This window comes from Microbaculum marinum (assembly GCF_037855135.1).
Taxonomy (GTDB): Bacteria; Pseudomonadota; Alphaproteobacteria; order Rhizobiales; family Tepidamorphaceae; genus Microbaculum; species Microbaculum marinum.
This window is the reverse complement of record NZ_JAZHOF010000010.1, coordinates 110439-225781: the sequence shown is the minus strand read 5'-3', so window position 1 is coordinate 225781 and position 115343 is coordinate 110439. Positions and strand designations below refer to the sequence as shown.

At 64.0% G+C, this 115343-nt stretch carries 94 protein-coding genes, 1 tRNA gene and 2 pseudogenes (1 of these 97 only partly in view); 35 read left to right on the top strand and 62 right to left on the bottom strand.

Annotated elements, in window-relative coordinates; all coding sequences use genetic code 11:
• Positions 1 to 53 precede the first annotated feature (53 nt).
• Both V3328_RS22260 and V3328_RS22255 read left to right on the top strand, forming a co-directional pair.
• Positions 54 to 293, top strand: a complete 240-nt coding sequence (locus V3328_RS22260) for a DUF2188 domain-containing protein (protein ID WP_340331925.1) — start codon at positions 54 to 56, stop codon at positions 291 to 293.
• On the top strand, positions 290 to 739 hold the full coding sequence (locus tag V3328_RS22255) for a MaoC family dehydratase (RefSeq protein ID WP_340331924.1): 450 nt from the start codon (positions 290 to 292) through the stop codon (positions 737 to 739). The genes V3328_RS22260 and V3328_RS22255 overlap by 4 nt, the downstream gene beginning before the upstream one ends.
• Here V3328_RS22255 and treY read toward each other — a convergent pair whose 3' ends face one another.
• From treY to V3328_RS22215, 8 genes are all read right to left on the bottom strand, one after another.
• Positions 740 to 3400: a malto-oligosyltrehalose synthase gene (gene treY / locus V3328_RS22250; RefSeq protein WP_340331923.1), complete on the bottom strand. Its 2661-nt coding sequence runs from the start codon at positions 3398 to 3400 to the stop codon at positions 740 to 742. It abuts the gene before it with no gap.
• On the bottom strand, positions 3397 to 5247 hold the full coding sequence (gene malQ / locus V3328_RS22245; protein ID WP_340331922.1) for a 4-alpha-glucanotransferase: 1851 nt from the start codon (positions 5245 to 5247) through the stop codon (positions 3397 to 3399). Before malQ ends, treY begins: the two co-directional genes overlap by 4 nt.
• Positions 5234 to 7084: a malto-oligosyltrehalose trehalohydrolase gene (gene treZ / locus V3328_RS22240; RefSeq protein ID WP_340331921.1), complete on the bottom strand. Its 1851-nt coding sequence runs from the start codon at positions 7082 to 7084 to the stop codon at positions 5234 to 5236. The genes malQ and treZ overlap by 14 nt, the downstream gene beginning before the upstream one ends.
• Complete coding sequence (glgX, locus tag V3328_RS22235; protein WP_340331920.1) at positions 7081 to 9165, bottom strand: glycogen debranching protein GlgX; 2085 nt, start codon at positions 9163 to 9165, stop codon at positions 7081 to 7083. The genes treZ and glgX overlap by 4 nt, the downstream gene beginning before the upstream one ends.
• Before the next feature lie 4 nt (positions 9166 to 9169).
• Positions 9170 to 11389 (bottom strand): 1,4-alpha-glucan branching protein GlgB, encoded by a 2220-nt coding sequence (gene glgB / locus V3328_RS22230; RefSeq protein ID WP_340331919.1) that lies wholly within the window; start codon positions 11387 to 11389, stop codon positions 9170 to 9172.
• A complete protein-coding gene (gene treS / locus V3328_RS22225) occupies positions 11389 to 14688 on the bottom strand; it encodes a maltose alpha-D-glucosyltransferase (protein ID WP_340331918.1) in 3300 nt (1099 codons plus the stop codon). Before treS ends, glgB begins: the two co-directional genes overlap by 1 nt.
• Positions 14685 to 16781: an alpha-1,4-glucan--maltose-1-phosphate maltosyltransferase gene (locus V3328_RS22220; RefSeq protein WP_340331917.1), complete on the bottom strand. Its 2097-nt coding sequence runs from the start codon at positions 16779 to 16781 to the stop codon at positions 14685 to 14687. Before V3328_RS22220 ends, treS begins: the two co-directional genes overlap by 4 nt.
• A gap of 204 nt (positions 16782 to 16985) precedes the next feature.
• Positions 16986 to 19415, bottom strand: a complete 2430-nt coding sequence (locus V3328_RS22215) for a glycosyltransferase (RefSeq protein WP_340331916.1) — start codon at positions 19413 to 19415, stop codon at positions 16986 to 16988.
• A gap of 301 nt (positions 19416 to 19716) precedes the next feature.
• On the opposite strand from V3328_RS22215, the gene V3328_RS22210 reads away from it, so the two are divergent.
• The 6 genes from V3328_RS22210 (at position 19717) to V3328_RS22185 (ending at position 26249) form a co-directional block, all read left to right on the top strand.
• Positions 19717 to 20502, top strand: coding sequence for an inositol monophosphatase family protein (locus V3328_RS22210; RefSeq protein WP_340331915.1), 786 nt, complete (start codon positions 19717 to 19719; stop codon positions 20500 to 20502).
• Complete coding sequence (locus V3328_RS22205) at positions 20499 to 21452, top strand: phosphoglycerate dehydrogenase (RefSeq protein ID WP_340331914.1); 954 nt, start codon at positions 20499 to 20501, stop codon at positions 21450 to 21452. The genes V3328_RS22210 and V3328_RS22205 overlap by 4 nt, the downstream gene beginning before the upstream one ends.
• A gap of 152 nt (positions 21453 to 21604) precedes the next feature.
• A complete protein-coding gene (locus V3328_RS22200) occupies positions 21605 to 22282 on the top strand; it encodes an acylneuraminate cytidylyltransferase family protein (protein WP_340331913.1) in 678 nt (225 codons plus the stop codon).
• Positions 22283 to 22433: 151 nt separating this feature from the next.
• The gene (locus V3328_RS22195) at positions 22434 to 23456 is read left to right on the top strand and encodes a Gfo/Idh/MocA family protein (protein WP_340331912.1); all 1023 of its coding nucleotides are present in this window, start codon (positions 22434 to 22436) and stop codon (positions 23454 to 23456) included.
• Between the two features lie 32 nt (positions 23457 to 23488).
• A complete protein-coding gene (locus V3328_RS22190; RefSeq protein WP_340331911.1) occupies positions 23489 to 25228 on the top strand; it encodes a hypothetical protein in 1740 nt (579 codons plus the stop codon).
• Between the two features lie 16 nt (positions 25229 to 25244).
• Positions 25245 to 26249 (top strand): hypothetical protein, encoded by a 1005-nt coding sequence (locus V3328_RS22185; RefSeq protein ID WP_340331910.1) that lies wholly within the window; start codon positions 25245 to 25247, stop codon positions 26247 to 26249.
• A 15-nt stretch (positions 26250 to 26264) separates the two neighbouring features.
• On the opposite strand, the gene V3328_RS22180 is transcribed toward V3328_RS22185, so the two are convergent.
• Positions 26265 to 27347 (bottom strand): ABC transporter ATP-binding protein, encoded by a 1083-nt coding sequence (locus V3328_RS22180; RefSeq protein ID WP_340331909.1) that lies wholly within the window; start codon positions 27345 to 27347, stop codon positions 26265 to 26267.
• A gap of 154 nt (positions 27348 to 27501) precedes the next feature.
• Here V3328_RS22180 and V3328_RS22175 point away from each other — a divergent pair, with 154 nt between their 5' ends.
• The 4 genes from V3328_RS22175 (at position 27502) to V3328_RS22160 (ending at position 31521) form a co-directional block, all read left to right on the top strand.
• Positions 27502 to 28425 (top strand): carbohydrate ABC transporter permease, encoded by a 924-nt coding sequence (locus tag V3328_RS22175; protein ID WP_340331908.1) that lies wholly within the window; start codon positions 27502 to 27504, stop codon positions 28423 to 28425.
• A 4-nt stretch (positions 28426 to 28429) separates the two neighbouring features.
• Positions 28430 to 29260: a carbohydrate ABC transporter permease gene (locus V3328_RS22170; protein ID WP_340331907.1), complete on the top strand. Its 831-nt coding sequence runs from the start codon at positions 28430 to 28432 to the stop codon at positions 29258 to 29260.
• 9 nt (positions 29261 to 29269) lie between these two features.
• The gene (locus V3328_RS22165) at positions 29270 to 30589 is read left to right on the top strand and encodes an ABC transporter substrate-binding protein (RefSeq protein ID WP_340331906.1); all 1320 of its coding nucleotides are present in this window, start codon (positions 29270 to 29272) and stop codon (positions 30587 to 30589) included.
• A 74-nt stretch (positions 30590 to 30663) separates the two neighbouring features.
• On the top strand, positions 30664 to 31521 hold the full coding sequence (locus V3328_RS22160; protein ID WP_340331905.1) for a phosphodiesterase: 858 nt from the start codon (positions 30664 to 30666) through the stop codon (positions 31519 to 31521).
• 18 nt (positions 31522 to 31539) lie between these two features.
• On the opposite strand, the gene V3328_RS22155 is transcribed toward V3328_RS22160, so the two are convergent.
• Positions 31540 to 32019, bottom strand: coding sequence for a DUF3016 domain-containing protein (locus tag V3328_RS22155; RefSeq protein ID WP_340331904.1), 480 nt, complete (start codon positions 32017 to 32019; stop codon positions 31540 to 31542).
• 191 nt (positions 32020 to 32210) lie between these two features.
• Here V3328_RS22155 and V3328_RS22150 point away from each other — a divergent pair, with 191 nt between their 5' ends.
• Positions 32211 to 33425 (top strand): FAD-dependent oxidoreductase, encoded by a 1215-nt coding sequence (locus V3328_RS22150; protein ID WP_340331903.1) that lies wholly within the window; start codon positions 32211 to 32213, stop codon positions 33423 to 33425.
• Here the strand turns inward: V3328_RS22150 and V3328_RS22145 are convergent.
• From V3328_RS22145 to V3328_RS22105, 9 genes are all read right to left on the bottom strand, one after another.
• On the bottom strand, positions 33403 to 34902 hold the full coding sequence (locus V3328_RS22145; RefSeq protein WP_340331902.1) for a sugar ABC transporter ATP-binding protein: 1500 nt from the start codon (positions 34900 to 34902) through the stop codon (positions 33403 to 33405). The two genes, V3328_RS22150 and V3328_RS22145, sit on opposite strands and share 23 nt — an antisense overlap.
• Complete coding sequence (locus V3328_RS22140) at positions 34899 to 36035, bottom strand: SMP-30/gluconolactonase/LRE family protein (protein WP_340331901.1); 1137 nt, start codon at positions 36033 to 36035, stop codon at positions 34899 to 34901. The genes V3328_RS22145 and V3328_RS22140 overlap by 4 nt, the downstream gene beginning before the upstream one ends.
• Positions 36022 to 38145, bottom strand: coding sequence for an ABC transporter permease (locus V3328_RS22135; protein WP_340331900.1), 2124 nt, complete (start codon positions 38143 to 38145; stop codon positions 36022 to 36024). Before V3328_RS22135 ends, V3328_RS22140 begins: the two co-directional genes overlap by 14 nt.
• 64 nt (positions 38146 to 38209) lie before the next feature.
• A complete protein-coding gene (locus tag V3328_RS22130) occupies positions 38210 to 39214 on the bottom strand; it encodes a sugar ABC transporter substrate-binding protein (RefSeq protein ID WP_340331899.1) in 1005 nt (334 codons plus the stop codon).
• A gap of 31 nt (positions 39215 to 39245) precedes the next feature.
• Positions 39246 to 40271: an ABC transporter permease gene (locus V3328_RS22125; protein ID WP_340331898.1), complete on the bottom strand. Its 1026-nt coding sequence runs from the start codon at positions 40269 to 40271 to the stop codon at positions 39246 to 39248.
• Positions 40264 to 41043 (bottom strand): enoyl-CoA hydratase/isomerase family protein, encoded by a 780-nt coding sequence (locus tag V3328_RS22120; RefSeq protein WP_340331897.1) that lies wholly within the window; start codon positions 41041 to 41043, stop codon positions 40264 to 40266. The genes V3328_RS22125 and V3328_RS22120 overlap by 8 nt, the downstream gene beginning before the upstream one ends.
• A complete protein-coding gene (locus V3328_RS22115; protein ID WP_340331896.1) occupies positions 41044 to 42279 on the bottom strand; it encodes a CaiB/BaiF CoA transferase family protein in 1236 nt (411 codons plus the stop codon).
• Entirely contained in the window at positions 42276 to 43262 is a 987-nt protein-coding gene (locus tag V3328_RS22110; RefSeq protein ID WP_340331895.1) for a hydroxymethylglutaryl-CoA lyase, read from the bottom strand. The genes V3328_RS22115 and V3328_RS22110 overlap by 4 nt, the downstream gene beginning before the upstream one ends.
• Before the next feature lie 35 nt (positions 43263 to 43297).
• Positions 43298 to 44623, bottom strand: coding sequence for a hydroxymethylglutaryl-CoA reductase, degradative (locus V3328_RS22105; protein ID WP_340331894.1), 1326 nt, complete (start codon positions 44621 to 44623; stop codon positions 43298 to 43300).
• A gap of 285 nt (positions 44624 to 44908) precedes the next feature.
• Between V3328_RS22105 and V3328_RS22100 the strand changes: the two genes are divergently transcribed.
• Positions 44909 to 46276, top strand: a complete 1368-nt coding sequence (locus tag V3328_RS22100; protein WP_340331893.1) for an aminotransferase-like domain-containing protein — start codon at positions 44909 to 44911, stop codon at positions 46274 to 46276.
• Between the two features lie 99 nt (positions 46277 to 46375).
• On the opposite strand, the gene V3328_RS22095 is transcribed toward V3328_RS22100, so the two are convergent.
• The 10 genes from V3328_RS22095 to V3328_RS22050 form a co-directional block, all read right to left on the bottom strand.
• Positions 46376 to 47512 (bottom strand): C4-dicarboxylate TRAP transporter substrate-binding protein, encoded by a 1137-nt coding sequence (locus tag V3328_RS22095; protein WP_340331892.1) that lies wholly within the window; start codon positions 47510 to 47512, stop codon positions 46376 to 46378.
• A 22-nt stretch (positions 47513 to 47534) separates the two neighbouring features.
• On the bottom strand, positions 47535 to 48842 hold the full coding sequence (locus tag V3328_RS22090; RefSeq protein ID WP_340331891.1) for a TRAP transporter large permease: 1308 nt from the start codon (positions 48840 to 48842) through the stop codon (positions 47535 to 47537).
• A 7-nt stretch (positions 48843 to 48849) separates the two neighbouring features.
• The gene (locus V3328_RS22085) at positions 48850 to 49320 is read right to left on the bottom strand and encodes a TRAP transporter small permease subunit (RefSeq protein ID WP_340331890.1); all 471 of its coding nucleotides are present in this window, start codon (positions 49318 to 49320) and stop codon (positions 48850 to 48852) included.
• A 418-nt stretch (positions 49321 to 49738) separates the two neighbouring features.
• A complete protein-coding gene (locus tag V3328_RS22080) occupies positions 49739 to 51046 on the bottom strand; it encodes an NAD(P)/FAD-dependent oxidoreductase (RefSeq protein ID WP_340331889.1) in 1308 nt (435 codons plus the stop codon).
• Complete coding sequence (locus tag V3328_RS22075; protein WP_340331888.1) at positions 51043 to 52353, bottom strand: metal-dependent hydrolase family protein; 1311 nt, start codon at positions 52351 to 52353, stop codon at positions 51043 to 51045. Before V3328_RS22075 ends, V3328_RS22080 begins: the two co-directional genes overlap by 4 nt.
• Before the next feature lie 10 nt (positions 52354 to 52363).
• On the bottom strand, positions 52364 to 53380 hold the full coding sequence (locus V3328_RS22070) for a TRAP transporter substrate-binding protein (protein ID WP_340331887.1): 1017 nt from the start codon (positions 53378 to 53380) through the stop codon (positions 52364 to 52366).
• Positions 53381 to 53428: 48 nt separating this feature from the next.
• Positions 53429 to 54724, bottom strand: a complete 1296-nt coding sequence (locus V3328_RS22065) for a TRAP transporter large permease (RefSeq protein ID WP_340331886.1) — start codon at positions 54722 to 54724, stop codon at positions 53429 to 53431.
• A 2-nt stretch (positions 54725 to 54726) separates the two neighbouring features.
• Positions 54727 to 55281: a TRAP transporter small permease gene (locus V3328_RS22060; RefSeq protein WP_340331885.1), complete on the bottom strand. Its 555-nt coding sequence runs from the start codon at positions 55279 to 55281 to the stop codon at positions 54727 to 54729.
• 9 nt (positions 55282 to 55290) lie between these two features.
• Positions 55291 to 56280 (bottom strand): membrane dipeptidase, encoded by a 990-nt coding sequence (locus V3328_RS22055; RefSeq protein ID WP_340331884.1) that lies wholly within the window; start codon positions 56278 to 56280, stop codon positions 55291 to 55293.
• A complete protein-coding gene (locus V3328_RS22050) occupies positions 56277 to 56909 on the bottom strand; it encodes a TetR/AcrR family transcriptional regulator (protein WP_340331883.1) in 633 nt (210 codons plus the stop codon). The genes V3328_RS22055 and V3328_RS22050 overlap by 4 nt, the downstream gene beginning before the upstream one ends.
• Positions 56910 to 57242: 333 nt before the next feature.
• Here V3328_RS22050 and V3328_RS22045 point away from each other — a divergent pair, with 333 nt between their 5' ends.
• Both V3328_RS22045 and V3328_RS22040 read left to right on the top strand, forming a co-directional pair.
• Complete coding sequence (locus V3328_RS22045) at positions 57243 to 58094, top strand: alpha/beta hydrolase (protein ID WP_340331882.1); 852 nt, start codon at positions 57243 to 57245, stop codon at positions 58092 to 58094.
• Between the two features lie 25 nt (positions 58095 to 58119).
• Positions 58120 to 59688 carry an ABC transporter substrate-binding protein gene (locus V3328_RS22040; protein ID WP_340331881.1) on the top strand — a complete coding sequence of 523 codons (1569 nt, stop codon included), beginning with the start codon at positions 58120 to 58122 and terminating at the stop codon, positions 59686 to 59688.
• A gap of 107 nt (positions 59689 to 59795) precedes the next feature.
• Here V3328_RS22040 and V3328_RS22035 read toward each other — a convergent pair whose 3' ends face one another.
• From V3328_RS22035 to V3328_RS22020, 4 genes are read right to left on the bottom strand one after another with little or no spacing between them, the layout of a single operon-like run.
• Positions 59796 to 61454, bottom strand: a complete 1659-nt coding sequence (locus tag V3328_RS22035; RefSeq protein ID WP_340331880.1) for an ABC transporter ATP-binding protein — start codon at positions 61452 to 61454, stop codon at positions 59796 to 59798.
• Positions 61451 to 62263 carry an ABC transporter permease gene (locus V3328_RS22030; RefSeq protein ID WP_340331937.1) on the bottom strand — a complete coding sequence of 271 codons (813 nt, stop codon included), beginning with the start codon at positions 62261 to 62263 and terminating at the stop codon, positions 61451 to 61453. The genes V3328_RS22035 and V3328_RS22030 overlap by 4 nt, the downstream gene beginning before the upstream one ends.
• A 17-nt stretch (positions 62264 to 62280) precedes the next feature.
• Positions 62281 to 63222, bottom strand: coding sequence for an ABC transporter permease (locus tag V3328_RS22025; protein ID WP_340331879.1), 942 nt, complete (start codon positions 63220 to 63222; stop codon positions 62281 to 62283).
• 43 nt (positions 63223 to 63265) lie between these two features.
• Positions 63266 to 64396: a C45 family autoproteolytic acyltransferase/hydrolase gene (locus V3328_RS22020; RefSeq protein ID WP_340331878.1), complete on the bottom strand. Its 1131-nt coding sequence runs from the start codon at positions 64394 to 64396 to the stop codon at positions 63266 to 63268.
• 128 nt (positions 64397 to 64524) lie between these two features.
• On the opposite strand from V3328_RS22020, the gene V3328_RS22015 reads away from it, so the two are divergent.
• The 4 genes from V3328_RS22015 to V3328_RS22000 all read left to right on the top strand — a co-directional run bounded on the left by V3328_RS22015 (position 64525) and on the right by V3328_RS22000 (position 68506).
• A complete protein-coding gene (locus V3328_RS22015) occupies positions 64525 to 65439 on the top strand; it encodes a GntR family transcriptional regulator (RefSeq protein ID WP_340331877.1) in 915 nt (304 codons plus the stop codon).
• Between the two features lie 195 nt (positions 65440 to 65634).
• A complete protein-coding gene (locus V3328_RS22010; RefSeq protein ID WP_340331876.1) occupies positions 65635 to 66621 on the top strand; it encodes a TRAP transporter substrate-binding protein in 987 nt (328 codons plus the stop codon).
• 99 nt (positions 66622 to 66720) lie between these two features.
• Positions 66721 to 67224: a TRAP transporter small permease gene (locus tag V3328_RS22005; protein ID WP_340331875.1), complete on the top strand. Its 504-nt coding sequence runs from the start codon at positions 66721 to 66723 to the stop codon at positions 67222 to 67224.
• Entirely contained in the window at positions 67217 to 68506 is a 1290-nt protein-coding gene (locus V3328_RS22000) for a TRAP transporter large permease (protein ID WP_340331874.1), read from the top strand. The genes V3328_RS22005 and V3328_RS22000 overlap by 8 nt, the downstream gene beginning before the upstream one ends.
• Before the next feature lie 51 nt (positions 68507 to 68557).
• Here V3328_RS22000 and V3328_RS21995 read toward each other — a convergent pair whose 3' ends face one another.
• On the bottom strand, positions 68558 to 69130 hold the full coding sequence (locus V3328_RS21995) for an alpha-ketoglutarate-dependent dioxygenase AlkB (RefSeq protein WP_340331873.1): 573 nt from the start codon (positions 69128 to 69130) through the stop codon (positions 68558 to 68560).
• 570 nt (positions 69131 to 69700) lie between these two features.
• Between V3328_RS21995 and V3328_RS21990 the strand changes: the two genes are divergently transcribed.
• The 3 genes from V3328_RS21990 (at position 69701) to V3328_RS21980 (ending at position 72379) form a co-directional block, all read left to right on the top strand.
• Positions 69701 to 70843 carry a tyrosine-type recombinase/integrase gene (locus V3328_RS21990; RefSeq protein WP_340331872.1) on the top strand — a complete coding sequence of 381 codons (1143 nt, stop codon included), beginning with the start codon at positions 69701 to 69703 and terminating at the stop codon, positions 70841 to 70843.
• A gap of 125 nt (positions 70844 to 70968) precedes the next feature.
• Complete coding sequence (locus V3328_RS21985; RefSeq protein ID WP_340331871.1) at positions 70969 to 71196, top strand: helix-turn-helix transcriptional regulator; 228 nt, start codon at positions 70969 to 70971, stop codon at positions 71194 to 71196.
• Positions 71197 to 71788: 592 nt separating this feature from the next.
• Entirely contained in the window at positions 71789 to 72379 is a 591-nt protein-coding gene (locus V3328_RS21980; protein ID WP_340331870.1) for a tyrosine-type recombinase/integrase, read from the top strand.
• Positions 72380 to 72630: 251 nt separating this feature from the next.
• Here the strand turns inward: V3328_RS21980 and V3328_RS21975 are convergent, their stop codons facing one another.
• The 8 genes from V3328_RS21975 to V3328_RS21940 all read right to left on the bottom strand — a co-directional run bounded on the left by V3328_RS21975 (position 72631) and on the right by V3328_RS21940 (position 82181).
• Positions 72631 to 73707: a tetratricopeptide repeat protein gene (locus tag V3328_RS21975; protein ID WP_340331869.1), complete on the bottom strand. Its 1077-nt coding sequence runs from the start codon at positions 73705 to 73707 to the stop codon at positions 72631 to 72633.
• 2 nt (positions 73708 to 73709) lie between these two features.
• Entirely contained in the window at positions 73710 to 74351 is a 642-nt protein-coding gene (locus tag V3328_RS21970) for a hypothetical protein (RefSeq protein WP_340331868.1), read from the bottom strand.
• Positions 74330 to 74929 carry a hypothetical protein gene (locus tag V3328_RS21965; RefSeq protein ID WP_340331867.1) on the bottom strand — a complete coding sequence of 200 codons (600 nt, stop codon included), beginning with the start codon at positions 74927 to 74929 and terminating at the stop codon, positions 74330 to 74332. The genes V3328_RS21970 and V3328_RS21965 overlap by 22 nt, the downstream gene beginning before the upstream one ends.
• Positions 74930 to 75030: 101 nt before the next feature.
• Positions 75031 to 75228, bottom strand: a complete 198-nt coding sequence (locus V3328_RS21960; protein WP_340331866.1) for a hypothetical protein — start codon at positions 75226 to 75228, stop codon at positions 75031 to 75033.
• 467 nt (positions 75229 to 75695) lie between these two features.
• Positions 75696 to 79085 (bottom strand): D-Ala-D-Ala carboxypeptidase family metallohydrolase, encoded by a 3390-nt coding sequence (locus V3328_RS21955; RefSeq protein WP_340331865.1) that lies wholly within the window; start codon positions 79083 to 79085, stop codon positions 75696 to 75698.
• A complete protein-coding gene (locus V3328_RS21950; protein ID WP_340331864.1) occupies positions 79066 to 81342 on the bottom strand; it encodes a C1 family peptidase in 2277 nt (758 codons plus the stop codon). The genes V3328_RS21955 and V3328_RS21950 overlap by 20 nt, the downstream gene beginning before the upstream one ends.
• Before the next feature lie 352 nt (positions 81343 to 81694).
• Entirely contained in the window at positions 81695 to 81949 is a 255-nt protein-coding gene (locus V3328_RS21945; protein ID WP_340331863.1) for a hypothetical protein, read from the bottom strand.
• 61 nt (positions 81950 to 82010) lie between these two features.
• Positions 82011 to 82181 carry a head-tail connector protein gene (locus V3328_RS21940; RefSeq protein WP_340331862.1) on the bottom strand — a complete coding sequence of 57 codons (171 nt, stop codon included), beginning with the start codon at positions 82179 to 82181 and terminating at the stop codon, positions 82011 to 82013.
• A gap of 257 nt (positions 82182 to 82438) precedes the next feature.
• On the opposite strand from V3328_RS21940, the gene V3328_RS21935 reads away from it, so the two are divergent.
• Positions 82439 to 83212 (top strand): N-acetylmuramidase domain-containing protein, encoded by a 774-nt coding sequence (locus tag V3328_RS21935; protein ID WP_340331861.1) that lies wholly within the window; start codon positions 82439 to 82441, stop codon positions 83210 to 83212.
• 301 nt (positions 83213 to 83513) lie between these two features.
• Here the strand turns inward: V3328_RS21935 and V3328_RS21930 are convergent, their stop codons facing one another.
• The 6 genes and pseudogenes from V3328_RS21930 to V3328_RS21905 all read right to left on the bottom strand — a co-directional run bounded on the left by V3328_RS21930 (position 83514) and on the right by V3328_RS21905 (position 89320).
• Positions 83514 to 84674, bottom strand: coding sequence for an IS4 family transposase (locus tag V3328_RS21930; RefSeq protein ID WP_340331860.1), 1161 nt, complete (start codon positions 84672 to 84674; stop codon positions 83514 to 83516).
• Positions 84675 to 84792: 118 nt separating this feature from the next.
• Positions 84793 to 85413 (bottom strand): hypothetical protein, encoded by a 621-nt coding sequence (locus V3328_RS21925; RefSeq protein WP_340331859.1) that lies wholly within the window; start codon positions 85411 to 85413, stop codon positions 84793 to 84795.
• Entirely contained in the window at positions 85400 to 86134 is a 735-nt protein-coding gene (locus tag V3328_RS21920; RefSeq protein ID WP_340331858.1) for a hypothetical protein, read from the bottom strand. Before V3328_RS21920 ends, V3328_RS21925 begins: the two co-directional genes overlap by 14 nt.
• Positions 86135 to 86353: 219 nt before the next feature.
• A pseudogene (locus tag V3328_RS21915) lies at positions 86354 to 86842 on the bottom strand (integrase core domain-containing protein); the annotation flags it as partial.
• Positions 86832 to 87113: pseudogene (locus tag V3328_RS21910) on the bottom strand (transposase); the annotation flags it as partial. The pseudogenes V3328_RS21910 and V3328_RS21915, both read right to left, overlap by 11 nt.
• Positions 87114 to 87364: 251 nt before the next feature.
• Positions 87365 to 89320, bottom strand: coding sequence for a hypothetical protein (locus V3328_RS21905; protein ID WP_340331857.1), 1956 nt, complete (start codon positions 89318 to 89320; stop codon positions 87365 to 87367).
• A 586-nt stretch (positions 89321 to 89906) separates the two neighbouring features.
• Between V3328_RS21905 and V3328_RS21900 the strand changes: the two genes are divergently transcribed.
• Both V3328_RS21900 and V3328_RS21895 read left to right on the top strand, forming a co-directional pair.
• On the top strand, positions 89907 to 90422 hold the full coding sequence (locus V3328_RS21900; RefSeq protein ID WP_340331856.1) for a hypothetical protein: 516 nt from the start codon (positions 89907 to 89909) through the stop codon (positions 90420 to 90422).
• A gap of 7 nt (positions 90423 to 90429) precedes the next feature.
• Positions 90430 to 92526, top strand: a complete 2097-nt coding sequence (locus V3328_RS21895; RefSeq protein WP_340331855.1) for a helicase HerA domain-containing protein — start codon at positions 90430 to 90432, stop codon at positions 92524 to 92526.
• A gap of 547 nt (positions 92527 to 93073) precedes the next feature.
• Here the strand turns inward: V3328_RS21895 and V3328_RS21890 are convergent.
• Together V3328_RS21890 and V3328_RS21885 are read right to left on the bottom strand one after the other, a co-directional pair.
• Positions 93074 to 94024, bottom strand: coding sequence for an O-methyltransferase (locus V3328_RS21890; protein WP_340331854.1), 951 nt, complete (start codon positions 94022 to 94024; stop codon positions 93074 to 93076).
• Positions 94025 to 94034: 10 nt separating this feature from the next.
• Positions 94035 to 95369 (bottom strand): ATP-binding protein, encoded by a 1335-nt coding sequence (locus tag V3328_RS21885; RefSeq protein ID WP_340331853.1) that lies wholly within the window; start codon positions 95367 to 95369, stop codon positions 94035 to 94037.
• A gap of 122 nt (positions 95370 to 95491) precedes the next feature.
• Between V3328_RS21885 and V3328_RS21880 the strand changes: the two genes are divergently transcribed.
• Positions 95492 to 96613, top strand: a complete 1122-nt coding sequence (locus V3328_RS21880) for a DNA cytosine methyltransferase (RefSeq protein WP_340331852.1) — start codon at positions 95492 to 95494, stop codon at positions 96611 to 96613.
• 11 nt (positions 96614 to 96624) lie between these two features.
• The gene (locus V3328_RS21875; protein WP_340331851.1) at positions 96625 to 97065 is read left to right on the top strand and encodes a very short patch repair endonuclease; all 441 of its coding nucleotides are present in this window, start codon (positions 96625 to 96627) and stop codon (positions 97063 to 97065) included.
• Between the two features lie 520 nt (positions 97066 to 97585).
• Here the strand turns inward: V3328_RS21875 and V3328_RS21870 are convergent.
• Positions 97586 to 98749 carry a type IV secretory system conjugative DNA transfer family protein gene (locus V3328_RS21870; protein ID WP_340331850.1) on the bottom strand — a complete coding sequence of 388 codons (1164 nt, stop codon included), beginning with the start codon at positions 98747 to 98749 and terminating at the stop codon, positions 97586 to 97588.
• Complete coding sequence (locus tag V3328_RS21865) at positions 98746 to 100368, bottom strand: recombinase family protein (protein ID WP_340331849.1); 1623 nt, start codon at positions 100366 to 100368, stop codon at positions 98746 to 98748. The genes V3328_RS21870 and V3328_RS21865 overlap by 4 nt, the downstream gene beginning before the upstream one ends.
• A 475-nt stretch (positions 100369 to 100843) precedes the next feature.
• On the opposite strand from V3328_RS21865, the gene V3328_RS21860 reads away from it, so the two are divergent.
• The 4 genes from V3328_RS21860 to V3328_RS21845 all read left to right on the top strand — a co-directional run bounded on the left by V3328_RS21860 (position 100844) and on the right by V3328_RS21845 (position 103075).
• Entirely contained in the window at positions 100844 to 101188 is a 345-nt protein-coding gene (locus V3328_RS21860) for a helix-turn-helix transcriptional regulator (RefSeq protein ID WP_340331848.1), read from the top strand.
• Between the two features lie 34 nt (positions 101189 to 101222).
• Positions 101223 to 101681, top strand: coding sequence for a hypothetical protein (locus tag V3328_RS21855; protein WP_340331847.1), 459 nt, complete (start codon positions 101223 to 101225; stop codon positions 101679 to 101681).
• Positions 101682 to 101846: 165 nt separating this feature from the next.
• Positions 101847 to 102188, top strand: coding sequence for a DUF3768 domain-containing protein (locus V3328_RS21850; protein WP_340331846.1), 342 nt, complete (start codon positions 101847 to 101849; stop codon positions 102186 to 102188).
• 50 nt (positions 102189 to 102238) lie between these two features.
• Entirely contained in the window at positions 102239 to 103075 is an 837-nt protein-coding gene (locus V3328_RS21845; RefSeq protein ID WP_340331845.1) for an IS110 family RNA-guided transposase, read from the top strand.
• Positions 103076 to 103383: 308 nt separating this feature from the next.
• On the opposite strand, the gene V3328_RS21840 is transcribed toward V3328_RS21845, so the two are convergent.
• The 7 genes from V3328_RS21840 to mnmA form a co-directional block, all read right to left on the bottom strand.
• A complete protein-coding gene (locus tag V3328_RS21840) occupies positions 103384 to 104028 on the bottom strand; it encodes a tRNA-dependent cyclodipeptide synthase (RefSeq protein ID WP_340331844.1) in 645 nt (214 codons plus the stop codon).
• The gene (locus V3328_RS21835; RefSeq protein ID WP_340331843.1) at positions 104025 to 105521 is read right to left on the bottom strand and encodes a sodium:solute symporter family transporter; all 1497 of its coding nucleotides are present in this window, start codon (positions 105519 to 105521) and stop codon (positions 104025 to 104027) included. The genes V3328_RS21840 and V3328_RS21835 overlap by 4 nt, the downstream gene beginning before the upstream one ends.
• Positions 105522 to 105523: 2 nt before the next feature.
• The gene (locus tag V3328_RS21830; RefSeq protein WP_340331842.1) at positions 105524 to 105967 is read right to left on the bottom strand and encodes a hypothetical protein; all 444 of its coding nucleotides are present in this window, start codon (positions 105965 to 105967) and stop codon (positions 105524 to 105526) included.
• A 666-nt stretch (positions 105968 to 106633) separates the two neighbouring features.
• Positions 106634 to 107524 (bottom strand): replication-relaxation family protein, encoded by an 891-nt coding sequence (locus V3328_RS21825; RefSeq protein WP_340331841.1) that lies wholly within the window; start codon positions 107522 to 107524, stop codon positions 106634 to 106636.
• Positions 107525 to 107731: 207 nt separating this feature from the next.
• A tRNA-Met gene (locus V3328_RS21820) sits at positions 107732 to 107808 on the bottom strand.
• 102 nt (positions 107809 to 107910) lie between these two features.
• Positions 107911 to 108642, bottom strand: a complete 732-nt coding sequence (locus V3328_RS21815) for a class I SAM-dependent methyltransferase (protein ID WP_340331840.1) — start codon at positions 108640 to 108642, stop codon at positions 107911 to 107913.
• Positions 108643 to 108649: 7 nt separating this feature from the next.
• Positions 108650 to 109840, bottom strand: coding sequence for a tRNA 2-thiouridine(34) synthase MnmA (gene mnmA, locus V3328_RS21810; RefSeq protein WP_340331839.1), 1191 nt, complete (start codon positions 109838 to 109840; stop codon positions 108650 to 108652).
• Between the two features lie 451 nt (positions 109841 to 110291).
• Here mnmA and sciP point away from each other — a divergent pair, with 451 nt between their 5' ends.
• Positions 110292 to 110567 (top strand): CtrA inhibitor SciP, encoded by a 276-nt coding sequence (gene sciP / locus V3328_RS21805; RefSeq protein ID WP_340331838.1) that lies wholly within the window; start codon positions 110292 to 110294, stop codon positions 110565 to 110567.
• Between the two features lie 265 nt (positions 110568 to 110832).
• Positions 110833 to 111642 carry a MipA/OmpV family protein gene (locus V3328_RS21800; RefSeq protein ID WP_340331837.1) on the top strand — a complete coding sequence of 270 codons (810 nt, stop codon included), beginning with the start codon at positions 110833 to 110835 and terminating at the stop codon, positions 111640 to 111642.
• An 18-nt stretch (positions 111643 to 111660) separates the two neighbouring features.
• On the opposite strand, the gene V3328_RS21795 is transcribed toward V3328_RS21800, so the two are convergent.
• Positions 111661 to 113541: an adenylate/guanylate cyclase domain-containing protein gene (locus V3328_RS21795; protein ID WP_340331836.1), complete on the bottom strand. Its 1881-nt coding sequence runs from the start codon at positions 113539 to 113541 to the stop codon at positions 111661 to 111663.
• Between the two features lie 92 nt (positions 113542 to 113633).
• On the opposite strand from V3328_RS21795, the gene V3328_RS21790 reads away from it, so the two are divergent.
• The gene (locus V3328_RS21790) at positions 113634 to 114245 is read left to right on the top strand and encodes a GNAT family N-acetyltransferase (RefSeq protein WP_340331835.1); all 612 of its coding nucleotides are present in this window, start codon (positions 113634 to 113636) and stop codon (positions 114243 to 114245) included.
• A gap of 44 nt (positions 114246 to 114289) precedes the next feature.
• Here the strand turns inward: V3328_RS21790 and V3328_RS21785 are convergent, their stop codons facing one another.
• Together V3328_RS21785 and V3328_RS21780 are read right to left on the bottom strand one after the other, a co-directional pair.
• Positions 114290 to 114712 (bottom strand): VOC family protein, encoded by a 423-nt coding sequence (locus tag V3328_RS21785; protein WP_340331834.1) that lies wholly within the window; start codon positions 114710 to 114712, stop codon positions 114290 to 114292.
• A gap of 200 nt (positions 114713 to 114912) precedes the next feature.
• Positions 114913 to 115343: the end of an aspartate aminotransferase family protein gene (locus V3328_RS21780; RefSeq protein WP_340331833.1), read on the bottom strand. It continues 862 nt past the right edge of the window; 431 of the gene's 1293 nt are visible here — the last part of the coding sequence; its start codon lies off the right edge, out of view — the gene reads right to left on this strand; the stop codon is at positions 114913 to 114915.

Here is a 115343-nt window from a genome sequence, read left to right as displayed (position 1 = left end):
TCGGCCGGCGGCCGGCGCCGCTAACCGTTGCACAGCCCAGGAGGGAGATTTCGATGGCGATCGTTACCTACGAGATTGTGGAGCACGACGGCGGCTGGGCCTACCGGGTCGACGACGTCTATTCGGAGACTTACCCGAGCCACGATTCCGCTCTCGAGGCAGCACGCCGCGCGGCGGCCGAGCAGCGCGTGCCGGGCGAGACGACCGGAATCGCCTGGGAAGACAAGGACGGCAAATGGCACGAGGAGGTCGCTCGGGGCGATGACCGTCCGATCACGGACGTCGAGGGATGACGGGCCGATATCTCCAAGACTTCGAGGTAGGCCAGGTGTTCGGCTCGGGCACCATCGTCGTGGATGCGGAGCGGATCAAGCGGTTCGCCGCGGAATTCGATCCGCAGCCGTTCCATCTCGACGAAGAGGCCGCCAAGCAGACGTTCTTCCGGGGCCTTGCCGCCAGCGGCTGGTACACGTCGGCTGCGACGATGCGGCTTCTGGTCGACAGCGACCTGAAACCCGCCGGCGGCCTGATCGGGGCGGGCTTCGACGAGCTTCGCTGGCCACTCGCCGTGCGTCCGGGCGACGAATTGCGCATCGAGAGCGAAATTCTCGAGGTTCGCCCGTCCAGAACGCGGCCTCAGCAGGGGATCATCAAGATCCGCACCACCACCTTCAACCAGAACGACGAGGCGGTTCAGATTTCGGTCGGAAACCTGGTGGTGCCGCGCCGTCCGGACTGACTACCGCGCCTGCGACCCTGGCCGGTTCAGGAGAATCGCGAAGGGATGGCGGGAAAACAGCCTCGCCACGGACAGTTCCTCCCCGGACCTGGCGTCGTTCTCGCTGAAGATATCGACGAAACGCTCGCCCGGCCGCAGGTCGGACAGTTCCAGGACGGTATCGCCCCACACCTCGGCGTCGGACAATGATCTGCCCGATTGCAGGAGCGCGAAGGGAAGCCGGGGCACAACGGCAACCGCACGATCGTCACCGTGGCGCCGCTCGAAGGCGACGACGTGGCGTTGCCGGCTCCCCTTCGCCTGCAGAGGCCGGTAGTCGCCTTTCGTGAACAGGTCAGGATGCTGCGAACGCAGGGAAAGCCCGCGCGCGAGGACGTGCTGCTTCAGCCTGGATCCGCTGTCTTCGGCAGGATCGTCGAGGCTGCGATCGAGCCCGGCGAAGTCGATCGGGCGGCGGTTGTCGGGGTCGACAAGGCTCAGATCGAAGGATTCCGCGCCCTGGTACACATCGGGGATGCCCGGCGCGCTCAGCTTTATCACCGTCTGGGCCAGCGAGTTCACCGCCCCGGCCGCCACGAAGGGACGGATCCCCATGGCGAAATCCTCAAGGAATTCAGCATTGTCGCCGTTCAGCAGCGCGGCCGCGTAGGCCTGGACCGCGCCCTCGTACCCGGCGTCGACGTCTGTCCAGTTCGTCCGGAGCTTCGCCTCGCGCAGCGCCTTTTCGAGATACCCGGCGAAGCGGTCGCGGAGATCGTCAAGCCAGCCCTCGCGCGCATCGATGTCCGCGGGCCATACGCCGGCAAGCGCCTGATATACAAGCCATTCCGTATCGGGTTCGGGGGCGGGTCCGACCGGTAGCTTCGTCACCAGTGGCGCATGGCGCGCCCTCCAGCGCGCCACCGCTTCCGCCCATTGGCCCGGGGCCTCGGAGATCGCATAGAGCCGGGCGCGGGCGTCCTCGCCACGCTTGGTATCGTGGGTGGATGTCGCCAGGAGACCGTATGGCTGAGCGGCCACGCGGAGGGCCATGCGGGAATGAAACGTTTCCGGACCGATCTCGACGTCGGCGGGGTCGCCGCCCACTTCGTTCACCGCCAAGTTCCTGTTAAACCTGTAGAAAAGCGTATCCTCGACGGCCTTTGCCATGACCGGGCCAGTCAACTGCTGAAACCGTGCCAGGAATGTGCCGTGGCTGTGCCGTCGCGGTGCCGTAGGCGTGTCATTCATTGCGTCAAGAAGCGCATCGAAGGCCTGGCCGGGAATCGACGGCTCGAAGCGACGGGCTTCGGCGACCGCCTCCTCCAGAACCGTCCTGTCAGCCGCCGACATCCCCTCCGATGTCGCATAGGTCCGGTAGACCGGAAAGGCGACGATCACCGCGCAGATCGCGTCGCGGATCTGGTCGGCCGACACCGCAGGTTGATCGTGCTCACCCATCATGCCCCGCAGGAGGGTCACCAGGTTCGAAACCTCTCCCTCGAAATTGACGCGCAGCATCGTCTGCTTCGCGGCGCGGCGTTCCTCTTCGAGGTCGGCGCGGCCGCCGCGGCAGTCGGAATAGGCGTCCTGAAGCGCCTCGGCCTGCCGCTCGTCGGTCAAGAGCGCGCCGATGGCGGTTATGAACTCGTAGCCGGTCGTTCCGTCGATCGGCCAGTCCGCGGGCAGGGTCTCGTCGCCTTCGAGAATCTTCTCGACGACGAGGTAGGTGTCGGCTCCAACGTCCGCGCGCAGGCGGCGGAGATAGGAGGTGGGGTCGGCGAGGCCGTCGATGTGGTCCACCCGCAGGCCGTCGACCTGCCCCGAGCGGACCAGATCGAGGATCAGTCCATGGGCATCGCGGTAGACCTCCTCGTCCTCGACGCGCAGGCCGACGAGGCCGGTGACCTCGAAGAAGCGCCGGTAGCTCAGGTGGCGGCGCGCCTCTCGCCAGTCGGTCAGTTGCCAGGGCTGGCTGTCGTGGAGGGCCTCCAGGACCGCCGGCTCGCGCGACAGCTCGGCCAGCCGGCCCGCGAACGCGGCGGCGGTGTCGTCTCCCAGGTTCCGGACATGCTCGCGCAGGGGTTCCGCATCGGAGGGGCCGGCCCCGGCGGCGAGACCGCGAAGAACCTCCTCCGGCCCCGCATCGCCCATGACGTCGAGCACGTTGGGCCAGGTGCGGGGGTCGAGCGGTATGGCGTGGTCGTAGTAGGCAAGCGCGAGGCAGCCGTTGTCCCTGTCGAGACGAAGGCTCAGCTCCCCGGCAGCAAGGACCTGCGAGAAGGGCCCGCCCAGCAGCGGCAGCGTCAGGCGCTTCGACCAGTCGATATCGAAATGCCTCGCGAACGGACTGTCCTCGCCCCATTGGACGACGCTGCGCCACCACGGATTCTCCAGCGACGCGGCCATGTGGTTGGGGACGATGTCGAGGATCAGTCCGAGACCGTGGTCCTTCAGGGCCCTGCTGAGGCGCTCGAATCCCTCGCGGCCGCCGATGGCGGGATCGAGCTCGTTGCAATCGGTGACGTCATAGCCGTGGGTTGAGCCGCTCGTCGCCGTGAAGACGGGCGAGGCGTAGAGATGGCTGATGCCGAGACGTTTCAGATACGGCAGGATGCCGACGGCGCGGTCGAAGGTCATGCCGTTTCGGAACTGCAGGCGGTAGGTGGCAGTCGGTTTCATGGCAGTCTCGGCCTTTCGGCCGCCATCGCAGCGGTGATCGCCCGGAACAGGGACGTGTCGGCAAGGTCCTCCACGGCGACGTCCAGCTTCAGCTGCCAGTTGGGATAGCTGTCGACGGTACCGGGAAGATTGGTGGCGCGCTCCTCGCCGACGAGATCGGCCAGCCGGGCATTGGCGAGCATCGAGCTCGACCGGGCGACATATCGATGGGCGGCCACCGCTATCGCCTCGAAGTAGTCGCCGTCCGCTTCGGCGGACGCATCTTCGGCCCGCAATGTGCCCGCTGCCACCATCGCGGCCAGCAGATTTCGCCGCTCGGTCCGCCGCGCTTCGGCGTGGATACGCGAGGTCTCCGCGTCGACCAGTCCATGGGTCTGCCGCAAGGCTACGTCGGTGCCGCGCCACCAGCCGATCAGCGTCGGCAGGTCGTGCGTCGACAAGCAGGCCAGAGCGACACGGGCGTAGTCCCCCGGAGACCGGAAGACCCCCTCCTCCTGCTCGAAGTAGAGCAGCCGGTAGGACAGGATCGCGGCGTTTCGCATGATGGTGCGGAAACCGCGGGGCACGTTGCCGAGGTCCTCCCCGATCACCAGCGCGCGGTGGGTCCGGGACTCCTCCGCCAGAACCTCGACAAGCCGGTCAATCCGGTAGCGCACATAGGCACCGTCGGCGGCGGTGCCGCCTTCGGGGATGAAGAAGAGCTGCCAGAGCGCCATGACGTGATCGATCCGCAGCGCGCCCGCCGAGCGCATCGCCGCGGACACCAGCGTGCGGTAGTGCTCGAAGTCGCCGGCGGCCAGACCGGTCGGCGACAGCGGCGCCAGACCCCAGTTCTGGCCGTGCTCGGCGAAGATGTCGGGCGGGGCGCCGACCGACATGTCTGCGATGACGAGATGCGGGTTGCTCCAGGTCGCCGATCCGTCCGGCGCCTCGCCGACGGCGAAATCGAGATAGAGGCCGATGCGCATCCCGGCTTCGCGGGCAGTGCGCTGGGCCGCGTCGAGCTGCAGACGCGCGATCCATTGAAGCCACATGTGGAAGGAGACATCATCGGCATTCGCGGCTGCGAATTCGGCCACCGCCGCGCCGCCGGCGTCCCGGTACTCCGCCGGCCATCCCTTCCAGCCGCTGCCGTGGCCCTCCGCGACCATGCGGGCAGACAATGCCTCGAACAGGGCGTGCCGTCGCAGGTTCTCCCCTTCATTCGTGCAGAAGGCATCGAACGCCGACGCCGACCAGCCCCCTTCCCCGCCGCCGTTCCTCCAACGACGGAAGAGCCTGCGCAGGATATCGAGCTTGACCTCCGCAACTCCGGCGTAGTCGACGACGTCGGTTGCCCGCAGCCGTGCGAGCCGGTCCGTGTCGACCACCTCCGACCCGTGGCCAGGGACAGCGTCCACGGCGATATAGAGGGGATTGAGAAAGCTCCGGTTCGACGGCGAGAACGGACTGCACTTGCGCGGTTCGGCGGTGAACATGGCGTGCAGCGGATTCAGGCCGATGAAGTCTGCACCGGCACGGCCAGCGATCCGGCATACCGCCTCCAGATCGGCGAAGTCGCCGATGCCCCAGTTCCTGGAGGAGCGCAGCTCGTAGAGCTGGAGGGAGATTCCCCAGGCGCGGCCCTCTTCCAGCCAGTCCGGAATGAAGCAGCGGGCCGTCCCGGCGGTGCGCATGACGGGAGCATCGACGGAGACGGCGCTCGCCTCGGACCGTTTCGATGCCTCGATTCCCAGCGAGGCGAGAAGCCGTCGCTTGGTCGCGGCGGGCACCCGCACGCGGCCTTTCGGCGCGCTGTAGGACAAGGCGATGCCGTGCGCCCGCGCGAGTTCGTCAAGGGTCGTCACGAGGCGCGGCTCCGGCCCCGTCGAGCGAGAAGACGACGGAACGCGGCTGCAGCGCACCCTCCGCGTCGATCCCGCCGCCGCAGGCATGCAGGACCGCACCGGTCGCGGCAGGTACGCCCAAGGCCCCGGTGCCAAGATTGGCGCGCAGTGACAGCACCGCGCCGCCCAGGCGCCAGTCGACACAGACCAGGCCCTCTTCCGCCAGGACGACGGTGCCGCAATTGCCGGAAGCCTGCTTGAGCAGCGGCACGATCTCACGCTGCCGGATGTCCAGCAAAGTGCGGACGAAGGCGTGCCATTCCCGGCCCTCGCCGGTCTCCAGCTTGTCCCAGTCGAGGCGCGAGGCGGCGAAGGTCTCGGGCGCATTTGGATCGGGAATGTGCGTCAGTTCCGCCTCGTCGCCCTGAAATGCGCCGAAGCCGGCGAACTCGCGCCGCCGGCCCTTGCGCACGGCGTCGGCCAGATCGCCGTGGAAGTCGGTGAAGAAGCAGAACGGCCGCGTCTCGGCGAACTCCTCGCCCATGAACAGGAGCGGCACATGGGGCGACAGCAGCAGGATCGCGGTCAGCGCCCGCACCATGTCGCGATCGGCGAGGACGAGCAGGCGCTCTCCGAAGGCGCGGTTGCCGGTCTGGTCGTGGTTCTGGAGGAAATCGACGAAGGCGGTGGGCGGCAGGTGGGCGCTGGGCGCGCCCCGCGGCGTGCCGCCGCCATGCGGCGAGGTCTCGCCCTGATAGGCGAAGCCCTCGGCGAGGGCACGGGCGAACTTGCCCCAGTGGTCCTCGGCGAAGTCGGTATAGTAGCCGTCGACCTCGCCGGTGGCGATAACGTGCGCGACGTTGTGGACGTCGTCGTTCCATTCCGCCGTATAGAGCGGAACGCTGCCGTCCTCGGCGCGCTCGTGGAGGCGGGTGATATTACGGTTGTCCTCGGTGGTCAGGTGGACCTGGCGGCCCCAGTCGCGGGCACGCACGGCCGCCGCGATCTCGACCAGGATCTCCGTCTCGGATGCCTCGTCGCGGACGTGGTCGATGGCATCGAGGCGCAGCCCGTCGAGATTGAACTCTTCCAGCCAGTAGAGAGCGTTCTCGACGATGAACCGGCGGACGGGCTCGCGCTCGTAGGCGATTGCCGCGCCCCACGGCGTCTGGATATCCTCGTGAAAGAACCGCCGCGCAGTGCGGTGCAGATAGTTCCCGTCCGGGCCGAAGTGGTTGTAGACCACGTCGAGAAGCACCATCAGCCCGAGCCCGTGCGCGGCATCGACGAAGGCCTTCAGATCGTCCGGCGTGCCGTAGGCATTGTGCGGGGCGTAGTACAGGACGCCGTCGTATCCCCAGCCGCGCCTGCCCGAGAACTGCGCGACAGGCATCAGCTCCACCGCGGTTATCCCGGTCTCCGCCAGGTGCTGCAGCTTGCCGCGTGCGGCGCGCAGAGTTCCTTCGGGCGTGAAGGTTCCGACATGAAGCTCGTAGATGACGGCTTCTTCCCAGTCGCGGCCGGACCAGCCGGCGTGCTGCCAGCGGTAGGAGCGCGGATCGACCAGGACCGACGGGCCATGGACGTCATCCGCCTGGGCGCGCGACGCAGGATCCGGAACCGCGAAACCGTCGTCGAGGATGAAGCTGTAGGGCTGGCCGGGACGGGCATCGTCGACGGTGGTCTCGAACCATCCGTCATCGGCTTTCGTCATCGGACGATCGCGACCCTCGAGGCGCAGCGAGACGCCTGCCTCCTCCGGCGCCCAGATCCGGAAGCGGACGGTTCCGGCGCCGACGAACTCGGAACCCCACGTTTTCGGGAAGGTCCGCGTCGCACGGTCCTCAGTCGGCGTCATTCGCGGCTCTCCAGGAGCAGCAACGTATACTCGGGCACCGCCAGGGATTCCTCCTGCAGCGGTTCGCCGGGCTCCTGAAGCACCGACCCGCGGGCGGTATCGACGAGAACACCCCATCCCGACTTCAGCGGCACCGGCGGCCGAAACGTCACCGGCTCCTCGCGCGCGTTCAACAGAAGCAGCAGGCAGGTGTCGGGACTGCACAGGAGAAGGCCGAGGGACTGCAGGTCCGGAGACGTCCAGTCCTCGGGCCGCATGGGCTCGCCGTCCGGCCGGTGCCACAGCGCATACGTGCCGCCGCCGACGTCCGGGTCCTCATGCAGGAACCGGTCGTGACTGAGGAGCTTCCGGGAGGCGCGAAGGGCAAGAAGACCGCGCACGAACTCCTGGAATTCCGATCCGCCCTCCCCGGCCTGGGACCAGTCGACCCAGTTCAGCTCGTTGTCCTGGCAATAGGCGTTGTTGTTTCCCGATTGCGACCGGCCGAACTCGTCGCCCATCAGGAGCATCGGGGTGCCCTGCGACAGGATCACCGTCGCCATGAGGTTGCGGCGGGCGCGGTCCCGCATGGCGTTGATGTTCGGATCGTCGGTGGGGCCCTCGGCGCCCCAGTTGCGGCTGACGTTGTGGGAATGCCCGTCGGCGTTGTTCTCTCCGTTCGCCTCGTTGTGCTTGTCGTTGTAGCTGACCACGTCGGCCAGCGTGAAGCCGTCGTGGGCGGTGATGAAATTGACGCTCGCCCACGGCCGCCGGCCGCGGTTCTCGAACAGCTGCGCCGATCCGAGCAGGCAATCGGCAAGCTGCGGAACGACGCCCTTGTCGCCGCGCCAGAAGCCGCGGGCGGCGTCGCGGAACTTGTCGTTCCACTCCGCCCAGCCCGGTGGGAAGTGGCCAAGCTGGTAGCCTTCCGAGGCGGTGTCCCAGGGCTCGGCGATCAGCTTGACCCGGGACAGGACGGGATCCTGACAGATGGCGTCGAAGAAGACGGCGTTGGGGTCGAAGTTCTCCCGGTCTCGCCCCAGCGAGCTCGCCAGATCGAACCGGAAGCCGTCGACGTGGCAGTCCTCGGCCCAGTAGCGCAGCGAGTCGGTCACCATCTGCAGGACGCGCTGGTGGCGCATGTTGACGGTGTTGCCGGTGCCGGTGGAGTCGAAATAGTAGCGGGGGTCGTCGCCGAGCAGGTAATAGCTGGCATTGTCGATGCCGCGGAACGACAGCGTCGGCCCGAGTTCGTTGCCCTCGGCGGTGTGGTTGTAGACGACGTCCAGGAAGACCTCGATGCCGGCCTCGTGTAGCCGCCGCACCATGTGCTTGAACTCGTGGATGCTGCCGTCGGGGGTGATGTAGCGGGGCGCCGGCGCGAAGAAGCCGATCGTGTTGTAGCCCCAGTAGTTGCTCAGTCCCCGCTCGACCAGGTGCTGGTCGTCGAAGAAGGCCTGGCTGGGCAGCAGTTCGATCGCCGTCACGCCGAGATCGACAAGGTGCTCGATGACGCTCGGCTGGGCGAGGCCCTCGAACGTGCCGCGCAGCGGCGCGGCGATGTCCTCGCGGCGCTCGGTCAGCCCCTTGACGTGGGCCTCGTAGACGACCGTCTTCGCCCACGGGATCTCCGGCTTGATGTCCGGCCCCCAGGTTACCGCCGGATCGACGACGACGCATTTCGGCATGACGAAGGCCGAATCCCGGCGGTCGAACGAGAGGTCGCCGCGCTGGTGCCCGATGCGGTAGCCGAACAGCGCATCGTGCCAGCGGATCTCGCCGTGCAGCGCCAGCGCGTAGGGATCGAGCAGCAGCTTGTGCGGATTGAACCGGTGGCCGGCGCTCGGCTCGTAGGGCCCGTGCACGCGGTAGCCGTAGCGCTGTCCGGGCCGGACATCCGGCAGGTATCCGTGCCAGATCTCGTGGGTGTACTCGGGAAGCGGAACGCGCTCGATCTCGCGCCGCCCGTTCTTGTCGAACAGGCAGAGCTCCACCTTCGTCGCGTTGGCCGAGAACAGGGCGAAGTTCACCCCGCTGCCGTCCCAGCGGGCGCCGAGGGGAAAGGGCGATCCCGCCAGCACCCTATTCCGATTGCTTGCCATTGAGTCAGGAATCCCTGGTCAGGACGATTGTCGCGAGCGGCGGCAGCGTCAGGTTGAGAGCATGCGAGCGGCCGTGCCAGCCGGGTTCGACGGCGGCCAGCGGCTCGGGATTGGCGACGCCGGAGCCGCCATAGGCCTCCGCATCGGTATTCAGGATCTCGCGCCACGTGCCGCCGCCGGGCACGCCGACGCGGTAGTCGTGGCGCACCAGCGGCGTCATGTTGCAGACGACCACGACCGGCGGCGCCTCCGAGCGGGCGCGGCGCAGGTAGACGTAGACGCTGTTCTCGGCATCGCCGCCCTCGATCCACTCGAACCCGTCAGGATCGGTGTCGGTCTGGTGCAACGCCGGCTGGCCGCGGTAGAGGCGGTTCAGATCGCGCACCAGCGACTGGAGCCCGGAGTGGCCCGCGTCGGAAAGGAGGTGCCAGTCGAGCGACTGGTCGTGGTTCCACTCGCGCTCCTGGCCGAACTCGCCGCCCATGAACAGCAGCTTCTTGCCCGGATGCGTCCACATGAAGCCGAAATAGGCGCGCAGGTTGGCGAATTTCTGCCAGCGGTCGCCGGGCATGCGGCCGAAAAGCGAGCCCTTTCCGTGGACGACCTCGTCGTGCGACAGCGGCAGGATGAAGTTTTCCGAGAAGCCGTAGTGGATCCCGAAGGTCATCTTGCCGTGGTGGTATTTCCGGTAGACCGGGTCCTCGCTCATGTAGTCGAGCGTGTCGTGCATCCAGCCCATGTTCCACTTGTAGCCGAAGCCGAGGCCGCCGGCGTCGACCGGGCGGCTGACGCCGGGCCAGGCGGTCGATTCCTCGGCGATCGTCTGGATGCCTGGCACCCGCTCGTAGGCCCGCGTGTTCATGTCGCGCAGGAAGGCGATGGCGTCGAGATTCTCGTTGCCGCCGTAGCGGTTGGGGATCCACTCGCCAGGCTCGCGGCTGTAGTCGAGGTAGAGCATCGAGGCGACCGCATCCACGCGCAGCGCGTCGACGTGATAGTGCTCCAGCCAGAACAGCGCGCTCGACTGCAGGAAGTTCGCGACCTCGGTGCGGCCGAAATTGTAGATCAGCGTGTTCCAGTCGCGGTGGAAGCCCATCCGCGGGTCTTCGTGCTCGTAGAGCGCCGTCCCGTCGAAGCGCACGAGGCCGTGGGCGTCGGCGGGAAAATGTGCCGGGACCCAGTCGATGATGACGCCGATGCCGGCTTGGTGCAGCCGGTCGACGAACGCCGCGAAGGCTTCCGGCGGGCCGTGGCGGGCGGTCGGCGCGAACATGCCGATCGGCTGGTAGCCCCATGACCCGGTGAACGGATGTTCGGTGATCGGCAGCAGCTCGACGTGGGTGAAGCCCATGTCGGTGACGTAGTCGACGAGGAGATCGGCGAGCGTCCGGTAGTCCAGCACCTCGCCCTGCTCGCCGCGGCGCCAGCTCGACAGGTGCACCTCGTAGACGGAGATGGGCGCGGCGCGGTCCTGCCGGTCGGCGCGCTCGCCGAGCCAGGTGGAGTCCGACCATCGATAGTCGCCGAGGCCGCTGACGATCGAGGCGGTCGCGGGCGGGTTCTCCTGCGAGAACGACAGCGGATCCGCCTTCAGCGGCAGCACGTCGCCCTGTACGCCGACGATCTCGTACTTGTAGAGGCTGCCGGGTTCGATGCCGGGGACGAAGAGCTCCCACAGGCCGGCGCCGTAGCGCTTGCGCATGATGTGGCGGCGGCCGTCCCAGGCGTTGAAGGGGCCGACGACGCTGACGCGCCGCGCATTCGGCGCCCAGACGCTGAAGGCGACGCCGGCGACGCCCTCGTGAACCATCGGATGGGCGCCGAGCCGCCTGTACAGCTCCAGGTGACGTCCCTCGCCGAGCAGGTACTCGTCCAGTTCGCCGAGCACGGGGGGAAACCGGTAGGGATCCTCGCGCTGCCAGGTGTGGCTGCCGGCCGACAGCTCGAGCCGGTAGGGGAAGCAGGCCTTCCTGCCCTTCAGCCGGCCGGAGAATATGCCTTCGGGATGGACGCGCTCGAGCGCCCCGACGCGCTTGTCGCGCCTGGCGTCGATGACCGTCACCTCGGCTGCGTCCGGCGCGAAGACGTTGACGACCAGCGGACTCCCATCGCCGCCGTGCATGCCGAGCACCGAGAACGGGTTGCCGTGCTGGCCACGGACGATCGCCTCCATGTCCTGCGGCGACATGGCGGGGTCGAGGCTGGAGGTCGCACCTGATTTCATCACTCGCTCTTCCCCGTTTCGACGATCGACAGCAGTCCGCGCAACGGGATCTCGACCCAGGCGGGGCGGTTGGCGAGCTCGTAGCCCACCTCGTAGGCGGCCTTCTGGATCAGGAACAGATCGAGCAGCGCCGCTGCGAACGCCTCGTCGTCCGGATAGACGTTCGACGACCGGATGGTTTCCCGGTAGGCCGCGCCGAAGTCGTCGAGGGTCGCGTCCCGCCAGGACCACGCCCGGGCGCCCGCCCGCTCCGCGGCGATCTCGTTTGCGGCGGAGTAGCCGTCGAGCGCCGACCAGGCCGCGTAGTCGATCGAGCGCATCATCCCGGCGACGTCGCGCAATGGCGATGATTTTGCCCGCCGCTGGTCGAGCGACCTGCGCGGCTCCCCCTCGAAATCTATGATCGCGACGTCGTTCTTGGCCATCAGCAGCTGACCGAGATGATAGTCGCCGTGGATGCGCGTGCGGCGGCCGGAGGGTTGCATGGCCGATGCCGACCGAAGCCGCTCGTAGAGGGCAGTACGATTGCCGGAGATCGCCTCGGCGGCCTCACGGGCGGCCTCGGACAGTCCGTCGGCGCCGGATTCGAGCTGTTCGAACATCGCGTCGAGATCCGAAGCGGCTTCCGCGGTCCAGGATGCGACGTCGTCGGCGCTGATGGGTTCGCTGCCGAAGCCCGGGTCGTCGGTCCGGGTGGCGAGCGCGAGATGCAGTTCGGCGGTCCGGCGACCGAGCAGTTCGCCGATCGCCAGTGGGAAATAGAAGGACTGCTCCTCCGTGTCGCCGGCGCCGTCGTCGCCGGAGCCGGCAATCGCGTGTTCCTCGAGGTGGCGGACCAGTGCGTCCGTCAGCACCTTCCAGACGTCGCCCATGTTCTCGACGAAGCCGAAGGCGGCGGCCAGCACGGTCGTTTCACCACCCGCTTCGAGCGCCACGGAGCCGAGATAGGGAGGCGTGTTGGCGAACTGCGCCTGCTCGGTGAGGAAGCGCGACACCTCAACATCCGGCTGCACGCCGGCGCGCAGCCGCTTGTAGAACTTGACGACGAGCGTGTTGCCGAAGGCGATCGAGGCATTGCTCTGCTCGACGGCCAGCGGTCGCGGATCGCCGGGTTCCTCGATGGCGCGCAGGAGGTCGCTTCCCTCGAAGCGGACCGTGTCGCCGGCGTCGGTCTCGAGGACCGATCCCCCGGCCATGCCGGCCAGCATGGCCTCAGCGAATTCCTCGTCTGCCGACCCGTCAATGAGCGCCCCGACCCGAGGTCCGCGGCGGATCTTGCCGACGGTGTAGGACAGCTTCGCTGCGCCGAAACTGAGGTTCTCCTCGCCCCACAGCGCCGAGAGCGGCAGGAAGTAGCGCTGCGTCCCGCCTGCCTCGACCTCGATGATCGCCAGCGCATGGCGGCCGCGCTCCAGCTCGGCCAGAGACGTGACGCGGATCGATCCGATCGAGCGGTCCTTGGCGCCGAACCAGCGCTGCAGCGGCAGGAAGGCCGGCAGGATCTCGGTTTCGAGGATGCGGCCTTCGCGGCCGCGCGCGGCGGCGGTGACGGTTCCGTCGCGGGTCGTCAGGGTGATGAATTCAGGCATCACGTCGGGCATCGGCGTGTGCCAGTCCGGCGCTGCGTGTTCGTCGGCCAGCAGGAACCAGTAGAAGCCGTAGGCCGGCAGGGTGATCAGGTAGGGCAGATCGCCGACCGGCGGGAACGCCGAATTGCTGGTCAGTTCGACCGGCACCCGGCCCTTGAATTCGGACAGATCGACCTCGACGGCCTGGGCGGCGCGGGAGAGGTTGCCCACGCACAGGATGCTCTCGTCGCCGCTTTCACGCAGATAGGCGAATACCTTGCGGTTCTTCGGGTAGAGCAGCCTCATCTCGCCGCGGCCGAACGCGACGTGCTGCTTGCGCACCGCGATCATCCGGCGCATCCAGTTCAGCAGCGACGAGGCATCGCTGTTCTGGCTCTCCACGTTCACCGACTGGTAGCCGTAGATCGGATCGAGGACGACGGGCAGGTAGAGCTGCTGCGGGTTGGCGCGCGAGAAGCCGGCGTTGCGGTCCGACGACCACTGCATCGGCGTGCGCACCCCGTCGCGGTCGCCCAGGTAGTAGTTGTCGCCCATGCCGAGCTCGTCGCCGTAGTACAGGATCGGCGTGCCCGGCAGCGACAGCAGGAACGAGTTGAGGAGCTCGATCTTGCGCCGGTCGTTCTTCATCAGCGGGGCCAGCCGGCGCCGGATACCGAGGTTGATGCGGGCGCGCGGATCTTCCGCGTAGACGTTCCACAGATAGTCCCGCTCCTTGTCGGTGACCATCTCCAGCGTCAGTTCGTCATGGTTGCGCAGGAAGATGCCCCACTGGCAACCCTCGGGGATCTCGGGCGTCTGGCGGATGATGTCGCTGATCGGGTGCCTGTCTTCCTGCGCGACGGCCATGTACATGCGCGGCATCAGCGGGAAGTGGAAGCCCATGTGGCACTCGTCGCCCTCCCCGAAATAGGGCCGCGTGTCCTCCGGCCACTGATTGGCCTCGGCGAGCAGCATGCGGTCGGGATAGTGGGCGTCGAGCTCGGCGCGGATCTTCTTCAGGACCTCGTGGGTCTCCGGCAGGTTCTCGTTGTTGGTGCCCTCGCGCTCGACCAGATAGGGAATGGCGTCGAGCCGCAGCCCGTCGACCCCCATGTCCAGCCACAGATGCATCACCTTCAAAACCTCGCGCAGGACCCGCGGGTTGTCGAAGTTGAGGTCGGGCTGATGCGAGTAGAACCGGTGCCAGTAGTAGGCCCCGGCGACAGGGTCCCAGGACCAGTTCGACTTCTCGGTGTCGGTGAAGATGATGCGGGTCTCGGGGAACTTCTCGTCGGTATCGCTCCAGACGTAGAAATCCCGCGCCGCGGACCCGGGCTTGGCCCGGCGCGCCTTCTGGAACCAGGGATGCTGGTCGGAGGTGTGGTTGATCACGAGCTCGGTGATGACGCGCAGCCCGCGGCCGTGCGCTTCGGTTACGAAGGCGCGGAAATCGCGCATCGTCCCGTAGGACGGATTGATCGAGCGGTAGTCGGCGATGTCGTAGCCGTCGTCGCGCAGGGGCGAGGGATAGAACGGCAGCAGCCAGATCGCGGTGGCGCCCAGTTCCTGGACGTAGTCGAGCCGGCGCATCAGGCCGGCGAAGTCGCCCATCCCGTCGTCGTTGGAATCCTGGAAGGCCTTGACGTGCAGCTGGTAGATGACGGCGTCACGATACCACTGCGCGTCGGCGCGATTGATGATGCCGTCCAACCGGCGTTGCTGTAGCATCATTCCCTCGGACTTCCAGGCGGAAACAGCCGCCAGATCGCATAGGGACACTCATGCGGATCCAGCCTGAGCCGCTGGATCTTGCCGTGCCAGGTGAAGCTGTTGCCGTGGCGCAGGTCCTGCACCTCGATCGACGCCTCGTCGGGCAGCCCGAACTCCCAGAGGGGCACCTCGAAGTCGAACTCCTGCGCGTTGACGGGATCCAGATTGACGTGGAACAGCAGGAAACTGCCGGCCTCCTCGTCGGACTTGCCGTAGTAGAGGACGTTGTCGTTCCAGGCGTTGTAGAACCGAAGCGAGGTGAAGCGCCTCAGGGCCGAATGGTCGCGACGCAGCCGGTTGACCAGCCTGATGTCGTCCTTGATGTTGCCCGGCTGGTCGAAGTCCCAGGCGCGGATCTCGTATTTCTCCGAGTTGAGATACTCCTCCTTGCCCGGCACCGCGGCGGCCTCGCAGATCTCGAAACCGTTGTAGATGCCGTAATTGCCCGCGAGCGTGGCGGCCAGCACGAGGCGGGTGCGAAAGCCCGGCCGGCCGCTGGTCTGGAGGTAGTACGGGTTGATGTCCGGCGTGTTGGCGAAGAAGTTCGGCCGCATGTAGTGGCGACACTCGCTGCGGGTCAGTTCCGTGAGATATTCCTGCAGCCCCGCCTTCTCGTCGCGCCAGGTGAAGTAGGAGTAGGACTGGTTGAAGCCCACCTTCGCCAGCCGCTTCATGACCTTCGGGCGGGTGAAGGCCTCGGCCAGGAAGATGACGTCGGGGTGCCTGGAGTGGATGTCGGAGATCATCCACTCCCAGAAGGGGAAGGGCTTGGTGTGCGGGTTGTCGACCCGGAAGATCCTGATCCCGTGCCCGATCCAGAACTGCACGACGTCGCGCAGGGCCAGCCACAGGTCCGGCAGGGCGTCGCGGTAGAAGTGGACGTTGACGATGTCCTCGTACTTCTTCGGCGGATTCTCGGCGAACTTTATGGTGCCGTCCGGCCGCCAGTCGAACCACTCGGGATGCTGCCGGATCCAGGGATGGTCGGGCGAGCATTGTATGGCGAAGTCCAGCGCAATCTCCAGGCCATGGTCGGCGGCCGCCGCGACGAGGCGGTCGAAATCCTCGATCGTGCCGAGCTGCGGATGGATGGCGTCATGGCCGCCCTCCTCGGAGCCGATGGCGTAGGGACTGCCCGGATCGTCGGGCCCGGGGGTCAGGCTGTTGTTCCGGCCCTTGCGGTTGGTCCGGCCGATCGGATGGATCGGGGTGAAGTACAGGACGTCGAAGCCGAGGTCCCGGACGTATGGCAGCTTGGCGATGACATCGTCGAACGTGCCGTGCCGGTCGACGGAAGCCCCCTGCGAGCGGGGCATCATCTCGTACCACGCACTGAAGGCGGCACGCGGCCGGTCGGCGAAGACCGCCAGCACCCGTTCGTAGCGGCTGAGATTGGTGCGCGGGCCGACCCGTTCCATCAGCGTCGCCGTCTCGGGGTCGCGGAGGATCCCGAGGGCCTCGTCCTCGCCCGCCTTCCTCAGGCGCCTGGCGAGCGCCTTGAGCGCGTCCTGGTCGGGCTTGTCGGGACGCAGTTCCTGCTTCAGCGCCGCATCGACGAGCAGCCGCCCCTCCTCGATTTCGAGGGAAACCGGCTTGTCGGCGGCGATCTTCTTTTCGGTGTCGCGCGCCCAGGTCGCGAACAGGTCGCGCCAGGCGATGAAAGTATACTGGTGAAGACCCGGAGCGGTCAGGAAGAAGGCGCCGCGCCAGCGATCGTTTTCCAGGAACTCGAGCGGAGCCTCCAGCCACGCATCCTGGACGGCGGGACGATACAGCACAGCGGCGTCGATAACGTCGTGACCGTCGCCGAAGATGTCCGCCTCGACCACGAACTCCTCGCCGAGTACGGCCCTTGCGGGAAACCGTCCGCCGTCGATCTCCGGGTCGACGCCCTCGATGGCCAGTCGGTTTCCGGTCGCAGCCCGAACCGTATCGGCCTCGCCGGCAGCGGCCTTCGTCCGCCGCGCCGCCGATGCCGACCTTCCCCGGGACGCCTTGGGGCGCGCCGTTTTCGAAGCCACTGCGTCGGCGATCGTCTGTCTGGATGTCCCCATATGTCCAATCGTTCCGTCACCGCCTGAACGACGGTGCAGCCCCTCTTCGATGAACGTGCTTGTCGGCCCGAGATCACCGCCTCGGTGCGGTGTCGGCTGTGGAGCTAACGCGGTGTCCGGCCGCACCGTTCCACCACGGCACGGATTTCTCTCCGGCCGCGTTCCGCTATCGGGCTAGGTATCGGTTGGGGGGTGCCGGGGCGGTTAGCGGTCGAGCGTGAACCTGCGGCCCGTTTCCGTGCCGGCCTCGAGCCGCTGCTGCAGCTGCCGGTTGCGCGAATGCAGCTCCCGGACCGCCAGCTTCAGGTCGTCTTCCTCGCTCCTGGTTTCGACCCGGCTGGTGAGGATCGAGGAACTGCCGTCGGCAAAGGTCAGGAGCACCCGGAGCTGGTCGCCGGAGCGTATCGGCGCCGAGCCGGTGGCGTTCCAGATGTAGATCCCCTCGCCGCTGACCAGCGACGGGTTCTGGTGCCCCTCCAGCTCGATGCTGGCGGAGCACACTTCCCGGCCGTCGTGGAGGATGTCGACGCGCTCCGGCTTCGGGGTGATCCAGCCGCGCACCCGGAGTTCCTCGATCACGGAATTGTAGTCCGCCGAGATGACGCCGCCGTAGATGTCGCCGACGAAGCGCAGGGTCTCGAGCTGCTGCTGCCTGGCGTGCAGCAGCTGCGGGAAGCCGACCCTGTCGAAGACCTCGAGCCTCGTCTTGCGCGAGGCGTTGATGACGGCGCGGCCGGCACCCTGGAAGGCCTCCCGTGCCTTGATGAAGGCGGCTTCCTGCAGGTCGAGCCGCGGCTTCGTCCACTTTTCCCCGGCCGGCCGGTAGTCCTTGTGGAAGTGGTTGACCTCGTCGCCGTTGACGATCACGTCTTCGCCCTTCGTCGTCTTCTCGCCGGACAGGGCCTTGTAGCTGAAGCTGAAATCGAGGCCGATCAGATACACCTCCTCGATGCCCATGTGGTAGGCCAGCTGCAGCAGGAAGTAGATGACCGTGAAGCCACCCGCGGCGCCCTGGCTCAGGTCCTTGCTGAACTCGAAGACGCGGGTCTCGCCGTCGTAGATCGGCGTCCTGTTCTTCACGAAGAACGCGTTCGGGACGTCCCGGTACCGCGACTTCAGGTCCTCGGGGAAGAACTTCACCGACGGCAGATCCGACCAGTCGACCTCGAAGGTCTCGCTGACTAGTGAATCGATGATCGCGTAGTAGGTGGGGCGCCAGTCCGTCTCGTCGAACGCCAGCGTGATCTTGTTGCAGGCGAACGTGATCTCGTCCTTCAGCGCCTCCAGGTCGGCGATGTCCAGGCTCGGGCCGGTGGCCACGATGAAGGCGCGCTTGCCCTTGTGAATGTCGCGGAAATCCTCGATGCCGCGCGCTTCGCGTCTCGGCTCGCCGGTGTAGTAGATGCCCTTCCCGGTGCGCACCGGAACGAGCCGGTTCAGCGGCACGCTCTCATAGGACCGCGTCTCGATCGGCAAACGCAGGTCGATGTTCTTTCGCTCGAAGAAGCCGTTCACCTCCGGAACGAGGACATCGGCGATGTATTTCTGCTGGTCGAACGCCTCGTTGCCGACGGTGCTGTTGCCGCCGTGGATGCGGTAGGCGCCGAGATTCGCCGGGATCGCCTTGCTGTGGCCGAAGCTGATGGCGGCGCGAGTCAGGAAGCCGTCGGCGCAGATGCGGAACGTTCGCGGGACCGGAAAGGCGACGCGCAGGATTTCCGTGGGGAACGACAGGCCGGACGTCGGAATGAACGGTCCGGGGATCCAGATCTTCTCCTTGCGGCTGAAATTGATGATGTCGCCATCGAGCAGCGCGTCGCGGAACTCGTGCTGGCTGACCTCGTCGCCGTAGCAGATGTTCAGCTTGTGCTGGAAGATGGTGTAGAGGCCGGCTGCCCTGTGCTCTTCGTAGACCTCGCGGACCACCTCCACCTTCTGCGGATACCAGAGGTCGTCGGCGTCCATCAGGCAGGTCAAATCGCCGCGCGCGCGCAGGATTCCGGCATTGATCGCGTGCCCCTGGCCGCCGTTGCGGTCCTTCAGGATCAGTTCGATCCTGGCGTCCTGGTCCTTGTAGTCCAGCAGGATGTCCCGGGTCCCGTCGGTCGAACCGTCATCTACGAGGATCACCTGGATGTTGCGGTCGGTCTGGGCGAGGATGCTGTCGATGGCGGCCGGCAGGTACCTCTCGCCGTTGTAGACACCGAGGATGACGGAGGTCAGCCCGGCCTCCAGGTTGTCCGGCCAACGGTACCGGCTTTCCAGGCGTTCGGTATTGTCGTCCAGGTCGCGGACGACCCGATGGATGTTCTTCGCGGCCGTCCCGACGACGAGCTTGTTCGACAGCGTCTCCTCGCCGCCCTGCAGCAGCACCAGTTCGATTTCCAGCCTGTCGGCATCGGCGTCGTCCGGCCGCAACAGCACGATCCGCCTGATCCCCGTCAGGGCGTCCGGGCGTCCGCCGACGTTTTCCGCCACGTCGGCGCGCCGTTCGGTCGGGGGGATCCGGGCGTAGATCTTCCCGTTGATCCTCAGGAAGGGGGCTTCGTCCAGATCATTCACGCACCAGCCGACCAGCAGCAGGCTGTCCTGCGTCACGAAAACGGCGTTCTCCGCCCGAAGTGCTGTCGTCATTTCCCCAGCCGACCCATAGTTCCACACCCTGCCCGCACGCCTTCCGGCCGTGCGGACCAGCCCGCCAATTCCCTGTGAACCCGCGAAATAAAGCGGTCGTTCCACCCCCGGTGAGGCGGTCGTCCCCGCGCCGCCATCCCTGTGGACATCAAAGCAGGTGGGTCGCTTTTGTCAAACCGGACTCGTCCATGACGGCGCACCGCCAGGCGGAGGCCCGCCACGGATTTCGCTTGCGTCGCGCAATTGAAATGGGCATTAGCAGCAACTGTATGTTTTCGCTCGAATTTATCCGCTGCCGGCGATGACGGAACTGCCCCACGATCTGGCCGAATCCGTTGCCGCAGTCCTGCGTCGCGCGGCGACGCGCTGCCTTGAGACACGCGAGTCGCTCGCCCGGGTTGTCGAGGAGCGGGGACGCGACATCAAGCTGGTGGCGGACCGGGAGCTCGAAGCCGAGCTCAGCCGGGAGTTGCGGATGCTGATGCCGCTGCCGGTGTTCGGCGAGGAAGGCGGATGGTCCGAACAGCCCCGATCCGCCGACGACATGTACTGGACCATCGACCCGCTCGACGGCAGCTACAACTACCGCCGGGGGCAGCCGGCGTTCTGCAGCGCGGTCGCTGTCTGCCGCGCCCGGACGCCGCTGTTCGGCGCGGTCCACGACATTGCCAGCGGCGACTGCTATCTCGGCGGGATCGACCTGCCCGCCACCTGCAACGGCCGGCCGATCGCGATATCCGGGATCGGCTCACGCAATGAGGCCTGCCTGATGACTGGCCTTCCCGTCGGCGGCGGGTTCGACCGGCAGGCGATGGGGCGACTTGCGGAAGGACTCTCCGGCTGGCGAAAGGTGCGCATGATCGGTTCGGCGGCGCTGTCGCTGATGCACGTTGCAAGCGGGCGCGCCGACTTCTACCGGGAAGACGGCATCTACTGGTGGGACGTGGCGGCGGGACTGGCGATCGTGACGGCGGCAGGTGGCGACTTCGAGGTGCGCGGCGGCAGCGAGCCGGCGGCTCCGCTCTTCGTCGCCGCCGGAAGCAGGCAACTGCTGCGCGACGCCGGGGCGGCCGGGACCGGCCGATGACAACGGTCGCTGTATGTTCGCGGTCGTTCTCGGCGCACCCGGTTCTCCGGGCCGAACTGCTGGCGCGTTATCCCAACAGCCGTTTCAACGATCTCGGTCGCAGTCTCGCCGGAGACGACCTGATCGCGTTCCTCGCCGACGCCGACAAGGCGATCATTGCGCTGGAACGGCTGAACGCCGAGGTCATCTCGCGGCTTCCGAAGCTCAAGGTCGTCGGCAAGTACGGGGTCGGCCTCGACGGGCTCGACCTGCGCGCACTTGCCGAGGCCGGTATAGGCCTGGGATGGACGCCAGGGGTGAACAGGCGCTCGGTGGCCGAGCTCGTGCTGAGCCTGGCGATCTCGCTGTTGCGCCACGTTCCCAACGCGGCCCAAGAGGTCAAGTACCACCAGTGGCGGCAGCACACGGGCCGCCAATTGTCGGGCCGCACGGTCGGCATCGTCGGTTGCGGCCATGTCGGCAAGGATCTGGTCCGGCTCCTGCAGCCGTTCGGGTGCAGGATCCTGGCGAACGACATCATTCACGACGAAGCGTTCAACCGGGAGTTCGGGGTCGAAGCGGCGCCGCTTGCCGACCTGCTGGGGGCAGCCGACGTCGTCACCCTCCACCTGCCGCTCGACCGGTCCACCCGGCTGCTGTTCTCGCGGGACCGGCTCGGAAGCATGAAGCCCGGGTCGATCCTGATAAACACCGCTCGCGGCGGCATCGTCGACGAGGAGGCGCTGATCGATGTGCTCCGGGACGGCCCGGTCGCCGCGGCGGCATTCGACGTCTTCGCCGAGGAGCCCGTGCACGACGACCGGCTGCTGAGCCTGGCCAACTTCATCGCCACGCCGCACATCGGCGGCAGCTCGGAGGAAGCCATTCTCGCGATGGGACGGGCGGCCATCGCGGGTCTCGACGACTACACCGTAGCGACCGCCTTCCTGCACGACGATTGCGGCGGCTGACAGGCGATGCAGGCTCGTCCGCCGAGCGGCGCTCTTGCCGGCCAGCCCCGCCTCGCGTTTGCTGACGGTCATAGAGCAACGGCCGGCAGACACGCGGCGACACGGCTGCCATGCCGCGCCGCTGCAGACAAGCGCGGGGAGGATCGACGCCAGTGACCAAGCGAATTGCCATGATACCCGCCCGGATGGGCAGCCAGCGCCTGTCGCAGAAGAACATGCAGCCCATCAACGGCATGCCGCTGGTCGCGTGGGCGGTCCGCCGGTGCCTGGAGGCCGACGTCTTCGACGAGATTTGGGTCAATTCCGAGCACGACGCATTCGGCGAGATCGCACAGGCCGAGGGCGTGCAATTTCACAGGCGCCCGGCCCACCTGGCCGACAACAGCGCGACGAGCGAGCAGTTCGTCGGGGAATTCCTGCAGTCGCACGATTGCGACCTGCTGTTCCAGGTTCATTCGATCGCGCCGCTCCTGACCGCGGCGGAGATCCGGCAGTTCGTGGAGGCGATGGGCGAAAGCAACTGCGACGCCTTCATGAGCGTGGTGCAGGAAAACCTCGAATGCCTCTATGAGGGCCGCCCGGTCAATTTCACATTCGCGGAGAAGTCGAACTCGCAGGATCTCGTGCCGATTCAGCGCATCGTCTGGGCGATCACCGGGTGGCGCCGAGCCACGTTCCTGCACGCGGCGACAGCCGGCGAATGCGCGACCTACAGCGGGCGGATCGGATACTTCCCGGTCAACCGAATGGCCGGTCACGTGATCAAGACTAGGGAGGATCTCGACATTGCCAACGCGCTGTTCGGCATCACCCACCGGGTGACCAATTAGCCACCATCATATCGGGCTTGAAACGCACGAGGATTGCTGAAATAGCTGTGCTCCTCGCTGTCGCGCGGAAGGATACCCCGTGCCGGACAAACTCCGGCCGCCAATCCTCGGCGACGAGGCGTGATGTCCGCCTCCGGAACAGTCTCAGGCCGTGCAATTTCATAACAACACGCCGCTTCGCGCCGCGATCGTAGGCATGGGAAAGGTGGGCCGGATCCGTGCCGGCGTGCTGGCAGCCCGCCGCGACGTCGCGCTGGTCGCAGCCGCCGACGTCGCCCCCGAAGCGGCCGCCGCCTTACCTGGTCTGCGCTTCGAAACCGACTACCGGCGAATAGTCGACTCTTCGGACGTGGACGTCGTCTTCGTGTCGACGACGAACAGGCCGGCTGCCGAGATCGTCTGCGCGGCACTGGAACACGGCAAGCACGTGTTCTGCGAGAAACCGCCCGGACGTTCGATAGGCGATGTCGAGCGCATCGCCGCCATCGAAGCCAACCGGCCGGACCTGAAGCTGCAGTTCGGCTTCAATCACCGCTACCACGGCGCGGTGATGGAGGCGAAGAAGCTCGTGGACAGCGGCACATATGGGCGAATCCTCTGGGCGCGGGGCATCTACGGCAAGAGCGGCGGCGCCGATTTCGAGCGGATCTGGCGCAGCGACCCGGAGGAAGCCGGGGGCGGCATCCTTCTCGACCAGGGCATCCACATGCTCGACCTGTTCTGTCATTTCATGGGGGACTTCACCGACGTCCAGAGCTTCGTCGAGACGATGCACTGGAACATTCCTCTCGAGGACAACGCCTTCGCCCTGTTGCGCACCGAGGACCGGCGGGTCGCAATGCTCCATTCCTCGGCGACCCACTGGCGGCACAGGTTCAGTCTCGAAATTGCCCTGAATGACGGCTACGTGAACCTAGCCGGCATACTGTCGCCGAGCCGGACATATGGCGAGGAAACGCTGACTCACTGCCGAAAGGATTTGACGATCCATTCGAAGGACGCCGCGGAACGACAATCGAACACGATGATCTTCGACAAGGACGAAAGCTGGACTCTGGAGACCGGGGCATTTCTAGAGGCGGTCGCCACCGGCGGGCCGGTTCGGTCCGGCACATCCGCCGATGCGCTGCGGGCGATGACGCTGGTTTCCCGGATCTACGAGGCGCGTCGCTAGCACGTGCTCTGCCAGGAAAATCGGCATATCCGGTGGCCGCGCCCAACATGACCGTGCTGCTGTTATCGAACCACCGCGCCCTCGAACCGGACGGATCGGAGGGTGCCGCCGGACGGCTGTGGTCCGCCCTCAACATGGCCGACCGTGCACGCATTCTCGAACTGCTGCCGTACACGTCTCCGGCGGGCATCGGATTGCGCCATCCGTGCAGTCGCGCGATCCTCGCCCGCTACGGCAGGGCCGGGGTCCTGCCGGAGGCCTTGTCCCTCGGAAAGCGCCTGCTGCGCGAGATCGACGAGATCGACCCTGTCGCGATTTGCCTTATGGACGAAAGCCTGCTGCCGCTGGCGTTCGTCCTGCACAGCGCCCGCCCGGCGATCAAGCTGCTCCTTCTTTCGGGCGACGCGCCGTCGCCGGCCTGCGGGGACGTGTTCGCGTACCGTGCGAGCCTTGATCCCGACCGGAACGGCGAGGACATCAGGTCGCTGCTGGACCTCGACGACGAACATCTACCGCCGCATCCCACCGGGATCGAAAGTCTCGACGAGCACGCGGTCTTCAATCCGCTGACCCGGTTCTTCGGCGCGCGATACCTGTACTGGGGGCCGCCGGACCACGACGATCTCCAGGCTTCGCTGAACTCGTCCGCAGGCAACCGCTTCGACAACACGTCGTTCGAGCCGATGGCGCGCGGCAAAGGCTGGATCCTGTTCCAGTTCATGGCGATCCTCGACGAGCATACCGTGCCGGAGACCGCCACGCTGACGGTCAGCCGGGGCGGGCCGGGCAACGACAGCGTCATCTATTCAGGCACGCCGGTTGCCAGTTGCACGACGCTGTGCGCCGGCATCCTGACCATCGAGAAGCGCGCCCCGGACGGGTTCGACGTGCAGTGGTGGTTCAGCCGTGCAGGCATTTCCGCAGAACCGACCAACCGGGACAGCCGCTGGCTCGAGATCGGCGGGCGCGACCTTCTGGTTACCCGCGAACAGGTCGGCAGCGCCGGCCCCATCAACATAAGGACGCCGGGTACCGCAATCGCATTCTCGGAAACGGAGCGCCTCTTCAATCGGACCGGCGACCCCGACCTGGAGCGCTACCGCGACGTTCACAGGGGCGAGGTCGCATGGCTGGTCGGCAACGGTCCGAGCGTACGCCACGATGACCTCGAACGTCTCGCCGGCAAGCTCACGTTCGGATTCAACCGCTTGTATCTCGCCTACGAAAAGATGGCGTTCCGGCCGACCTATGTCGTCAGCGGCGACCTGCAGATGATCCGCGACTTCGGCGAGGACATGGTCAGGCGTTCGGCCGCCCCGGTGTTCCTGTCCTGCGAGGACCGCCCCGAACTGGACGCGCCGTTCACCTGGCTGAGACAGGTGACCTGCTTCCCCTCGGTGTTTTCCCTTGATCCGACCTCCTACGTCACGGCGGGCGGGTCGAGCGTCTATGTCGCGATGCAGCTGGCATACTTCATGGGAGTGCGGGAATTCTACCTGTACGGGGCGGATTTCCGGTTCACCTATTCCCGTACCGCCTCGAACGGAGACCGTAACCGGAGCGCGGTCGGCGACAACAATCATTTCATAAAGAACTACCGCGCCGGACGTCCCTGGAGCCCGCCGGAACTCAGGAACATCTCCGCCTCGTTCCTGACCGCCGACATCTTCATGCGCCTGCAGGGCGGCATGGTGCGAAACGCCACGCGCGGCGGCAGTCTCGAGATCTTCGAACGCGTGCCGTTCGAAGATGCCGTGCAGGCCGGAGCCTAGTCGGGAGGCCGCGCACATGTCCGACAAGGCGCTCGTTCTTCTCCGGTCATTGCCGCCCGGCGCGCTCAGCGACAAGCGCCGACGGGTGACCAGGCTGTTGAACCATCTCGGTTTACTCGGGATCGCGGTCGAGCTCAGCATCCGCGACGACCCGGGACCGTCCGCTTCCGACCTTCCCAACGTCCGGCGACTGACCTGGACCGACCATCAGTCCCGAAGGGCGGCCGCGCCGCAGGTTCCCGGCGAATATGCGATGATCTTCGTCGACGACGAACTGGGCGAGCAGGCAAGCGCCCCCGAACCGCCGCGCAGGCGGGGCCTCGTGCTGCATCGCGCTGCCTCGGGGTCGGGCCGGGCGGCGGACGCCGACGTCAGGCTGTGCTACGAGTATCCCGAAGGCGATGGCGAAGGCGCCGGAACGGGCGGGCTCATGCTGCCGCTCGACACGGTCTCCGGCACACACGACATGGCCGCACGGGCGTGGTTCAGGGAGAGGCCGGGCATGTTGCTGTGCCTGGAGCCTAGCAGCCGGAACGCCGGGGTCGTTGCCGGAGTCCTCGAGGACCTGTGGCCGACGATACTCGAGCTCTGTCCGCAACTGGTGCTGCGCCTGTCCGACGGCTTCAGGGGCCTCGGCATCGCCGGCGTCGCCGGCCTGGAATGGATTTCTCTCGACACCCCCGGCGAGGTTGCCGCGCAGGTACGCAATGCCTGCATGGCCATCAGCCCGCGCGGCGCCGGCGCGGAGGGCCTGGACCGGCACGCGATGTATGCATGCGACGGCCTGCCGTGCCTGTGCGCCGAGGACCTGCCCGCCGCGCTGGTGCCGCCGCTGCGCTTCGCGGATGCCGTGGAGGCGGCGCACCTCGCCTACCGCCTGCTCGTCGATGAGCGCTTCTACGCGACCTGCGCACGCACGATGGGCGCATTCGCCCGTTCGGCCTACTCTCACGACAGGATATACGGCCCGATCACCCGTATTGCCGGGCTGAGAGACGCCGGTTCGGGGCGGGCAGCATGATCGGGCCCGGGCCGACTACTGTACCGCAGAGGCGCCGAGGCCCGGCAGCCGCCGGCCGGTGTCGATGTCGAAGAAGTGCATGGACTGCGGCGGCAGCCGCATCGGGACGGTCTCGCCGCGGGCGACGGTGGATACGCCGTTGAGCCGCACCACGACCGGCTTCGCGCCGAGAACGCCGTGGACGATCGTCTCGGCACCCTGCGGCTCGACGATGTCGGCGACGAGGCGGATCTGGGCCTCGCTCTCGCCGCACGGCTCGAAGTGCTCCGGCCTGATGCCGAGACGCGCGCGTTCGGGCAGCGGTCCGAGCGCGGAGGCGTCGATGACGGCTCCGTGGTCGAGATCGATGCCCCGGTCGGTGACGCGGGCGTCGAACAGGTTCATCGGCGGCGAGCCGATGAAGGCGCCGACGAACGAGGTCTCCGGACGGGCGTAGATGTCGAGCGGCGCGCCTTCCTGCTCGATCCGGCCGTTGTTCATCACCACAAGACGGTCGCCCAGCGTCATCGCCTCGACCTGGTCGTGGGTGACGTAGACGGAGGTGGCGCCGAGATCGCGGTGCAGCCGCTTGATCTCGGTGCGCATGATGACGCGCAGCTTGGCGTCGAGATTGGACAGAGGCTCGTCGAACAGGAAGGCCTGAGGCTCGCGGACGATGGCGCGCCCCATCGCCACCCGCTGGCGCTGGCCGCCGGAGAGCTGGCGCGGGCGCCGCGACAGGAGTTCGCCGATATGCAGGATCTCGGCGGCGCGCGCGACCCGCCTTCGGATCTCCGCGCGCGGGATGCCGCGCACCGACAGGCCGAAACCGATGTTCTGCTCGACCGTCAGATGCGGGTAGAGCGCATAGTTCTGGAAGACCATCGCGACATCCCGGTCGCCCGGCTCGAGGCGGACGACATCGCGGCCGCCGATGGTGATGCTGCCCTGGTCGGGCTCCTCGAGACCGGCGATCATCCGCAGCAGCGTCGACTTTCCACAGCCCGACGGCCCGACGACGACCACGAACGAACCGTCCGGCACGACGGTGCTGACGCCCTTGAGCACCAGCGTTTCGCCGAAACTCTTGCGTAGGTCCTGCAACCTGACTTCGGCCATCTCTCGGTCCCCGACTCCCGCCAACCGGATGCATGCGTAGCGGCTTCCTGTGACGGCTCGATGAACCGACTTTCCACTGTTACGCGACCGTCACGGATGTCTCATCCGACTGTCACGGACCTCTGCAATGTTGCACCGCAACGACGAGGGGGACATGACCGAGACAGCGCTTGCAGGACTGGAGCTTGCGGTCGCACGCGAACCGTCGCGGCGGATGGCGACCCTGCGGCGCGTGGTCGTGCTGCTGGCCCCCTCCGTCCTGTTTCTCGCGATGTTCACCTACTGGCCGGTGGTCCTGGTGGCGCTGCAGTCGGTGACGGTGGAGAGTTTCGGCGGGGCCTCGCACTGGGGGCTCGGGAACTTCGAACGCCTGTTCTCCGACCCGCGCTTCGGCCGGGCGTCGCTGAACAACCTCGTCTATGCGGTCGGTACGGTGGTTCCAAGCATCGCGCTGGCGCTGGCCTTTGCCGTGGTGCTGAAGGAATCCACCCGCGTCTCCGGGCTGCTGCGGACGGTATTCGTCTCCCCGGTCCTGATCCCGCTGGTCGCGGCGGCGGCGCTGTTCAGCTTCGTGTTCCAGCCGCGCTTCGGACTGCTGGACTACTACCTGGGATCGCTCGGTCTCGGCACGACCAACTGGCTCGGCGATCCGGACCTGGCGCTCTATTCGCTGATCGGACTGACCATCTGGAAGAACGCCGGCTACTACATGCTGTTCTTCCTGGCCGGCCTGCAGACGGTGCCCGACGACCTGTACGAGGCGGCGCGCGTCGAAGGCGCCAGCGCGGCGCAGCGGTTCACGCGCATCACGCTGCCGCTGCTGAAGCCCACCACCGCCTTCGTCGTGGTCATCGCGCTGCTGCAGGTGCTGACCAACGTCGACCACATCATCCTGCTGACCAGCGGCGGCCCGAGCGATTCGACCAGCGTGGTGCTCTACTACATCTACCAGCAGGCCCACGAGAACTACGACATCGGCCTTGCCGCGGCCGCCACCGTGGTCAGCGTCGGCTTCCTCCTCGCCCTCTCCGTCGTCTCGCTGCGCACGCTCGAGAACGGCATCCACTACGAGGGCTGAGACGATGGCCGGCAGGAACCCGACCACCGTCGCGGCGACGATCCTGCTGCTCGCCACGGCCGCGATCTGGGCGATGCCGTTCGCCTGGATGGTGGTCGCCGCGTTCAGGCCCGATTCCGCCGGCGGCGCCGACATGGCCTCGCTGTGGCCCGACAGCCGGCCCTCACTCGTCAACTTCGTCGAGGCGTGGCAGTCGGGACGTTTCCCGGTCTGGTACGTCAACACGGTGGCGATGTGCGCGGGCATCCTGGCGGTGCAGTTGGTGACGATCACCTGCGCCGGCTACGTCTTCGCCCGCATCGAGTTTCCCGGCCGGCAGCTGGTGTTCTACCTGTTCCTGCTGCAGCTGATGCTGGTGCCGCCGGTGCTGATCGTGCCGAACCTGATCACCCTGTCGCGGATCGGGCTCTACGACACCCTGCTCGGCGTGATGGCGCCCTACTTCGCCTCCGCCTTCGGCGTGTTCCTGATGCGCCAGACGTTCAAGACCATCCCGCGCGACTTCGAGGAGGCGGCCCTGGTCGACGGCGCCAGCCGGGCGCAGATCCTCTGGCGCGTGCTGGTGCCGATGGCGCGCCCCGGCTTCATCGCCTTCGCGATCGTCTCCGTCACGTCGCACTGGAACGAGTTCCTGTGGCCGCTGATGGCGACCTCCTCACCCTCCAACCAGGTGCTGACCGTCGGCCTGGCAAGCTTCACCCGCGGCGCCGAGAGCGGCTCGCAATGGGGTGTGATCGCCGCCGGCACGTTCTTTGTCGCAGGTCCGCTGCTGCTCGTCTTCGTGCTGTTCCAGCGGCGTTTCGTATCGAGTTTCGTTTTCACGGGCATCAAATAGGAGACACAAATGACCGCCTGGAAATCCGCCTTGGCGACGAGCACCCTCGTCGCCGGACTGGGTCTGACGCCGGCATTCGCCGCCACCGAGATCCAGATGTTCTTCCCCGTTCCCGTGCAGGGCAAGCTGTCGAACGAGATGGCCAGCCTCGTCGAGAGGTTCAACGAGGAGCATCCCGACATCGTCGTCACCCCCGTCTACACGGGCAGCTACGACGAGACCAACCTGAAGACGCGCGCCGCGATCAAGGCCGGCAAGCCGCCCGCCGCCGTCATCATGAGCGCCAACTTCATCCTCGAATACGTGATCAACGACGAGGTCGAGTCCTACGACGGACTGATCGAGGCCGACGGCACGACGCCCACCGAGTTCATGGACAACTTCTGGCCGGCCCTGCACGGCAACGCCATCATCGACGGCGAGGTCTACGGCGTGCCGTTCCACAACTCGACGCCGCTGCTCTACTACAATCCGCGCCTGTTCGAGGAAGCCGGCCTCGATCCGGAAAATCCGCCGGTCACCTGGGCCGAATGGGTCGACGCCGCACAGAAGCTCACCAAGCGCGACGGCGACACCGTCGACCAGTGGGGCTTCATGATGCCGGGCACCTACGACTACCTGGGCTGGATCACCAGCGCGCTGAACATGTCGAACGGCGGCCAGTACTACAATCCGAACTTCGGCGGCGAGGTCTACTACGACACCCCGACGATGCTCGGCGCCCTCGACCTGCTGCACGACATGGTGTTCGAGTACAAGGCGATGCCGGAAGGCGTCACCGACGCCAAGGCGGTCTCCAGCGCGTTCTTCGCCGGTGACCTGGGGATGATGATCCTGTCGACGGGTGCGCTGAGCTTCGTGCGCGAGAACATGACGGAGCCGTTCAAGGTCGCCTTCGTGCCGAAGAACGTGCGCAACTCGGTGCCGATCGGCGGCGCCTCGCTGATGATGCCGAAGGGTCTCAGCGACGAGGAGAAGGCGGCCGGCTGGGAGCTGGTCAAATGGCTGACCAGCCCCGAGATCTCCGGCCACTGGAGCCGTTTCACCGGCTACTTCGCGCCGAACCGCCACGCCTACGACCTCGACGAGATGAAGACCTTCATCTCCGAGCATCCGGACGCGAAGGTGGCTCTCGACCAGCTCGCCTATGCCGGACCCTGGTTCGCGACCTACAACACGGTCGGCGTGCGCAAGGCGCTGGAGGACGAGGTTCAGGCCGTGCTGTCGGGCGACAAGGACCCCGAGCAGGCCGCCAAGGACGCCCAGGCCAATGCCGACGCGCTGATGCGGCCCTACGTCGAGGCGACCGCGCTGAACTACACGAACTAGGTCCCGATACCCGGACCTCGCGGGGCGGCAAGCGTCGGCCGCCCCGTCCCCTTACTCCGCTCACCGAGGCTCCCATGCTGCTCGCCCACCTGACCGACCTGCACGTCCGCCCGACCGGTACGCCGGCCTACCGGATCGTCGACACCAACATGCTGACCGAGCGCGCGCTGCGCGCGGTGGCGGCGCTTCGGCCGGCGCCCGACGCGGTGATCGTCTCCGGCGACCTGACCGATTGCGGCCTGGCGGAGGAGTACGACCTGCTGGCCGGGATGTTCGGCCGCTACCTGTCGATGCCGGTCTACGTCATTCCCGGCAACCACGACCGTCGCGAAGTCCTGAAGGCGCGGCTCGGGCACCTTCCCGGCATCGCCGGCACCGGCGACTTCATCCAGTACGTCGTCGACGACTTGCCCGTCCGGCTGGTCATGCTCGACACGGTGGTGCCGGGCTTCGGCCACGGCACCCTGTGCGCCGAGCGCCTCGCCCACCTGGACGAGACCCTCGCCGCCGAGCCGGAAAGGCCGACGGCCATCGTCATGCACCATCCCCCGCTGGTCTGCGGGATCGAACACATGGACCGGATCAATCTCCATGCCGCCGACGCCTTCGCCGAGGTCGTGCGGAAGCACGGCCAGGTCGAGCGGATCCTGTGCGGGCACCACCACCGTCCGATCGTCACCCGCTTCGCCGGCACCGTCCTGCAGGTCGTCCCGAGCATCGCCCACCAGGTCGAGTTCGACCTCGATGCCGACGCCCTGCCGGCCTTCGTCATGGAGCCCCCGGCGTTCCAGGTCCACCAGTGGACGCCGCAGGGCGGGCTGGTCTCGCACGGCGTCTACGTGGAGAGCTATCCCGGTCCCTACCCCTTCGTGCTGGATGCGGCCTATCCGGGCGCCGAAGGGGAAGCAAGCGCGGCCCGCGACGCCGCCTGACCAACCGGACGGTCCCCGTCAGTCCGAAAAGCGCCGGATGAACCACCGGCGCAGCAGCGCCTTCTCGTAATGGAACCGCCGGCCGGAGACGGCCCCGACCGGGTTCGCCAGATAGCTCGTGTCGGTGATCGTCTCCTCCGCCTCGAGAACCTTGTGTCCGTTCTCGAGCAGTTCGTAGCGCATGTCGAAGCCCGGCGGAGTGATGTCGCGCATGATGCGGACATCGTTGAGATGCGACCGCCACGGCTCGAAATCGCCGGCCAGGTCCATGTCGAGGATGGCGAGCTTCAAGGTCCGGCCGGGCGCCAGGTAGGCGTCGCCGAGCTTCTCCAGATAGACCCGGAACTCCTTGAGCGTGGCACCGCGCGTGCGCGGGTCGCGGAAGTCGCGGTCGTGATAGAGGGCCGGCTCGACGAAGGTCACCTCGACGTCGGCCCTGGCGCCTCCCGCCGCCAAGGCGGCGGCGGCGAGAGCGATCATGCCCGTCAGTCCACGCATCGGCCAGTCTCCCCAATCGCGGGCGTGGCCCCAGTCCGCGGGCACCATGCCTCCCTTGCCGTCGCATCCGTCCCGGCTAAGTTGCGATCTTGAACACTCCGGTCGTCCAGGCAAGGCCCGGCCCAGGCAGGGCCGTCACGGTCCACCCGGTGACGATCATACGGCGCGCGCCGAGGGACCGGGAGCGGGAAATGTCGGACCAGGATTGCTGCATCGTCGGGGCGGGCCCGGCCGGCCTGATGCTCGGTCTGCTGCTGGCGCGGTCGGGGGTCCGGGCGACGGTGGTGGAAAAGCACGAGGACTTCCTGCGCGACTTTCGCGGCGACACGATCCATCCCTCGACGCTGGAAGTGATGGCCGAGCTCGGGTTCCTCGACGAGTTCCTCACCCTGCCGCACCAGAAGGCGGAAAAGCTCCATGCCGAGATCGGCGGCCGCCAGGCGACCATCGCGGACTTCTCGCGGCTGCCGACGCGCTGCAAGTACATCGCCTTCATGCCGCAGTGGGACTTCCTCGACTTCCTCGCCGGCAAGGCGAAGGAGCTGCCCGGATTCCGCCTGTTGACGGGCTGCGAGACGACGGGACTGACGGAAGACGGCAAGCGCGTCACCGGCATCCGCTACCGGGCTCGCGACGGGCGGGACCAGACGCTGTCAGCGCCCCTGGTCGTCGGCGCGGACGGCCGCGAATCCGTCGTTCGCCGGGCGGCGCGCCTCGAGGTCGAGGACCTCGGCTCGTCCGTGGACGTGCTCTGGATGAAGCTGGCGCGCCGGGCCGACGATCCCCCGCAGCCAATGAGCCATGCCGGTCCCAGCCAGGGCCTCGTGATGATCGACCGCGGCGACTACTGGCAGCTCGGCTACGTGATCCGCAAGGGCGGTTTCGAGCAGACCAGGCAGGAGGGGCTCGCCGCCCTGCGCGAAAAGCTCGCCGCCGTCGCGCCGCTGCCGGCCGAGCGCTTCGAGGAGCTCGCCGAGTGGGACCAGCTGCATCTCCTGCAGGTGCGCATGGACCGGCTGAAGACCTGGTGGAAGCCGGGCGTGCTGTGCATCGGCGATGCCGCCCACGCGATGTCGCCGATCGGCGGGGTCGGCGTCAATCTCGCCATCCAGGACGCGATCGCCGCCGCCAACATCCTGGCCGGGCCGCTGCGCGCGGGAACCCTGACGGACGCCGATCTGCAGGCCGTGCAGGCGCGCCGGATCTTCCCGACGAAGGCCACGCAGGCGATCCAGCGGATGATGCGCCGCAAGCGCAAGCCGGGCAGCGAGGACCCGGCGGCTCGCGGCCGGCCGCCGGCCTTCCTGCGCGCCATCGCCCGCTCACGCCTGCTTCCGCACCTCACCGGCCGGCTGATCGGCATGGGCTTCCGGCCGGAACATGTCAGTGCACCGCCGCGTACATGATCGCTTCCTCGCTCGCCTCGGCGGGTTCCATCTCCTCGACGATCTTCCCCTGGCGCGCGACGAGGATGCGGTCGGAGACCGACAGGATTTCGGGCAGATAGGATGAGATCACCACGACTGCGATGCCCTGATCGGCCAGTTGGTTGATGAACTGGTGGATCTCGGCGATGGCGCCGACGTCGACGCCGCGCGTCGGCTCGTCGAAGATGACCAGCTTGGGCTGCTGGACCAGGGCCTTGGCGATGACGACCTTCTGCTGGTTGCCGCCCGACAGCTCGATCACCTTGGCGTTGGGGTCGATGGCGCGGATGTTGAGCCGCTCGCGCCAGTCCTGCGCGAGCCTGACGGCGTCCGACATCGAGACGACCCGCACGCCGCCGTATTTCACCTTGGCGATGTCGCCGAGATAGATGTTCTCGGCGATGCCGACCGTCTCGAAGAACCCTTCCGCCTTGCGCTCCTCGGTGACGTAGACGATGCCCCTGCGCACGGCGGGTGCCGGCACCCTGAATCGTACGGGCTCGTTCTCGAACTTGACCTCGCCGCCGTGGAAGAAGTCGCGCTTGAGCACGCCTGCGACGACCTTGAAGGTCTCGGTGCGACCCGAGCCGACCAGCCCGAACACCCCCGTGACCTGTCCGGCGAAGATCGAGAACGAGGTGTTGCGCACCATGCTGCCCATCGACAGGTTCTCCACCGACAGCACCTTGGGGCCCCGCGGCCGCGCGTTGCGGCTCGAGACCTGACCGTAGATCTCGCCGCTGAGTTCGCGCCCGACCATCCCCCGGATGATCGACTGGCGTTCGAAGGCGGAAGCCGCGTCGGTCGCGACCAGTTCCCCGTCCCGCAGGATGGTGATGCGATCGGCAAGCTGCAGCGCCTCTTCGAGCGCGTGGGAAATGAAGATGACCGAAACGCCCTGCGACTTCAGGTTCTCGACCAGCTTGAAGAAATAGCTCTTTTCCTCGGGAGTCAGGGTCGCCGTCGGTTCGTCGAAGATGATGACGCGCGCCTTGTGGTGCACGGCGCGCGCAATCTCGACCATCTGCTTCTGCGCCGCGCCCAGCGACCCGACGAGCGCCGAGGGATCGACGTGGAAATTGAGCGACTGGAGGAACTGCTGGGCGGCGATGTAGATGCCGCGCAGCCGGTTGAGCGGCTTCTCGCTGCCGAGATAGATGTTCTGGGCGACCGTCATGGAGGGAACCAGCGAGTTCTCCTGGTAGACCATGGCGATGCCGCGCGCCAGCGCCTCGGACGGCGTCGCGAGCGTCGTTTCCTCCCCGTTGACCAGCAGTCGGCCGGAGGTGAGCGTGTGGACGCCGGCGATGACCTTGGTCAGCGTCGACTTGCCCGCGCCGTTTTCGCCCAGGACCGCGTGCACCTCGCCGGGCAGGAGCGTGAAGTCGACATTCGAGAAGGCCGGCACGCCCCGGAATTCCTTGGTGGCGTTCTGCAGTTCGACGATCGGGGTCACGGTGCCGTCCTCCTGCCCGCCTTGCCCAGGGAGTGCCTGAACGCGTTCGTCTGCAGCGTCAGCAGCCTGCCCGCGCCCTTCGCCGTGACGAGGAGCTGCCCATCGGTCTCGACCAGCGAGGTCACGCCGTGATGGCGGCCGCCCGCGCGGCTGTGCGCGCTGGCCAGCGGGACGAAGTCGCCGTCCAGCTCGACGACGAGGCCGTAGGACCGCGTCGGCGCCCACGGCTTGTGGATGCCGAGCCTGATCACGCCGCCGGCCTGCAGCGGCTCCATGAAGCTGTGGCCGCTCGAAAGCGCCGGGGCGATCCAGTATTCGGGAGACACCTCGGCCATCATCTGCCTGCGATAGCTGTGCTCCCGCAGCACGAATTCCTGCAACTGCGAGCGCACGGCGAAGGCGGCGAGCCAATAGCCGCCGGCGGAGGAGCGGGCAATGCGGCCCGGGTAGGCGGGAAGATCCTCCAGCACCGGGACAGGCTCGCCCGCCGCCCCGGAGGACAGGCGGACTAGCCGATGCCGCCAGGCTTCCGAGACGACGACGTCTCCGGTTCCGGTAATGCAGATCCCCGAGGGATAGGCAAGACCGGTCGCAAGGACGGCGCCAGAACCGGTTTCCGGATCCATCCTCACGACCGCGCCGCTGCGACCGATTTCGAGGAGGTCGCGCGGCCAGTCGCGGGCACCCGTGGTCGCCGACCCGTTGCAGACATGGAGGGCTCCGGCCGCGTCGAACGTCATGGCCGTCGGACAGGTCAGCCGGATGTCGTCAATCTGCTCGACCTTTTTCTGATTGCCGTCGGCGCCGCACAGGAGCAATCCGACCCCGTCCAGCCCGACCGCGAGAACCCCGTCGCCGCGCACGGCCATCGACATGACCTCGGAGGGAAACTCGAGTTCGACCTTCGCCTGGCCGTCAGCGACGCGCAGAACCCGGTTGCCGGAGGAAACGAGAAGCCCGTCGCCGCGCGCGATGAGGTTGTCGATCCCCGGCACCTCGATCGCCACCGCCGCGTGCTCGAGCGCGTCGTTGGGCTGGAGCGGGCCGTCCATGACGGGGACGGTTATCGAGGACTTGCCACGGCCGCCGAGGAAGCTGTCGACGGTGTCCTTGAGAAACTCAGCGACCCCCATTGGACCTCCCCCAGTAGAAGTCCTGCGACGCCCACTCCGGGTCCGCGTCCGGCAGCTTCAGCCTGCCGATGCGGTCGTTGTAGAGGCCGCCGAGGTAGAGGTGGCCCTTGTGCTCGCGCATCGAGGTCACCATCGGGTGGTTGACGCCGCCGAGGTCCCAGTAGGATTCGAGCACCTCGCCGTCGGCGCTGAACTTCAGGACGCAGCCGGTATTGATGTTGGGAAACAGCCACTCGTCCCGCGCCACCCGCGTCGCCATGCGCTTGCGCAGGCCCGGCCGGCGCAGCGCGAGATCCAGCGCCGGCGACCGCATGCCGACCAGCGCGACCCAGAAGTTGCCGTCCGAGGCGCGGTTGATGTTGTCGGGATAGCCGGGCAGGTTCGGCACGACGGTCTCGCAGCGGCCCTTGTTCGGCCCGTCGAACCAGTAGCGGTTGATGCGGCAGCCCCAGGTCTCGGCGAAGAAGAAGGACTGGCCGTCGCCGGCCATGCAGACGCCGTTGGGGAACTGTAGGTCGCGCAGGATGGTCCGGGTCGACCGGTCGCGGGGATCGTAGCAGATCAGCCGGCCGTTGCCGCGGCTCTCCAGCGCGTCGTAGGCCCAGTCGTGCATGTCGTAGCGGATCGTCGCCTCGGAAAAGAAGATGCGGCCGTCCGGGGCGATGTCGAGATCGTCGGCGAGCTTCAGGCGGGAGTCGTCGATGACCGACAGGAACGTCCTGTTGGTCTCGTCGGTCAATTTCTCGACCCGGCGGTCCGGCGAGATCCGGTAGAGGCCCATGCCGCCGACGCAGACATTCAGGTTGTCGTCCCTGTCGAATGCCATGCCGAGCGGATGGCCGCCGATATGGGCGAAGATCTCCCAGTCGCGGTAGTCCGGGGCGAGGAAGCGGACGATGTCGCCGTGGCGGTTCGGGCAGTAGAGGTTGTCCGCCCGATCGAAGATGACGTCCTCGGGGCCCTCGATCTCGCCCTTGCCGATCAGTTCGACCGACCGCAGCCGGTCGTTCAGCGCGTAGGGGCTGTCGCTGCCCGCCGCCGTCTCCGGCATCTCGGGCAGGCGGAAGTAGGAGGGCGACACGTACACCTTGTTGAGGATCTTGTGGCGGTTCTTCAGCCAGCGCACGTCGATCGCCACGACCAGCAGCAGCACCCCGCCGAGGATCGCCGAACTGATGCCGCCGCTGATGCCGACGCGCACCATGCTGTCGGTCAGGATCAGGACGACGATGGCGCCGAGGATCGACTTCATCACCGAGCCGCGGCCGCCGCCGAGGCTGTTGCCGCCGAGCACGGCGGCGGTGAGCGCGGCGATCTCGAGCCCGACCCCGGTGTCCGACCCGGCACTGCCGAGCCGCGCGGCGAAGAACAGCCCGGCGGTGGCCGCCAGCACGCCCGACCAGACATAGGTGAGGAAGACGGTCCGCTTGACGTTGAGACCGGCATTGTAGGCGGAGCGCCGACCGCCGCCGACCGCCGACAGGTGCCAGCCGAACCGGGCGCGCGTCAGGCAGACGTGCCAGGCGGCTATGATCACCAGGGCCACCAGGAACGAGACCGGGAAGCCGAGGACGGTGCCCTCGCCGATGAAGTACCACAGCTCCGAATCCGGGAAGACGGCCGAAATCTGCACCGCGTAGTGCAGCAGGATGATGTCGACGATGGAGCGGATGATGATGAGCGTCACCAGCGTCGTGAGGAAGGCGCGGATGCGCAGGTAGCCGATCAGGAAGCCGTTGACCGCGCCGCACAGCGCGCCGATGGCAAGCGTCGCGCAGACCGTCGCCCAGACCGGCCAGCCGAGCAGGTTCATGCAGATCAGGGCGGTGATGTTGGCGAGCGCGAACACGCTGCCGACCGACAGGTCGAGCCCGCCGGCGAGCAGGACGATGCCCATCGCCACCACGACGATGGAGAATTCGGCGAGCTGCCGGGAGGTTTCGGTCAGGCTCGCGAGGTTGAAGAAGGCGGGATCGCGGACGAGGAAGACGCCGATGACGAGCAGCGCCGCGAAGGCCGGCACGAAGTTGTCGCTCCACCGCTTGGTGAGGACCTCGCCCAGCACCTTTTCCGGGAAGTAGCGATAGTAGAGTTGGGTGACGGCTTCCATCTGCACGCTCCGACGCCGGCCCGCCGCGGTGGCCCGCGGCGGGTCAGCTTTGTGAGGCTCGGGCTCAGCCCTTCAGGACGTCGAGGTCCCAGCAGCTCTCGGGACCGAGCGAATCCTTGGTGATGATCTTGTTGGGCGTGTAGAGGACGAACTTCTCCTCGCCGGCGTCCTTGTCGGACTGCAGCAGGATGCTGATCGTGCTGATCAGGTCGCGGCCCTGACCGGGGACGTCGTAGGAGATCACCTCGTCGAAGGTGCCGTTCTCGACGCCCTGGCAGGCGGTCTTGTTGCCGCCGCCCGAGGTGATCAGGTAGATGTCCTTGCCCGACTCCTGGATGGCGGCGCCGGTGCCGGCGTCCATCACGTCCCAGAACCCGATGATGCCGCACAGGTCCGGGTTCTGCTGGATCACCGTCTGGGCGATGCCGCGCGCCTTGGACTGGTCCCAGTCGCCGGTCTGGCTCGACACGATCTCGATATTCGGATTGTCCTTCAGCGTCGCGGTAATGGCGTTGAGCTGGTAGACGCTGGCGGCAGCGGTGGCCGGTCCCTGGACGATGGCGATCTTGCCGCTCTTGCCCTTGTCCTTGCCGCAGACCTCGAGCATGCGATTGGCGGCATACTCGCCGATGCCGTGCCAGTCGGCGCCGACGAAGGCGTCGGTCTGGTAGCTGGAGCGCATGTTGACCTGGACGACCTTGATCCCCTGGTCCTGCGCCTTCTTCAGGGTACGGGCGTAGGAGGTCACGTCGAAATTCTGCACGACGATGATGTCGGGCTTTTCGGTGATGGCCTGCGTGATGGCGCGGGTTCCCGTGTCGGTGCTCCAGTTGGCATCGCGGATATCGAGCTGGTAGCCGCGACGCTCGGCGTCCTTCTGCATGACGGCGGCCCAACCCTCGGGCAGGTCGAAACTCATCGACATGGGCACGAACACGACCTTCTTGCCCTTCAGCATGTCGAGGGTCGGCTGGCGGATCTCATCCTTGAGACCCTCCTGCGCCGAAGCGCCGGCGAGCGCCATGCAGCCGACGACGACCGAAGCCGCCAGACATTTGAGCATCTTCATTTCCACTTCCTCCCTTCAGGATTGTTGCCGGTCAGATGTCGCCTTGTTGCGCGGTCTGCTCGTCGCGTGGATTGAGCAGGGCATCCACGACGAGGGCGAGCAGCAGCACGGCGCTCTTGATGAGGTTTTGCACGGTGTAGGAGATATCCATGATCGTCATGGCGTTGAGCAGCAGGCCGATCAGCACCGTGCCGACGAGGACGTTGCGCACGCCGCCGCGGCCGCCCGAAAGCCCGATGCCGCCCAGCACGACCACCAGCAGCACGTCGTAGATGACCGTCGAATTGACGATCCGCATGTTCATGCTGGCAACCGAGGCGGCGGTGACGGCACCGGCCAGAAAGGCCATCGTTCCCGACAGGATGTACTGCAGCACGATGATCGGCCGCGCCGGTATCCCGGTGATGCGTGCGGTCTGCAGGTTGTCGCCGAGCGCGTAAATGAACCTGCCCAGGCCCGTCCTGCGCAGGAACAGGTAGAGGACGAAGGACGTCAGGCCGAACAGCCAGATCGACACCGGAATGCCGAGGATGCGGCCGCGGCCGAGGAAGAGGAACCAGTCGAGACCGCTGGGAACATTGTTGACGTCGAGGTCGGCGATGACCCCGCGTCCGAGGCCGTAGACGATGGAGGCGATCGCTAGGGTCGCGAAGATCGAGGGAATCTCGACGTAGGCGACCAGGAACCCGAGGATCACCGCGACGACGATCACGAAGCAGAGCCCGACCGCGAGCGCAGCGGGAAACGGCCAGCCGTGATTGGCCAGAACGATGGACAGCGTCATCGACACCGCCATCACGGCCACCAGCGACAGGTCGACGCCGCGGCCGATGACGACGACCGCCATCCCCAGGCTCAGCAGACCAAGCACGGAGACATTGCGGACGAGCGTGACCAGATTTCCAGCCGACAGGAAGTTGTCGAGCGTGATCGAGAAGACCACGAACAGGACCGCGGCCGCCACCGCGACGATCAGTTCCTGCGTCAGGACGATGCCGGTGAGGCGCTTCGACAGGGCGCCCGGCGCATGCGCGCTGCCTGTCGCGGACTCAGTCATGTTCGGCGCCCGGTTTGCGGGACTGGCCGCGCGCCCTGAAGGCAGCCAGACCCTGCTTTGCCTGCGGGCTGGTGAAGGTGCGCTGGCCGATGGCGGCCTCCCTGGCGAACGCATCCTCCAGCGGCAGATCCGCCAGCGTCAGCGCGGCCTCCTTGATCGCCTGGACCGCCAGCGGGCTGAACCCGGCGAGCCGCGCGGCGATCTCCTGCGCGCGGGTGAGGGTCACGCCGGACTCGACGACCTCATTGATCGCTCCACGCTCCAGCATTTCCGCGGCGGTGAAGCGCCGGCCGGTGAGCATCATCTCCATCGCGTGGACGTAGGGGACCTGGCGGACGAGCCGCACGAGGGTGCCGCCGGCCGGGACGAAGCCGTGCTGTACCTCCGGGAACTGGAATACGGCGTCGTCGCCGGCGATCCGGATGTCGGTTCCGAGCATCAGCTCGAAGCCGCCGCCGATGCACAGGCCGTTTATCGCCGCCACGACCGGCTTGTAGAACGGCACGCCCTTCAGGTGCGCCGGATCCCAGGCGCTGATATCGATCTCGTCGCGCGCCAGCGCCGGGATCGACTCCGTCAGGTCGGCGCCGACGCAGAACGCGCGGTCCCCCGCCCCGGTCAGGACCACGGCGCGGACCGCGTCGTCGCGCCGTGCGTCCTCGAAGGCGCGTCCGAGGTCGTCATACATCGCCAGCGACAGGGCGTTCAGCTTCTCGGGCCTGTCGATCGTAATGGTCGTCACGCCGTCGTGCAGGTCGGTCCGGATGGCCATTCAGATCACCCCGTCCTGCTTGAGCGAACGGATCTCCTCGTCGGACAGGTCGGCGAGGCGGCGCAGCACCTCGTCGTTGTGCTGGCCCAGAACCGGCGGCGAGGCGAAGCCGTCCTGCGGCATGCCGCCGAGCTTGATCGGCAGGCCGAACATCCTGACCAGCTGTTCCCCGACCGGCACGCTGACGATCATGTCGCGCGCCGCGATATGCGGGTCCTCGACCACCTCGCCGATGGACTTGATGGCGCTGAGCGGCAACTCGTCGCCGGCCATCTCTTCCAGCTCCGCCTTGGTGTAACCCGAGAACCACCGTTCCAGCAGCGGACGCACCCGCCGCTCGTAGGTCGCGAGCTCGAACCGCTTCTCCATGGTGTCGATTTCCGGATCGGACGCCTGCTCCGGCTCCCCGAACAGCTCGCAGGTGATCTTCCAGAACTTGTCCGTGTAGCCGCCGAAGAAGACGTAGCCGTCCTTGCAGGGAAACTGGCCGTAGGGGCGCACGAAGGGGTGATCGTTGCCCAGCGGCGTGGCCACCTCGCCCGCGCAGGTGTAGCGGACGACCGCATTTTCCGTGAGCGACAGCACCGAATCCTGCTGGGAGATGTCGACCACCCTGCCCTGCCCGGTTCTCTCCGCTTCGCGCAACGCCGCCAGCGTCCCGATGGTCGCGTAGAAGGAGGCTGCGAGATCGCCGATGATCGTGCCGACGCGCACCGGCGCCTGGCCGGGCATCCCGTTCATTGACCACAAGCCGCCGGTAGCCTGCCCGGTGTTGTCGTAGGCCGGCTTGTTGGAGTTGGGACCGCTGCGCCCGAAGCCGGAAATGGCGGTGTAGACGAGCCGCGGGTTCTCCGCCCTCAGGACTTCGTAGCCGAGGCCCAGCCTGTCCATCGTCCCCGGCCGGAAATTCTCCACCAGCACGTCGGCCCGTTTGACGAGCTTCTTCAGCAGGGCCTTGCCGCGCTCGCACTTCATGTCGAGCGTGATGCCGGACTTGTTGCGGTTGTACTGGGCGAAGAAGGCGCTGGACCTGTCCTCCCCGACGAAGGGCGGAAAGGTGCGCGTGTAGTCGGGGTCTTTCGGATTCTCGATCTTGATGACCGTCGCCCCGAGGTCGGCCAGCAGCATCGAGCAGAACGGGCCGGCCACCACCCGCGTGATGTCCAGCACCACCAGCCCGTTCAACGGACCCGGCCGGCTCGGCATCTCCGGATGTCCGGTCGCGCTGTCGGTCATGACGGGAGGTCCGACATGGCGGGCATGCCCACCGGGTCCGCGGGGCCGGCGGTGCGGCTGGATACGGTGTCGGCGCGACGGCCGATCTCGCCGGCGGCGCGCATCGCGGCGGCCACCTTCGAGGATGTCCTGCGGCCGAGCGCCCGGGAAATGCCCTCCCCGGCGACGGCGAGCTTGTGAATATCGATGCCGGTGCGAACGCCGAGGCCCTCCAGCATGAAGACCAGTTCCTCGGTGGCCAGGTTGCCGGTGGCACCCGGCGCATAGGGGCAGCCGCCGAGGCCGCCGACGGAACTGTCGAATACGGTGACACCGGCGTCGAGGCCGGCCAGGACGTTGGCAAGCGCCTGACCGCGCGTGTCGTGTAGGTGGAGCGCAATCTTCGCCGCCGGGACGTCCGTCAGCAGGTCCGCCAGCATCCTGCGCACGTCGCCGGGCGTGCCGATGCCGATGGTGTCGCTGACGGCGACCTCATAGCATCCCGCTTCCAGCAGCATCGCGGTGACGGACGCGACGGCGCGGATGTCGACGGCCCCTTCGTAAGGGCAGCCGAATGCGCAGGACAGATAGCCGCGCACCGGCAGCCCCTCCGCGCCAGCCATCTCCATGATCGGCGCGAAGCGCGCGAAGCTTTCGGCGATGCTGCAGTTGATATTGCGCTGCGAGAACGTTTCGGACGCCGACGCGAAGATCGCGACCTCGTCGACCTTCGCGGCCAAGGCCGCCTCCATGCCGCGACGGTTGGGGACGAGCGCGCGGTAGCGCACTCCGGCGGGCCGGGGCAACCGCTCGAGCAGCGGCCCGGAATCGGCCATCTGCGGCACTGCCTTCGGCGAAACGAAGCTGCCGGCTTCGATCTCCGTCAGGCCGGCGTCCACAAGGCCCGCCACCAGCCTCTCCTTGTCGGCCAGCGACAGCGAACGCGTTTCGTTCTGCAGTCCGTCGCGCGGCCCGACCTCGACGATCTTGACTTCCAAGTTCAAACGTTCCTCCGCAAGAGCAGCCGATAGCGCCGCACCTACTGCCCGTCCTTGCCCAGACCCGCCAGCACCTCCCTCGCCCTGTCGACGCGGACGTCGTGCTCCCTGGCCAGGACGCTGGCGACCGCCTCGATCTGCGCGCCCGAGGCGCCGGCGACGATGGCGATGTTGCGGGCGTGCAGGGCCATGTGGCCGCGCTGGATCCCTTCCGTCGCCAGCGCCCGAAGCGCCGCCATGTTCTGGGCCAGACCGACGGCCGCCGCGACTTCGGCCAGTTCCTGTGCGCTTTCGACGCCGAGCAGTTCCAGGGCCGCCCGGGCCGCCGGGTGAGTCTTGGTGGCCCCACCAACTAGGCCAACCGCCATCGGCAGTTCAAGCGTCCCGACCAGACGGCCTGCCCCATTGATCTCCCAGCGGCTCAGCGAGGTGTACCGGCCGCTTCGCGCCGCCCAGGCATGGGCGCCGGCCTCGATCGCCCTCCAGTCGTTGCCGGTTGCCACGATCAGCGGATCGATGCCGTTCATGATGCCCTTGTTGTGGGTAGCGGCCCGATAGGGATCGATCACCGCGAGCGCGCATGCCTCGACGATTCCACTGGCCATCCGCTCGCCCGGATATTCGGCGGTGGCAAGCGCCTCCATCGTGTATTCGACGCGGGCCCGCGCCAGCCGCAGGTCTGCCAGATTGGACAGGATCCGCAGGCGGACCTCGCCGCCGGTGATCTCCTCGACGAGGGGCGCGATCGTCTCGGCCATCGTGTTGACCGTGTTCGCGCCCATCGCGTCGCGCACGTCGACGAGAATGTGCAGCACGACCATCGGGCCGACCGGCGTGGACTCGAAGACGTGGACCTCGATGTCGCGGCAGCCGCCGCCGAGTTCGATGAGGACCCGGTCCTTGCGGTTCGCCGCCTCCAGGATCCGCTCGCGGTTCGAAAGCAGCCGCGAGCGCGCCCCGTGCGGATCCTCCAGCGACAGGACCTGGATCTGGGCCCGCATGACTGGGCCGGTGCTGGAGGTCGAGAAGCCACCGCAGTCGCGTGCGATGCGCGCCATGTAGGAGGCGGCGGCGACCACCGAAGGCTCCTCGACAGCCATCGGGATGAGGTAGTCCCGCCCGTTGATGGTGAAATTCGTGGCCACCCCGAGCGGCAGCTCGAAGGTGCCGACGACGTTCTCGATCATGCCGTCGGCAACCTTGGGAGGCAGGACGCCGCCGCCGCGCAGGGCGGCGACGGTGTCCTGCCCCAGGCCCGCCACTTCCCCGACCCGGGTCAGCCGATCGGACGGCGACAGGTCGCGAAACTTCGCGATCCGCGAATTCAGCCGCTGCGTGACGGTGGAGTCGTTGGATGCCGCCGACAAAATCATCCTCCCGATCGTTCCTTTTGGCTTTGCCTATGCTATTGAACGACTGACCCCAACCGACAAGGTACAGCACGCAGAAACAGTCCAGAACTGTACCCACTCAGAATTTGGTAAGGAATGCTGCATTGCGGTAACTCTTGGGAGAACGGTCGTACATCCGGCCGCTCCTGGGCTTTTCGGGAACCCGGAAACGGCAGAGCGCCGCGCGGCAAGGAACCACTGTGTGCGGGGAACAGTGTGACATGATCGGGGTCAATGCGATGCAACCTATGGATGCGGATCATGACGCTGACTGAAAAGGTGCTGCATGAAATCCAGGGGCGCATCGAATCCGGGGCGCTGAAGGTCGGCGACAGGTTGCCGTCGATCCGCCGCGCCGCCGAAGAATTCGCTGTCTCGAAGAACACCATCGTCGAAGCCTATGACCGGCTGCTCGCCGCAGGCTTCGTCACGTCGCGCCAGGGGTATGGGTTCACGGTCGTCGACAGACGCCAGCCGTCGACTGCGGAGCGGCTGAAGCACGTCGCCGAAGCGGTCGACATCGCCTCGCTGCTGAATGCGCAGCTGGAGGAGACGTTCTCCATTCGCGTCGGCGATGGCAGGCCGCCGCCCTCGTGGACGGAGGAGTCGGAAGTCCGCCGCCATCTGGCGCGCAGGCAGAAGCCCGGACAGGCGAACGTGCAGGGATATGGCGCGGCGATGGGGTTTCCCGCATTGCGGCAGCGACTGGCCATGAGCTTTGCGGACCGGGAAGTCGAGGCGACGCCGGACCAGATCCTCCTGACCTTCGGCGCCAACCACGCGCTCGACCTGATCATCCGCCGCTACCTCATGCCCGGCGACACGGTGCTCGTCGACGAGCCCGGCTATTATCCACTGTTCGCCAAGCTGAAGCTGGCGCGGGTCCGCATGATCGGGGTCAGGCGCCTGCCAACCGGCCCCGACACCGAAGACCTTCGGACCAAGGCGCAGGCGCACGGGCCGAAGCTCTTCTTCACGCAATCGCTGGCGCACAACCCGACGGGCGGGTCGACCAACCTGCCCACGGCGCACGCGCTGCTGACGATCGCCGCCCGGCACGGCTTCATGGTCGTGGAGGACGAACCGTTCGTCGACCTGCCGACCGTCCGCGCCGGCGGACTGACGCCGCTCGACCAGCTCAGCAACGTCATCTCGGTTGGAACCTTCGCCAAGACGCTGTCGGCGAGCCTGCGCTGCGGCTTCATTGCCGCCCGCGCCGACGTCATCGCCTCGCTGGCGGAACTGAAGATGCTGACGACGGTGAACAGTTCCGGCCATGTCGAGCAGCTCGTCCACGGACTGCTCGTCGAGGGGCACTATCGCCGCCACCTGAAACGCCTCGGCCGGCGAATCGCGCGGGCGACGGAGTCGGTCACGTCGAACCTCCAGCGCCACGGGTTCCAGGTGTTCACGGAACCGGCCGGCGGCTACTACGTCTATCTCAACCTGCCGCCGCACGTCGACGACATCACCCTTGCCAAGGCGGGGGCGCAGGAAGGGATCTTCATTGCGCCCGGAAGCGTCTTCTGCGTCGACCGGGAGGCGGGGCGCCACGGCACCCGGATAAACATTGCGCGGGCCGACACGCCGGCCTTCTACGAATTCCTGAAACGCATGTACGCCAACTGAGCGGTTACCTCACACTGGCTGCCGGCGGCATCGGACGGACAGCCCGCCGGTGACCCGGCGGGCTGCCTCCTGTCGCGATGTCGCGGGTTCGGCCGCCTATCAGTCGGACATGCCGTACGTGTCGACGTCGATCTTCGAGAAGATGTGCTCGTTCAGCAGCGCGACGATCGCGTCCTGATCCTGAAGGTCGACGCCGGCAAGGCGCTCCTTCCAGGCCTCCTGGCGGGCCAGGAAGTCCTCCAGCAGGGCGTCCGGCGGATCGATGTGGAACCGCTCGGCCGTGGCGGCAGGCAGCTCGCTGAGGAAGTTCGCGTTGAACCGGGCCAGCGCATCGGCCAGGTCGCTCTCGGGCGGCGCGACCTTCACACCCTGCGCCCGCGATCCTTCGATCCCCTCGTTGCCCTGAACCTCGTAGCCGATTTCCATCCGCGCCAGCGCGAGGATCATCTGATCCATCAGGATCCTGCGGTCCTCCACCGGCAGGCCACGCCAGAACGACTTGTTGTAGACCCAACTCGCACCGATGATGATGCCCACCGGCAGTTCCGTGACGTCGCTGGCCACCTCCGCCAGCTTCGGCCCGACGATCAATGTCGTCGGATCGACCAGTGCGCAGTCGAGCGATCCCCGCTGAAGGCCGGTATAGACTTCCGAGAACGGCACGCTGACGGCGATGCCGCCGATCTTCTCGACGAAATCCACCTGGGCCGCGCCGGCGGTGCGGAACTTCTTGCCGGCCGCCTGGCTCAGGTCGAAGACCGGGCTGGCACAGACGAAATTGTAGATCGCCGTGGCAAAGCCCGGTCCGACCACGACACCGTTCGCCGCCCACTCCGCATAGACGTCAGGGTTGGTCATGATGAGATCGGTGTAGGCGAAGGCCGCCGCATAGTGGTCGTCCGACACGAAGGAGGCATCGATCAGGACGTTGTTCAGCGGCAGCTCGGCCGGCTGGTAGCCCGGGTAGACGATGCCGACCTGGGCGACGCCGTCCGCCACGCCGCTCATCGTAGCCTTCGGCGGAAGAAGGGTTCCGCCATTGTAGACCTCAAACGACACCCGTCCGTCGGTCGCCTTTGCGACGGCCTCCTGCCATTCCATGTACGGAAAGTGGGAGAGGAGATGGGTCGGCGCGAACCATGTCGATGCCGTGTAGTTTTCCGCGCTGCCGACGCCCGGCCACATGCCCAGGGCCATGACGGCCAGGCCGCCCGCGATAGTCCGTGTCGCTTTCATGTCATTTCCTCCGGTTGATGGATTATTTCGAGAGTGCGGGAAGCCACAGGCTGATGACCGGGAAGGCGATCAGCAGGGCGAGGGTCACCAGGTCCGCGGCGAGGAACCACGTGGTGCCGCGGAAAATCTGGCCGAGGCTCACGCGGTCTCCCAGAGCCCCCTTTATGACGTAGACGTTCAGCCCGACCGGCGGTGTCACCAGGCCGATCTCGAGCAGCTTGACGCAGATGACGCCGAACCAGATCAGGTCGATCCCGGCGCTGTGATAGAGCGGCAGCAGCAGCGGCAGCGTGAGCAGCATCAGCGACACGCTTTCCAGGAACATGCCGAGGAAGACGTAGATCACGCTGGTCAGGACCACGAGGAGGATCGGGCGCTCGATGGCGAAGGCCAGCAGGTCGGTGAGCTCCCCGGCCATGCCGCTCAGCGCCACGAAGCGGGCGAAGATCGAGGCGCCGACAATCACCACGAAGATGCTTGCCGTGCCGGCGATAGTGTCGACTACCGACTTGGAGAATATGCGGACGGTCAGCGATCTGCGCGCCATCGCGATCAGCGCGGCGATCAGCGCGCCGAGCGCACCTGCTTCGGTGGGCGTGACGATGCCGGCGAAGATGCTGCCGATCACCAGTGCGATCAGCAGCGGCAGGGGCCAGATATCCAGGACCGCCGCCAGCTTCTCCTGGCGGGTGACGATCACGTCCGTGCGCGGCGCCAGATCGGGCCTGGCCACCACGCGGAAGGTAATCAGCAGGATGAAGACGAGCGCCGACAGGATGCCCGGGACGACGCCGGCGAGGAACAGCTTGCCGATCGAGACCTCGGCGAAGATGCCGAACAGGATCATCAGGATGCTCGGCGGTATCAGCGCACCGAGCGTTCCGGCGACGGCGACGCTGCCGCAGGCGAGGCCCCGGTCGTAGTGGGCGTCCAGCATCTCGGGGATCGCGATGCGCGAGAACGACGCCGCAGTGGCAACCGACGAACCCGACGCAGCGGCAAACAGCGCCGAGGCCACCACCGTCGCCGACGCCAGCCCTCCCGGCACCCGGTTCAGGAAGATGCGCGCTGCCTGGAACAGTCCCCTCGTCAGGCCGGCTTCGGAAGCGAGGAAGCCCATCAGCAGGAACATCGGGATGGCGCTCAGATTCCAGTCGCCGATCAGTTCGAAGGGGACGTTGGAGGCGATCGACCACGCGGCCTTGATGCTGGTCAGGACCGCGATGCCGACGAATCCCACGGTGGCGAGGACCACGCCGACGGGCACCCGGAAGAGGATGAAGACAATTGTCAGGGCGACCCCGACGAAGCCGATGTCGACGCGGTCCATCCGGCGCCTAGTCCTTCCTGCCGGAGAGGGCTGCGACCTGCCGCAGCACGACGACTGCGGCGGCCAGCAGGCACCCGGCGGGCAGGAAGAACCGGCTGGGCCAGACCTGGAACTCGCGGCTGCCGAGCACGACCTCGCGCACCGCCATGGACTTCATCGCCGCCTCGAAGGTTGTCCAGGCGAAGACCAGGTAGAAGGCGAGCGTCATCAGCAGCGCGATGATGCGGCTCGCCAGCTTCAGCCGCGGCCCGAACCGCTCATAGAGAACATCGACGGCGATCGTGTCGCCCCGCTTCTCCACCAGCGGGAGCGCCATGAAGACCAGCACGATCATGTAGTAGGAAGCCACCACCTCGGCGGTGCCAGGGACCGGCATGCCGAACAGAAACTTGCCGATGATGTCGACGCTGACCTGCAGGAGCATCAGGACGGCCGCGAGCCACGAGAAGCACGTCGCCACACCCGCGAGCGCGCTCATCCTATCGTCTCGCCCGCGCGATCGGGTCCGGCGGCATGTCAGGCGCGCGGCACCGGGCGCTCGCCGTCAGGTAACGGCCCGCCGACGGACCGACCGGGCGCTCGCAAGGTGCGAGGGTGCTGGACCGCCCGATACACGCCGACGCGCACCCAGGCTCGCCATCGATGGAGCTGCGCAAGATGTCCTCCCGGAACCCGGATCTCTTTTTTGCGCAGCTAACGGGCAACTGGTACCAGTTGGAAAGGTACAATTGTCAAAAACAGTCACCAACTGTACCCAAACCTGGTCGGGTAGAGAAAGGTCGGCGGGTCTCGTCCGGGCTGGGCAGTCTGCGGAATTCCGAGTGCCCCGGCCCGTCGCGGGACGTGATCGACCCGTCCGGCGGCGACCGGGATTGCCCCGGTCGGTGCTATCCTCGTCAGCCCAGAACGGAAAAGCTGGATTCGGTGTTGATAGGGCGCTTGCGGGAATAGAAGCCGGTATCGATCGTCCGCCCGATCCGCGGCAGCCTGAACTGCAGCGGCGAGGCGTCGTGGTCGTTGCCGTTCTCGCAGTACTCGACCAGCGCCGCCATCATCTTTCCGGCGATCGGCGCGTTCTTGTACTGGTTGCCGCTGGTGCCGCAGGCCATGTAGAAGCCGGGCAGCAGCGATCGGTCGTAGATCGGGATCCAGTCGTCGGTGACGTCGTAGAGGTCGACGACGCCGCGCGATCTCGACGGGATCCCGAGCGAAGGGACTCGCTGGCCGAGGCGCATCGCCTGCACCTGCCACTGGTCGGTGAAGCTGCGGTCGTAGTCCGTGTCGTCCTCGACCCAGACATGGGGGTCGCAGGGCGGATCCTCCGAGCCGATCAGGATGTTGTTGCCCAGTTCAGGCCGGCAGTAGCAGGAGATGTCGCTGTCGGAGACGACGAAGCCGTTCTCGTAGAAGTCGAACCCGGCCGGCGCCGGCACGTGACAGACTTCCTGCCGCAGCGCCCGCGTCGTGATCGTCATGTCGTCGAGCACGCCGGCCATGGCGTTGATGCGGGCGGAGGCGGGACCGGCGACGTTGATGACGACCGGCGCATGGATCTCCTCGCCGGACGACAGCCGCACGCCCATCGTGCGACCGGCATTCTCCAGTATCTCGGTGACCGTCGACCGGTAGAGAAACTGCGCTCCCTTCTGCGCCGCCGCATAGGCCAGGTTCTGCGCAGACAGGGCCGGATCGGTGACGTAGCCCGCCGTCGGCCAGAACACGCCCCCTGAAATCTCGCCGCCCGTCGGCTCGCCGAAGCCGGGCTGGTCGGGTCGCTTGGCCGGATGAAAGTGCTCCAGTTCGAAGAACGGCAGCCGTCGCCTGATCTCCGCCTGAACCCATTGCTCGAACGGACAGTCGAGGGCCCGGCTGTTTTCCATGTGCTTCTCGAGATGGCCGTTCATGCCGGTCTGCAGCACGAGACAGCCGGTTTCGCGGAACGTCGCCAGGCCGTTCGGATCGGCCGCCTCGAGATAGTCCGCCCAGTCGCGCCAGTAGAAGTACCCCTCGTAGGCGAAGGCCGTGCCGTCGAGCGTAGAATAGTGCATCCGGATGATGGCGCACGAACCAGACGTCGAGCCGTGCCCGGCCTGGGCGTTGCGATCGACCGACACGGTCCTGTAGCCGAGCCTGGCAAGCTCGAGGGCGGTGGCCGCACCGATGACGCCGGCACCGATGATGATGACGTCCGCTGTCCGTGTCATGGGTTGGCTTCCAGCCGGTTGCGATGGAACTGGCCGCCCTTCATCACGATCGGGATGTGCGCGCCGTCGTCCTCCATCAGCTTGAGATCCTCCAGCGGATTTCCGTCGACCACGATGATGTCGGCATAGGCGTCGGCGGCGATGGTGCCGAGGTCGCCCTTCGCGCCGATGATCTCGGCGTTCATTCCGGTCGCCTGGTGCAGGATCTCGAAATTCGAGAACACCGGCGCCCGCAGCGAGAACTCGATGCACTGCATCGGCTGGATCGCGCCGATCAGGTCGGTGCCGAAGCCGACCTTCACGCCGGCATCCTTCATGTGGTTCAGCCGCTCGATAGCCTCACCCTTGATCCGGTCAATCTTGGCGATGGATTCCGGCGGGTAGCCGAACAGCTCGCCCTTCTCGGCAAGGCCGGCGATGACGGCAAGGGTCGGCACGATGTAGGTGCCCCTGTCGGCGGCCATCCGTGCGGTGTCGGGCTCGATCAGCGTGCCGTGCTCGATGCAGTGGACGCCCAGTTCGACGGCCCGCTTCAGCGCCCGGTCCGGGTGGATGTGCGCCGTGCAGTAGACGAGGTGATTCTCGACCTCCTCGACGATGGCGCGCACCTCGTCGTTGGAGAACTGGATGCCGTCGAGCGGGTCCGACGTGGTCGATGCCCCGCCGGAGCCGCAGAACTTGATGAAGCTCGCCCCGCGGCGCAGGTTCTCGCGAACCACGCGGCGCACGGCGTCGACGCCGTCGACGACGACGCCGAGCGGATTGGCATGGCAGCACCCGCACGCGACCAGATGGTCGTCGCAGGCGTTGAATTCGTGCTGGTGGCGCATGTCGACATGGCCGCCGGTCTGGCTGAGCGCCTTTTCGCAGTAGAACAGCCGCGGCGCCTTGATCAGCCCGTCGCGGATCGCCAGCCACAGCCCGTAGTCGGCCCCGCCGGTATCGCGAACCGAGGTGAAGCCGCGGTCGAGCATGTCGCCGAGCATGTTGGCGGCATGGTGGGCATACATGGTCACCGGCAGGCGCTGCAGCCGGGTGACGTTCATGTCGTAGAAGTAGGCGTGGATGTGGGCATCGATCAGCCCCGGCATCAGCACCCGTCCGCCGCAATCGACGATCTCTGCACCGGCCGGCGGCGGTGCTTCGGAGACGGACTTGATGCGTTCTCCCTCGACGAGAACGGTGGCGTCTTTCAGCCCGTCGTTCAGACCGTCGAAGACCCGCGCGTTGGTGAAGGCGAGCATCGGCATGTTCCTCGAGTGCAGGAAGGGCGCCTCCGCGACGGCCGTCGCGGAGGCCGGTTTCAATCGGCTGCGATCAGCCGTTCAGGGCCTTCTCGATGCGGTCGCAGTATCCGACCGCCTTCTCGCCGAGCGCCTCGCAGTTGGCGCGCCATGCCTTGACGAGTTCCGCCTGGATCGCCTTGCGATCCTCGATCGGCATCGGGTCGAGCATCTCCATGCCGCCCTCGGTGGTGAGCCAGTCGTAGGCCTCCTTCTCCGCCGCACCGACCTTCCAGCGCTCCACCGACTCGTTCCACATATTGTGGCTTTCCTCGGTGAGGATCGCCTTCAGATCATCCGGCAGCTTTTCCCAGGTCGCCTTGTTGACCCCGATCGAGAACGGATAGGCCATCGAGAAGGCGCTGAGATACGAGAAGCAGCAGGTCACCTCGTAGATCGACTGCGACTGCGCATAGGTCGGACCGTACACGGCCCCGTCGACCACCCCGGTTTTCAGCGCCAGATAGAGTTCCGACGAGGGGACCACCTGGGTCGAGACGCCGAGCGCGTTGAACGCCTGCAGCCCGTCCTTGGTGAAGTGGCGGAACTTGATGTCGCGCAGCCCGTCCAGCGTGTTGATCGGCTCGGTCGTCATGACCACGAGGTCGCGCAGCGCCGCGAACGGGGCGCGGTCGATCTGGACGATGTCCCACTTCTCGTCGAGGATCTCCTTGCCGATCTCGTACTGGGCATCGACGACCTTCAGGTTCTCCTCCGGATCGACCATCATGCCGTGCGGCACGAACACCCCCATCAGCGGCTCGTCGCGGGTGACGTAGTAGGGAATGATGCTCATCGCATCCAGCACGCCCTGCTTGAGCACGCGCAGGCTGTCGACGTTCTTGAAGCCGAGCGTCTCGATGGGAACGACCTCGATCTCGAAGCGGCCGTCGGTGCGCTCGGCCACCCGCCTCGCAAGTTCCTCCAGCTCGAGCGTGGTCGGGTCCTGCGGGCCGACCGACGATCCGAGTTTCCATTCCACTTCGGCGGACTGGGCGGCCGACGCCAGGACGGCGAGCGCCGCGGCGAGCGCCAATGTCTTAAGGTTCATGGGTACCTCCACTCTGGTGGGCGTTCTGCCCGGATTGGCCGGCGGACCTCATCGGAAGCCGACGGCATTCGGTAGAAACAGGGCGAGCTGCGGCTCGAGCGTGATCAGCACCAGCGCCGCCAGCATCAGCAGCCAGTAGGGCAGACAGGCGATCGCCGCCTCGCCGAGCGAGACCTCGTTGCGGCTGATTGCCATGATCACGAACAGGTTGATGCCGAGCGGCGGCGTCAGCAGGCCGATCTCGATGACGATGACGAGCACGATGCCGAACCAGACCGGATCGAACCCGAGCCCAGTCACCAGCGGGAAGACGAACGGCAAAGTGATCAGCAGCATCTCGATCGGCCCGAAGAAGCAGCCGAGCACCAGGTACATCGCGTAGATCAGTGTAATGACCACCGGCGGCGGCAGGCCCGCCTCCCCGACCATGGTGATGAGCTGCTTGGGCAGGCCGGTGAGCGCCACGGCCTGCGACAGGACCAGCGCGCCGGCGATGACGAAGGCGAGCGCGCTGAACGTCCTGACAGTCGACTGCAGCGCCGCCCAGACCCTGCCCAGGGTCAGTTCCCGGTACAGCAACGCCAGGACGATGGCGGTGGCGATGCCGAGCGCCGCGGCCTCCGTCGGCGTGGCGAGGCCAAGGAATATCGTGCCGAGGATGGCGAAGATCAGGATCGCGAAGGGCCAGGCTTCCAGGGACTTGAGCAGCGCGCCGCCCAGCGACATGCCCTCGGCCACATCCGGCACCATCGCGGGCCTCAGCCGTACCATCACGCCGATGAAGATCATGAACATCGTCGCCAGCAGGATCCCCGGCACGATGCCGGCGATGAACAGCGCACCGACCGATACGTTCTGCCAGGCGCCGTAGACGATGAGGGCGATCGACGGTGGGATCAGGATGCCGAGCGTGCCGCCGGCCGCGATCGTGCCGACGACGGCACGCTGGTCGTAGCCCCGCCGCTTCAGCTCGTCATAGGCGATCGAGCCGACCACGGCCGTGGTCGCCGTGGACGAGCCGCTGATCGCGCTGAACACGGTGCACGCGCCGATATTGGTCTGCAGCAGCTTGCCCGGCAGCCGCTCGAACCCCGGCGAGATCGCCCCGTAGATGCGCTGCGCCAGGCCCGACTGGCCCAGTATCTCTCCCAGCAGGATGAATGCCGGCACCGCCGTGAAGGTGAAGCTGTTGAAGGTGTTCCACAGCGAATTGCCGAGGACGCTGAAGTTTCCGCCGAAGGCGAAATACAGCACGATCAGCCCGAGCGCCGCGATCGTCGTCGCCAGCATGGTGCCGGTCAGCAGGGCGAACAGGACGGCAGCGACGAGGGCGACGGTCAGCATCCCTAGATCCCCTCCTCCGCCCCGTTGTCCTCGGCCTCGCGGACGGGAACGCCCCTGAGGGTGCGCTCGAGGTCGACGACGAAGCGCGCCGCCACCGCCAGCGCCAGCACGAACAGTGCGAACGGCAGGATCATCATCCAGGGCCATTCCAGGAGATTGGCGACATAGCTGCGCGCGCCGAACTGGTAGCTCGCCCAGGCGAAGTCGAAGGTCTGCCGGATCAGCACGGCAAGCACCACGAGCGACCCGAGGTGGCCGACCGCCATCGCCCAGCCCTGGAGGCGGCCAGGCAGCCGCCGCCACAGCGGCAGGATCCGGATCTGGCGGCCCTCGGTGAACCCTTCGGTCAGCGACAGGAAGGCAACCGCGACAAACAGATAGCCCGCAAGCTCCTCGGTTGCCGGGATCGGCCGCTCCAGCGCGTAGCGCTGGACGGCGGAGAACACGAGGATAGCGACGATCGCGGCGACGGAGAGCGCGGAAGCGATCGCCAGCAGCCGGCCAAGTCCCCGGGTCGATGCATCGGCCAGGCCCGCAATCCGCGCCAGGAGTTCCATCCGCGCGCCCTACTTCCAGACCGTCCGGGCGAGCCGCAGCCAGTTCTCGCCGAGCACGCCGCGTATGGCGGCCTCGGGATAGCCGGCGCGCAGCATGCGCTCGGTAAGCTCCGGCAACTGCTCGGGCCGGGAGACCCGAAGATCGACCTCGTAGTTCTGGCCGGTCGGGTACTTGGCGGCGTTCGCGCGGACATTGGCGGTGAGCACCTCGGGTTCCGAGACGCTGTCGAGTCCGATCCCCACGTGGTCGGCGCCGACGAGCTGGACCCAGTGATCGACATGGCGGAACAGCGCCTCGGTAGAGGGATCGTTGTCGCCGAGAAAGATGCCGATGCCGTTGATGCCGACGACGCCGCCGGTGCGGGCGCAGGCACGAGCCATCTCGTCGGCGATGTTGCGCTGATGCTCCTGCAGCGCGCTGGCGTTGGAATGAGAATAGATGACCGGCGAGGTCGACGCCTCGAACACGTCGAGGCTGGTGCGATGGCCGGTATGGGTGCAGTCGACGATCATGCCGACCCGGTTCATCTCGGCGACGAGCTCGAGTCCGAACCGCGACAGACCGGCATCGGTGCGCTCATGGCAGCCGTCGCCGACGTGGTTCTTCTGGTTGTAGGCCATCAGCGCGTGGCGGACACCGAGCTTGTAGAAGACCTCGACAAGCCCGATATCGCGCTCGAACGGCGCCGTGCCCTGGAAGTGGAAGCCGACGGCGAGCTTGCCCTCGGCCTTGGCCTCCGCGACGTCGTCGGCCCGTTCGAGGATCGCGTATCGGTCCGGATTGTCGCGCAGGTAGTGCCGCCATGCCGAAAGGCTTGCGACCGCGGCGGCAGCCGTCTCGGTGTCTGATGCCGCGGTGATCGAGACGGCGTCGTAGCCGCTCGCCTTCATCCGGACCAGCGCGTCGTGATGGGCGGCCCGAGAGCCGCAGGTGGGCGTTGCCGGGAACGTGTTGTCCCAGACGATCGCATCGCGATGCAGTTCGGCGGCGTCGGTCACGGGCGCTCCCTCTCTTCGCTCTTCAGGGCCGCCTCGAAGCCTTCCCGAACCATCGTGCGGGCGCGCTCAAGCGCCGCGTCGTCGAGACGCGTCTCGCGCTGGTAGAGCCGGTGCACCGCGTATCCGCGCAGGTAGTCCATCATGTCGTGAGCGATCTCCAGCAGGGTTTCGGCAGGCAGGTCGACGTCGGAGAATTCGCGGGGCAGGAACGAACGAAGGCTGGTCAGCAGGTTCTGCCGGTGACGGGCCACGAACAGCATCAGCTCCTCGTCGTGCCGGGTCGCCAGCAGGATCTCGAGGATCGCGAAGTACCTGTCGTCCCCGTAGATGCTCCAGTAGTGGTCGACCAGGCGACCTATGCGATCTTCCAGTGGCAGTCGCGCCGGCCCCCTCGGCGGCGCCGCGTCGGCGAAGCTCCGGAACAGCTCTTCGACCACCGCGGTCATCAGGCCCTGCTTGGAGCCGAAATTGTGCTGGATCGCGCCCGTCGTCACGCCGGCGCGGCGACAGATTTCCTGAACGTTCGCCCCCGCATACCCCATGTCCATCAGGCACTCGATTGCGCCGTCGATGAGTTTGCGGCGTGTCTCCGCGCGCCTCTCGTGCTGCTTCTGTCTTGGCTGCGCCACCCGGCCACCTTTTACATAAATGACGTTATGTATGTTATTTCATATGCGGTCGCCCGGTCCGTGTCCACCTGTATTTTTGCCCTGACGGAATCCCCGATCCGCCCGCCGGCGCGAGGCCGAGACGACGGGGCGGCCATCGAACCACGTTTCCCGGGCCGGATTTTATTTGTTCATAACTCCGGCAGGGCGACCAGACGCGTTTCCCATACTGCACCAAGGGTTTACCCACTGATCAGGCTAGGCTGACCGCCGCGCAGCGGCGTCAGATTATGCTTTTCGTGCACACAAAATTATGCAAGCCTGATCGATATCGAGCGTGGGGATCGGAACTGAATGGCGCGACCGGCAGGACACGGAAAGCATCTCTCCTACTACGATTTCGGCCGTACGACGGTATTTGCGAGCCGCGAGGATTCGCGCTTTTCGTACTGCGCCTATGTCCCGGGCGACTACGACGAGGACGGGTCGAAGAGGTATCCGGTTGCCGTGATCGTGCACGGCACCGAGCGGGGCATGCAGGCATACCGGGACGCCTTTTCGGACTTCGCCGAGAAGAACTCGGTCATCGTTCTGTGCCCCCTGTTTCCCGCGAACATCTGCTTTCCGGGCGACCTCTCCAGCTACAAGATGCTGCGAGATGGCGACCTCCACTACGATGCCGTGCTCCTGTCGATGATCGACGAGCTGAAGGAGAAGTACCGCATCGCCGGCGACAGGGTGCTGATGTACGGCTTCTCCGGCGGCGGACACTTCACGCACCGGTTCCTGTACCTTCATCCGGAGCGGTTGCTCGCCGCCTCGATCGGTGCCCCCGGAGTGGTGACCCTGCTCGATTTCGACCATGACTTCTGGGTCGGGGTCCGCAATTTCGAGGAGGTCTTCGGAAAGCCGATCGACCTCGACGCGGTCAGGCGCGTCCCGGTGCAGATGGTGATCGGCGGCAACGACCGCGAGACCTGGGAGATCACCATCACGCCCAAGGATGCCTGGTGGATGCCCGGCGCCGACGCCGCCGGTCCGGACCGGATCTCCCGCATGCAGGCCCTCAAGGAGAGCTTCGAGCGGCACGGCGTCAGGGTCCGCCACGACATCGTGCCGGGCTTCGCCCATGACGACCGGGGGCTGATCGGCAACGTCAAGGACTTCTTCGAAAGCGCCCTGCAAGAGGCGCGCGCCAGCGAATAGACCATCCTATCAACCGGAGGTGGACATGTTTCCCAGAACTCTCATCCTCGCGGCCGCATTGGGGGCGGCCGCCCTTGCCGCGACGACGGCCAATGCGAGCGAACCGAAGCAGGGTGGCACGCTGGTCATCCGCATGAACGCCGACATTCGCGCGACCGACGGCGTCAATCGCGACTCCAACACCGATACGGTTCTCCACCACATCTTCGAAACCCTGGTCGGGTACCGCGACGACCTCACCATCGGACCGGTGCTCGCCGAGTCCTGGGAGATCTCCGAGGACGGCAGGACCTACACCTTCAAGATCCGCGAAGGGGCGACCTTTCACGACGGCGATCCCGTGACCGCCGCCGACGTCAAGTGGAACTGGGACCGGCGCATGGCGATGGCCGAGGAATGGCGCTGCGCCGACTACTTCAACGGCGCGCAGGGGCTCGAGGTCACCTCGGTCGAGGCGCCGGACGACGAGACCGTCGTCTACACGCTGAAGGACCCCAACGCGCTGTTCCTGACCCAGCTGGCGAACATCCAGTGCAACAACTGGGTCGCGAGCCCCAAGAACGCCGACGCGGACGGCAACTGGATTCCGGACTCGGCGATCGGCAGCGGCCCGTTCACCCTCAAGGAGTGGCGCAAGGGCGAGTACGTCGCGCTGGGCCGCTACGACAACTACGTGCCGCTAGAGGAGCCGAGCAGCGGCTATGCCGGCGCACGGATCCCCTATGTGGACGAAGCCAGGTTCCTCATCATTCCCGACACCGCCGCGGCGGAAGCTGCCCTGTATGGCGGGGAAATCGACGTCCTGCCCGGCTTCGAGGCACAGCGCATCGCCGAAGCCGAGGGGCGCGGAATCGAGGTCCTGCACACCGACGGCCTGTCCTGGACGCCGATCCTGATCCAGACGAACGACGACCTGATGTCGGACGTCAGAATGCGCAAGGCGGTGGCGCACGCAATCGATCTGGATCAGATCGCCAAGACCCGTTCCGACGGGCTGGCGAGCGGCAATCCCTCGGCCGTGGCGCAGGCGAGCGCCTTCTTCGACGAGGACTTCCTCAAGTGGCCCGAGTACGACCCGGCCAAGACCAGGGCCCTGCTGGAGGAGGTCGGCTACAACAACGAGCCGCTGAAGATCCAGACCAACACCAAGTACCAGGGCATGTACGACAACAGCGTGCTGCTGCAGGCGATGCTGGCGGCCGCCGGCATCAACGCAGAGCTCGAGGTGCTCGACTGGCCGGCCCAGCTCGACAACTATCTCGCCGGGAAGTTCCAGCTCCAGTCGTTCGGCTACTCCGCCCGGCTCGATCCTTCGCTGATGTACGGCGTCCTGATCGGCGACAAGGAAAAGGACCCCTGGCGCCAGTGGAGCAACGACGAGGCCTACGACCTCTATCTCAGGTCGACCACGACCAGCGACTTCGAGGAGCGCAAGGCGCTGCTGAAGCAGATCCACGCGCTGATGGCCGAGGACGTGCCGATCCTCGGCATCTACTACGAACCGGTCATCGATGCCGTTACCTCCAACGTCGAGGGATACGCCGCGTGGCCGGGCGACAAGACGCGTGCCTGGGGCGTCTGGCTGACGGAGTGACGGCGGACCTGGCGTGAAGAACGGCGGGTGAGACGTCTCACCCGCCGTTTTGCGTAGCGACGGATTTCCGACCCGACATCGTTACGGCCGGTCGCTCGCGAAGCCTCTCAGGCCGTGTGGCGCTCCGCAGCGCTCTCGCTTCCGCCGGCCGCGAACCGCCGGTCGAGCAGCATGGCCGCGTCGAGGAGCGCCCGCGTATAGGGGTGCTTCGGCCGGTCGAACACCTCGTCGCGCTCGCCCGTCTCGACGATGCGCCCGTCCTGCATGACTGCGACCCGGTCGGCCACCTGCTCGACGGCGCCGAGATCGTGCGACACGAACAGGCAGGCGAAGCCGTAGCGCGATTGCAGGTCGCGGAACAGCGCCAGGATCTGCTTCTGCACCGTCATGTCGAGGGCGGATACCGGCTCATCGGCGACGACGAAGGCGGGACGCCGGACGATCGCGCGGGCGATCGCCACGCGTTGCCGTTGCCCGCCCGACAGCTGGTGCGGCAAGCGTGCGGCGAAATCCTCGCCCAGCCCCACTTCCGCCAGCACCTCGCGGACCCGTGCCGCGCGCTGCCCCCGGTTCATGTCCCGCGCATGGCGGAGCGGCTCGGCGACGATGTCGAAGACCCGCTGTCGAGGGTCCAGGGACGAATACGGATCCTGAAAGATGATCTGCGTGTCGCGTCCCCCGCCGATCTTATCCCGGGGGCGCGTCTCCCCGCCCTCCTCGGCGTGAAATACGATCCGCCCCGCGGTGGGTGCGAGCAGCCCGACGAGCGAGCGGCCGAGCGTGGTCTTGCCCGACCCGGAAGCGCCGACCAGGGCCAGCGTCTCGCCCCTGCGAACCTGCAGCGAGACGCCGTCGACGGCGCGCTTCGGCGGATCCCGTCGGAACATGCGCTGGCGTCCGGGGTAGTCGATGACGATGTCCTCGAGCTCCACCAGGGCCCCCCCGAACGCGTCGCCAGGGCTGCGCGCCGCGCCGCGCCGGGGCAGCGCGTCGACCAGGCGCCTGGTGTAGGCGTTGCGCGGATTGCGCAACACGTCGCCGCTGAGGCCGGTTTCGACGGCCTTGCCGGCCTGCATCACCACCACGCGCCGCGCGTAGTGGGAGACCATTCCGAGATCGTGGCTGATCAGCAGGACCGCCGTGCCGTTCTCTCGCGCCAGTTCCACCATCAGGTCGAGGACTTCGCGTTGCACCAGCGTGTCCAGCGCGGTCGTCGGCTCGTCTGCGATCAGCAGATCCGGCTTCAGCAGCATCACCGAGGCCAGCATGATGCGCTGGCGCATGCCGCCCGAGAACTCGTGCGGATAGGCGGAGAGGCAGCGTTGCGGATCGGGGATCCGGATGCGCTCGAGCATCGCGAGGATGCGATCGCGGATCTCCGCGGCCGGCAACTTCGTATGCAGCCTGAGACCCTCGGCCATCTGCCGGCCGATCGTCATCGAGGGATTGAGCGAAACCATCGGCTCCTGGAAGACCATGCCGATGTGCGCACCGCGAATCCGCCGCAGCCGTGCCGGCGCCATTTTCACCAGGTCCTCACCGGCAAGGCGAATGCGTCCGGAGGCAACGGTCAGCGGCGACGGCAGAAGGTCGAGAATCGCGCGCGCCGCCATGGTCTTGCCCGACCCGGACTCGCCCACCACCGCCACGATCTCGCCGCCTTCGACGACGAGGTCGAGATTGTCGACAATGGCCTCGCCCTTCGCGCCGACCGTCACCTTGAGGCCGGAGATCTCGAGCGTCGGCGCCGTTTCGCGCTCACTCATGTTCGCATCCGCGGATCGAGCCAGTCGCGCAAGGCATCGCCCAGCATGTTGACGCCGAGCAGCGTGATGGAGATGCACAGCCCCGGATATACGATCAGGAACGGCGCCTGGTTGACGTACGGCCGGGCGGTGGAGAGCATGTTTCCCCAGCTCGGCGCGGGCGGCGGCACGCCGAGACCGAGGAAGCTCAAGGCGCTCTCCGCCAGCACGATCCAGCCGAACATCGTGGTGGCCAGCACCAAGAGCGGCGCGATGCAGTTCGGCAGCACGTGCCGCGCCATCGTGAACCATTCGCTGTTGCCCATGACGCGGGACGCCTCGACGAACTCGCGCTCGCGCACCGACATGACGGTGCCGCGGACGACGCGCACCACGACCGGCGTATAGGCGATGCCAAGAGCAATGATGATGCCGCCGCGGCTTGCGCCGAACACGGCCATGATGCCGAGCGCCAGCAGCAGCCCCGGGAAGGCCAGCAGCGCGTCGTTGAACATCATCAGGATCCGGTCGACCCAGCCCCTCAGGTAGCCTGCCGCAACGCCGATGATCACGCCGGCGAAGAGGGCGAACAGATCTGTGGAGAAGGCGATCCAGGCACTCGTGCGCGCGCCGTACATGAGACGGCTCAGGACGTCGCGCCCGAATTCGTCGGCGCCGAGCCAATGCGCAGCCGATGGCCCGGTCAGGCGCGCCGGCAGGTCCAGCGCCAGCGGATCGTAGGGCGCGAGTGCCGGCCCGAAGAGGGCGAGAAAGATCAGGATCCCGGCGATCGCACCGCCGATGAGGCCGTTCAGGCGCAGGCGCGGCAGGTTGAATACCGTCGCGATCATGCCGCAACCCTCGGATCGAGGAGCGGGTAGATGAGGTCGACGATCAGATTGACCACCACGTAGATCAGCGCGACGAACAGCATGCATCCCTGCACGATCGGATAGTCGCGTGCCGATATCGCGTCGATCATCAGCCGCCCGATGCCCGGGATGGTGAAAACGGTTTCGATGACGGCGATGTTGGCCAGCAGGCTGCCGAGGATCAGGCCGATCAGCGTCCAGGTCGGGGCAAAGGCATTCTTGAAGGCGTGCCGCCACATCACCGCCGGCTCCGAGAGGCCCTTGGCCCGGGCGTGGGTGATGTAGTCGAGCCGCGCGACCTCGATTGTGCTGGCCCGGGTCATGCGTGCGACCGGGCCGCTTTCCACCAGCACGAGGGTGGCGACGGGCATGAGGATATACAGCAAGGCGCTGCCGAAGTTCTCGGCGAACGGGACATAGCCGACGATCGGCAGCCATCCCAGGTTCAGCCCGAACACCAGCAGCAGCATCAGGCCGAGCCAGAAGCTCGGGATCGACAGGAACACCGTGGACGTCGCGATCACCGCGAGATCGGTAAACCGGTCCTGGCGCCACGCCGCCAGCATGCCGGCCGGCACCGCGATGAGCGTCGCCAGCGCAACCGCGACGAGGACGATCGTGGCGCTGACGCGAAACCGCTCGACGATCAGCGGCAGCACCGCCTGGCCGGACACGATCGAAAGTCCGAAGTCCCCCCTCACGACGTTGCCGAGCCAGGTAACGAACTGCCATGGTATCGGCTGGTCGAGTCCCAGCCGCTTGTTCATCGCCGCCACGTTTTCCGGGGTCGCGAGATCGCCGAGCATGACCGTCGTCGGGTCGCCCGGCACGAACCGCATCAGGGCGAACACCGTCACGGCGACGATCAGCAGCGTCGGCAGGGCAAACGCCGTCCTGGTCAGGATGAACCGAAGCAACAGTCCCTCTCAGCATCGGCCAGCGGCCGGTCGACCTCCGGTCTCATGCGGCCACGCGCGCGGTTTCGTCCAGTTCGAGCGTATAGCTGGTGAAGGTGCGGTTCAGCGCCGGCAGCGGCGCCACCTCCATCAGCCCGAGCGAGGGTTCCATGACGATCATCGCAACGGTGGCGGACAGGTTTCCGCCCTCCTTTCGCAGCGGCGGCCGGCAGACCGAATAGGGGGTCCCGAAGTCGTCGAACAGCGCGGCCTTCAGGTCGTCCCGGGTGATCCGCCCCAGCCGGCCCGAAAGGTATCCCTGCACCCGCACGTCCCGGTACAGGCTGTCGGGAACCGAGCCCAGTCCGGTCTCCCTGACCTTTGTCTGGGCCACCGCGCTTTGCCAGTGATTGGCGTGAACGATCAATCCGTCCGCGGGATGGATGACGAAGGTCTCGTCGGGCGCACATTCCAGATTGATGGCATAGCCTTCGGCGCTGCTCATCATCATGTTGTTGGAGCCCGACTTCGGGGTCACCGCGATGACGCGCAGGGCCAGTGCGAAATGCGCCGTCTCCAGCGCCCGGCGGCGGATGAGCGGCAGCGGAATGCCCAGTTCCCGGTAGTCGCGATCGCATTCGAGATAGTTCGCCGTAATGGCCAGGCCCGCGGAGTTGAGGCCGCTGCGGGCCAGGCCGCCGGCTTCGGTATAGGTCAGTATGTCCGGGCCGTCATCCCGCCTGATGCGCAGCACGATGCTCGTTTCCGCGCATTCGGCGCGCCAGTCCCAGTTCTGGGCGTGGACCAGATTGCCGTCCGCCGTCACCTGCGGCAGCGCCACCGCGCCGGTGCAGCCGTCGGGATCGTCATCGCGGACCCCCTTCTGCCGGTGCGCGAGCTGCAGCACTTCCGTGCGCGCATTGACCAGCGCCACCATTTCGAACGGACAGCCGGCACCTTCCGCGATCCCGCGAATTTCGTCTACGAGGTCGGGCGCCCACTCTTCCATGCGCGGCACGAAGCCGCCGACGATCGACTCGATCTCGGCCCGGTCGCAGCCGAGCCTGCTCAATTGCTCGGTATAGAGCGACACCGACCGGTTCACGCGCTCGCGGGCGGTTTCGCCGTGGCAACGGCCGCGCTCGCGCGGGGAACCGGCAACTTCAACGAGTGGAATCGGGTCTGTCGTGTGCATCGAAGCCTGGGGCTGTATTGGATCGTCCGGGCAGACTAACGTATTTTGTGCAACTGAAAAGCAAAAAATTGACCGTCTTGGCGTCCGGCGCTTTCCTTTGTCGCGATACCGAATAATGATGTGTGCGCATGGCAACGAACACGAAGACACCCGGCGACCCAGGCGCCGACCGGCTCGCGGGCGCGAGCCCTCTGCAGCGGGATCTGGCGCGGCGAATTCTCGAGAAGATGCGCGACGAAGGCTGGACCGTGGGCACCAGGGTCTCCGAGCAGGACCTCGCCCGGGCCTTCGGCGTCTCCCGCTCGCCGATCCGCGCGGCACTGGATCTGCTTGCGGCGCAGGGGATCGTCGCCGCCCTGGAAAAGCGCGGCCTCGGCCTCGCCCGGGACGTCGCCTCGCTCGACATCGGGGCGCTGGTGCCGAGTTCGCCGCAGGAGACCCTGTACGAAACCATGATGCGCGACCGCGCCACCGGACAAATTCCCCAGGAGATCTCGGAAGCCGAACTGATGCCGCGCTACGGCGTCTCGCGCGGCGTCATCCGCAAGCTGCTCATGCGGTTCGCCGCCGAGGGCCTCGCCCAGCGGATGGCCGGGCACGGCTGGCGCTTCGTCGACAGTCTGGATGACGACGAGGCGTACCGGGAGAGCTACGAATTCCGGCTGATCGTGGAATGCGCTGCGTTGCGCTCACCCAGATTCGTCGTCGACAGGGAGAAGATCGAGCCGATCCGGCGGGCGCACCAGCGCATCCTCGCCGACGACAGGGTGGCTGTGAGCGGGGAGGAATGGTTCCGCGTCAACGCCGCCTTCCACGAGACCCTCGCGATGTGCTCGCGCAACCGGTTTCTGCTGCAGACCGTGCGCCACCAGAACAGCCTGCGCCGCATGCGCGAGCATTCGGTGTTCTCGGAACTGCCGCGCGAGCGGATCGAGCAATCCTGTCGCGAGCACCTGGCCATCATCGATGCGCTGGAAGCCGAGGATTTCGACTGGGCCGAATCGCTGCTTCGGCACCACCTCCGCCTGGCCGCAGACTTCTGATCGGCGGCGACGGGGCAAGTGGTCGCTGCCGCTTCCGGTGCTTGCCTGTGCAGCCCCCCCGGGCGACGTTGCCAAGCCGGCTGCCAAATCGCGGGTATCGCAATATCATACTATCCTCGCTTGGGCCACATCGCACCTAACCTCCCCTTCAAACTGCGCCATCGATACGGACGCGCTGAGGGAGGTAAACCGACAATGTTGCCCAGGTATTCAATTGCTGCCGCGCTCGCCGCCGCTCCATTCCTCGTCACCGCGCTTGCGACGCCCTCGCTGGCCGAGAAGAAGCTCATAGCCTCGCTGCAGGGACCGATCGAGACATCCTACGGCGCTGCCTTCCAGGAAATGGACAAGTGCCTCAGGGAGCGCACGGACGGCGAGGTGTTCGTCGAGATCTATCCCGACCGCCAGCTCGGCGATCTGACCGAGACCTTCGAGCAGGTCCGCGAGGGAACGGTCGACATGGCCGCGGTCGCGCCGGGCATGATGGCGGAGTTCATGCCCGAGATTCAGGTCTTCGTGATCCCGTTCATCTTCCGGGACTTCGACCACTGGAAGGAGATCGTCAACGGCGAGGTCGGTGACGACATCTCCTCGCTGACCCGCGAGAAGCTGCCGGAAATCCGCATTCTCGGATATTACGGCGGCTCGGTCCGCCAGCTCGTCACCAAGGAGCCGGTCGAAAGCATCGACGACGTGCAGGGACTGGTCATGCGCCTGCTGCCCAGCGAAGTCCTGCACACCGCCTGGAGCGCCGTCGGCGCATCGCCCACGGTCATGGCCTACGGCGAGGTCTACAACGGCCTCCAGCTCGGCGTGATCCAGGGTCTCGAGAACGAGCCCGAGTGGATCGCCCGGATGAAGTTCTACGAGCAGGCGCCGAACATCGCCCTCACCGAGCACGAGATCGTCACGCGGCCTTTCATCTTTTCCGAGAAGACCCTGCAATCTCTGCCCGAGGAACAGCAGCAGGCGGTCCTCGAATGCGGCAAGGTTTCTGCGGAGTTCGAGCAGGAAATGGAACACGGCCTCGATCAGAAGTACCTGAAGGAACTGACCGACGAGCACGGCGTCAACGTCACGACGATCGACAAGGCGGCATTCGCGGAAAAGATCTCGGAAGCCATGGGTCCGTTCGTCGACGAGATCGGATTGACCGACCTGGCCGGGCGCATCCGCCAGTAGGCCGACGACATCCGGCTCCAACGGCGGGATGACGTGTCGCGCGCTCCGACACCGCAGCCTGACGCGAACGGCACCGGAGGCGGCCCACGGGCCGGTCCGGTGTCGCCGATCGATCGGGTCGGCACATGGCTCGCCGGCGCGATAGGCTTCGCGCTGGGCGTCGTCCTCGCCGCCATGGTGGTGATCGTCACCTATCAGGTGTTCTCGCGCTTCCACACGTCGATCCCCTTCTGGGGAGGCACCGAGGAGATCGCACGCGGGCTGTTCGTCTGGCTCGTCATGCTCGGGGCCGCGCTCGCCGTACGGTCCCGCGAGCACTTCTTCGTCGACATACTCCCCGCCGCGACCCCGGCGCCCGTTCAGCGGGTCCTGCGGGTCGTCGTGCTGCTGACCGTGCTGGTCGTCTCGGTCGTGCTGGTTGTCTACGGCTGGGAATTCGCCGTCTCGGGTCTGAAGCGGCGGTCGCTGGTCACCCACCTGCCGGCGATCTGGTCCTACTCGGCGATCGTCACCGGCGCGGTCCTGATGACGTTATTCGCGTTGCGTGACCTTCTGCGGCTCCGGGCTGGCGATCGAAACGATGGGGATCCGGCGGATGGGTGACGTCTTTCCCGTCATCCTGATGTTCGCGACGCTGTTCGTGCTGATGGCGATCCGGACGCCGATCGCATTCGCGCTTCTTGCGTCCTCATTCGGTCCGATCCTGATCGAAGAGCGCTTGAGCCTGCTCATCGTCGCCCAGCGCACCTACAATTCGCTTGATACCTTCCTGCTCCTGGCGGTGCCGTTCTTCCTGCTCGCCGGCAGCCTGATGAATGAGACCGGCATCACTGTCCGGCTGATCCGGTTCGCCGCCGCGCTGGTCGGCCACCTCCGGGGCGGGCTGGCCCAGATCAATGTCGTCGTCAGCATGATGTTCGCCGGCATTTCGGGCTCGTCGCTCGCCGATGTCGCCGGCGCCGGCACCATCCTGATCCCGGCGATGCGAGACCGGGGGTTTCCGGTCGCGTTCTCCGTCGCGATCACGGCGACATCGTCCGTCATGGGCGTGCTGATTCCGCCGAGCCTGCTGCTGATCGTCTGGGGAGCGGTCACCGGAACGTCAATTGGAGCGCTGTTCATCGGCGGCATCGTGCCCGGCGTCGTGCTCGGGCTCAGCCTGATGATCGCGGTCTACGTCATCGCGCGCCGGCGCAGCTTCCCCGTCGAGGAGCGTCGCGACCGCAGCGAGATCGTCAGCAGCCTGAAGGACGCGATCCTCGCCCTGTTCATGCCGGTCGTGGTCGTCGGCGGCATCCGCCTCGGTTGGTTCACGCCCACGGAGGCGTCGATCATCGCCGTTCTCTACGCGCTGGCCCTCGGCCTCGTCGTGTATCGCAGCGTGGCGATCAGGCGGCTTCCGACGATCTTCTTCAATGCCGCAAAGCTCGTCAGCACGTCGATGTTCTGCGTAGGTTCGGCAGGGGTCTTCGGATTCCTTCTGGCATATTACCGCGTTCCGCAGTTGCTGGCGGAACTCGCCGGCGGATTTTCGAGCCCGGCGCTGCTGCTGATCGCGATTTCCTGCTTGTTGCTGGTCCTGGGAACTTTCCTGGACGGCCTGGTCATCGCGATCATCTGCGGCCCGCTGTTTCTGCCGGCGGTCACCAATCTCGGCGTCCATCCGGTCCACTACGGCCTCGTTTCGTGCATGGCCATCGCAATCGGCGTCGTGACGCCGCCCTACGGGCTCTGCCTGCTGATGGCGGCAAGCATCGGGAAGATCCCGGTCGCCTCGGCCTTTCCGGACACGTTCCGGCTTATCGGCGCGATGCTGGCCGCCCTGCTGCTCGTCATCCTCGTGCCGGCGATCACGGTAGGACTGGTGCAGGTGTTCGGACCGTGAGGTCGAAACCACCCCGTTCCCTGTGTCTCCGGGTCGGACAATTTAAGTCGCCTATCGGGCAATCACGTTGCGAAAGGTCACGGACAATCGCCGGGTCCGCGGCACACGCCTGCCATCGACGACATCCGATTTGCGCGCCGAGATCGCATGGGTCCATTCGAACCGTGCGGGTCCTTTGAGAACCAGCGCGGAGCGCGGCTCCAGTATCCGGGTAACCTGTTCTCGGCTGCGCCGATCCTCGAACCGCATCTCGCACGTCGAAAGCAGGCTCAACGAAACAATCGTGTCGGAGAAACAGGGCACGCAGTCGACATGAGCAGCGATGCCCTGACCGGGCTTGTATTCGTTGACGATGGCCTGATCTGGTGCGCGGTCGAAAAACCCGGCATCGACCAGACGCGCGCCGAGTGCGGCGAGCCAGTCGGGCAGTTCGCCGAGATACGCATCGGCGTTCGCGGTCCGCGCACGATAGTCGTACCGGTAGCCATAGTGCTGCACCCGACGTCTGAGGTCGGTTATCCATGGCTGGGCATCGACCCGGGCAACGAGCGATGCCTCCGCGTCCGGGAACACGAAATCCCGCACATAAGTAGCGCCAGGTGGAAGCGGCTCAAAGTCAGTCATTCTTGGAGAACACATACGTCTGGCATTTGTCTTTGGATGTTATCGCACTTTCAGCGTCATCAAGTGTGTTGGCGTGTGAATAGTCGGGATGATCGCTGAAATTGAATGGATGAACATCCTGACGTTGCCCCCTGAGGTTTATCCGGTTTGAGATGGAGTCCGGCCTTTTGAGAGGACCGGACTGATGAAGCGCTCAAGGTTCACTGAAGAACAGATCGCGGCAGGCTACCGCCGGATTCCACTCATGGCTGGATAAAACCCGGGGGCAACGTCAGTGCCCAGAATGAAACCCCGGGCCCTCCGTCCGCGAGCACGCCCGCGGGCTGTGTGACCTAACCATCTAAAATCAAACGAAGTGTGTGGTAGCGGAGGAGGGACTTGAACCCCCGACACGCGGATTATGATTCCGATTTATTGGGTTCTCGTAGGCTCACATGGCGGCCCCGTAACCTCACTATTGCATTGATATTTATGAATTTATGGCTACCATAGCTGAACATGGCTAATCGCCCTTGCGCGGCCTATTGCTGAGGCTAGCGTGAGGCTAACCGACAAGCGGAGTTTTCATCCGTGCGCCTAACGGACATTTCAATTCGGCAGCTACCGCTGCCTCCCAAAGGGCAGAAGATCTACTTCGACGACGCCCTGCCCAGCTTCGGCTGCCGCGTGTCGCAAGGTGGCACCCGCAGCTTTGTCGTGCAGCACGGATACGACCGTCGGCTGATTACGATCGGCAGATACCCGGCCGTGTCGCTTGCCAAAGCGCGAGAAGAAGCAAAGCGGCTTCTCGCTGAGCAGGCTCTTGGGAAATTCCGACCGCAAAGCATCGCGTGGGGCACCGGCGTACAACAGTTCCTCGAACACTGCCGCAGCAAGAACCGGCCTCGGACAGTGAGCGACTACACGCGGCTTCTCAATCGTCACTTTCCGTTTGGTCGCAAACGCATCTCAGAGATTTCGCCACAAGACATCCATCGCCGGATCGACCGGCTCGCCGACCGGCCAAGCGAACAGCACCACGCCTTCGTGGCTGTAAAGATTTTCTTCAACTGGGCGCACACACGACACTACGTCGATGAAAACCCATGCACCCGACTGGTGCGGCGCGCACCTGCCGCCCCGCGCGAACGCGTGCTCAGCAGCACCGAACTCGCCGCCGCCTACCGCACGGCACTCGACGGCAACGATACCTTTTCTTCGATCGTCGCACTCCTGATCCTCACCGGGCAAAGGCGAGGCGAAATCGCTGCCCTCCGCTGGCAATGGATCGACGAACCCGGCCGCACGATCAATATTCCGTCGTCGGCCACCAAGAACAAGCGGGCCCACAGCTATCCCTATGGAGATGCCGCCGCCGCGGTCCTCGAACGCCTACCGCGGACGGGCGAGTATCTATTTCCTGCCAGCCGATCCACTTCACGAGACGGGAAGCCCACAACCGTCTTCAACGGCTGGGGCAAGTGCAAGACGGATTTCGATCGCACATGTCGCGTCGACGATTGGCGGTTGCACGATCTGCGCCGAACCTTCGCAACCAATCTGGCTGCCCTCGGCACACCGCCGCATATCACTGAACGGTTGCTCAACCACGTCTCAGGGACGATCTCAGGCGTGGCGGCGGTCTACAATCGCTTCCAATATCTCGATGAAATGCGCTCAGCAGTCGTCGCCTATGAAGAGCATCTCGCGAAATTGCTGGAGCAAACGGAGTAAGAATTCGCCGCCAGTCCAAACACAGCGGAATCGAAAACATTCATTTTGCAACTTTTGCGAATGAATTAGCCGTTACACGTGATACTCTGGCCGAACCTCGGGGTTTGTCACCTTGGGGCATCGCGATGCTCCCCAACCTGGGAGCTATCGTGATGAGGATACTTTCGAAACGGCAGGTGCGGGAACTGGTCTTGTATTCCCCCCAGCACATTGCGCGCCTCGAGGCGGCCGGCAAATTCCCCAAGCGGGTAAGGCTCGGCGCCAACAGGGTGGGATGGGTTGAGGACGAAGTGCAAGAGTGGCTTCGCGATCGGCTGGAAGAAAGGGACGATCCTGCTCGACACTCCCTTTAATGGGAGCGGGGTGGTGCCGACAGGCGCCACCCCATTCGCGCCGCGCCCATCTCTGCGGCTGACTTAGCAATTCTGCTGCGTGAGATTGCTGGCCAATATCTGTGCGCACGTTCGCGCATATGCGTGGGCAGGTTCACGAGGGCGTTCGTGTCGCCCCATCACCGGCACACTCCGGAAGAAACAGATGTTCCACGGCGCTCGGTCGCGGCACGCAGCTCGGCTCGCCTTCAAAGAGTGCGTTCAGCAAGACAATGGATGATGTCACGGCTGCAAATGTCAGTATCCCGATCAGATCGTTTCGTGTCATACCGCTCTCTCGATGCCATACATCACGGATTTGAGCACTGAATACTGAATCACTGTATTGGAATTCTGTGAACACAATGGTTAATTGTGTTTATTATTTGGCTAATAGTTGAGTTATATATTGAAATCGATCGGCGAAAAGGCCATGATGTACCCTGAACGGACGACCCGAGCACGGGGCCTGCCAGTATAACTGTGAACGGAATTAACCATTCTGTTCACGGTCTGGGCGTTCGAGAGACGCCCTCCTTCGAGGCCCTCGTCCGTTCCTGAACACGCAATCATCATGACCAATCGACACGCAGAGCGCGTGCGCGGAGAGCGCACATACAGCCTGTATGCGCCCTCCGGCGCGCGCAAATACGTCAATGCCGCCGAGCGAACGCGCTTCCTTCGCGCGGCGGACTCTCGCGACCCAGCAACGCGGGCACTGTGCCTTATGCTGGTCTATACCGGCTGCCGGCTCTCCGAGGCGCTCAACCTCACGGCCGACGCCGTGCAGCCAGACAGCGGCATCATTGCCATCGCGTCCCTCAAGAAGCGCCGGACGGGCATTGTCCGTGAAGTGCCGGTGCCGGATATCCTGATCGGAGCAATACGGCAGGCGAAAGAGAATTCTGGCAGTGATCAGATCTGGCCGCTCTCGCGCACCTGGAGCTGGACTCTGGTCAAGCGCGTGATGGCGCAGGCCGATATCACCGGCATCCAGGCAACGCCCAAAGGGCTACGGCATGGCTTTGCAATCCACGCGGTTGAGTGCGGCATCCCCCTCACCCTGGTACAGAAGTGGCTGGGGCACGCCCAGCTCTCCACGACCGCTATTTACGCCAACGCTGTCGGTCCGGAAGAACGCCGGATCGCAGCGCGGATGTGGTGAGGGACGATTACTCGGGACGCATACCTGTCGACCAGAGATCGGCACGCCGACAAACCGCGTGTGACTAGCAGTCAGGCTTAGGACGGAATCCCGTTGGGGCTCCCCTCGGTGGAGAGCGGCCGCTCATCTGATTTGACCAAAGTAGCGCGGCCGTTCCCGCCGGCCCGCCGCTAGTTGCACTGATGCATTCCTGACATGAGCTGACGAGAGTGTAGAATAAATTCAGTGCTGTCGGGCAGGGGCAGCTGCCTTCACCGAAGCCTCTGATAGCTCTCTTCGAAAGGATCTGTGACGCCGTAGTTTGAAACAAGCGTCTCGTACAATTCCTCTGAGCGCTCGTTCGGTTTTGCTCCACGCACGAGCTCAAGCATGATCCCGTAGCGAAGCGCTCGGCGTGCTACGGGATTAAGGTCGAGTGCTGCACGAATCTCTGCCCCTGCTTCCTCAGTCCGACCGGTACGCGCCAATGCGGCCGCCTTAAACAGATGCGCGTCGATGGACGTTCCCGAAGGCCCGTGACGCTTCAGATAGAGATCGGCGAAGGCGATGGCCTGATCCAGATTGCCCCGCGCATAAGCGATGAAAAGGTTTGCGTAATCCACAACCTCGGAGGTGTAGATGTCCGACTGCGGCAGTTGTACGGCGTAATCCGTGCCGTCGCGGCGGATGCTCGCCTTGCCATCGTCACTCACTGACCAGACACGCGTGATTTGGGCGTCAGGAAACCGGACGCAACTGCCGTCCTGAAGGCAGTAGTCGATCACCGCAGGATCGCCAAATTGCGACACGAAGGACGTGGGCACGGTCTCCGACAGAAAAGCGACGATTTGCTGCGGCGGGCCTAGGCGAAATGTCTCACCACCGACCTCGATCTGCCAGATTTCTTGGTCCGTATCCCGGAAATCTTCGTAGGGCATGGCGAGGGTCAGGAACGACTGGATCGCGATCCCGTCGATCAGGGGGGTGGTGACGCCCCAGACCGTCCCTTGTAGCCCGTTGATCCGGGCAAGGCGGGCAGCGGCTTCGTGGCTAGGCTCGGACATCGTCGCAGGAACGTAATAAGTGATCCCACGCCCGTAACCGCCCTGCGGTTCGCCCCTGTCGCTCCCGGTGGGACCCTCAGAGGACAGGTCGGATTGCACCGTCAGTTTGAGCGCGAACGCCACGCTCTGCCCGAGAGATGCGGGAGCGGTGTCGTCGGCATTGAAGAAGGCCGGAAACACAAGCCCCACCTGATCGGGCGATTTCTCTTGCCCGGTCGAGATGCCGTTGAGCAGGACAAGCCCCGCCCCCACCGCACAGACCCGCATAACGAAATGCGGGGTCATTGCTACCCTCCCGCCAGTGCGATCAACTCATCGCGGATCGCCTTCACCGTCATGGGTTGTGCGGGTCCGGCCTGGTGTACCAAATCCAACGCCGTCTCGCGCAGCGGGCTTATCACTGTTTCATAGTCCATGCTTAACTGAACCGCGTTCTTTATCAGAGCGTAGTGCAGAAGCAACCTCAAATACATGTCTGCCACCGGCTGGCCGGAAACCGCCAACAACTTCGTGCGCGCCTGTTCGACAGCAAAGGCGTCGACTTGCGGACCCAGATATACCCCCGATTCCATATCGGCGGCGTCGCCGACACCGATCCCTGAGGTGACGAATAGGGTCGTAGCGGCATTGCTCAGATAGTGCGTCTCCCGATCGTTGGCGGAGGTGGCTATCTGGTCGTTCGTTCTGACGTCGTGGTCGGCAAGATAGGTTTCAAGTGCCGGGGTGGTCTGTCCGCGACCTTTGATCTCGACGAGTCGCAATTCAACGTTGGCGCGGACGAAGTCCGAATAATCGTTCTTATCGATGCCGTGAATATGCTGTCCGACCCACACCGTTTTACCGGTGCCCTGCGCATGGCTCGCCGGCGCCGTCAGTGCCATCACGGCCGGAATTGCGATTCTGACTATCAGGATCGAAAATCTGCACATGAGCAAGACTCCGGCATGGAAATGGGCACCGTTGCCCCGTCCGGTCGATGGATCGCGAGGATCTCGAGTGTGACGGTGCAATCGTTCTGTGTCGTTTCATTGTCGAATTTCCCCCATGAGTCCTGCGGGACCTCCAGGCGGAAGACGTCGCCGTCGCCAGCGGCGATCACTGGGAGTTCGCGCAGTGCGTCGGCACGCGATACGATCGCCACAATCGGTTTGGCCGCGACGCTACCATTCACCGGGACGGCCGAAGCGGACTCGAGAATCCCGCGGCTAGTCCCCGTATTGGCGATATAGACCTTCGCGGCATAGCCACCGCAGGACAGGTGCGTTCTGTCGAACCGGGCCCTATCGCCGAGAATGGCAATGTTGAACGTAGACCACACGACCACGACGAGCGACCCGTAAAGCGCGATGTCGCCCAGACTGACCTGCGATGCGAGCCAGCCGAAGGGCATCTGCCACCGGTCGCATTCCGGACAAACCCGTGCCCCTGCCTTGATTTCGGACTTACAATAGCGGCAAGATGGCGGATCGCTCTCCGTCTGCGTTTCGTTGTACTCGGCGGTCTCCATGCTCCCGGCATCCTCCGGAGCCGCGTCCTCTGTGGTCTCGAGGGTAGGCGCAGGCGTCCCACTCTCGACGACCGAAACTATTTCTTGGGGCCGCGGCGCGGTCACTCGAACGCCTCAACGGCTTCCGGCGGCGGCGTGCGCCCTTGGCTGTCCAGCGTCGTCACAAGATCCCACGTTATGCACCCCGTGGGATCCTCGCCACGCTCCGCCTGCAGGACCCGGATCTCGCTCTCCAAAAGGGTATGGAATACCCCGTCATCGACGGTAGCAGGATCATTGTAACGGCCAATGTTGGCCATCTCCCGCTTCATCAGGCGAATGAGGTTTACCCTCAGGCTTAGCGGCCATGGATAATCCTCCGCGTTATACGGTGGCGACCCTAACGGTCGAACCAGCCGGCAGTCCTGCGCGGCCGTACTGCTCGCTACCAGTGAAGAAAGGCTTGCAAGACCGAGCAGAATCCATGGCTTCAAGCTCGTTGACACCTGTCATCGACCTTTGTCGGCTAGTCTACCTAGCTTACAGTTTAGCAGAACTTGCCCGCCATCGCTAGGCTCCCGACCTCGGTACAGAGGTAGTCTCCGTCACATTACTTCTAACACCCAATCGTCCGCAAGGCGGCGGCTGTATTGATCTCACTAGAAAGACAGGGGGCTGAGATCGAATGCTCTCCGGTCGCCCAAAACGAAACTCCATTCGATGCAGGGCATCACATAAATTCCCCGAAGAGCCGCGAAAACACGATTAGTATACAATATGCTTCAAGTCACCCCAAATCGATGTCTAGGATCAATTTCTTGCGCGTGTCATCAAGCCTAGATTTTACCAGATCGCGCACACCGTCATAGATTGCGGGGCTGAGCGATAGCTTCTGCGCTGACAGCCAGTAGTCCAGTTCGTTCGAGCCCCAGGACACGAAGAGGATATTTTTCTTTGCGTCTTTGTAGGTGAAACGGAATGCACCAAGCGCGATGTTGATCACATCACCCGCTGCCTCGGCACTGCCGATCTGGAAGTTGCCGCCAGTGGTCCGGGAAGTCTCGAAGTCGAAGAGCTGGATCTTGCCGTCATCGTCGGCCAATCCACGCAGCGCCTCAATCGCGCTTTCGACGATCTTGAACTGATTGCCGGTCGCGATCTGTGCCAGTGTCGCAAGGATGACTTTGTCGAAGCTCCCGCTGCCCTGCATTTTCTGGGAGGCGGTGAACGGTGCCGCCTCGCGCACCCAGCCAAGCAGACTGAGCATTTCCATGTAGACATCGAACCACGCGGTACGTTGCTCCACCGAGTTGGCCCTAGCATCCGCTGCCCGCTGCGCGAACAGCGTCGAGAGCAGAACGTCCTCTTTCTGACCCGGTGTCAGGTTCTCGACGAAAGATATCACGCTTGAAGCACTGACCGCCGCCGACAGCGTCTGCTGGTGTTCGGCAATCGCGGAGGAGGGATCAAACGCCTCGCCGGAGCGGGGCACAGCCGTTCCGAAGGCGGACTTACCGGCCCGGCTCGTCGTGCCGCGCGGGGCGGCCAGTTCCACAGATCCCAGCAACGCCAGCCTTTCAGCCATGGTGCGTGGACCGCCCGGGGACACGGGGGCGGAATCGGGCAAAGGGCTGTCTCGGAATGCCGGGGGCCAGGTCGCGTTCATACCCCGCGTATCGAGATGGGTGAACGAGCTGTACTGCCCGATCCCGCCGGAGAAAAGCTGTTCCTTGTCGCGCAGCCAGCGCAACGCATGGGCGACATCCCGCGCGGCCATGCCCCTGACCTGGAAATCCAGCGCCGTGAACTGCACGTGCTGGCTGTTCGTGGCAGAGCCCGGGATGCATGCGTTGTAGGCTGGCGAGCGATAAGCATTGGTGATTACGATCGGTTTGCCCAGCCGGTCGCGCAGATGGTCGAGCACCCGGGCGGTCGCGGCGATTCTGGTCCAGATATTGCGTGGCGGATAGTCGTTCTTGCCCTGACAGCTCCCGCCGGGTGTGTTGTGGGCGCCTCCGAGCACGAGGAATTCGTCGGTGCTGAAGTTCTTCAGCCCCAGCGACTTGATGAACGCATCAAAATCAGCGTAGTCGCCCCATGTGAGAGCCGCCTGCGAGTCGCGGAAGCCAGTACCGCGCGTCTTCGCGGCAAAACGGGCCTCGACCTCGGTGGCGCTGATCTGGTCGTCTTCGTCGCCCTCATCTCCCGCCTCGGTCGGGTTTGCGGCCGGCGCGTAGGATGGCCCCGCAGCGGTGGTGGCTGCGGCTGCCGGTTTGCCCAATGGCTGCAGCGTGAACGGTCGGTCATGGACAAAATTCGGCTCGCCGACCAACCGTTCGAACAATTGCGGCGTCTGGCTCGGGCTGCCGATCTGGGTCTCAATGGCGGCACGGAAGGCGCGATAGTCGCCGCGGAAACGTCCCTCGCCCCAGACCCGCAGAAGCGCCCCGGTGAAGGCGCCGTTCTCGGGGCCGTCCATCGCGAACTGTTCGTCCTTGCAGGCGCCCAGATTGAGCACCGAGGCCTTGACCGGCGTGGAGAGCGGATTGGTCAGCACGCTCTCCTTCAGCGCGCTGTAGGAGCGTGACGCCTCTCGATAGGCGGGCTCGTTCGCGCGCCAGACCCGGTCCTCGACCCAGAGCGGCATCGCCCGCGCGCCAGCGGGCAGCGTCATCTGTTGCCCGAAAAGCGTGGCCGGTGCGGTGGGGCCGAACCGGATCATCGAGCCCGAATGGCAGGTATCCGGCACGGCCAGCACCCGCACCCCGGCGCGGAACTCGGACCAGAGCATGTAGAGCTCGTCATCGGCGAGCTGGAAGTCGTATAGACAGAGGGTCTCGTCCATCTTCTCGTCGCCGTCGTGATCCTCGTCCTGGTTAAAATCGGGGATCCGGCCGCCATGCCCCGAGATCGTGAACAGGAACATGTCGCCGCCCTTCAATTCGGACGCCGCGCGCTTGATTTCTTCGATGACGTTGGGGCGCGTGGCATCCGGGGTGAGCAGAATTCGCGTCTCGAACCCCTCGCCCCGGGCCATCGCCTCCATCGCCAGCGCATCTGCCTCGCACGCCGTCAACCGCCCGTCCCATCCGTCGTAATGGCCGGGATCGACGGTGTTCAACCCCACATGCAGCGAGATCCCGCGCGCCTTGCCGCCGGCGATCACCGAAGGTGCGCCGAGCGCCCGCGTCAGCTCGGAAGCATTGCCGAACGGCCCGCTGATGACCACGGGCGGGCCGCTGCGCGCATTGGCCAGCGAGCTAATTTCGCGCAGGAACTTGGCCGCCACGTCGCCATAGCCCTCGTTGGTGGGATGCAGCCCATCGTGCCAACGATGGTCGCCGACCGTGCCGCGGCAATCGATATAGGTGACGTGCGGCATCGTGTTGGCCAATCGCCGCAACCGTCTGTTGAAATGGTCCATCATGCAGGCCGCAATGGCCTTTTGCAGCGTCCGGTCGCGGATCCCTCGACTTTCCATTGGTTTGCCGAGCCAGCGGTCATTGTTGGGCATGGGGTAGTCATAGCCATGGCACAGAATGTTCACACGCGGAAATCCGTCGCGGACCTGCCGAAATATGCGCGCGTAGTGGGTCAGCGCTTCGTCCAGCAGCGCCTGAAAGGAGGGCAGAAGGTAGTCCTCGGGTTTCAGATCCGGATGGAACTCTTCGAGATGCGAGGCCAGCGCCCCGCCCGCCACCAGATCGTTGCCTCCGCCCGACAGGAGCAGGATTTCGGCGCCGGTGTCGTGCAGCGCGGGCATGTATTCCTGCTTGTCCGCCATTCGTTTCAGCAGATCCCCGGCCGATCCGAGCGACAGGACGGCGTAGCGGTCCATCACGTGGTCGATCGTATCCTTCAGGAGCAGCGGATACTGGAACCAGCTGTCGCCTTCCGACACGATGATCGGCCCACCATAGCCGCCCGCCAGCACCGCGTTGAACTTGCGCCGCCGATCGATCCGGGCAAACCAGTTGGCCGAGTTCATGACCGCCGCCGACCGCGCCGCCGCGTTGGCCCCACGCGGGATCTGGACCGTCGACGGGTTGAGTTTCAGCCGCGGCGCGAATGCACCCGACTGGTCTTGGTCGACGATGAAGTATTCCGACAATTCGGCCGCGTCCGTCGTCGGATCGGCCAACTTGGCCATCAGCTGTTCAACCGTGATCTTGGCCAACTTTCCCTCCTCCAAACGTCTGACATGCCGGGTCACGCATGGACGCAATCGCCGCGAAAATACTCTCCTGGATCGCCTGATCGCTGATTAGTTCCGTCTGCGTCACGCGGTCTCCAGGCCGCTTCTGCGACGCCAACCTGTTCAACCTGTAGAGAGCCGAATGCAGCGACCGCTTGCGATCCATACCGGCCATGCCGAGAAAGTCCTGCGGCACCCAGGTCGGCAACTCCGGCGTTGACCCGGGACCGGGTAGCCTGTCCTCGAACGCGCTGGCGGCCAGGTGCAGCAGGGATTTCCCGTAGGCGCCGAAGCAGAGCTGTGCCTCCAGCTCTTCCGACGGCACGTAGATGCGCGCCGGCCGGTCGGCCTTGACCTCGCTCACCGGTTCGACGCCAGGCGCGGTGTCGCCGGGATGCGGCAAGGGGGCTGCCGTCTCGTTGATGCGTTGGACCAGCGGCACCAGGAAGACTTGCGCCCTTGCCCAGCCGATCGCCGGATGAACCAGATGCAGCGAATCGAAAAGCGTCGTCGGATCGTGATTGCAAAAGTATTGCCGCGAGGCCCCGTCTCGATCCGCATCCCGTCGGATAGCGGCCAGCATCTCATGCACCACCAATGCGCCAGTTCCTTCGGCGACGAGATGCACTTCGCATCCCAGCTCGGCCTTAAGCTCCATCACGCCACGCAGAAGATCGGCCACGTATCCCAGTTCGACAGTCTCGAGCTCTGCCTCGGCATGAACCTCCGACGGTCCGTCCGTCGTGCCGTGCACGGCCCGTTGGGCGCTCATCTCCATCTCGCGCCAAAAAGCACGCCCAACACCTTGCACGCGTTCTTCGATCAGGCTGTTGAGATGTTCGGCCTCTACCCCGGCCTGCGACTTGCAGCTTTCGAAGATTATATTGAAGACTTCCAGGGACTTTTCGACGAAGCTGTTGCACCAGAATACGGTATAGGGATAGAGTCCATGCCCCTTGATACGGTTCTTGCGCGCCACAGCTTGAGTGAAGGTCGCCTTGATGCCTTCCAAGCTGCCGGGAATCCACAGCAGCAATCCTCTGTACCGGGTGTCGCCGGGGTCAGGCGGATCAGTACCGGGGCGCACGCCCGTTAGAAGATAATTCCTAGTTCTTTTCCAGCTGGACGGGAAGGACGGATACGATCCCGAAGAGACGTGGAATCCGTCATCGAGGTGCATGTAGTGTCCGACGAGTTCGTAACAGGGCGTCGAGCCAGCTTGAACCGGTCCACTAAGGCCCTTGACACCCCTCTCCCCTTGCAAAAAACCGAAGGCCTTGGGGGCGGAAACGCCTAGACGCAACACCCAGGCATCAATGACGTTCTGCGCCCAGTCACCGTAGTCCCACAGCCCGATTCCAGCCTGTCCCTTGTATCCGCCCCATGCGGCGCCCCATGAATTCAAGACGTGGAACCCGGTCTCGTCGTAGCCAGTCAGGACGACCGCATGACTGCCCGTCCTGCCAAGTTGCGGCGGCCAAGCAATAATTCCCCGATTGTCGGGCGTAGCGCGCGTCCAGCCATCGTGGATATTGGCAGTACACAGCACAGCTTGGGCGTCATTCAGCGCGGCGTGGTAGTGGTTCAGAACCGACGCGAGCCGGAAATAAGCTCCGAGTCCGATCCTGCGCGCGTCCTTGGCCTGGTCCACGTTGGGAAACAGCCCCTCGTCGTCGGGACTTGTCGGGAGGAAACTGGTGCTCTGCCAGCGGCCCTTTTCGCTCGGACGCGTATCCTTGGGCCAATCAAGACAAGCGCCGTGATGATAGAACCCCTTGATCGCTGAACGCAGAGATCGGATGCCCTCGATCCCCTGGATGGTGCTCAGATCGGGATAGTGATCATGGAAAAACGCCATGCGGTAGAGCATATCGGCACTTGCGATATCCAGACGGATCCGATCGACTTCAGCTGCCGTGGGCGCTTTCCCGCCAAAGCTTCTAAGCCATTGCAGGCTGCGCTGAATGTCAATGAGCGCTGCAAGTGCATAGCCTACGCAGCGCTGTGTAGCCTTTTGGTCGCGTACACCGAAGATCGGCTGCTTGAGGTTAGATGACGGGATGTCGACCATGAGCCGCGGATCGAGGGACATTACGTCACTCAGAACGGACAAGCTTGGAGAATATGACTGGTCGCGCAGATCTACCCAGTCCCGACGGACATGGCTGCCTTTGATGAATTCATCGGGAATACTCATTGCAATTCCAAAGACATTGATCGGAACCAGATTGGATTTCACATTTCTTCATCCAGCCTGCGGCGCCTCAGGTCGTCGCAGGAAAGACAGTAACACGAGTATGCTCGTAAGTGTAGAAACTCCTGCCGAGTGCACTTCAGCAGGATTCGCCAGAGTGAAGCGGTGCTATTGCGCTGCTCGCTTCACCCGATCTTCACGCCCCAGCAGGAAGTGTGGTCGGCGGCGAAGTAGTAGTCCGCCACTCGGAAATACCCTTGCAACTCCACAGCATCGCCTGCGGCGAGCGGCGCCATCGTCTGCAGTCAGAGCGCGGTCGCCTCGGAGACATAGGTGTCGCTCATCTCGCCCAATGTGCTGCGGATCTCGGTCGCGCCGTTCAGCACGAGCCTCCCACCTATGCGAACGTGGCGCCGGCATTGATCTTGAAGAGCAGCGTCGCGCCGAAGAGATAGGCGCAGTCGATCGGGGCCACGAAGTGATCGTTCGCTGCGTCGAACGCGTCCCGATCGTTATAGTCGGTGTTGTTCAGGCCGATCTTCGTCCAGGTTTCGACGCCGACGTATTTGTCGTAGTTGGTGAAGGCCTTGAAGAGCGGCAGCCGGGGCTGGTCGATGTTGTCGGTGCCCTTGTCGACGCTCAGCCCCGGCACCCAGTCCCAGATGACATTGCCATAAAACGTCTGTCATCGATCTGGTCCTGCAATCTCCCCATCAAACCGCCCACCGACGATATGGCGCGATCGGAGCATGAATGACCCGGTCGTGGGCAGCATCGATACTGGCATCGGCGCCGTCGAAGAGGTGCTGGACGAGCAGCTGGATTGCCTGGCGAAGGGGCTCGGGCACGTCGGTGGGATCGCCATAGCCGGCGGTGAAGGTCACCGAGACGGCATCGTCGCGGCGCTAGGTGGCCAGCCAGGATTACCCCGGCTGGAGCAGGATGTATGCGCCGCGGGCGTCGCTCAGGAGCACATAGGTCTCAGAATCGAGCGTCTGCTGATCGTTGCCGGCGTCAAAGTAGCTGACAGATCAATTAAGCTCCGACTTCTCTCCGGCTATTCGGAAAGTCTCGAGTGCAATATACGGCGCCACCGGTTCCTGCTATTCTGTCCATACGATCAGTCGACGGGGGATAGGGCATGAATTTTGTGGGCAACGGTTTTCCCATGACCTCTAAGGGCATGGAAATCGTCTGTGAGATGCTCAACATCGGCGAGCCCGAGATTTGGGCAGTACTGACTGTCGAGACTCGGGGCTTCGGCTATTTGGTCGACCGGCGACCTCAGATTCTGTTCGAGCGGCACATCTTCAGCAAGCGAACCGGGCATATTTACGATGCCAAGCACTCCGATATCTCGGGCCAGCCCGGGGGATATAAGGGTGGCAGGGCGGAGTACGATCGCCTGGAGAAGGCAATGGAACTGGACGAGGAGGAGGCGCTGAAGAGCGCGTCCTGGGGCCTGCCGCAGGTCATGGGCTTCAACCATAGGGTGGTGAATAAGGAAACCGTGCAGGAAATGGTCGCCGGAATGGTTGAGAGCGAGGATCTCCAGCTTGAGGCGCTTGGTAATTTCATCATGGGCAATCCGAAGTGCCGAATTGGCATTCAACGTCGCGATTGGGGCACTTTTGCCGCCTGCTACAATGGTCCCAACTTTCGCAGGAACGACTACGACAACCGACTGGCCGCGGCGTACGAGAAGAATCGGCGAATTTTGCCCGACATCGGGCTGCGTCGGGCGCAGGTAGCGCTAAAATACCTCGGCTTTAATCCCGGTGCGATCGACGGGCTGCGAGGACGCATGACGCGAGGAGCGATGGCAGATTTTCAAGCCAAGAAGGAGCTTGCGCCAACGGGTGAGCTGGATGAGGAAACCGAGACCATTCTTCTGAAGAACGCGTTTGCAGCCTAATCGAAAAGTCCTTGCAAATGGTGGGTAGCTGCGCCACAGCGACCGAGGGTCTCGTCCTCGCAGCGACGGCAGCGTTCATCAATCTGTCCACCATCTTCTCCAGTTGCCTATAGCGCAGATCAAATTGGTACTACCTCGTCCTCTTCTTCGTTTCAGTCGACTCCTCCAAAGCTCGCGCTTACGAGGAACGCGTGCGGGTTGGGGCGCCTTTGAAATCGGGTAGGCCGAATTGTCGCGAGTGGCAACTTGGTTGGAAATGCGGTCCAACTGTTACCCACTGCTGTCCGGTTAAGTTCCTGGTTCATATGAGCACCATCTGATCCTGGTTCAGGCTGGGCTTTGGTCTGGGTTGTGTGAGTTCGGTGATGGGGCGCCTGTGCATGAGATTGAGGCGCACGAGACGGGTGAAGGCGAGGGGTTGCTTGACGGCGCTCTGGCAGGCCTGGGCCATGCGCAGCAGGAGATAGGCGATGAGCGCGACGAAGATCTGGATCCGAACGGCATTCTCGGAAGTGCCGAGGAAGTGGCGGATCTTCAGGTTCCGCTTGATCCATTTGAAGAACAGTTCGATCTGCCAGCGCTGCTTGTAGAGGTGGGCGATCTCGCTGGCCGGGGCGTCGAGGTCGTTGGTCAGGATGCGGATGATCTTGCCGGTCGCGATGCGCACGGTGATCTCGCGCACAGGGTCGGCGAAGGGATTTTTGCGCGACCGGGCCATGCGCCGCGGCAGCAGGCCGATGCGGTCTGAGAGGATGGCGCTGTCGCCGCCGGGCACCGCCTGCTCGGCCGTCACCTCAAGCTTGGTGCGCGTCTTCAACCTGGTGACGATGCGACAGCCCGTGGCGTCGAGTTCGGCCCACCAAGCGAAGTCGTAGTAAGCAAGATCAAACACATAGGTCATGCCGGGCTCGACCGGCCCCGCCCCGTTCATCAGGGCCTTGGCCGGGGTGATGTCGTTGACCCGCTGACCGGTGAGGGTCATGCCGAGAGGCGCATCGGCATGCGGATTGTAGTTGACATGCAGCTTGATCGCCCGGTGGCCGCTGACCATGTCGGCCCATCCCGAGCGCAGGGACGAGAGCTCGATGCGGGTGGCGTCGAGAATGCGCACGGCGTCGCTGATATGACGGCGGGTGCGGCGGCAGGTCGTCGCGGCGATATGGGCGAACAGGCCTGAAAATACCGCCGCGGGCCGGCGCGCGTTGGCCTCGGCGAGCGTGCTGCGGGCGATGCCGCGCCCGCCCACATGATAGAGCCGCGACTGCTGACTCGCCAGACCGGCCTCGATCTCGCGCAAGCTGACCGCGCCGGCAAGCTGGCCGAACAGCAGCGCCAGCAGCTGGCTCTTGGTGGTCAGTTTGCGAACCCGGTGATCGGCCTTGTGCTCGTCCACAAGCCGATCGAACACGCTCCAGGGGACATGCTTCTGAATCTGATGAAGAACGATATTGTGGTGCCGCATGACATTGATCCCCTGTTCGTGTCCAGACCGTCGCGAAACGCCTAAATACGAGTAGAATCAATGTCATGCACTCAGTCCAGAATTTTAAACCGGACAGCAGTGACTGTTACCCTGGATGCTACCTTTTGGAGAGGGCAGCGATAGTATGCCGGTCGCTGACCCCAGCGATTTGATTGTAATATTCCCGCAATACTGCAAAGCAGATAGTAACTACTGGTGCCGCAAAAATCAACGTATAGGGGACCAGAGGCCAAGTTACGTCGGTTTGGTTGTTCACATATGACCAGTAGTAGACTAAGATAGAGAATACACTGACTAAGAGGCCAGCGAGTGGAAGCCAAGCGGCGCTACGATAAAGCCGCATACGGGAGCCACCATCCGCCGCTTCCGCAAAAACTTTCAGCATGATTTCCCGCCGGTAATGAAAGATGAGGGCAATGCATAGGAAGCAGACGATGCTGACCATCACATTTCCGATTCTCTGAAAATCCTTGTGCAGCGCAGGTAGGACATTGGGGTTGGTCAGAAACAGCGGAAGACTTGCAACGATCAGCGAGATACCGGCAAGAAACCCAGTGAATACCCGTACGAACGTACCGAAGTCCGCCCCAGCTTCGTCCGCACTTGCAGGGCTTGGGGCATGCTCGAGCTGAGGAGGGGATTGCTCAGTACGTACGGGTTCCGCAGGAGTCACGGACAGAGCCGATTCTCCGGTATCCGTGGGGTCACTCACAGTCATCACCTTCCATCGGCTCGCCGAGCGCACAAAGGCCACTGGTCAGATCCCAGCCAAACAGCGAATTCTGCGCGGGGCAATTCAGATATCGCACGAGGCGCAGCAGCGCCGACGGGACACCGGCCGCGCTAAACACATTGCGGTCGGGTGCAGGCGTCATTGTCATAAAGCCCGTTGTCCCGAGAAGCGGCGAAAGTCCACGGCCTGGCGTTCCTCCTGAGGACTTGTCGACCGCCGCCTCAAATCCATTCTGCGTCCCGGTAAAACAAAGATTAGGTTTGCGGGAGTAAATAACGATTTTGGCCTTGCTGCCATCGCGGCCGCGTGCGTCGTTGAGCGTCTCAAGTAACCTGATGGCGCATTCCTGCCCCTTCCGATTGGTCGTAATGTCACAGTAATCCTGCCCTCGGGGGGGCTTAAAGGCCGACCAATGCGCAAGTATCAAATCTGGCTCAAACGCAGCCACCGTCGCGGCATTTATCCAAGCGCCTGCGGCGTCCGGAGCCGAAACATCAAAATGCTTTATCGTCAGGACTTTTCTAGGGAAAATCGCCGGAAGAACGGTGTCACGCAAAACAACCCAATTCGGTGGCCCATCTCCATAGGCGATAACCTCGCCGTCCAAAATTGCAATCCTGCGGCCGGCATTATCAGCACCCGCAAGGCCCGGTGCGACAAGAGTCGCCGCCCATACGACTGCTATCCAGATCAGCCTTTGTCCCATTGGCCCGACTTCCGCAAATCAAGCTGCAGAATACACAACACCTATTATTGCTCATGGCCCTCAAACACTCAAATCAATTATTGCCCTGCAGCAGCGGGGGGTATGAATAGCAGTGGAAACTGAAAGGGCGGCCTCGTTCAGTGCTCACCAAAGGTCGGCCAGAGACGATTTCATAGCGGCGTCCAGTTCCTGACGCGGCGCGTCGTTGCATTCCGTGTACTAGATGTTCAGTCCCGGCATTTGACGGATTGGATCGAGAGTGAATCTCTCTGGTTCTTTTGACCAGATCTTGCAGATGTATTCGTATGGCGTGAGGCCCTTGAGGGTCTTCATTGGCCGCCCGAAATTGTAGGCGCTGACGAAGTCGTCGAGGTGCTGTCGAAGCTGATCGTGGCTGTCGTAGTGGTAGCGCTTGACGGTTGCATCCTTGATCGTGCGGTTCATGCGCTCGACCTGACCGTTCGTCCAGGGATGGTTGATTTTGGTGAAGCGATGCTCGATGCCGTTTTCCCGGCAGCGCATGTCGAGAATGTGGGTCGTGTAGCGGGCGGTCGGACCGTTCGCGTAGCGCGGCGCGTAGCGGAACTGGATGCCGTTGTCGGTCAGGATCGTGTGGATCTTGTAGGGTACGGCCACTATCAGGGCGACGAGGAAGGCCGACGCCGTGACGCGGTTGGCCTTCTCCACCAACCCAACGAAGGCGAACTTCCGCGGGAGGATCGCCGGCCGAGGCCAGGGCATGGAAGATATCGATCCAAACGCCTTTGGCGGCCCAGTGTACGAAGCGATTGTAGAGTGTTTTGCGCGGGCCATAGACGTCCGGCGCATCGACCCATCGGCCGCCCGACTTCAGCACATGGACGATGCCGCTGATAACCCGGCGGTCATCAATCCGTGGCTTGCCGCGCGTATCGGTCTGCAACAGCGGCTCCAGACGGCCGAACTGCGCATCTGTCAGCCAGAAATAATCGCAATTCATCATCGAACTCCAGTCAAAGACCGTGAATCACGAAACCGGCAACAAGGGAGTCCTTTTTATGGGTCCGGGCCCTAGCTTCTTGCAGACGCAGAGTGATGGGGACAGCGTCCCATTCAGTAGCGTGCGGCGGAACAGCTGAAACTGGGGCGGAAGGGAACTGGTATCTTTCGGGCGTCGAAGTGCCGAAGCGGTCGCAAGCAAAATGACCGTCTCAACGTCACCCGAAGCCGACCTCAATAAGCCCACTCGAACTAAACGCGCGCAATTCGCTCATCAAGCCACTGCAAAGCCCGCCTATGCATTGCAATGTCGCTTGGCTCAAGTTGCTTGGCATGCGCATCAGGCCGATCGCTCACAATCTCAGCATTTCGATTAAAGACGGCTTTGTCACCGAAAATGCGTTCGAACAAGGACCAATGCTTGTTGATGATTGCGACAAGCTCAAGCCAATAAAGCTTCTCGGCGATCAGATCCAGGTTGAATGGTTCGAGTTCAGCGCGTCGCTTCTGATTGACTGCAGCGAGTAGCGTAGCCTTGGCAGATGGGCCATCTTTCGAAGAGAGGGCGGAAACACGAAGGAAGTTGATTACGATGGACCGCAGTGAGCGCTCAATCACGTTTCGGCGGTAGGATATTGCCGCAAGCTCTTCAGCCCATTCATCCATAAGAGACCGCGCTTCGCCCTCTGCCGAATCTGATGATTCATCAACGATTGGCTGTTCCTCCGCTATCATCAGGAGTGCCATACGCATCATGGTGCCCGAGATCGCTCCGTTGGCCGCGGTGATGCCATAGCGCGTGAGGGTGCGATGTAGGTTCGGTGGTAGCGCGGCTCCATCTTCCAGCAAGGACAGAGCTGCTCCCCTGAGCTCCGGATAAACCCGGAATAGGTGCTGTAGTGCTACCTTTGCCAAGGCAGCGCCTTCATCTCTACCATAGTCGTCCAACATCGTTGAGACTGTGGCAGCTGACAGCGTGATTGGCCGCGCAGCAATTTCAAGCTTTCCGTGCAACGAGGAACACGTTTTACGAATCCAGAACGGCATGTCAGAGCAGAACGACGAGATACTCTCTAGCGCATCTTCCTCGAATCGAAGTCCAGCCATCCCTCCAATGCTCCTAATCATCGCGTTCGCTGCGCCCCGAGGAAGAGGACTCAGGTACTCTTCCGGAATAAAGGCAAGTGCAGCGTTTTCGACGCCAGCGATGGATTCAACTGAAAACCAGCGGCTTGAGACTCCACTGACCAGCAACGATACTTTCCGGTCAGCACGGGCAGCTGCGTGATAGGCCGCGCGGACATTCCGCCAAAAGTCTACAAAACCGTGACGCCACTGCGGCGCTCCACCATTGCTGGGAGTAATGTAGTCGATCTCGTCAAACACTATTATTACAGGGACATCGAACTGCTCTAGGATTGCCTGAAAACGGTTTGTCGCCTCCGCCGTTGTACCCGAAAATGGCGTAGCGTTAACTTCGGCATAGCTTTGTCCGCTCTCCCGGAGACCGCGCAGTGACTGCTCAATCGAGCAGAGTAGACCTGCAGCGTCCAGAGTAAAAACGTCGTCGCGCTGACAGTCGATGAATAGAGTCGTTGCATCATAGTTGTTCTTAATCTCTACCAGAACCCGGTGAAGTATAGACGTCTTTCCGATTTTCCGGATGCCAAAACATGAGCGTATGTGCCCAAAATGCAGTTTCCGGGCCAGTTCTTGGGCCTCAGTACGTCGGCCAAAAAACTGCGCGTCGCTGGCCACAGGTCCAGTGACGTCGAACGGATCCTGAGTGAAGAATTCGTAAGAGAGAAGTCGCTCCAGCTCTTGACCACGCGGCAAGATACCTGTGGAGGTGTAAACTGGGATAATGGCCAATCCATTCTCACGCCCCCAACGCTTCAGCTTCGTATTTCCACGTCCATCTTGGTGGACGATCACACACAGCGTTGACTCAAGTCTCCCGTCCGACTCGTTGATAAGGCGACGCGCAAATCTGATCGACCTTGCCTGCTGATCTGCGTAGACGTTCCCCAAGATCAGGATTTCCCGCTCGATTCCCAAGATATTTCGAACACGTTTCGATCCGCGTCCAAAAAGAACAAAATATTCTCCCGTTTCGAATTGGCGTAGGGACTCGTAGTTGATGACGAAGAGCCCATCCATCGCTGATTGGGTCTCGGCGGACAACTTGTCTAGTTCATATTTCCCCATGTCGATTCCCCCTTACGCAGATCCACGCATTACGAAGGTAGACGAGGGATGAGCGCAAGAGACCCACTGCAAGTCTCTGAAGTGTTGGTTCCTATAGGTGACCGCCTTCGGATGTAGCTGAGAATGCGTAAGCGTACGGCGTAGACGCTATTGCGGCTTCGGGTCCGCGGTAGATGCTGGTGTCCACGAATGAAGATGGACACTTAGCGAGCAGCGGTCTTGAAGCGAGGCGGGAAGCGCCGTTTCTGGTCGGACGACGAGAAGCACCGGATTGTGGCGCAGGCGCGGGTTCCTAACGTGTCGATGGGGATACCGAGGGGGTTTCTGTATCCCCCTCGCTATCCTGGCCTTCCCCGTACACATACCTGCTCACAGCCGCCTGCGGCAGTACATCCGGACAGCGTACCATTCCGTGATTTATGCACTCTTCGTGCATAACCCGCCCGCAACCACCCACTGCTTCATTTTCATCGTTCCGCTCTCAGACAGAGACGCGCTCGCTTCACCGCAATACATGAGGAGTTTGCACTTGACGTAGCGGCAGTGATCGCCCCCAATTGCAACCTGGGGACTGGGGACGCGTCCGATGCAATTGCTGCTTAAACGCTCTCAGGGCACAACCGCTATTCTGGCCAGACCGGTGTTCAGGCTCTATGCGCGCGTCGAGTTCGAGGATGACGAGGAAGCGATCGTAAAGCGCTATCGTTTCGAGAGTGCCAAGTTGATCGTTGCCATCCAGCCGGGGCTTTTGCGGCGGAGCGCGCTTGTCGCCGCTGCGGTGTTCGTAACCTGCTTCATCCTTCTCGCCCGCACCAGCTGGCAACTCGCCGGACTGCTCGGCGTCGTCGGCGGCGGGGCGGCCGGGTGGCTGTACTTTGACCGCGCCCGCGAGACCATCTTCGTCAAGGACCTCATCCACGGCCGCTATTTCGAGTGCAAGAGCATCATCGAGTTGGCCCGCAAGGAGGCCTGGCTAGGACTTATCACCAGCTTCCTGCGCCAGGTGATGGAAAGCGCAAAGCATTGGGACGGCACCGAGGCGGTGCCGATCGATGCCTTGTCCAAGCAGGAGGCCAAGTACGTGGTGATCCGCGGGCTGTGATGGTGCCATGATCCCGAGAGCCGCCAGGCTGCATGCCTTCCTGCACGGGCTGTTCGAGCCCGGCGACATGCAGCTTGCCCGCGAGGCATTCCACGAGACCGAACGCCTGTTCCGAAGACACGGCCTCGTGTCTGCCGAGGACCGCGACCGGCTGATCGCAGACATTGCCGGCGATATATACGAAACCATCATCGGCGTTGACGAGCATTTCGAGCGGCACCACGTCGCGGAGATTGTTCGCGTCCTGTTCGACCACGAGGAGATGTTCGTGCTGCCGGACATCGACTGGTCTCGTCGCCGGTCCACGTCGGAGTGCTGGGAGCTGCGGGACACGATCCTCGTCCAGCGCGGTCTGGTCGAGGACTACGATGAGAGGATCGAAGCAATCCGAAAGGCACTGGCCAATCTGTTTTTCGTAACCGCTGAAGCGTCCCCTCCCCGCGATCCTGGCCAGGCGGCCGGTGCCGCCATCCGCGTGGCGACGAAGCGCCTCGACCTTATGCAGGGCGTACCCGACCTGCTCGATCATCTGATCGGAATCGTGTTTGCAGATGCCGTCGAGAAGGCCAGCCTCTTTCCCCGCGTCCGCAAGCGTCTCGATCGGAACCTGATCGCCGCCTCCGGTGGCAACCCGGCAGATCCGGCGACCTTCAAACGCATGCCGAAGTTGCCCTCGAAATCTGACATTGCCGATCGACGGCAGCTGGTCGGCACCTATCTCGGCGGCACACCTCTGACCCGTTTCTTCGATGGAGAGATCGCGTTCACGATTCCCGAGACGCTGCGCTTTGAGCACCACCACATCGTCGCCGGCACGGGCCACGGCAAGTCACAGACCCTGCAATATCTGATCGCCCACGACCTCAATGCCGTCGAGCGCGGCGAGGCCTCGGTCATCGTCATCGACAGCCAGGGCGACCTCATCAATACCATCGCCGGCCTCAAGCGCTTCGCGCCTGGCGAGCCGTTGCACGAGCGCATCGTGCTGATCGATCCGACCGACGTCGAATATCCGGTGTCGCTCAACCTGTTCGACGTCGGGATCGACCGGCTGGCCAGCTATCCGATGCTGGAGCGCGAGCGGCTCACCAATTCAATCCTGGAGCTCTACGACTTCGTGCTCGGCAGCCTGCTCGACGCCGGCATGACGCAGAAGCAAAGCGTGATCTTTCGCTACGTGACGCGGTTGATGCTGCACATCCCGGACGCCACCATCCACACGCTGCTCGAGTTGATGGAGCCGGGCGGCGACATCAAGTTCGCGGAATCGATCGCCAAGCTGACCGGCACCGCCAAGCATTTCTTCGAGACCGAGTTCACGTCCAAGGAATTCGAGCAGACGAAACGCCAAGTGCTGCGGCGACTGTGGGGCATCCTGGAGAACCAGACCTTCGAGCGCATGTTCTCGCATCCGCGCTCCAAGCTCGACCTCTATTCGGAGATGAACGCCGGCAAGGTGATCCTGATCAACACGGCCAAGGACCTGTTGAAGGAGAACGGCACCGAGATCTTCGGCCGCTTCTTCATCGCGCTGATCGCCCAGGCCGCCCAGGAGCGCGCCGTGCTGCCCGAGCACAAGCGGCTGCCGACCTTCGTCTATATCGACGAGGCGGCCGACTACTTCGATCGCAATATCGGCATCATCCTCACCCAGGCCCGCAAGCAGAAGACCGGCATGATCCTGGCGCATCAGTATCTCGGCCAGTTGGGCCCGACACTCCAGGACGCCTTCGCGGCAAACACCTCGATCAAGTTCGCCGGTGGCGTGTCCAACAAGGATGCCCGGGCACTGGCGCCCATGCTCGCCAGCGACCCGGCGACAATCGAGGCAGAGCCCAAAGGGGCGTTCGCCTGTTCGGTGCGGGGACTGACCAAGGGCGCGGTGTCGCTGGCATTTCCGTTCGGCTATGTCGAGGTCATGGAAAAGATGAGCCGCCAAGAGAGCGACCTTTTGAAGGATCGGATGCGGGAACGCTATGCGGTCCACTACACAGAAGCGAGGCCGCCAGAAGAGAGGGAGGAAGTCGAGGACGGCGTCGAAAAAGAGGATTCAGATCCGCCTACCGATCCCGAAGATGACGGCCAGCCGATGCGATGGGAATAGCCGTCATCCGGCAGAGCTCGTTTGAGAACGGCTTTTGTCTGCACGCTGTCGACTGCAGTCTTAATGTTCATTTTCAGGATGCAGGTCACAGTCAAAAGGAGATTTTGATCCAAAGCGGAGATCAAAAAGCTATTCGCTCTGTGACCGCTTCGCACCTCGTGTCCGCCGTTCGCCGATGATCATAGATCTTTTCTGAGCAGAGAATCGCTTTGTCCTGCACCATTGTCGGAATGTGCCCGTTCGCTGCGGCGCGAACAAATGACCGAGGTCGCCCGAGTGCGGCCCGGGGATCACGGCCGACCGGTTCGTCGTATACGACAACCCGCCGACGACACTCGAGTACTCACCCGGCAATGCGGCTCGCGGGTTCGAAGGAAGAAGACAGGTGGGAGGGTTCTGGCAATCCGTGCGGCGGTGGCTGCGAATTCGGCTGTCGGGGTTTGAGTTGCTGCTGGTTGCCGATATCGGCATTGCGTCGGCGTCATTATGAGCAGTCGTACGCCATACCGAACGCAGGGAACGGATGTGTGGGTGGTAGCCGTAGGACCTACATCAAATCGACCGGCACAAAGGTCGGCAGATAGCGATAGAGTTCGATGTAGTGCTGGGCGTCGCTTTGCGGCATCGGTCCGAAATCCAGTTCCGTCCCCTCCGGCAGCGGCAGTTGACGTTCCAGATGCGCGATTTCGCGCAATGTCAGCTTTGGCGCCCGTATGCGGAAGGGCTCGGCACCGTTGCGGTTGAACATCAGCCGATCAAAAGCGCAGGCATCGAACGCCGCACGTTTCTCCCGGTCGAAGAATACCCCTCCGAACGTGGCCATCTTGGCGCCGTCGTCGTACTGGAAATTGAACAACTGCTCGTAGTCTAGCCGCTCTGCCGGCTCCCGGACTCCGTTGGCCGTCGATAGAGCATCGAGGATCTCGCTATTGCCTACACGCCGATAGAAATTCGCTAGCCCCCATCCGCGGAGGGAAGTCAGATCGGTCTTCGCCGGAATTCGTTCGTTACCGAGCTCGGAGCGTATCTGATCGAGCATATCAGCACCATCTTCGTTGGGCGACCGCGGATGGGCATTTACGGTTACCACCAATATCGAACCGTGCGACGCTGAATGGGCTACGGTTCGAATGTCGCCGATAACAGACCGCACTAGCGGACCGTCATAGTCCAACCAGATGATCGTCGGCGTCGAAAAGTCGACATCCGTCAGCCTTTGCTCGGTTTCGCCAAACATCATGGTGATACCGGAATAAGGCTTGTTCCACTCAAAGCGCTCTCCATGATTGGCATGCTTCTCGATGCTGAACATACGAGAAATGCCCAAGCTGCGATGGATCAGCCTGAAATCCGCAAAGAAGACTGATCCCAGCCCAACATACTGATAATCCTCAAGAACATGAAACTGCAGGCGACGAAACGCCTCGCAGAGCATAATCCGCTCTACGTGCTTCGATGGGCGCAGGCGGTAATCGATCAAGCGATAACTCGGTGCCATCCTGCGCTCGCTACTCGTCTTCCACGTGCCGTCGATAGGCTTCCTCGAAGGCGGCGTCACCCGTATCGCGTGCGGAAGTCGTTCCCATCGCCTCCTGCAGGGTCTCTACACGCTCCTTTTCCTTGCGGTACTGGATGTTGACGGTCCTCGGGCGAGGAGGGCGTGGGCTCGTCGGATAGCGGAACTTCTGTTGGTTCTTCACGTCAGCGATGGCCGTCGTCTGCGCGGCAGCCAGAGCGGCAGTCAAGCGTCGCTCCGCTTCCGGCAGATCGCTTTCGCTATCGACCAGGTTCAGGAAATCGATCACTGGCCGCATGATTCCCGCCATCGTCTCGCGCGCATCCAGCCAGATCGTGTCGTCGGGATCGATATCGGTCTTTGTCGTGTTCCAAGGCAGCCGGCCGGCATCGTCGCAGTCGAACAGGACGTAACCCCGGAAACGCGCAAACTGATTGTGATAGCGCGGAGTACCGCTAGCAGCGTCCATCTCCGCCGATTCCCATCCCCAGCCGGTTTTCTCAGTCTTGTCGGCCCCCAAGACCAGCCGGCCATTGCAGATTACATACCAGCCAGCATCGCTTGGGTTCGACCGGCCGACACCTGCATAGATACGCGTACTCACCGGGGCATCGCTGCCATTGTACGTTCTCTCCCGGTACTCGGGGGCAAATTGGTCGTCTGCGATGAGCTGCCATTGGTGGCTTGGTATCGCCGAGCCGCAGACCCGCACACTGAGGCCATGGGCGATGAAATAACCGTGCTTCTGTCGGATCTCATTCTCGACCCGCGTTCGAAAATGCTCCAGGCTGAACTGGCTGGCCGCGTCATCGATGAGATCCGTTACCTCGATCCGCGTGCCAATCTCCAAAGTCCCGTCGTTTTCGCCATACTCGGCCAACTCGAAATCCCAGCTGTCCTTATCCTCCATCCACTTTCCGAGATCGACCGCTAGCCGGAACCAGTCCTTCACCGTGGCGGACTCGACAACATACTTCCGCCCGAAGCTAAATAGCGCCCGCTTCATACCGACGCCGAATTGGCCAATCGATCCTGGAATGCGCTCCATGCCCTCGGCGCGGCCGAAGCGGAAAGCGTAGTCGCGGGCGACTTGCAGGGGGATGCCACCGCAGTTGTCTCGGATCGCGAATTTTTCGCTATCGAACTCGATCTCCACCCAGAATTCCGATAGATCGGTGGCGTCGGCCGCAACTCGTTTTGCGCCATCGACCGAATTGTCGAGTAGTTCGATAATCGCGGCTTGGTGAGAAATGTCTCTCGTAAGAATGTACACAAAGAGTTCTTTGGTCGGCTCGACCTTGATTTTCATCAGCTCTTGCTCGGCCATGCTCTCCCCCCTTCGGCCGCAAACTTGCCTGCTGGAGAGCCATTTCGCAAGCGCCAGGTGGAAAGCCGGCGATCGACGCGGTGTGATCGGCATGCTAAAAGTGAACAAAGGAAGGGGCCAAGGTGCAAGATAACCGGATAATCGATCTGTTCTCGGGCTGCGGGGGATTTTCGCTTGGTGCGCACCTGTCGGGCTTCAATGTTTCGCTCGCAGTCGATTTGGATCCGATTCTTTCGTCCTCCTTCGGTAGCAATTTCCCGGGTGTTCCCCTCCGAAATTGGAACTTGGCCGAGGTCGAGCCCGAACAGTTGAAAGCTGCAGCCGGCGGAAGTCCAGCCGGGATCATTGGCGGTCCGCCCTGCCAAGCTTTCAGCGAAATTGGCCGACGTAGTCTAACGGACGAAAGACGCGACCTGATCGGCCATTTCTTCCGGCTTGTCGCTGCACTGAAGCCAGGCTTCTTCATAATGGAGAACGTTCGCGGACTCGGCTTCCCCGGCAACAGGGAGGTTCTCGAAGACGCGCTGGAGCTGGTCGCCGATCGCCACGTCATCCTCGGCCCTGTGTTGATTGACGCGGCCGCATTCGGTGCGCCGACCAGCCGTAAGCGGTTATTCGTCTTTGGTGTCGATCCCTCGAAATGGGACGTACCCGATCTGGCCCGCCTCGACGCCACGAAGAATGCGCCGCTAACCGTGCGAGATGCCATCCATGACCTCGCAACGGCACGCTTTGTCGGTACCGGCGCCGAAGGATTGGACTGGTGGCAATACGACGGTCGTCGCCGCCCCTCCCCCTACGCCGAAGCCGCGCGCGGCACACCCCCGCACGGGCTGGGTGCAGCCTCAACCATTGGACGTTTTTCCGGACATACGAAAACCCAGCATACGGACGCAGTGGTACGCCGCTTCGAGCGCGTCCCTATGGGACGGCAAGATCCGGTGGGTAAACATAAGCGCCTCGATTGGAACGCGCAGGCGCCGACGTTGCGGGCGGGAACCGGTAGCGATCGCGGATCGTATCAATCGGTTCGCCCGATCCATCCCAGCGAAGATCGCGTTATTACGCCTCGCGAGGCCGCCAGGCTGCAGGGCTTTCCGGACTGGTTTGTCTTTCATCCGACCGTTTGGCATAGTTTCCGCATGATCGGAAATAGCGTCTCGCCGTTCGTTTCACGGGCGGTCCTTTCGTGGATTGCCGGCCAGTGCTTCAAGGCCGAACCGGTACGCGAGGCGGCCGAGTAGGGCGGGCAGCCATGGCCGACCGGCTCACGCCAGAGCGACGCTCCTATCTGATGTCGCGCGTTCGCGGAAAGGACACCATCCCCGAACTCCGCGTCCGGAAGCTCGCCCATGCATTGGGCTATCGGTTCCGACTGCATCGCCGCGATCTGCCGGGAAAGCCCGATCTCGTATTCCCGCGGCTCGGTAAGATCGCCTTCGTTCATGGCTGCTTTTGGCATCGTCACGAGGGCTGCAGATTGGCAACCCCATCCAAGAGCAGGACAGAGTTCTGGGAAGCAAAGTTCGCAAGGAATGTTGAACGCGACCAGCGCGTCCAAGAAGAACTGCGAAAGCTAGGCTGGGATGTGATTGTCATCTGGGAATGCGAGACCCGCGATCCACGGAAGTTGGAAAACAAAGTTAGGCGGTTCCTAGCAGAAGAAAGCCAGGGAGCAGTGGCGCCAAGTTCCTGACGATCCTGTCGCCTGTCGAGTTAGCGTTGTACGCCCGCGCTGGGATTTCACCGGCGGCGCAAACCTGACCTTTCCGCCCGTTTGCGCCTGCGCCCTGCCGGGTGCGCCCGCGCATCTTGCGCGGCATGGGCCGGGGAAACCGGGCCCTCGCCTATCTTGTGATTACTGAACGCTATCGCCCCCGCTGGATCGTCTGGCAGAATGTCCCTGACGTCTGGTCCTCGAACCGCGGAGGGGATGCTGGCGCCTTCCTCGGGCGCTGGGGCAACTCGAGCAATCGCGCCGACCGCAGACGCCGATAGCCAGAACGTCACACCCGACAACTACTTTCACAGGTGGTCGTTGACGAGATGGGCGATGAGCTGACAAGCTCACGCTCGACTGGCGCGAACTCTTCTTCACGTCAAGGAGACGACGCCGCAGGTTATGGGCCTGATGATTTCCGTCTAACTACTCTCTCCGACGCAGAGCTCTCCACCCGCTGTTGTCCCGGCAGAAAGCATTGTTGATGCTAGTGAGACTACGATGGTGATGTCTTCGCCGAAAACGCCCTCGTCTGCACACCGGAGACCATGAGCCTCATGTATGCCTGGTAGTTCGGCAGGTTCACCAGGTCGACAGGCTCCGGGACATTGCTGGCCAATTGCTTGGCGAGCACGGCGGCATCACTGGCGCCGACGCGGAACACGATCAGCGTCCCGACGTTTCCCAGGATCGCGTCGAGCACGGCCTTTTCGACCTGAGACGTGTACTGATGGCTCAGCACCAGCCCGAGCCGATATTTCCGCAGCTCGGAGAGCATCTCGGTGAACGCGGAGGTGGTGAAGGAATGGAACTCGTCGACGTATAGGAAATAGGGCCGGCGCGCGGCTTCCGGCTGGTTCTGTCGGGTGTACGCCGCCAGGGCAAAGGATGAGACGATCAGACCACCGAGGGTGTTGGCGACGTCGGCACCGAGCTGGCCTTTCGCCAGGTTGACGATCAGGACACGCCCCTCGTCCATGATCTGACGGAAGCGAAGCGGCTGCTCCGGCGTGCACACTGCTTTTCTCACCGTCGGATGCGCCAGAAACACGCCAAGCTTGTTGGCGATCGGGGCGACGCCGTCAGCGGCCGTCTTGTAGTTCATCTTGGGGAATTCCACGGTCCAGAAGCCCCGCACCTGTTCGTCAGTCACAGCGGCCATGACTTGCTTGCGAAAGCCAGCATCCAGGAACATCGGAATGATGTCCTGGAGCGTCGAGCCTGGCCGCGACAAGAGCGCCAGAAGTGCGTGCCGAAGGAGGTGCTCCATGCGGGCACCCCAGGCGTCCGACCATTGCTTCTTCAGCGTTTCGATGAGACCGGAGGCGACCAGCGGCCGGTATTGCTCGGCAACGTAGGTGAGCGGGTTATACCCGATGGGGCACGCCGGATCGGCGGCATCCCAGTAGATGGCATCATCCCCAGCCAGTTCGGCGACCGACCGTGCCAGATCTCCGTGGGGATCGATCAGGCAGCAGCCGCGGCCGTGCGCAAGATCCTGGCTGATCAGCTTCGACAGCAGCATAGACTTGCCGGTTCCGGTCTGGCCGATGATGTATGTGTGGAACAGGCGATCGGACTGGTGGATACCGAATACCCGCTCCGGCTGGCGTCCGCGGGTTTGGCCGATGGTCGTGACGACCTCGCCGACGGGCTTCACAGGCGGTCGCGGCCATCCTGACAATCATGTTTACCGAAGGCCGCTTTCCCATAGCTATCCATGAACAAGCCGAAGAGCCGCGCGACGTTAGGCGAGCGGGCGAGATCTGCCAGGCGTTGAAGGGCGTGTTCCTCGGATTTGGTGCTGCGAGGCTCGCACGTTCCAACTGAAAAAGTTCGAGAAGTGGCACGGTGATGTGCACACGACAGGACACCCAAGGCGTCATGGGTGTCTCGCAGCCATTTTGATGGCTCAACGGTCACGTTTTTGTCTTGGACGGAGCGGTTCGAGGTTGCGATTTGGACAATCTCGCGCTTTTCGGCCGGTTCGGCGAATTCATAGTGAACTGCAAGGCTTTTCAGCCGTTCGAGAAATTTTCGGATGGTAAGTGGGTTGTCGTGGAACCGCGCGTCTTCGCGTGCTGCATTCTGCAGGGCGGCTTTCTCCAGGAGCAGCTTCTGCTTGCGCCTGGCAAAGCTCCCGGCGTCGATGATCTGGTCGATGGCCGCGTCTTCCAAGCGCTCCAGGCGTGCATCGAGATGTGCAAGCTGCAACGCGCAGGTCTGGGTCTTTGCGCCGCGGTCAAATTTCCGCGTCCAGACCTTGGCCTTCGTGTCGATCTGGGCGATCGCCTGGTCCGTGAGCGGCGTGGCTGCCAGCACGTCCACGATGCCATCGCTGAGCGCGTCTTCACGGATGCAGTTACGCCGGCAATCGGGGAACTGGCAGCGATAGTAGACGTGGCCCTTCTGGCGTTCCGGGATCATCGAGCGCGCGCACCTGCCGCAGGCAAACAGCCCTCGGAAAAGATGGTTGTGCCGGGTGACCTTCTTGCCGCTCTTGCCCGCCTTGATTGTCGTGACGCGTTCAAACAGCTCCGTCGAGATCAGCGGCTCGTGGGCACCCTCATAAACCTCCCCGGTCTTCCTGATACGGATGATTCCGGCGTAGAAGGGATTGCGCAGCAGCGCTTCGACACTGCCTTTCGGGAGCGGCTGCCCCGACGGTTTGGCAAGGCCCCGCCTCGCTATCTCGTTGCGGAGTGAATGCAAGGAATGCTGGCCACTGCCATAGAGCTCGAAGGCAAGCTTCACCAGCGGCCCCTTGACCGGATCGATGGTCTTGAGTTGACCCTTGCCGTTGTTCAGGTAGCCGATCGGGGCCGAGAACGGGTAGTAGCCACGCTCGAGTTGGCCCCGTTGGCCTTTGAGCACCTCGGAGCGCAGGTTGCGTACATAGTCTTCGGCGACCGCCATCTGGATGTTGGCGGCCAGCCGGCCGCCGCGGGAGCGGAAGTCGAGGCTCTCGGTTGCGAAGTGGATATCGATGCCGTTGTCGGCCAGTTCGCCGATCTTGGCCCAATCAAAGAAGTTGCGCGCCGAGCGATCGATCTTGTGCATCACAACGCCGGCCGCCCTGCCCGCCTTGAGCGATTTCAGCATCTGGTTGAAGACCGGACGGCCCGACTTCGCCGCCGTCTGCTGCTCCTCGAACCAGCGGACGATGGCAATGTCGTTGCCCTCTGCAAAGCGCAGGATCGCATCCTTCTGCGCATCCAGCGAGACGCCCTCCCCCTGCTTGTGCGAGGAGACGCGCACGTAGCCAAAGCAGTGTTTCATATGTCGTTGGGGTTATCCTCGGACTCTACCACATCCCCAAAATCCGGCGAATCCCTCCACGGCCAGGTGCCCTCCCTGACCATGCGCTCATAGGCGCGTTCGCAGAGCGCAAGATATCGCTCCAGCTCAGGCGGTAGTTCGTTATTATCGTGTGACATGCCCACCAGTGTACGGGTGGGACTTCGGAGCGAAAGACGCCGGAAGGTGCAGAGTTTTGCACATGGGGGGACGTTGTATTGAGGTGCAGAAAAGGTACCCTGTTCGGGTGATGGGAAAGAATGGGAGGTACCGGGCTCCTTGGTACCGTAACGGCTGACGAGCGGATCGACGCGGTTCCCGGTCGGGAGGGGTTCCACCCCTCCATAGCCAGGGCATGCCGGTTCGATCCGCTCGTGGAATGTTCTTTGACACGTTTATGAGTAACCCCCTGGCACGGCTTCCCATCGGGCCGACGACCGGGGACCAATCAACAACAATGCATAGTTCTTTTGCTCACGACCTGAAGACGGCCAGGCGCCGCTCGGGTCTGTCGCAGGCTGACTGCGGCCATCTGCTCGGCATCGCCAAGCGGCGGGTATCGGCCTTCGAGTCCGGCAAGGTCCTGCCCTCGGTGCCGGAGATCTGCTCGCTGTCGCTGATCTTCGGGCGCACCTTCGAGAGCCTGTTCAGTTCGGTGTTCCTGGAGGTGCGCACCGAATTGAGAGCCCGGCTCGCCACCATGCCCAGTCAGGCAAGTGGATGGCTTGGCCGCTTCAATCGGCGCCATACCCTCAACACCCTGGCCGAGCGTTTAGAAGACAGCCGCATGCACCGTGCCTGAGCATCCGATCCCGGGATCTGAGGGTCAGATCCTGGTGTCTGAGTTCCGGATCATCGGGATAGCCGTCGCCTCTGGCCGGATCGGCTACGCGATGCTGACCTGCGACGACAAGCTGGTAGATTGGGGCGCCTCACGGGCCGCCGCCCTTTCGCCGGACGCGGCCAGGGCCAAGGTAACCGCCTGGATCGACCTCATCCATCCCGGCGCCATCGTCACCGAGCGTCCCGGCAGCAACGCCCGCAAGCGCGGTCTGACGCTTGCCCTGATGCAAGCCGTCACTGAGACCGCATCGCAGAGCGACGCCATCTGCGTCACCACCACCAAGGTGCGCCGGTACAAGGACAAGTACCGGGAAGCGGCAGCACTCGCCAAGGAGTTCCCGGAACTCCTGCCGCACCTGCCGAAGAAGCCCGCCGTCTGGCTCAACGAGCCCAAGCGCATGATCCTGTTCGAGGCGCTCTCGCTTGCCCTGCGCCTTCGGGAGACGCGGTAGCCAAAAGGCACCCGGGCATTCGGGTGCCTTTTGCACGGGGATCTGCGCTGCCCGTTGCCGACCGAGACTTCGACCGGCCACCAGAACATTCCCCCCACCGGCCTCGTGCCGCCATCGCTCGGCGCGAAATGGTTCGTTCCGAGCGACAGGCAGAAGGAGGCTCCCATGACGGGACAGACAGCCGAAACCGTCTATCGCATCCGCGCGCTCAACGACGCCTTCAGAAAGAACTGGACATTGGGCCGCGTGTTCCTGTCGGCCGGAATCTCGGGCCTCGACGAAGAGGCACGGGTCAACGTGCTCTCGGCGGTGATCGTCTTCGACCAGTTCACCCCCGACAACGACCCGTTCGGGGAGCACGACTGCGCCATCGTTGCCATCGACGGCCTCCGGGCGCTCTGGAAAATCGACTACTACGACAAGGACCTCCGGTTCCATTCAGAGGACCCGGCTGATCCCGGGAAGACGACCCGCGTGATGACGATTATGTTCCCAGACGAGTACTAGAGTGCCTTGCGCCGGCCTATACGGACCGGCGCTTTTTGCAGACCAGCCGCATGTCGCCGGCGATCTGCCACGGCTTGCGTGCTCTCGGCGTTCCCGTCGTGTGCATCGATGCACGGCAGGCGCACCAGAGCCTGAAGGCAATGAGGGCGAACAAGACCGACCCTCATGACGCTGCCGGGCTGGCTCAACTTGCAAAGACCGGCTTCTACAAGGAGGTGCATGTCAAATCTCCCACCGCCCATGGCGTACGCGGCGTCATCACGGCGCGTAACCATCTCGTCGAAGCCCGGATGCGGCTCGACACCATGATCCGCGGTCAATGTGCGACCTTCGGATTAAAACCCGGCCCTGGTCAGGGCAAGGCCTTCATCGACCGCGTGATGGAGGCTGCCAACATGCCGGGCCTCGGCCAGAGCATCCCTGCGCTGCTTTCGGTGAGGACACGGATATTGGAACAGATCAGGGAAATGGACCGGACTTTGTGTGAGATTGCCAACCGATCCCAGTCCCGCCAACGCCTCAGGAGCATCCCTGGCGTTGGTGTTCAGACTTCGGCGGCATTCGCCGCCGCCGTAGATGAAGCTGGCCGGTTCCCGCGATCGCGGACTACCGGAGCCTACTTCCGTCTGGTTCCCAGACCCCACCAATCCGGTGAGGTCGACTGGACGGGCCGCATCACCAAGCAGGGCGACAGCATGGTGCGCAAACTGCTCTATGAAGCCGCCAACTCGATCCTGACCCGCAGTCGTGGCAACTTCGCCCTCAAAGCTTGGGCCCTGAAAATCGCGAAACGGCGAGGCTTGAGAAAGGCGCGCGTGGCGCTTGCCAGGCGGCTTGCTGTCATCATGCACGCGATGCTGCGCGACGGCACGTTGTTCCAAGCATGAGGTAAGATAGAATCCAATTGCAAGCGGTGAAGCCGGAAAGCTGAACCGACGGCGGTGTCCCGAGAGGGAACGCAGGGACGAACGATCTGCGAAGGTTAGCGGATGGGCCCAAGAGCCCGCTTTGAGTCAATGCAACGTTCGGCCTTGTGAAACCCGATACAGCACGACGACTGCCTCGCAGCCGATTGGTGCGGACAGATCCTTGAAACCCTCAAGGGAAACACCGCAAAGCTCAGCCAATTGCAGATCCGGACCCTGATCCCACTTGCCGCCCCTTATTTCAGAACAATTCTCTGATTGTGATTTCCTCAGATTCCAATTTCATATCTCTTGATATTTATCCTCCTGTCCGCATTTATGCGCATATCATATTTCCCAGAATACATCGCCTCTACAATTACTGTGAGACTTTCTGCTTCATAACTCGGATATATCATTGCCCTATAACGCTTATTATTCACATTCAAGCCAATTAACAACGTTGGCAACTCTTGCAATATATAGCCACATAAATAGGTAAGCTCCGACTCCGAGATTCTCTTTTCACGCCTGGCTGCATACATCGCGGCAATTTCCCTAACGTCCGCCCGGAATTGCGGATCATAAGCAAACGAATTGTTAACAACAAAATATATGTCCCAATATTCTTTGTTCAGAACATCTCTCCATCTGACACATTCGACAATCGACTTGAGCGATTTTTTAGATGCTTGACTTATCATAAACTCAATATCTCTCGCCCTTCTCTCCAGCTTTCTACGCAATGCATTTTCCTCGCCGCCTTCAAATAGACGCATATTGACCAAATCAATTTCATCCGCGATTAGATACCTGACTCTCCTCGCCTCTAGTTCGTCAATTGCAATCTCATTTATTTCCGTAAAAGATCGCACGGTCAAATTCTTATTGCTTAGACTAATGCCAACGAAAACGTTCTTGGACTGGTCCTTCATACTCTCAATCTTTTACGTTTCGTAACCAGCCAAAGCGCAGCAAACGGTACCGTGCCCGCCAAAATAGCCAACGGGCTATTCATCTGGATCAAAGAAATATTTCCAATGCGGTTTCCGAATAAGGTTAAGGTCACTGCAACTACAAACGAGACTGCCAGTGAGACTAGCGCTGCTATATTGCCGATTTTCGATCTAAGAACACCTTCTTCTAGTAGCATTGCAAACACAATCGTAGGCGCCACGATAATAGAAAAGCTAAATATAGTAAACATCCAGGATATTATATCAAATCCCATAAACTTAAAAACACCCACATATAGAATAATTGCAAACACAAGTATAGAGAAGGTAATAGTTGGCACGATAGAAAGCGACAATTCTCTCGCATTACCGTCCCTTTCGTTTTCCTTAAACTTTAGTTCTACCCATATCGCATGAATTATTGGCAGCAACGCGCTATCCAGCGTACTAAACATTGCAGCAAGACATGAAACAAAGAACGCGGGGAATAGTACGTTGCTTAGAAAATTTTCATCCGAATCCCTGAGGATCTCAAACATGTTTATAAGTCCAGGATTATCACTTGTAAATATACCTTTGTAAAATACGATACCTAATGCGACGTACAACATGGTAAGGAAAACCGTTATTATCGCTCCTAACAACATTCCGCGCCCAACATCGGTGCGCGAATTTGCCGATGCGGTCATCTGCCATGTACGCAAAAGACTAGGGGTAAGGAATACGTTAACTACCAGCACATTTAAAAGCATAGACCAGGGCAGCAAAAACCCTCCCTCCGATATAACTGGATTCGGAAATATGTTCTCCATACTTAGCAAGGCGCTATATCCGCTGCTATCTGATGCTAGAAACAGTAGTATTACTATAACGGGCATTATCAATACCCAAATTTGTACACTATCTGTTTTCACAACCGCGTTCATCCCGCCCCAGGTTATGTACTGGAATAATACGAAGCATATGATCACAATAGAAAGAGAAGTTATATTCTCTGACCCAAATACATGAAAAATCGACACCCCAACGTACAGCTCTATCAACAATATAGCCATGAGGCCGAGCAATGATATTGCCATAACGGATAGACTGATAATGCGGCTCTCGTATTTTGCCCTGACGAATTCTCCTAGAGTGCCCATAAAATGGCGATCATTTTTATGAAAGAATTCATTAGGAATTCTGGGAAGTAAAATTTTGTTGAACAATATAACACCAATTATCAACGTAAAGGGGGCGAACAATATATATGCACCATGCGTCAATCCAAGCACAACAAAAAAGAAAATAACGGTTCCGACGGAAGTAGACGCGGCTGCGTAGGAACTCGCGAACCCCTGACGTCGTAAACTGTGACTCATTAAAAAGTATTCTTCCGCCGATTTTGATTTTACCCGGTTCTTGTATCCAACATAAAGAAAAGATGCGACCACAATTAACGACAAAACGGCGGTTGTGACAATGGACAACATAGCTACTTCCCCCGGCTAGATATCTTTAATGGTATTATAGCGGCTGTTAGCGCGACAATGATGCCCCATATAATTGCCACCTGCCACTGAAATGATGATTGTGCTTCACTTAATCCACGTTCCATTCGAAGGTATCTATCACTTACCCGCTTCTCACTCTCTAGAACTCGGTTTTCTAGGATTGCGACTCGAAGAATGAGGCTATCGAGGGTTTTGTCGCCAGTAGTTGATAGCGTACTTTCATATTCTGGGTCTGAACTTAATTCGTGTTCAAGAGAAATTAGGCGAGATTCGAGATTTGCGAAATCCTCGGTATCTTTCGAGGCTGGAACAGCGTTTGCGATAAGAAATATTAGGAGCGCAACTCCTATGTAGAGAATGAGAATAACAACGAAGAAGTTGTAATTCTCATTGTCGGCTTTGGCGTCTGAGTGCAGGCCGTTCATGGCGTCCCCCCCGATGGAAAATCCTCGAAAATGCTGTCCCACATCCCCCGAACGTGGATTAAGTCGCTCCGATTGAGCAGTTGTCTAGATTTTGTTTTTGAGCGATCGCAGAACGTTATCATTGCATTAAGGTACTCTGCAAAGTATGGACCTGCTAGTGGGCAGTGTATAGCTGCTGCCTCGAAATGTGTACATATTCAGTGCATCCTGTCGATCAGCTGGAGCATTGGTTCTTCGCAACCGACCCAGTTGCCCACTGCACCCTGCACGGTATGGACCGGAACATGAAGACCACTTACCGGTGGGCAGAACGAGCGCCAATGTGCCTAACAAGTACGAGGACCCGGATATGTAATTTGGTCTGTTGGATGGCGATCCGTCGCCGGTTCGGTAGATCTGTCTACACTTGCTCATGAGAGGTGTAAGCGCGTGGAGATGCTCTACCGAGAGTCACTAGGATGAACGCTCCCCGCGTTCTCTGCAGGATGCAGCCATCGGAACATCGTTTCGGATTCGCCGCTGGCTATTGAATTGCACTGCACTTCATGCGTCGAACAAAGTGCCGCCGCGCGGATTGCAATGCATTCAGTCATGCCCAAGCATAACTGACCGAGCCGGAGCGACATTGGCAGATACTAGCCGCGGATCGCCAGTAAAGGCACGGCGCTATAAAGTCTGGCCCAAAGCCAATGTCGAGGCATGTGCCGTTCCAGCGCTCAGTACCCGCAGTTCCAAGCAGGGAATTCCCCAAGCACTCCTATATGCTTGCGATTGAAGCAGCGCCTCATACGCCGCCTGTTTGAAGGCTAGTGACGAGAGCTTTCCCGTGCTGCGACTTTTCGGGCTGCTATTCTCACACTCCAGGGCGAAGAAACGATACAGCTTCTCGTCGCCAACTAGGTGCTCGACCCCATACAGCGCATCGGGAATAACATCCGTCGCGATCAGCGCCTTGATCGCCGTCAGGTCATTAGAGGGCCGCACGGTCACCGGTATCGCCAAGGGGTGCTTTGCCGAAGTAATGGGCCTGTTCGGAAGGCGGGTCAGAATCTCATCGACCGGCACAAAGCGCCGGCTTCTGCATCTCCTCGTCTCGATCTCCGTTTCCGCCAACGCGTCGACGATCATCATGGCGTGGTCAAAGTGCGGGGTCGTGCCGCCCCGTTCGCCCTTCCCGAAGGTCACGGCGCGGTGCGGCAGGTCCCTTTGACAGCCAAGGTATCGACACCCCTTGGCGGACAGCTCGTATACGATCGGCTGGTAACGAGCGTCAAAGCGCCGCCACTGTGCGGCGGGTCGATCGATAAGACCAGTTTCGTGGTAGAGGTCGCCGAGGCGCTCGGCGAAGCGCTTCTCGGACCGCGGCTCTACCAGCGCCGCAAGGTGCGTGGCCCGCAGGTACCGATAGCGATAGAGCCACCAGAGGATCTCGAAATCCCGGTCGCTGAGAAAGATCCGTTTGCCGATCGGCGTCCGCTGGAAGCGCGATCGACGGCCCATGCCATCTCTTGCTTTGACCTTTGACATAGCGGGCAGGATGCGCTGCACGATCACCACGTCAACGTGCGCTATGAAGCGGAATGTGCCGGCACGACTGACGGTGGTCCGCTATGCGCGTGCGGTCAATTTGTCGTTATCTCTGTCCGACCCCACCTCTCGCGAAACTCTTCGAGCAGATTGCCGCGTTCGGTGAACTGCTCTGCGCACTCAGAGGCTATAGCGAGGCTAATTTGCTCCAAGCTGCCCCTAACTCATTGAAAAGATTGGTAGCGGAGGAGGGACTTGAACCCCCGACACGCGGATTATGATTCCGCTGCTCTAACCAGCTGAGCTACTCCGCCGCCGCGGGCGCGCCGCGGGTGGGCGCGCCGGGTGGGGGCGATATAAGGAGCGCCGCTTGCAGGTGTCAAGCAGGAGTGTCCCGCAGCCGGCGCCGGCGCGCCTCAGGCGCCGGCGGCGGCACGCAGGGGAACGGCAGCGGCGGCCGCCGCGCGCCGGCGGAACCGCATCATCGTGAACAGCCCGGCCGGCGGCAGCGGCCGGCGGTCTTCCAGTTCCAGGCCCGGCCGGCCAAGCACCTTCTCGGCGGCGAAATTGGCATGCCAGCCGATCCGGTCCGCAAACGGCGCCATGGCGCTCTCGATGGCCGCGCGCGGCCCCTCCTCGGCGCTGAAATGATTGACCAGCACCACTTCGCCGCCGGGCCTGCAGACGCGCTCCAGCTCGGCCATGACGGCCTCCGGCTCCGGCGCGACGGTGACGACGTGCATGGCCACCACGGTGTCGAAGGAGGCATCGGGAAAGGCCAGCGCGCCGGCATCCATCTCCAGGATCGCCTCGACGTTGCGCAGCCCGGCGCGGGCCACGCGCCGCCGCGCCACCGCCAGCATGTCGGGCGACAGGTCGATCCCGACCACGTCGAGATGCGGCGCATAGTCCGGCAGAGCGACCCCGGTGCCGACGCCGACTTCCAGGACGCGCCCGCTCGATCCGTTGATATGCCTGATTGCGGTCCGGCGCGCCGGCCTGGCGATCGGCGCGAACAGCTCGTCGTAGACCGGAGCCCAGCGCCGGTAGGCGCGCCGCACGGCCTCGTGGTTCATCGATGCGGGCCGGATCGCCTTGCCCGGCGCCGAGAACAGCCTGTCCAGCAGGGAGCGTTTCGATGCCGACATCAGGCCGTCAGCGGGCCGCGGCGACGGCGGGCGCGCGCACCGCGGCGGCCGGATGGACCTGCGTCGGCTGCGCCGTGGCGATCCAGCCGCCGCCGAGCACGCGGCTCTGGGCCTCGTCGGATTCGTAGAGCACGCAGGCCTGTCCCGGCGAAACGCCGTATTCGCCGGCCAGAAGCTCGACCTCGACGGCGCCCTCGCCCACCGTCAGACGGGCCGGCTGCGGGGGGCGCGTCGAGCGCACCTTGGCGAACAGGTCGTAGCGGCCGGCCTGCAGCGGCGCGCCGCCGATCCAGTTCAGGTCGCGCAGCACGACGCTGCGCGTCTCCAGCGCCTCGCGCGGCCCGACGACGACCCGCCGCCGCTCGGCATCGAGCGCCACGACATACAGCGGCTCGCCGACGGCCACGCCGATGCCGCGGCGCTGGCCGATGGTGAAATGGATGATCCCGTCGTGGCGGCCGAGCTGGCGCCCGTCGACATGGACGATGTCGCCGGCTTCGGCGGCGCCCGGCCGCAGCCGCTCGATGACCTGGCTGTAGCGGCCGGTCGGCACGAAGCAGATGTCCTGGCTGTCGCTCTTCTCGGCGACGGCAAGGCCGTAGTCGCGCGCCAGTTCGCGGGTCTGCGGCTTGGTCAGGTCGCCGAGCGGAAAGCGCAGGAAATCGAGCTGCTCCGGCGTCGTGGCGAACAGGAAGTAGCTCTGGTCGCGCTCCGCATCGCGCGCCCGGTAGAGGGCCCGCCCGCCGTCCGGCGTGCGGCGGCTGGCGATGTAGTGGCCCGTCGCCAGCGCGTCAGCGCCGAGATCGCGCGCCGTCTGCAGCAGGTCGGCGAACTTGATCTTCTGGTTGCAGCCGACGCAGGGGATCGGCGTCTCGCCGGCCAGATAGCTGTCGGCGAAGGCGTCGATCACCGCCTCCTGGAACCGCCTCTCGTAGTCGAGCACGTAATGCGGGATGCCGAGGTCCTCGGCGACCCGGCGGGCGTCGTAGATGTCCTGCCCCGCGCAGCAGGCGCCGGCCCGGTGCGTCGCCTCGCCGTGATCGTAGAGCTGCAGCGTGACGCCGATCACGTCGTAGCCCTGCCGCTTCAGCAGGCCGGCGACCACCGAGGAATCGACGCCGCCCGACATCGCCACCACAACACGCGTCTCGGCCGGCGGCTTCGGCAATTCGAGGCTGTTGAGCGGCGGCTCGTTCATTCTCAGGGCGTCGTTCGGGTTGATCGGTTCGAAGATCCGGCGCGTCGGAAGAGCCGGACGCCGGCTGGATGATAAGGTCTGTGGCCGCGCATTCAAGGTCGCGCTGCAGCGGCGGATCGCAGCAGGCCCGTTCGCCGACTGCGGCTCGAACAGTGAGGACTGGGTCAATACACGACCGGCCACAAAGCGCCAAACTGAAATCACGCCGGACACCGCAGCGCCCGGGCCTTGCCGTTGGCAGCCGCGTCCCGCCAACCAACGAAATCGTTTACGACAGCTTACCGTCGGCAGCGGCCGGCGGCATTGAAACCAAATCGCAAGACAGTTGTCTCAATTTGAGGCTAGAGCGAGGAAACTGTTAAGAAAATGACCGCCATTGCTTTAGCCAATTCTTAAGTCGATCCGCCTACTCTGCCGGCTGTGTTGGTCAGTAGAGTGTGTGAGAGTATCGATGACCGATCAGTACCGCCCCAGGGTGAAGTACGTGATTGGGCCGGACGGCAGTCCCCTGACGATCGCCGACCTGCCCCCGAAAACCACCAAGAGATGGGTGATACGGCGCAAGGCGGAGGTGGTCGCGGCGGTTCGCGGCGGCCTGCTCAGCCTCGAGGAGGCCTGCGAGCGCTATACCTTGACGGTGGAGGAATTTCTGAGCTGGCAGCAGTCGATCGACCGGCACGGACTGCCGGGACTGCGCGCGACGCGGGTCCAGCAGTACCGTCACTGACCGTTCCAGTCATCATGATCGTGCTCGAACGCCGGCCCGCAAGCCGGCGTTTCTCATTCCGCCCGGACCTCGTCCCGGTGCTGGGCGCCGATATCCTGCTTCGTGGTGTTACCCCGCCGTCCGGTGCGGCGCTGCCGGTGTGACATTGTGGTCACGACCGCGGGCTATTGCGTGTTTCCGGGCACGAGAAGGGATTAGAGCTGTGCAATTTGATCCCGAAACGGTGAAACTGCGTATGAAAGTCGCGCGAACCGCCCGGAGGACTATGGTGCATCGAACACTTGCGATCGCGGCGCTTGCCGCCGCCGGCTTTGCCGCTCCGGTGCTCGCCGACCAGTACGAGACGATCTACGTCGAAGAGGAGGTGATCGACACCACCACGACCGACCTGTCGCTGCGGATTGGCATCGGCGGTCTGGTGCAGCCGGATTACGAAGGTTCCGACGACTACGAGATCGCGCCCTGGCCGATCGTCTCGCTGGAGTATCTGCGCCTGCCGGGACTGGGCGAGTTCGGCGGCAGGACGGTCGGGTTCTCGATCGGGCCGTCGTTCGGCTTCGTCGGCGAGCGCGACCAGTTCTCCGATCCGGCGCTGATCGGTCTCGGCAATGTCGACGCTGCCTTCGAGCTCGGCCTGAAGGCCGCTTACGAGGTCGATCATTGGGGCGCCTACGCGGCCCTGCGTCAGGGCTTCGGCGGGCACGAGGGCCTCGTCGGCGAGGCCGCGCTGTACGGCGTCTGGCGGCCGGTGGACCAGTTCGTGCTCCGCGTCGGGCCGGACGTCAGCTATGCCACCTCCGAGTACTTCGACACCTATTTCTCCGTCACCCCGACGCAATCTTTCCTGTCCGGCCTGCCGGTCTACAACGCCGGCTCCGGCTTCAAGTCTGTCGGCATCCAGGGACTGGCCGTCTACTCGCTGACGGAAAAGGTCGACCTGCACTTTCGCGCCGGATATGACCGGCTGGTCAGCGGTGCCGCCGACTCGCCGATCGTCACCACGGCCGGCAGCCGCGATCAGTTCACTGCCGGCATGGGCATCAGCTACCGGATAGATCTCGACCTGTTCGACTGACCCGGCCGCCCTTGCGCCCTATCTTGCGGGCACGGCGGCCTTCCCGATCGCGACGGCCTGCGGCTGCAGGTGGGTATGGAGCCGCACCACCGGGACCTTGTAGGGAACGCCCGCGAGGTCGTGCTCGCCGACGTTCTCGCCATCGGGACCCACGCCCGCGAGCCTGGCGGTCGTCGCGCTCATCAGCACGGTCACGTCGGCGCCGGCGTCCAGCTTGTGACCGAGCGATTCCAGCCGCTGCGCGACGTTCACGGTGTCTCCGACGATCGTGTAGTTCACTCGGCCCGGCGCGCCGATATTGCCGACGACCGCCGGTCCGGTGTGCAGCCCGATCCGCATGCGCACCGGCTGCAGGCCCTTGCGCGCCCGTCTTTCGTTGTCCCGGGTGATGGTATCGGCGATGCGACGAGCCGCCGCCACGGCGCGCGCGGCGTGATCGTCCATCCGGTCGGGCGCGCCCCAGAACGCCATGATCGCATCGCCGATATACTTGTCGATGCTGCCGCCTTCCCCGGTGATGCATTCCGCCAGCAAGCCGAAGTGGCGGTTGAGGAACGCGGCGGTTTCCTCCGCGCCCATCCGATCGGAGATCATCGTGAAGCTCGCGATATCGGTGAACATCACGGTGACCTCGCGGGTCTCCGATGTCACGCCCTCTCCCCCGCTGAGCGCGATCAGCCGCTGGACGAGCTGTCTCGGCACATAGGTCTCGAAGACCCGCAGGCCGTCCAGCATCATGTTGAACGCCCTTGCCTGGTCGTCGATTTCGGCAATCGGGCTGCCGGCCGGTCGCGGCACCGTCTTCATCTCCAGTCGCGACACCGCCACGGCGCTTTCGGCGAGACGGCGGACCGGTCGCGACACGAAGCCGCCGATGAACAGCGCCGCGATCACGGCGAGAACGGCGACGACCAGCCCGGCAATTCCCGACATCATCAGGCGCTGCAGGGATTCGCCAAGCTGCTCCTGGCGATAGTATGCCCCGATCGCCAGCGGGCGCTCGCCGTATCCCAGCACCCAGCGATAGAGGATCAGGTAGCGTTCGTCGCCGACATCCAGCCGTTCGACCTCGACGCCCTTCTTGCGCGCCGTTTCGGTGAACGCGACCGGCTGGGCCTTGTCGAGGTTCAGAATCACCGGATCCTTCGATTCCGTCACCGGGATGATGGCATGGGTGCCCGAGCCCCCGGCCGCCGCTGCGAGGTCGGGATGCGCCAGCAGGTGGGTTTCGCCATACAGGATGAACGCCGTGGCGTCGTAGGATCGGCCGATCGAGGCGACCAGCCTGGAGAACTGCTGGAGCGACACGGCCGCGCCCACGAAGGCGACGTCGGAGGCGTCGGAATCGACCCGTGCGACGACGTTGAGGAACGTGGTGCCGTTCTCCACCACCGGGTCGCCCCAGACGTGCGGCGTGCCGGCGGGGACGCTGGCGAGCCGGTTGCGCAGCCGCGGGTCGAGCTCGGTTTCGGCCGGGAGCTGCTTGTAGATGCCTTGCGCATCGCGAAAGACGCCGCGGCGCCTCAGTTCGCGATCCCAGTACAGCAGCACCTCCACGTCCGGCGCCGTCGCCAGCACCACCGTGAGCATGTCAGTCACTTCCGACGGCGTGGCCGCGCGGAAATGGTCGGTGCGCATTTCGCTGGCGATGCCGTCCACCAGTCCCGCGCCGGCGTCCAGCCTGTCGCGCACCTCGGATTCGATCCCGTCCAGGATCAGCACGATCCGGTCGTTGAGCAGTTCGACCGTGTTCCTCGTGCTCGTCCCCAGCGCGATCCACAGCACGGCGACGGTGGCGACCAGCACCAGTCCGCCGGTGCTCAGCGCAAGCAGCGTCCGGATCGCGATCTTGCGCGGCAGGCGGCGGCGTTCTGGCCCGTCGGGAATCGGGGTGTCCATGGGCCTCATGTTATCGCAAGGGCGTCCGGTGTGCGCAGCATTGATCGATGCGGCGTTGCGCAACGCTGTCGGGCGCGCTATCGGCTGACCGCATGACACAGCTCGTCCTCGAAGGCTACACCGACCTGCCGGCCGATCGCGTGGCGGCGGTCGCGACGTTCCTGGAAATGCTGGAGCCCCCGGGTTCGACACCGTCGGCGCCGTCCCGGCGGCCCGACCTGGCGCTGAACCGGGTCGACGACCTCGATCCGGGCGCTTATCGCGACCTGTTCCGGCGGGTCGGCACCGAGTATCTGTGGAGTTCGCGCCTGCGGCTCGACGATGCGGCGCTGCTCGACATCCTCCGCGATCCGGCCGTCGAGGTGTACCTGCCGGCCTCTGGCGACGGACCGGTCGGCCTGCTGGAGCTCGACTTCAGGGACATGCCCTCGGCGGAGATCGCCTTCTTCGGACTGGTTCCCGAGGCAATCGGCGGCGGCGCCGGGCGCTGGCTGATGGACCGCGCGCTGGAGCTGTCGTGGCGCGACGGGGTCGATCGCGTCTGGCTGCACACCTGCACGTTCGACCACCCCGCTGCCCTGGCATTCTACCGGCGCTCGGGATTCGTGCCCTATGCGCGCAAGATCGAGGCCTTCCCCGACCCGCGTATCGACGGGCTGCTGCCGAGGGACGCGGCACCGCATGTTCCGCTGATCGGCAACTGAAGCATGCGGATACGGGCGCCGCAGCGCCCGTATCCTGGCGGCGACTACGATGCGCCGAACGTGACGTGTCCGTTCTCGTCGATCGGCCAGGCGGGATTGAAGGCGATCTCCCAGGTGTGGTCGTCCGGGTCGGCGATGTAGCCGCGGATGCCGCCGTGCGGCGGTGCGGCCGGTTCCAGCAGGATCCGCCCGCCGGCGCCGGCGAGACGATCCATGACCACCTTCGCCTGGTCCTCGGAGGACACGTTGTGGGCGAGCGTGAACGCACCGGGCGAATGAAGCCCCCGCCCCATGTCGTCCTCCAGCCGCGCCTTGAGCCACGTGCCCAGGACGAAGCCGTTCATCTGGTAGAAGACGATCTCCTCGTTCTCGAAGACCGGCGTCCAGCCGAACCCGTCCGTGTAGAAGCGCCTGGAGCGCTCCAGGTCGGAAACGGCAAGCGTGATAACGGAAATCTGCTGTTGCATGTCCACGTCCTCTCGTGCGCCGGCGCACCATGCGCGGGCGTTGAAGGCCGTGGGACTCGCCGCCGGGCAGAAGCGCCCGAACGAAGGACAGACCCGCCTCGGGCGGGGACCGGACTAACCATACCGGCCTGTCTTTTCCGACATCCAGATCCTACCAGACCGGGCCGGACCGCTCAACAGATCGCTGCTTTTCGATTTCTCTACGCCCTGCCGGCGACCACGTCGGAGATCGCCGTATCGAGGATGTCGAGCCCCTTGTCGATCTCCTCGCGGCCGGCGGTGAGCGGCGGCGCGATGCGCCACACCGCGGCCATGCCGCCGACCGAGACGATGTTCATCGACAGGCCGAGTTCCATGCAGCGCCTCGTGATCGCCGCGCCGCGCTCGGCATCGGGCTCGCGTGAGTGGCGGTCCTTCACCAGTTCGACGCCGTACAGCATGCCGAGCCCGCGCACGTCGCCGATGACCTCGTGGCGCTGCTGGATGGCGTCGAGGCCGGCCTTCAGGTGCGCGCCGATCTCCAGGGCGCGAGCGTTCAGCCCTTCCTCCTCGATGACGTCGAGCACCGCCAGCCCGACCGCCGCCGGCAGGGGATCGGAGACGTGCGAGGTCAGGTGGAGGAAGCCCTTCT

Excerpts from the sequence above, each read along its gene's own strand:
- V3328_RS22260 (WP_340331925.1), top strand. The coding sequence starts at position 54 with ATGGCGATCGTTACCTACGAGATTGTGGAGCACGACGGCGGCTGGGCC.
- V3328_RS22255 (WP_340331924.1), top strand. The coding sequence starts at position 290 with ATGACGGGCCGATATCTCCAAGACTTCGAGGTAGGCCAGGTGTTCGGC.
- treY (WP_340331923.1), bottom strand. The coding sequence starts at position 3,400 with ATGAAACCGACTGCCACCTACCGCCTGCAGTTCCGAAACGGCATGACC.
- treZ (WP_340331921.1), bottom strand. The coding sequence starts at position 7,084 with ATGACGCCGACTGAGGACCGTGCGACGCGGACCTTCCCGAAAACGTGG.
- glgX (WP_340331920.1), bottom strand. The coding sequence starts at position 9,165 with ATGGCAAGCAATCGGAATAGGGTGCTGGCGGGATCGCCCTTTCCCCTC.
- glgB (WP_340331919.1), bottom strand. The coding sequence starts at position 11,389 with ATGAAATCAGGTGCGACCTCCAGCCTCGACCCCGCCATGTCGCCGCAG.
- treS (WP_340331918.1), bottom strand. The coding sequence starts at position 14,688 with ATGATGCTACAGCAACGCCGGTTGGACGGCATCATCAATCGCGCCGAC.
- V3328_RS22220 (WP_340331917.1), bottom strand. The coding sequence starts at position 16,781 with ATGGGGACATCCAGACAGACGATCGCCGACGCAGTGGCTTCGAAAACG.
- V3328_RS22215 (WP_340331916.1), bottom strand. The coding sequence starts at position 19,415 with ATGACGACAGCACTTCGGGCGGAGAACGCCGTTTTCGTGACGCAGGAC.
- V3328_RS22210 (WP_340331915.1), top strand. The coding sequence starts at position 19,717 with ATGACGGAACTGCCCCACGATCTGGCCGAATCCGTTGCCGCAGTCCTG.
- V3328_RS22205 (WP_340331914.1), top strand. The coding sequence starts at position 20,499 with ATGACAACGGTCGCTGTATGTTCGCGGTCGTTCTCGGCGCACCCGGTT.
- V3328_RS22185 (WP_340331910.1), top strand. The coding sequence starts at position 25,245 with ATGTCCGACAAGGCGCTCGTTCTTCTCCGGTCATTGCCGCCCGGCGCG.
- V3328_RS22180 (WP_340331909.1), bottom strand. The coding sequence starts at position 27,347 with ATGGCCGAAGTCAGGTTGCAGGACCTACGCAAGAGTTTCGGCGAAACG.
- V3328_RS22175 (WP_340331908.1), top strand. The coding sequence starts at position 27,502 with ATGACCGAGACAGCGCTTGCAGGACTGGAGCTTGCGGTCGCACGCGAA.
- V3328_RS22170 (WP_340331907.1), top strand. The coding sequence starts at position 28,430 with ATGGCCGGCAGGAACCCGACCACCGTCGCGGCGACGATCCTGCTGCTC.
- V3328_RS22165 (WP_340331906.1), top strand. The coding sequence starts at position 29,270 with ATGACCGCCTGGAAATCCGCCTTGGCGACGAGCACCCTCGTCGCCGGA.
- V3328_RS22160 (WP_340331905.1), top strand. The coding sequence starts at position 30,664 with ATGCTGCTCGCCCACCTGACCGACCTGCACGTCCGCCCGACCGGTACG.
- V3328_RS22155 (WP_340331904.1), bottom strand. The coding sequence starts at position 32,019 with ATGCGTGGACTGACGGGCATGATCGCTCTCGCCGCCGCCGCCTTGGCG.
- V3328_RS22150 (WP_340331903.1), top strand. The coding sequence starts at position 32,211 with ATGTCGGACCAGGATTGCTGCATCGTCGGGGCGGGCCCGGCCGGCCTG.
- V3328_RS22140 (WP_340331901.1), bottom strand. The coding sequence starts at position 36,035 with ATGGGGGTCGCTGAGTTTCTCAAGGACACCGTCGACAGCTTCCTCGGC.
- V3328_RS22135 (WP_340331900.1), bottom strand. The coding sequence starts at position 38,145 with ATGGAAGCCGTCACCCAACTCTACTATCGCTACTTCCCGGAAAAGGTG.
- V3328_RS22130 (WP_340331899.1), bottom strand. The coding sequence starts at position 39,214 with ATGAAGATGCTCAAATGTCTGGCGGCTTCGGTCGTCGTCGGCTGCATG.
- V3328_RS22125 (WP_340331898.1), bottom strand. The coding sequence starts at position 40,271 with ATGACTGAGTCCGCGACAGGCAGCGCGCATGCGCCGGGCGCCCTGTCG.
- V3328_RS22120 (WP_340331897.1), bottom strand. The coding sequence starts at position 41,043 with ATGGCCATCCGGACCGACCTGCACGACGGCGTGACGACCATTACGATC.
- V3328_RS22115 (WP_340331896.1), bottom strand. The coding sequence starts at position 42,279 with ATGACCGACAGCGCGACCGGACATCCGGAGATGCCGAGCCGGCCGGGT.
- V3328_RS22100 (WP_340331893.1), top strand. The coding sequence starts at position 44,909 with ATGACGCTGACTGAAAAGGTGCTGCATGAAATCCAGGGGCGCATCGAA.
- V3328_RS22095 (WP_340331892.1), bottom strand. The coding sequence starts at position 47,512 with ATGAAAGCGACACGGACTATCGCGGGCGGCCTGGCCGTCATGGCCCTG.
- V3328_RS22090 (WP_340331891.1), bottom strand. The coding sequence starts at position 48,842 with ATGGACCGCGTCGACATCGGCTTCGTCGGGGTCGCCCTGACAATTGTC.
- V3328_RS22085 (WP_340331890.1), bottom strand. The coding sequence starts at position 49,320 with ATGAGCGCGCTCGCGGGTGTGGCGACGTGCTTCTCGTGGCTCGCGGCC.
- V3328_RS22080 (WP_340331889.1), bottom strand. The coding sequence starts at position 51,046 with ATGACACGGACAGCGGACGTCATCATCATCGGTGCCGGCGTCATCGGT.
- V3328_RS22070 (WP_340331887.1), bottom strand. The coding sequence starts at position 53,380 with ATGAACCTTAAGACATTGGCGCTCGCCGCGGCGCTCGCCGTCCTGGCG.
- V3328_RS22065 (WP_340331886.1), bottom strand. The coding sequence starts at position 54,724 with ATGCTGACCGTCGCCCTCGTCGCTGCCGTCCTGTTCGCCCTGCTGACC.
- V3328_RS22060 (WP_340331885.1), bottom strand. The coding sequence starts at position 55,281 with ATGGAACTCCTGGCGCGGATTGCGGGCCTGGCCGATGCATCGACCCGG.
- V3328_RS22045 (WP_340331882.1), top strand. The coding sequence starts at position 57,243 with ATGGCGCGACCGGCAGGACACGGAAAGCATCTCTCCTACTACGATTTC.
- V3328_RS22040 (WP_340331881.1), top strand. The coding sequence starts at position 58,120 with ATGTTTCCCAGAACTCTCATCCTCGCGGCCGCATTGGGGGCGGCCGCC.
- V3328_RS22035 (WP_340331880.1), bottom strand. The coding sequence starts at position 61,454 with ATGAGTGAGCGCGAAACGGCGCCGACGCTCGAGATCTCCGGCCTCAAG.
- V3328_RS22020 (WP_340331878.1), bottom strand. The coding sequence starts at position 64,396 with ATGCACACGACAGACCCGATTCCACTCGTTGAAGTTGCCGGTTCCCCG.
- V3328_RS22015 (WP_340331877.1), top strand. The coding sequence starts at position 64,525 with ATGGCAACGAACACGAAGACACCCGGCGACCCAGGCGCCGACCGGCTC.
- V3328_RS22010 (WP_340331876.1), top strand. The coding sequence starts at position 65,635 with ATGTTGCCCAGGTATTCAATTGCTGCCGCGCTCGCCGCCGCTCCATTC.
- V3328_RS22000 (WP_340331874.1), top strand. The coding sequence starts at position 67,217 with ATGGGTGACGTCTTTCCCGTCATCCTGATGTTCGCGACGCTGTTCGTG.
- V3328_RS21995 (WP_340331873.1), bottom strand. The coding sequence starts at position 69,130 with ATGACTGACTTTGAGCCGCTTCCACCTGGCGCTACTTATGTGCGGGAT.
- V3328_RS21985 (WP_340331871.1), top strand. The coding sequence starts at position 70,969 with ATGCTCCCCAACCTGGGAGCTATCGTGATGAGGATACTTTCGAAACGG.
- V3328_RS21980 (WP_340331870.1), top strand. The coding sequence starts at position 71,789 with ATGACCAATCGACACGCAGAGCGCGTGCGCGGAGAGCGCACATACAGC.
- V3328_RS21975 (WP_340331869.1), bottom strand. The coding sequence starts at position 73,707 with ATGACCCCGCATTTCGTTATGCGGGTCTGTGCGGTGGGGGCGGGGCTT.
- V3328_RS21970 (WP_340331868.1), bottom strand. The coding sequence starts at position 74,351 with ATGTGCAGATTTTCGATCCTGATAGTCAGAATCGCAATTCCGGCCGTG.
- V3328_RS21965 (WP_340331867.1), bottom strand. The coding sequence starts at position 74,929 with ATGGAGACCGCCGAGTACAACGAAACGCAGACGGAGAGCGATCCGCCA.
- V3328_RS21960 (WP_340331866.1), bottom strand. The coding sequence starts at position 75,228 with ATGGCCAACATTGGCCGTTACAATGATCCTGCTACCGTCGATGACGGG.
- V3328_RS21935 (WP_340331861.1), top strand. The coding sequence starts at position 82,439 with ATGAATTTTGTGGGCAACGGTTTTCCCATGACCTCTAAGGGCATGGAA.
- V3328_RS21930 (WP_340331860.1), bottom strand. The coding sequence starts at position 84,674 with ATGCGGCACCACAATATCGTTCTTCATCAGATTCAGAAGCATGTCCCC.
- V3328_RS21925 (WP_340331859.1), bottom strand. The coding sequence starts at position 85,413 with ATGACTGTGAGTGACCCCACGGATACCGGAGAATCGGCTCTGTCCGTG.
- V3328_RS21920 (WP_340331858.1), bottom strand. The coding sequence starts at position 86,134 with ATGGGACAAAGGCTGATCTGGATAGCAGTCGTATGGGCGGCGACTCTT.
- V3328_RS21905 (WP_340331857.1), bottom strand. The coding sequence starts at position 89,320 with ATGGGGAAATATGAACTAGACAAGTTGTCCGCCGAGACCCAATCAGCG.
- V3328_RS21900 (WP_340331856.1), top strand. The coding sequence starts at position 89,907 with ATGCAATTGCTGCTTAAACGCTCTCAGGGCACAACCGCTATTCTGGCC.
- V3328_RS21895 (WP_340331855.1), top strand. The coding sequence starts at position 90,430 with ATGATCCCGAGAGCCGCCAGGCTGCATGCCTTCCTGCACGGGCTGTTC.
- V3328_RS21890 (WP_340331854.1), bottom strand. The coding sequence starts at position 94,024 with ATGGCACCGAGTTATCGCTTGATCGATTACCGCCTGCGCCCATCGAAG.
- V3328_RS21885 (WP_340331853.1), bottom strand. The coding sequence starts at position 95,369 with ATGGCCGAGCAAGAGCTGATGAAAATCAAGGTCGAGCCGACCAAAGAA.
- V3328_RS21875 (WP_340331851.1), top strand. The coding sequence starts at position 96,625 with ATGGCCGACCGGCTCACGCCAGAGCGACGCTCCTATCTGATGTCGCGC.
- V3328_RS21865 (WP_340331849.1), bottom strand. The coding sequence starts at position 100,368 with ATGAAACACTGCTTTGGCTACGTGCGCGTCTCCTCGCACAAGCAGGGG.
- V3328_RS21860 (WP_340331848.1), top strand. The coding sequence starts at position 100,844 with ATGCATAGTTCTTTTGCTCACGACCTGAAGACGGCCAGGCGCCGCTCG.
- V3328_RS21850 (WP_340331846.1), top strand. The coding sequence starts at position 101,847 with ATGACGGGACAGACAGCCGAAACCGTCTATCGCATCCGCGCGCTCAAC.
- V3328_RS21845 (WP_340331845.1), top strand. The coding sequence starts at position 102,239 with ATGTCGCCGGCGATCTGCCACGGCTTGCGTGCTCTCGGCGTTCCCGTC.
- V3328_RS21840 (WP_340331844.1), bottom strand. The coding sequence starts at position 104,028 with ATGAAGGACCAGTCCAAGAACGTTTTCGTTGGCATTAGTCTAAGCAAT.
- V3328_RS21835 (WP_340331843.1), bottom strand. The coding sequence starts at position 105,521 with ATGTTGTCCATTGTCACAACCGCCGTTTTGTCGTTAATTGTGGTCGCA.
- V3328_RS21830 (WP_340331842.1), bottom strand. The coding sequence starts at position 105,967 with ATGAACGGCCTGCACTCAGACGCCAAAGCCGACAATGAGAATTACAAC.
- V3328_RS21815 (WP_340331840.1), bottom strand. The coding sequence starts at position 108,642 with ATGTCGGCATCGAAACGCTCCCTGCTGGACAGGCTGTTCTCGGCGCCG.
- mnmA (WP_340331839.1), bottom strand. The coding sequence starts at position 109,840 with ATGAACGAGCCGCCGCTCAACAGCCTCGAATTGCCGAAGCCGCCGGCC.
- sciP (WP_340331838.1), top strand. The coding sequence starts at position 110,292 with ATGACCGATCAGTACCGCCCCAGGGTGAAGTACGTGATTGGGCCGGAC.
- V3328_RS21800 (WP_340331837.1), top strand. The coding sequence starts at position 110,833 with ATGGTGCATCGAACACTTGCGATCGCGGCGCTTGCCGCCGCCGGCTTT.
- V3328_RS21795 (WP_340331836.1), bottom strand. The coding sequence starts at position 113,541 with ATGGACACCCCGATTCCCGACGGGCCAGAACGCCGCCGCCTGCCGCGC.
- V3328_RS21790 (WP_340331835.1), top strand. The coding sequence starts at position 113,634 with ATGACACAGCTCGTCCTCGAAGGCTACACCGACCTGCCGGCCGATCGC.
- V3328_RS21785 (WP_340331834.1), bottom strand. The coding sequence starts at position 114,712 with ATGCAACAGCAGATTTCCGTTATCACGCTTGCCGTTTCCGACCTGGAG.